This is a genomic window from Roseateles sp. P1_C6, from assembly GCF_056406315.1.
Map to the genome: position 1 here is coordinate 1 of NZ_JBFUAK010000001.1, position 115,343 is coordinate 115,343.

At 68.9% G+C, this 115,343-nt stretch carries 76 protein-coding genes and 1 tRNA gene (1 of these 77 running past the window's edge); 29 read left to right on the top strand and 48 right to left on the bottom strand.

Features of this window, described 5'->3' with window-relative positions:
- The 4 genes from AC1D29_RS00005 to AC1D29_RS00020 all read right to left on the bottom strand — a co-directional run.
- On the bottom strand, window positions 1-1,948 hold a 1,948-nt coding region (locus AC1D29_RS00005; protein WP_477893486.1), incomplete at its 3' end, for a hypothetical protein.
- 145 nt (window positions 1,949-2,093) lie between these two features.
- On the bottom strand, window positions 2,094-2,375 hold the full coding sequence (locus AC1D29_RS00010; protein WP_477893488.1) for a hypothetical protein: 282 nt from the start codon (window positions 2,373-2,375) through the stop codon (window positions 2,094-2,096).
- A 42-nt stretch (window positions 2,376-2,417) separates the two neighbouring features.
- Window positions 2,418-2,780, bottom strand: coding sequence for a hypothetical protein (locus AC1D29_RS00015; protein WP_477893490.1), 363 nt, complete (start codon window positions 2,778-2,780; stop codon window positions 2,418-2,420).
- Window positions 2,781-2,806: 26 nt separating this feature from the next.
- Window positions 2,807-3,073 (bottom strand): DUF1883 domain-containing protein, encoded by a 267-nt coding sequence (locus tag AC1D29_RS00020; RefSeq protein WP_477893492.1) that lies wholly within the window; start codon window positions 3,071-3,073, stop codon window positions 2,807-2,809.
- Window positions 3,074-3,204: 131 nt separating this feature from the next.
- Here AC1D29_RS00020 and AC1D29_RS00025 point away from each other — a divergent pair, with 131 nt between their 5' ends.
- On the top strand, window positions 3,205-4,128 hold the full coding sequence (locus tag AC1D29_RS00025; protein ID WP_477893494.1) for a WYL domain-containing protein: 924 nt from the start codon (window positions 3,205-3,207) through the stop codon (window positions 4,126-4,128).
- A 116-nt stretch (window positions 4,129-4,244) separates the two neighbouring features.
- On the opposite strand, the gene AC1D29_RS00030 is transcribed toward AC1D29_RS00025, so the two are convergent.
- Window positions 4,245-4,997 carry a ComEC/Rec2 family competence protein gene (locus tag AC1D29_RS00030; protein WP_477893496.1) on the bottom strand — a complete coding sequence of 251 codons (753 nt, stop codon included), beginning with the start codon at window positions 4,995-4,997 and terminating at the stop codon, window positions 4,245-4,247.
- An 81-nt stretch (window positions 4,998-5,078) separates the two neighbouring features.
- On the opposite strand from AC1D29_RS00030, the gene AC1D29_RS00035 reads away from it, so the two are divergent.
- Together AC1D29_RS00035 and AC1D29_RS00040 are read left to right on the top strand one after the other, a co-directional pair.
- The gene (locus tag AC1D29_RS00035; protein WP_477893498.1) at window positions 5,079-5,549 is read left to right on the top strand and encodes a RidA family protein; all 471 of its coding nucleotides are present in this window, start codon (window positions 5,079-5,081) and stop codon (window positions 5,547-5,549) included.
- Window positions 5,549-6,043: a disulfide bond formation protein B gene (locus AC1D29_RS00040; protein ID WP_477893500.1), complete on the top strand. Its 495-nt coding sequence runs from the start codon at window positions 5,549-5,551 to the stop codon at window positions 6,041-6,043. The genes AC1D29_RS00035 and AC1D29_RS00040 overlap by 1 nt, the downstream gene beginning before the upstream one ends.
- Here the strand turns inward: AC1D29_RS00040 and paoC are convergent.
- From paoC to AC1D29_RS00095, 11 genes are all read right to left on the bottom strand, one after another.
- Window positions 6,026-8,230, bottom strand: a complete 2,205-nt coding sequence (gene paoC, locus AC1D29_RS00045; protein WP_477893502.1) for an aldehyde oxidoreductase molybdenum-binding subunit PaoC — start codon at window positions 8,228-8,230, stop codon at window positions 6,026-6,028. The genes AC1D29_RS00040 and paoC overlap by 18 nt on opposite strands.
- 2 nt (window positions 8,231-8,232) lie before the next feature.
- Complete coding sequence (locus AC1D29_RS00050) at window positions 8,233-9,183, bottom strand: FAD binding domain-containing protein (protein WP_477893504.1); 951 nt, start codon at window positions 9,181-9,183, stop codon at window positions 8,233-8,235.
- Window positions 9,180-9,818 (bottom strand): aldehyde dehydrogenase iron-sulfur subunit PaoA, encoded by a 639-nt coding sequence (paoA, locus tag AC1D29_RS00055; RefSeq protein WP_477893506.1) that lies wholly within the window; start codon window positions 9,816-9,818, stop codon window positions 9,180-9,182. The genes AC1D29_RS00050 and paoA overlap by 4 nt, the downstream gene beginning before the upstream one ends.
- Window positions 9,819-9,916: 98 nt before the next feature.
- Complete coding sequence (locus AC1D29_RS00060) at window positions 9,917-11,680, bottom strand: gamma-glutamyltransferase family protein (RefSeq protein ID WP_477893508.1); 1,764 nt, start codon at window positions 11,678-11,680, stop codon at window positions 9,917-9,919.
- A gap of 56 nt (window positions 11,681-11,736) precedes the next feature.
- Window positions 11,737-12,114, bottom strand: coding sequence for a hypothetical protein (locus tag AC1D29_RS00065; RefSeq protein WP_477893510.1), 378 nt, complete (start codon window positions 12,112-12,114; stop codon window positions 11,737-11,739).
- 63 nt (window positions 12,115-12,177) lie between these two features.
- The gene (locus AC1D29_RS00070; RefSeq protein WP_477893512.1) at window positions 12,178-14,058 is read right to left on the bottom strand and encodes a hybrid sensor histidine kinase/response regulator; all 1,881 of its coding nucleotides are present in this window, start codon (window positions 14,056-14,058) and stop codon (window positions 12,178-12,180) included.
- A complete protein-coding gene (locus tag AC1D29_RS00075) occupies window positions 14,055-14,699 on the bottom strand; it encodes a LuxR C-terminal-related transcriptional regulator (protein ID WP_477893514.1) in 645 nt (214 codons plus the stop codon). The genes AC1D29_RS00070 and AC1D29_RS00075 overlap by 4 nt, the downstream gene beginning before the upstream one ends.
- Window positions 14,700-14,795: 96 nt before the next feature.
- Window positions 14,796-16,172, bottom strand: coding sequence for a DUF1501 domain-containing protein (locus AC1D29_RS00080; RefSeq protein ID WP_477893516.1), 1,377 nt, complete (start codon window positions 16,170-16,172; stop codon window positions 14,796-14,798).
- A 10-nt stretch (window positions 16,173-16,182) separates the two neighbouring features.
- Window positions 16,183-17,883, bottom strand: coding sequence for a DUF1800 domain-containing protein (locus AC1D29_RS00085; protein ID WP_477893518.1), 1,701 nt, complete (start codon window positions 17,881-17,883; stop codon window positions 16,183-16,185).
- Window positions 17,884-17,988: 105 nt separating this feature from the next.
- Window positions 17,989-18,627, bottom strand: a complete 639-nt coding sequence (locus AC1D29_RS00090; protein WP_477893520.1) for a 3-oxoacid CoA-transferase subunit B — start codon at window positions 18,625-18,627, stop codon at window positions 17,989-17,991.
- Between the two features lies 1 nt (window position 18,628).
- Entirely contained in the window at window positions 18,629-19,336 is a 708-nt protein-coding gene (locus AC1D29_RS00095) for a CoA transferase subunit A (RefSeq protein WP_477893522.1), read from the bottom strand.
- A 166-nt stretch (window positions 19,337-19,502) separates the two neighbouring features.
- Here AC1D29_RS00095 and AC1D29_RS00100 point away from each other — a divergent pair, with 166 nt between their 5' ends.
- On the top strand, window positions 19,503-20,057 hold the full coding sequence (locus AC1D29_RS00100) for a helix-turn-helix transcriptional regulator (RefSeq protein ID WP_477893524.1): 555 nt from the start codon (window positions 19,503-19,505) through the stop codon (window positions 20,055-20,057).
- Window positions 20,054-21,046: a DUF3667 domain-containing protein gene (locus AC1D29_RS00105; RefSeq protein WP_477893526.1), complete on the top strand. Its 993-nt coding sequence runs from the start codon at window positions 20,054-20,056 to the stop codon at window positions 21,044-21,046. The genes AC1D29_RS00100 and AC1D29_RS00105 overlap by 4 nt, the downstream gene beginning before the upstream one ends.
- Here AC1D29_RS00105 and AC1D29_RS00110 read toward each other — a convergent pair.
- Both AC1D29_RS00110 and yaaA read right to left on the bottom strand, forming a co-directional pair.
- Entirely contained in the window at window positions 21,028-21,870 is an 843-nt protein-coding gene (locus AC1D29_RS00110) for a 2OG-Fe(II) oxygenase (RefSeq protein ID WP_477893528.1), read from the bottom strand. The genes AC1D29_RS00105 and AC1D29_RS00110 overlap by 19 nt on opposite strands.
- On the bottom strand, window positions 21,867-22,646 hold the full coding sequence (yaaA, locus tag AC1D29_RS00115; protein ID WP_477893530.1) for a peroxide stress protein YaaA: 780 nt from the start codon (window positions 22,644-22,646) through the stop codon (window positions 21,867-21,869). Before yaaA ends, AC1D29_RS00110 begins: the two co-directional genes overlap by 4 nt.
- Window positions 22,647-22,689: 43 nt before the next feature.
- Here yaaA and AC1D29_RS00120 point away from each other — a divergent pair, with 43 nt between their 5' ends.
- A complete protein-coding gene (locus AC1D29_RS00120) occupies window positions 22,690-23,535 on the top strand; it encodes an MBL fold metallo-hydrolase (RefSeq protein ID WP_477893532.1) in 846 nt (281 codons plus the stop codon).
- On the opposite strand, the gene yedA is transcribed toward AC1D29_RS00120, so the two are convergent.
- The gene (yedA, locus tag AC1D29_RS00125; protein ID WP_477893534.1) at window positions 23,522-24,424 is read right to left on the bottom strand and encodes a drug/metabolite exporter YedA; all 903 of its coding nucleotides are present in this window, start codon (window positions 24,422-24,424) and stop codon (window positions 23,522-23,524) included. The genes AC1D29_RS00120 and yedA overlap by 14 nt on opposite strands.
- Before the next feature lie 108 nt (window positions 24,425-24,532).
- Here yedA and AC1D29_RS00130 point away from each other — a divergent pair, with 108 nt between their 5' ends.
- Window positions 24,533-25,042, top strand: coding sequence for an Lrp/AsnC family transcriptional regulator (locus AC1D29_RS00130; RefSeq protein WP_477893536.1), 510 nt, complete (start codon window positions 24,533-24,535; stop codon window positions 25,040-25,042).
- Window positions 25,043-25,058: 16 nt separating this feature from the next.
- On the opposite strand, the gene AC1D29_RS00135 is transcribed toward AC1D29_RS00130, so the two are convergent.
- The 3 genes from AC1D29_RS00135 to AC1D29_RS00145 form a co-directional block, all read right to left on the bottom strand.
- Window positions 25,059-26,405 (bottom strand): TolC family outer membrane protein, encoded by a 1,347-nt coding sequence (locus AC1D29_RS00135; protein ID WP_477893538.1) that lies wholly within the window; start codon window positions 26,403-26,405, stop codon window positions 25,059-25,061.
- Window positions 26,406-26,543: 138 nt separating this feature from the next.
- Window positions 26,544-27,197 carry a protein-L-isoaspartate O-methyltransferase family protein gene (locus tag AC1D29_RS00140; RefSeq protein ID WP_477893540.1) on the bottom strand — a complete coding sequence of 218 codons (654 nt, stop codon included), beginning with the start codon at window positions 27,195-27,197 and terminating at the stop codon, window positions 26,544-26,546.
- Between the two features lie 63 nt (window positions 27,198-27,260).
- On the bottom strand, window positions 27,261-27,887 hold the full coding sequence (locus AC1D29_RS00145; RefSeq protein WP_477893542.1) for a TetR/AcrR family transcriptional regulator: 627 nt from the start codon (window positions 27,885-27,887) through the stop codon (window positions 27,261-27,263).
- 127 nt (window positions 27,888-28,014) lie between these two features.
- Between AC1D29_RS00145 and AC1D29_RS00150 the strand changes: the two genes are divergently transcribed.
- The 4 genes from AC1D29_RS00150 to mnmH all read left to right on the top strand — a co-directional run bounded on the left by AC1D29_RS00150 (window position 28,015) and on the right by mnmH (window position 33,453).
- The gene (locus AC1D29_RS00150; protein WP_477893544.1) at window positions 28,015-28,839 is read left to right on the top strand and encodes an undecaprenyl-diphosphate phosphatase; all 825 of its coding nucleotides are present in this window, start codon (window positions 28,015-28,017) and stop codon (window positions 28,837-28,839) included.
- 135 nt (window positions 28,840-28,974) lie between these two features.
- Window positions 28,975-29,796, top strand: a complete 822-nt coding sequence (gene map / locus AC1D29_RS00155; protein ID WP_477893546.1) for a type I methionyl aminopeptidase — start codon at window positions 28,975-28,977, stop codon at window positions 29,794-29,796.
- Window positions 29,797-29,800: 4 nt separating this feature from the next.
- Entirely contained in the window at window positions 29,801-32,398 is a 2,598-nt protein-coding gene (locus AC1D29_RS00160; protein ID WP_477893548.1) for a [protein-PII] uridylyltransferase, read from the top strand.
- Entirely contained in the window at window positions 32,395-33,453 is a 1,059-nt protein-coding gene (gene mnmH, locus AC1D29_RS00165; RefSeq protein ID WP_477893550.1) for a tRNA 2-selenouridine(34) synthase MnmH, read from the top strand. The genes AC1D29_RS00160 and mnmH overlap by 4 nt, the downstream gene beginning before the upstream one ends.
- On the opposite strand, the gene AC1D29_RS00170 is transcribed toward mnmH, so the two are convergent.
- Window positions 33,448-33,813 (bottom strand): hypothetical protein, encoded by a 366-nt coding sequence (locus tag AC1D29_RS00170; RefSeq protein ID WP_477893552.1) that lies wholly within the window; start codon window positions 33,811-33,813, stop codon window positions 33,448-33,450. The two genes, mnmH and AC1D29_RS00170, sit on opposite strands and share 6 nt — an antisense overlap.
- Before the next feature lie 49 nt (window positions 33,814-33,862).
- On the opposite strand from AC1D29_RS00170, the gene AC1D29_RS00175 reads away from it, so the two are divergent.
- The 3 genes from AC1D29_RS00175 (at window position 33,863) to AC1D29_RS00185 (ending at window position 34,792) form a co-directional block, all read left to right on the top strand.
- Window positions 33,863-33,938, top strand: a tRNA-Ala gene (locus AC1D29_RS00175).
- Window positions 33,939-34,060: 122 nt separating this feature from the next.
- Complete coding sequence (locus AC1D29_RS00180) at window positions 34,061-34,219, top strand: DUF6538 domain-containing protein (RefSeq protein WP_477893554.1); 159 nt, start codon at window positions 34,061-34,063, stop codon at window positions 34,217-34,219.
- A 57-nt stretch (window positions 34,220-34,276) separates the two neighbouring features.
- On the top strand, window positions 34,277-34,792 hold the full coding sequence (locus tag AC1D29_RS00185) for a hypothetical protein (RefSeq protein WP_477893556.1): 516 nt from the start codon (window positions 34,277-34,279) through the stop codon (window positions 34,790-34,792).
- On the opposite strand, the gene AC1D29_RS00190 is transcribed toward AC1D29_RS00185, so the two are convergent.
- From AC1D29_RS00190 to AC1D29_RS00255, 14 genes are all read right to left on the bottom strand, one after another.
- The gene (locus tag AC1D29_RS00190; RefSeq protein ID WP_477893558.1) at window positions 34,758-35,741 is read right to left on the bottom strand and encodes an ABC transporter permease; all 984 of its coding nucleotides are present in this window, start codon (window positions 35,739-35,741) and stop codon (window positions 34,758-34,760) included. The two genes, AC1D29_RS00185 and AC1D29_RS00190, sit on opposite strands and share 35 nt — an antisense overlap.
- Window positions 35,738-36,718, bottom strand: coding sequence for an ABC transporter permease (locus tag AC1D29_RS00195; protein ID WP_477894400.1), 981 nt, complete (start codon window positions 36,716-36,718; stop codon window positions 35,738-35,740). The genes AC1D29_RS00190 and AC1D29_RS00195 overlap by 4 nt, the downstream gene beginning before the upstream one ends.
- Complete coding sequence (locus tag AC1D29_RS00200) at window positions 36,718-38,193, bottom strand: sugar ABC transporter ATP-binding protein (RefSeq protein ID WP_477893560.1); 1,476 nt, start codon at window positions 38,191-38,193, stop codon at window positions 36,718-36,720. Before AC1D29_RS00200 ends, AC1D29_RS00195 begins: the two co-directional genes overlap by 1 nt.
- Before the next feature lie 67 nt (window positions 38,194-38,260).
- Entirely contained in the window at window positions 38,261-39,259 is a 999-nt protein-coding gene (gene rhaS / locus AC1D29_RS00205) for a rhamnose ABC transporter substrate-binding protein (RefSeq protein ID WP_477893562.1), read from the bottom strand.
- A gap of 121 nt (window positions 39,260-39,380) precedes the next feature.
- The gene (locus AC1D29_RS00210; RefSeq protein WP_477893564.1) at window positions 39,381-42,614 is read right to left on the bottom strand and encodes a glycoside hydrolase family 2 TIM barrel-domain containing protein; all 3,234 of its coding nucleotides are present in this window, start codon (window positions 42,612-42,614) and stop codon (window positions 39,381-39,383) included.
- Window positions 42,615-42,625: 11 nt separating this feature from the next.
- Complete coding sequence (locus tag AC1D29_RS00215; protein ID WP_477893566.1) at window positions 42,626-43,969, bottom strand: MFS transporter; 1,344 nt, start codon at window positions 43,967-43,969, stop codon at window positions 42,626-42,628.
- 15 nt (window positions 43,970-43,984) lie between these two features.
- Window positions 43,985-46,339: a beta-galactosidase gene (locus tag AC1D29_RS00220; RefSeq protein ID WP_477893568.1), complete on the bottom strand. Its 2,355-nt coding sequence runs from the start codon at window positions 46,337-46,339 to the stop codon at window positions 43,985-43,987.
- 107 nt (window positions 46,340-46,446) lie between these two features.
- The gene (locus tag AC1D29_RS00225; protein ID WP_477893570.1) at window positions 46,447-49,185 is read right to left on the bottom strand and encodes a TonB-dependent receptor; all 2,739 of its coding nucleotides are present in this window, start codon (window positions 49,183-49,185) and stop codon (window positions 46,447-46,449) included.
- 264 nt (window positions 49,186-49,449) lie between these two features.
- Complete coding sequence (locus AC1D29_RS00230) at window positions 49,450-50,769, bottom strand: BNR repeat-containing protein (protein ID WP_477893572.1); 1,320 nt, start codon at window positions 50,767-50,769, stop codon at window positions 49,450-49,452.
- A 59-nt stretch (window positions 50,770-50,828) separates the two neighbouring features.
- Window positions 50,829-53,705, bottom strand: coding sequence for a TonB-dependent receptor (locus AC1D29_RS00235; protein ID WP_477893574.1), 2,877 nt, complete (start codon window positions 53,703-53,705; stop codon window positions 50,829-50,831).
- Between the two features lie 460 nt (window positions 53,706-54,165).
- Complete coding sequence (locus tag AC1D29_RS00240; RefSeq protein ID WP_477893576.1) at window positions 54,166-54,975, bottom strand: NAD-dependent epimerase/dehydratase family protein; 810 nt, start codon at window positions 54,973-54,975, stop codon at window positions 54,166-54,168.
- A gap of 18 nt (window positions 54,976-54,993) precedes the next feature.
- Window positions 54,994-56,196 (bottom strand): DUF4861 family protein, encoded by a 1,203-nt coding sequence (locus AC1D29_RS00245; RefSeq protein WP_477893578.1) that lies wholly within the window; start codon window positions 56,194-56,196, stop codon window positions 54,994-54,996.
- Window positions 56,196-57,491, bottom strand: a complete 1,296-nt coding sequence (locus AC1D29_RS00250) for a DUF2264 domain-containing protein (protein ID WP_477893580.1) — start codon at window positions 57,489-57,491, stop codon at window positions 56,196-56,198. The genes AC1D29_RS00245 and AC1D29_RS00250 overlap by 1 nt, the downstream gene beginning before the upstream one ends.
- A complete protein-coding gene (locus AC1D29_RS00255; protein WP_477893582.1) occupies window positions 57,488-58,633 on the bottom strand; it encodes a glycoside hydrolase family 88/105 protein in 1,146 nt (381 codons plus the stop codon). The genes AC1D29_RS00250 and AC1D29_RS00255 overlap by 4 nt, the downstream gene beginning before the upstream one ends.
- A gap of 315 nt (window positions 58,634-58,948) precedes the next feature.
- Here AC1D29_RS00255 and AC1D29_RS00260 point away from each other — a divergent pair, with 315 nt between their 5' ends.
- Window positions 58,949-59,968 carry a LacI family DNA-binding transcriptional regulator gene (locus AC1D29_RS00260; protein WP_477893584.1) on the top strand — a complete coding sequence of 340 codons (1,020 nt, stop codon included), beginning with the start codon at window positions 58,949-58,951 and terminating at the stop codon, window positions 59,966-59,968.
- Between the two features lie 2 nt (window positions 59,969-59,970).
- Window positions 59,971-61,344: an MFS transporter gene (locus tag AC1D29_RS00265; protein WP_477893586.1), complete on the top strand. Its 1,374-nt coding sequence runs from the start codon at window positions 59,971-59,973 to the stop codon at window positions 61,342-61,344.
- A gap of 172 nt (window positions 61,345-61,516) precedes the next feature.
- Here AC1D29_RS00265 and AC1D29_RS00270 read toward each other — a convergent pair whose 3' ends face one another.
- From AC1D29_RS00270 to AC1D29_RS00320, 11 genes are all read right to left on the bottom strand, one after another.
- Window positions 61,517-63,328 carry a response regulator gene (locus AC1D29_RS00270; RefSeq protein ID WP_477893588.1) on the bottom strand — a complete coding sequence of 604 codons (1,812 nt, stop codon included), beginning with the start codon at window positions 63,326-63,328 and terminating at the stop codon, window positions 61,517-61,519.
- Window positions 63,325-66,420, bottom strand: coding sequence for a ligand-binding sensor domain-containing protein (locus AC1D29_RS00275; protein ID WP_477893590.1), 3,096 nt, complete (start codon window positions 66,418-66,420; stop codon window positions 63,325-63,327). Before AC1D29_RS00275 ends, AC1D29_RS00270 begins: the two co-directional genes overlap by 4 nt.
- Window positions 66,421-66,580: 160 nt before the next feature.
- Complete coding sequence (locus tag AC1D29_RS00280) at window positions 66,581-66,709, bottom strand: hypothetical protein (RefSeq protein ID WP_477893592.1); 129 nt, start codon at window positions 66,707-66,709, stop codon at window positions 66,581-66,583.
- A 105-nt stretch (window positions 66,710-66,814) separates the two neighbouring features.
- On the bottom strand, window positions 66,815-67,231 hold the full coding sequence (locus AC1D29_RS00285; RefSeq protein WP_477893594.1) for a DUF3597 domain-containing protein: 417 nt from the start codon (window positions 67,229-67,231) through the stop codon (window positions 66,815-66,817).
- A gap of 119 nt (window positions 67,232-67,350) precedes the next feature.
- Window positions 67,351-68,193 (bottom strand): efflux RND transporter periplasmic adaptor subunit, encoded by an 843-nt coding sequence (locus tag AC1D29_RS00290; protein WP_477893596.1) that lies wholly within the window; start codon window positions 68,191-68,193, stop codon window positions 67,351-67,353.
- Complete coding sequence (locus tag AC1D29_RS00295; RefSeq protein WP_477893598.1) at window positions 68,190-70,217, bottom strand: preprotein translocase subunit SecA; 2,028 nt, start codon at window positions 70,215-70,217, stop codon at window positions 68,190-68,192. The genes AC1D29_RS00290 and AC1D29_RS00295 overlap by 4 nt, the downstream gene beginning before the upstream one ends.
- The gene (locus AC1D29_RS00300; RefSeq protein WP_477893600.1) at window positions 70,210-72,369 is read right to left on the bottom strand and encodes an HlyD family secretion protein; all 2,160 of its coding nucleotides are present in this window, start codon (window positions 72,367-72,369) and stop codon (window positions 70,210-70,212) included. Before AC1D29_RS00300 ends, AC1D29_RS00295 begins: the two co-directional genes overlap by 8 nt.
- Before the next feature lie 4 nt (window positions 72,370-72,373).
- On the bottom strand, window positions 72,374-74,248 hold the full coding sequence (locus AC1D29_RS00305) for a GAF domain-containing protein (RefSeq protein WP_477893602.1): 1,875 nt from the start codon (window positions 74,246-74,248) through the stop codon (window positions 72,374-72,376).
- A complete protein-coding gene (locus tag AC1D29_RS00310; protein ID WP_477893604.1) occupies window positions 74,245-75,027 on the bottom strand; it encodes a SapC family protein in 783 nt (260 codons plus the stop codon). The genes AC1D29_RS00305 and AC1D29_RS00310 overlap by 4 nt, the downstream gene beginning before the upstream one ends.
- Before the next feature lie 43 nt (window positions 75,028-75,070).
- Entirely contained in the window at window positions 75,071-100,921 is a 25,851-nt protein-coding gene (locus tag AC1D29_RS00315) for an LEPR-XLL domain-containing protein (protein ID WP_477893606.1), read from the bottom strand.
- A gap of 415 nt (window positions 100,922-101,336) precedes the next feature.
- Window positions 101,337-103,277: a S8 family serine peptidase gene (locus AC1D29_RS00320; RefSeq protein ID WP_477893608.1), complete on the bottom strand. Its 1,941-nt coding sequence runs from the start codon at window positions 103,275-103,277 to the stop codon at window positions 101,337-101,339.
- Window positions 103,278-103,413: 136 nt separating this feature from the next.
- Here AC1D29_RS00320 and gspG point away from each other — a divergent pair, with 136 nt between their 5' ends.
- From gspG to AC1D29_RS00385, 13 genes are all read left to right on the top strand, one after another.
- Entirely contained in the window at window positions 103,414-103,842 is a 429-nt protein-coding gene (gene gspG / locus AC1D29_RS00325) for a type II secretion system major pseudopilin GspG (RefSeq protein ID WP_477893610.1), read from the top strand.
- Between the two features lie 77 nt (window positions 103,843-103,919).
- Complete coding sequence (locus tag AC1D29_RS00330; RefSeq protein WP_477893612.1) at window positions 103,920-105,104, top strand: type II secretion system F family protein; 1,185 nt, start codon at window positions 103,920-103,922, stop codon at window positions 105,102-105,104.
- A complete protein-coding gene (locus AC1D29_RS00335; RefSeq protein WP_477893614.1) occupies window positions 105,101-106,639 on the top strand; it encodes a GspE/PulE family protein in 1,539 nt (512 codons plus the stop codon). Before AC1D29_RS00330 ends, AC1D29_RS00335 begins: the two co-directional genes overlap by 4 nt.
- On the top strand, window positions 106,620-107,681 hold the full coding sequence (locus AC1D29_RS00340; protein ID WP_477893616.1) for a PilN domain-containing protein: 1,062 nt from the start codon (window positions 106,620-106,622) through the stop codon (window positions 107,679-107,681). The genes AC1D29_RS00335 and AC1D29_RS00340 overlap by 20 nt, the downstream gene beginning before the upstream one ends.
- Window positions 107,678-108,193 (top strand): hypothetical protein, encoded by a 516-nt coding sequence (locus AC1D29_RS00345; protein ID WP_477893618.1) that lies wholly within the window; start codon window positions 107,678-107,680, stop codon window positions 108,191-108,193. The genes AC1D29_RS00340 and AC1D29_RS00345 overlap by 4 nt, the downstream gene beginning before the upstream one ends.
- Window positions 108,190-108,705 carry a hypothetical protein gene (locus tag AC1D29_RS00350; protein WP_477893620.1) on the top strand — a complete coding sequence of 172 codons (516 nt, stop codon included), beginning with the start codon at window positions 108,190-108,192 and terminating at the stop codon, window positions 108,703-108,705. The genes AC1D29_RS00345 and AC1D29_RS00350 overlap by 4 nt, the downstream gene beginning before the upstream one ends.
- A complete protein-coding gene (locus AC1D29_RS00355) occupies window positions 108,702-110,861 on the top strand; it encodes a secretin N-terminal domain-containing protein (RefSeq protein ID WP_477893622.1) in 2,160 nt (719 codons plus the stop codon). The genes AC1D29_RS00350 and AC1D29_RS00355 overlap by 4 nt, the downstream gene beginning before the upstream one ends.
- Window positions 110,839-111,327 carry a type II secretion system protein gene (locus AC1D29_RS00360; RefSeq protein WP_477893624.1) on the top strand — a complete coding sequence of 163 codons (489 nt, stop codon included), beginning with the start codon at window positions 110,839-110,841 and terminating at the stop codon, window positions 111,325-111,327. Before AC1D29_RS00355 ends, AC1D29_RS00360 begins: the two co-directional genes overlap by 23 nt.
- On the top strand, window positions 111,327-111,707 hold the full coding sequence (locus AC1D29_RS00365; RefSeq protein WP_477893626.1) for a type II secretion system protein: 381 nt from the start codon (window positions 111,327-111,329) through the stop codon (window positions 111,705-111,707). The genes AC1D29_RS00360 and AC1D29_RS00365 overlap by 1 nt, the downstream gene beginning before the upstream one ends.
- On the top strand, window positions 111,694-112,197 hold the full coding sequence (locus AC1D29_RS00370; protein WP_477893628.1) for a type II secretion system protein: 504 nt from the start codon (window positions 111,694-111,696) through the stop codon (window positions 112,195-112,197). Before AC1D29_RS00365 ends, AC1D29_RS00370 begins: the two co-directional genes overlap by 14 nt.
- Window positions 112,198-112,331: 134 nt before the next feature.
- Window positions 112,332-113,177, top strand: a complete 846-nt coding sequence (locus tag AC1D29_RS00375; protein WP_477893630.1) for a helix-turn-helix transcriptional regulator — start codon at window positions 112,332-112,334, stop codon at window positions 113,175-113,177.
- A gap of 256 nt (window positions 113,178-113,433) precedes the next feature.
- Window positions 113,434-114,171, top strand: a complete 738-nt coding sequence (locus AC1D29_RS00380; protein WP_477893632.1) for a PEP-CTERM sorting domain-containing protein — start codon at window positions 113,434-113,436, stop codon at window positions 114,169-114,171.
- A gap of 113 nt (window positions 114,172-114,284) precedes the next feature.
- Window positions 114,285-115,343, top strand: the 5' portion of a protein-coding gene (locus AC1D29_RS00385) for a hypothetical protein (protein ID WP_477893634.1). It continues 381 nt past the right edge of the window; the window shows 1,059 of its 1,440 coding nt (coding positions 1-1,059); its start codon is at window positions 114,285-114,287; the stop codon falls past the right edge of the window.

Below are 115,343 nucleotides of genomic sequence, written 5' to 3' on the forward strand. Positions count from 1 at the left end.
GTTTCAACTCAAGCTTCTGCCCGCGTTCCTGTAGAGCCACTACAGCTTGGAACCGGTCAAGGTGATTGCGAGCCTCTTCCATCCCGCCTCCGTCTGTGATGAGAACGCAGCCAGCAGGCAACTCAATCGCCGCTGCTCCTAGGTTCAATTGCACCGACCTGGCTCTGGATCGAAGCGCCGACAAGAGGTCCTCCCCTGCCCTCAGCGGCATGAGCGAGCCATCCTGAACCAGGACCACTGGGCCAGGCCATCGGAGCAGCACCGGCCACACTCCAACCGCTTCACGGTCTTCCGGAAGGGTCTGAAGCATCGAATGCGTCGCGTCTACAACCAAGTTCGGCGGAGGCAATTGGGCGGGCGGCAGGATGAGCGCGATGTGCTCGCGAAGTCTCTGAAGGCCGTCTTCAGCCGGGCGGACATCGCCAATCGCCTCACAGCGGTCGACGACGGCTGTCTTCAGATCGGTCTCTGCCTTGCGCGCCAACTCTTGGACTGCCTCGCGCATATCCGGCGGCATCGGGCCATAGTTGGCGACGACCACCAGCGCTTCCTGATGTGTGGCCGCATAGTCGTGAAGCGCCTTCGAGAAATTGCTCTTGTCGCCATCCCTGTACTGCTTCGCTTCTAGAACGTACAGCACCTTCTTTGAGTCGCGCTCTCTGATCAGGTAGTCCGGTTGAACCGACGAAACCCGACTCTTGCCCAGTAGCTTGATTCCCTCAGGAGCCGGTGTCTTCACTTCCGCGACCAGCTCAAACTCCTCGGGCTCCACGGAGATGGCAGCGATGGGGGTCGCGCTGAAGGAGAACCGCAGTTGTCCCTGCACCGGTTTGAGACGGAAGACCGCATGAGACGGCATGGCGCCTTCGACGGCAGTGACAAGCCAAACCGAATACAGCTGATGCCTGAACTGCCAAAGAGGCAGCGCCAAGAGCTCCTCAAGCACTTGGCCTGGCGGCTGTCGCGGGACGATCGAGGTTCGCTCAGACACCAATCGCGAGACCTCAGCTGCAAGCGCCGCGCGCGCACCAGCTTCGCGAGGCGCGAGATCGTGCAATAGCCAGAGTCTTTGGAGCAGGGACCGCGACATGCGGTCGTACTGCGAAGCGAGAACCCTGTTTAGGGACCAACTCTCAATCGGAGCTCGCTGAGTAGTGCAGACCGCAGGGTCGCTTTTCTCGTCCCGACGAGCGTCCTGCAGGCCATCCCAGCTCGTGTATGGCGACACGCGCCTTGAGAGCTCGACGATGACAGAAACCACTGGACGGAGGGCCTTTGCCAGCGGGTCGCTGGGCCGCCAGGTCGGAAACGGTAGCGCATCGTCGAAGGGCCAGAAGCGGTAGTCCGGATCCGTCGCGCCGGGCCGATACCCGAACCACCGGCGAGCAGCCGCTGACGAGGGGGGCCCTTTCGTCTTGTAGCTAATGCCGTCGAGCGTCACCGCGCTCCCTGCCCGCCCCCAATCCTCTTGCCGGATGCCGTGCGACGCTGCGAGCGCGTTCTCCAATGCTGGGCTCAGCCCAAACAACTCGTTGTCGCTCGTCGATATGGTCTCAAGCGATGCAAGCAATCGCTGGAAAGCCTCGATCGCCTTCTTGAAGTGGTTCGCGTCGAATCGCAGCTTTCCCAGGTCGCCTGCTTGGAAGTCGAACTCGACGAGCACTTCACCATTGCTCGTATAGACCCCGTGGCGCTCGAACATCTGAAGCACATCCGACACCATGCTGCTCCAGGGCTGCAAGGCCGACAGCAACGCCACCAAGAACCGTGTCGGCGACACTGTGTCAAGCTGCCTCTCCAGTTGGAGATCCCCGTCTAGTTCGAGCTCCGCCACTAGCGCTTGAAGGAGCTCGGCGTCATAGGTCTCAGGTAGCAGCCCGCCCTGCCGCTGAAACATGTTCCATAGGTCCACTGAGGTACGCACAGGCGAGCTAGCCGGCTTCTTCATCGCTTCCTCCTAGCATGCAGAGCACGTAACGCCGAGTCTCCATCCAACGCCGACTTCCAACCAGCTGTTGCATCGAGCTCTATCAGCACGATTGATGGTGTGCCGAAACGCAGCGCGAGGGACCCGGCTGCCTAACCCTGCCGCGCTAGACCTTTGTCAAGCCCGACCAGGTACGGCCAGCGGACTCTGTTACCAGCACGGAATACGTCTTCCCCGTACGTGCCGCTGCAGCTTTGGCCTTCTCGATGACCTGCGCCCTCGTCAGCTGCCCCGAGTAGTCGTATTCCGCGTCGGGCAGGTGGTAGGTGGTGCCGTCGTCCGACGTGATGGTCCGCTTGAAACCCTCGAGCTGCATGAAGCCGTGCAGAGCCTCATAGTTCTTCCAGTCCGCGTTGTGCAGGACTACGCGCGTAGTGAATTGAGCCATGGTGCTGTACTCCTAAGAAGTGAGTTGGTTGTGAGTGCCGCTTCAGATGAGCGGCAACGACTTGGCGGTGAATGCGTCTCGGGCAAGGTGAGCCAGGTACGCGGCCCCGAGGGCAAGGCCCGCGACCCGAGCAAATCGGTCCCACCCGTCATCGGGTTGCCAGTCATAGAGTCCATACATCCCCCACCCCAGCAAGCCAACCACGGCCCAGCTATGGAAGAACTTGCGATGGTTGGGGTGCAACGCCGGCTCAAGAAGGTCGGGCAGTGATGGAAAGCAGGCCGCGGTGATGCCCATCGCCACTGGCGCTGCCGTTAGCGGGCGACCGTCGCGACCTTCGACGAGCGCAGCGGCCACCGAAACCGCTACGAGGTTGAACGCCCTGTGCTCATTCGCGCATGCCATGCTTTTTCTCCTCTTTGTTCAGCGTCTTAGCCAATCACACGAGCGGAGGACCGCACGGAGCCGCCCAAACCCTGCATGTCCACGGCCACATGCCAGTTCCCGGAGTGCGGCACCTGGAGACGCACGAGAGACTGCTTGGCCAACCCACCGTAGAAGCGGTGCTGCCCGCCGTTGCGATAGCTGGAGAAGTTCGTGCTGTCCATCAGGCGGACATTGGCAGCGTTGCCGGCCAGCGAGACCTCAACGACGGCCCCTTGCGCTCGGAAGCCGAGATCGTGGTGAACAAACTGCATTTCCTTGCCCTTTCAGCGTTCTGGTCAGCTCCGCTGAGGCCGACCTGCGTTACACATGCGGTCATAGTACATAATCATTTTGATTATCACAACGCTGTTTTTTTATCCAGCACACTGATAACATCCCATGCATGACGACATCGACGGTGAACCGTGACCGCTTGGTGAGCCTTCCGCGGACGCAGCTGGAACGCTTGGCCTACATTGACTTCCGGCTGTACTTCCTCGGTGAACTGCGCAGGGCTGACTTGATAGAACGGTTTGGCACTGGTCCGGCAGGGGCCACGCGAGACATAGCCACCTATCGTGAGGTTGCCCCGGAGAACCTCGCACTCGACCTGGCAGCCAAGCACTACATACCCAACGAGGGCTTCGAGCCGGTGTTCAAACACGCGCCGCTGCGCGTGCTGACCGCCCTCTCCCAAGGGTTTGGGCAGGGTCTGGACAGTGACTCGCTCCCTCTCATTCGTTGCGAATTCCCGGCCGCGCTCAGCCTGCCGAAGGCTGAAGTGCTGGCGCCCATCACCAGGGCAATCCATGGGCAGAAGGCGGTACGCCTGACCTATCACTCCACGACGAGCGGCGAGTCACAGAAGGAACTCGTGCCCCTGAGCTTGGTTGATAGCGGAGTCCGATGGCACGTTCGAGCCTATGACCGAGACAAATCGAAGTTCCACGACTTCGTCCTTACCAGAATGAAGAACGTGACCGTCCTCGACGGCCAGATTCCTCCTGAGCAAAGGCCGGAGAACGACCTTCAATGGAACCGCGTCATCGAGTTGGAGCTGGTCCCGCATCCAAGCTTCGAAAGGCCGGAAGTCGCGCTCATGGACTACGACATGCCCGATGGTGTACTGCGAGTCCGAGCGCGCGCTGCGAACGTTGGATACATGCTTCGCCGCTGGAGCGTCGACTGCTCACCGGACCACAGCCTGAAGGGCAAAGAGTACGCCTTGTGGCTGCGCGACCCCCTGGTGCTATACGGAGCTTCGAACGCAGTCGTTGCGCCAGGCTACAAGCCACCGACCCCAGACAACACGCGCCGGAACGACTGAGGCTGGTCAAGGGCTAGAGCGAAAAAGCTCAAGACACCTTTCTGACAGCCCTACGAACGCGTCCCCTCGCCAGCTCAATAGGTTTTGTGAGTTTTGCCGCGGCCGGCGGCGCTTCCCTAGGCAGCCAGCACAAGAGTCTTTTCTTCAAAACCATGAGCAATCGCGTTCTGGTCGCCCAGGCTCAACGCGGCCAGCACGCCGGCCATGCCGGGGTCGGCCACGCGCTCACGGATGGCCGTGCGCAGACGCTGGCGCGCCGCGTCGATCTCCCACCACGGCGCGGCCTGCAGCCGCTGCGATGCGCGCACGACGCCGCTGGCGCGCAGGCCCTGCTCGAACAGCCACAGCTCCACGTCGAAGCCGCCCGGGTTGGCCAGGCCATGCGCCCGCTTGAGCCGGGCGGTGAAGCGCCAGCGCTCACCGGCCGTGATCGGCGGCGCGTCGTAGGCGAGCAGCATCAGCCGCCTGGGCACTTCGGGTGGCAACGCCGTGCCGGTCGACCCGACCGACTCGACGGCGAACTCGAAGCGCCAGCCCGGCGCGCCGCCCTGGCCGGTGACGGCGATGGGCAGCGAGTCGACCCGGCCGGTCAAGCTCAGGTCGCGCCCTTCCCAGGCCGGGTGCAGCTCGGGCGTCATGCGCCACTGGGCACGCAGCGCCCCCTGCGTGAAGGCCAGCACCGCCACACAGGCGGCGAGCAACACCCAATGCCGGCGCCGCAGCAGGAGCAGCAACCCGAAGGCCAGGGCCAGCGCGGCGTACTCAAGCCCACCGGGCAGTCGCTCGCAACGATGCAGCAGCGCCAGGCCCGCCAGCCAGGCCAGGCCCATCGCCACCAGCTCGCGCACGCCCCATGGCCGCAGTGCCAATGCCCCTCCCTTGTCCCAGGTTGGCGGGACGCGAGGTGTAGCATGCCGCCGTTTTTCTCACGCGCCACCGCGCTTCCCCGAATGAGCTCCTCTGCCATCCAAGCCAAGCTCGCCGAACTCGGCATCACCTTGCCGCCTCTGGCCATCCCGGCCGCCGCCTACCTGCCCTTCACCCGCACGGGCAACCTGCTGTTCCTGTCCGGTCACATCGCCAAGAAGGACGGCAAACCCTGGGTCGGCCAGCTCGGCAAGAACGTCGACACGGCCACCGGCCAGCAGGCGGCGCGCGCCGTGGCCATCGACCTGCTGGGCACGCTGAGTGCCGCGCTCAACGGCGACCTCGGCAAGATCGTCCGCATCGTCAAGGTCATGAGCCTGGTCAACAGCACGCCCGACTACACCGAGCAGCACCTCGTCACCAACGGCTGCTCCGAGCTGCTGGCGGCCGTTCTGGGTGACGCCGGCAAGCATGCCCGCAGCGCGTTCGGCGTGGCGCAGATCCCGCTCGGCGCCTGCGTCGAGATCGAGCTGATCGCGGAAGTCCAGGACTGATGTTCATCCAGCCTTCGAAGCTGCCGGCCCGCGCGCTGGCAGGCATGGCCGTGGCGAGTTTTGCCGCCGTCGGCATCGCGCTGGTCGCGCAGCACCAATTCGGCGTCAAGCCCTGCCCCTGGTGCGTGCTGCAGCGCGGCCTGTTCCTGTTGATCGGCGCGTTCTCGCTGTTGGGCTGGCTGGTGCAGGCCCAGCGCACGCTGCGCCAGGCCGCCCTCGTCGCCGTGCTGCTGCTGTGCGCGGCGGGGCTGACGGCGGCCGTGTTCCAGCACGAGGTGGCGTCGCAGAGCGCCACCTGCGCGATGGGCCTGGCCGACAAGATCGTCACCGCGTTGAACCTGGAGGAGCTGTGGCCCTCGGTGTTCATGATCACGGCCAACTGCGCCGAGGCAGCAGCCTACCGCCTCGTCGGCCTGCCCTACGAGGTGTGGAGCGGCCTGCTGTTCGTGGGCCTGGGCGCGCTCGGGTTGGTCGTCCTAAACCAGCGCCGGTAAGCCCGGCAGCAGCTTGTCCAGCGTGATCGGGTAGTCGCGCACGCGCACCCCGGTCGCGTTGTAGACCGCATTCGCCACCGCGGCGCCCACGCCGCAGATGCCCAGCTCGCCCACACCCTTGGCCTTCATCGGCGACGAGAGCGGGTCGGTCTCGTCCAGGAAGATCACGTCCTGGTGCGGGATGTCGGCATGCACCGGCACCTCGTAGCCGGCCAGGTCGTGGTTGACGAAGAAACCGCGGCGATGGTCCACCTGCAGCTCTTCCATCAGCGCCGCGCCCACGCCCATGGTCATCGCGCCGATGACCTGGCTGCGCGCTGAAGTCGGGTTGATGATGCGGCCCGCCGCGCAGACGGCCAGCATGCGCCGCACGCGGATCTCGCCGGTGAAGGCGTCCACGCCCACCTCGACGAAATGCGCGCCGAAGGTGGATTGCTGGTAGCGCTTGTCGAGGTCGCCGTATTCGATGCCGTCCTCGGCCACCAGGCCTTGCGGCCCGGCCAGTGATGCCAGCGTCACCGCCTTGCCACCGCTGCGCACCTCACCGCCGCTGAACTCGGCGGCCGTGAAGCCGGCCTGCCTTTCCAGCATCTCGCGCAGCTTCATGCAGGCGGCGTAGACGCCCGAGCAGGCATTGTTGGCGCCCCATTGGCCGCCGGAGCCGCAGGACGCCGGGAAGGCCGAGTCACCCAGGCGTACGACGATCTTGTCCAGCGGCAGGCCCATGGTCTCGGCCGCGGTCTGCGCGAGGATGGTGTAGGTGCCGGTGCCGATGTCGGTCATGTCGGTCTCCACCGTCACGCGGCCGTCACCGTCCAGCCGCACGCGGGCCTTGGATTTCATCAAGAGGTTGTTGCGGAAAGCCGCCGCCACGCCCAGACCCACCAGCCACTGGCCCTCGCGCCTTTGCGCCGGCTTGGCCGCGCGCTTGCTCCAGCCGAAGCGCTCGGCGCCGAGCTTCAGGCACTCGGCCAGGCGGCGCTGCGAGAACGGCCGCTGCGGCTTCTCGGGGTCGACCTGCGTGTCGTTGCGCAGCCGGAACTCGATCGGGTCCAGGCCCAGCTTCTCGGCGATCTCGTCGACCGCGATCTCCAGCGCCATCAGCCCCGGCGCTTCACCCGGCGCACGCATCGCGTTGCCTTCGGGCAGGTCCAGCACGGCCAGGCGCATGGCGGTCATGCGGTGCTCGCCAGCGTACAGCAGCCGCGTCTGCGCCACGGCCGTCTCGGGCCCGCCGCCGGGCAGGTCGCCCGACCAGCTCTCGTGCGCGATGGCAGAGATGCGGCCGTCGTGGCCCGCGCCGATGCGGACGCGCTGGATGGTGGCCGGCCGGTGCGTCGTGTTGTTGAACATGAAGGGTCGCGGCAGCGCGATCTTGACGGGCCGGCCCGCGGCCTTGGCGCCCAGCGCCGCGAGCAGCACGTCGGCGCGCAGGAACAGCTTGCCGCCGAAGCCGCCGCCGATGAAGGGGGACTTCACATGCACGTTCTGCTTGGGAATGCCCAGCGTCTTGGCCAGTTCCCCCACGGCCCACTCGATCATCTGGTTGGCCGTCCAGACGGTCAGCTTCTGCCCTTCCCACCAGGCGATGGTGGCGTGCGGCTCCATCATCGCGTGGCCCTGGTCGGGCGTCGTGTAGGTCGCGTCCAGCTGCACCGGTGCCCTGGCGAACGCGGGCTCGAAGTCGCCATGGCGCGTCTGCGCCTTGCCGCCCATGCCGTCGCCCTTTGCCATGGGCGCCTGCGGTTTCTGCTCGGCCAGGTCGAAACGCCCGGGCGCGGATTCGTAGCGGATGCTGACCAGCGCCGCGGCGGCGCGTGCCTGTTCGAAGGTCTCGGCCACGACGACGGCCAGCGCCTGGTGGTAATGCTCGATCTCCGGGCCGCCTAGCAGCTTGGCCGTGTTCATGCGGCCCTTGCCCAGCTTGCCGGCGTTCTTGGCCGTGACGATGGCCAGCACGCCGGGCGCCGCGCGGGCCGCCGTCAGGTCCATGGCCGCGACGCGGCCCTTGGCAATGCCGGCGCCGACGATGAACCCCACCGCCGGCCGGGGGCTGACGTCGTGGTGCTCGTAGGCGTAAGGCGCGGTGCCGGTCGTCTTCAGCGGCCCGTCGATGCGCGGCGTGGCGCGGCCGACGATGCGGCCCTGGTCGATGGGGTTGGTCGTGGCGGGCTTGTCGAATCTCATGCTCAGCCCCTGGCGGATTGAAGGATGCCGGCCAGCGTGCGCTCGGCCAGTGGCAGCTTGAAGGCGTTGTCCGGTGCGGGCGTCGCGCCGGCGAAGGCCTGGCCCATGAAGGCTGCCGCGCCCTTGGCGAGACCGGCCTCGGCCGCCTCCACGCGCCATGGCTTGGCCGCGACGCCGCCAAAGGCCACGCGACCACCGCCGTCAGGCTGCACGATGGCCGCGACCGACACGAGGGCGAAGGCATAGGACGCGCGGTCGCGCACCTTGCGGTAGACATGCACGCCCGCCACCGGCGCCGGCAGCAGCACCGCGGTGATCAGTTCGCCATGCGCCAGCGCATGCTCGACCTGCGGCGTGTTGCCGGGCAGCTTGTGGAAGTCGGCGATGGGGATGCGGCGTTGCTCGCCCGTGGGCGTCACGGTCTCGACCTGCGCGTCCAACACGCGCATCGCGACGGCCATGTCGCTGGGGTGGGTGGCGATGCACGCCGAGCTCGCGCCGATGACGGCCAGCGAACGCGACACGCCGCCGATCGCGCTGCAGCCGCTGCCGGGCTGGCGCTTGTTGCAGGGCTGGGCGGTGTCGTAGAAGTAGGGGCAGCGGGTGCGCTGCAGCAGGTTGCCGGCCGTCGTTGCGCGGTTGCGCAGCTGGCCCGACGCACCGGCCAGCAGCGCGCGCGACAGCACCGGGTAGTCGCGCCGCACGCGGGCGTCGCTGGCGAGGTCACTGTTGCGCACCAGCGCGCCGACACGCAGGCCGCCGTCCTTGCTCTCCTCGATGCGGTCCAGCCCCAGTGGGTTCACGTCGACGAGGTGGGCCGGCGCCTCGATCTGCAGCTTCATCAGGTCCAGCAGGTTGGTGCCGCCGGCGATGAACCTGGCGTCGGGCCGGCGCGCCACGGCGGCGGCGGCTTCGGCCGGCGTGCGGGCGCGTTCGAAGCTGAAGGCTTTCATGCCGCACCTCCCACCTGGGTGATCGCCTCGGCGATGTTGGAGTAGGCGCCGCAGCGGCACAGGTTGCCGCTCATGCGTTCGCGCAACTCCTCGGCGGACAGCAGCGGCTTGGCCGCCAGGTCGGGCGTCACGTGGCTGGGCATGCCGCGCTTGAGCTCGTCCAGCATGCCCACGGCCGAACAGATCTGCCCCGGCGTGCAGTAGCCGCACTGGTAGCCGTCATGCGCGACGAAGGCGGCCTGCAGCGGGTGCATGTGCTGCGGCGTGCCCAGGCCTTCGATGGTGGTCACCTTGGCTCCGGGCGCCATGACGGCCAGCATCAGGCAGCTGTTGATGCGCCGGCCGTCCAGCAGCACCGTGCAGGCGCCGCACTGGCCGTGGTCGCAGCCTTTCTTGGTGCCTGTGAGCTGCAGCCGCTCGCGCAGCAGGTCCAGCAGCGTCGTGCGCGTGTCCACGTCCACCGTGTGCGAGCTGCCGTTGACCTCCAGCGTCACGCGGCTCATCGTGGCGGGCAAGTTGTCTGCGGCCGGCATGGCGGGCTCCCGGTCAGCCGCGTCGGCGGCCGTGATGGTGGCCGTGGCCGCGCTGGCAATCAGCACGTCCCGGCGTGAAAGGCATGCTCGCGAATCGTCCATCGCTGACCCCTGGCTGCGTCCAAGGGGGCAGACTAGGCGGCCGCAAGGCCTCGCGTTTGTCGGACAAGGCGCCGTCAGCGCGACGGACAGCCATCGGCTTACTCACCGAGCACCACGCCCTCGCGGCGCGGGTCGGCGCCACCGACCCAGCCCGCCTTGGTGCGCAGCAGCACCTGCAGGCCGCTGGTCAGGTCGGTCTCGATGATGGCGTGGCCGCGCCCGCGCAGCTCGGCCAGCTGCTCGGCCGTCAGCGCGCCGCGTTCTACGATCAGCGAGCCGCTGTTGAAGTGGCCGAAGTTGGGCAGGTCCACGGCCTGCTGCACCGGCAGGCCCCAGGCCAGCGCACCGGTGATGACCTTGGCGACGTAGTGAATGATGACCGGCCCGCCCGGCGAGCCGGCCACCATGGCAAGCGCCCCTGCCCGGTCGAACACCAGCGTGGGCGCCATGCTGGAGCGCGGCCTTTTCCCCGCCTCCACGCGGTTGGCCACCGGCCGGCCGTCGGCGCCCACCGGGTTCAGCGCGAAGTCGGTCAGCTGGTTGTTCAGCATGAAGCCGCCGGCCAGGCCGGTGCCGCCGTCACTCATGACGCGGTTGCCGAAGGCCGACTCGACGCTGGTGGTCATGGACACCGCATGGCCCTTGGCGTCGACGACGCTGACCTGGCTGGTGCCGGCCTCCAACTGCTCGGCCTGGGGTGCCAAGGCCTGCCTGAGCCTGCCGGGGTCGCCGGCCGTGGCGGGCGCCATCGCCCGCTCGCCGATCAGCGCGCCGCGCTCCTTCAGATAGACGGTGCTGAGCAGGTTCTGCCAGTCGCCGCCCGGCGCGGTGACGAAGCCCGGGTCGCCAATGAACTGCGCGCGGTCGGCAAAGGCCAGCTTGGCGGACTCGGCATAGGCGTGCATCCAGTCGACCGTGATGCCCCGGGCCGCGACGGCGGCGGGCTGGGTGTCGAGCAGGCCGAGGATCTGCATCAGCGTCAGGTGCCCGGACGTGGGCGGGCCGAAGCCGCAGACGCGATAACTGCGCCAGTCATTGCACAGCGGCGCGCGCTGGACGGGCTTGTAGCCGGCCAGGTCGGCGGCCGTCAGCAGCCCCGGCCGCGCATGGCCCTTCACGCGGCGCACGATGTCCTCGGCCACCGGGCCTTCGTAGAAGCCCTGGCGGCCCAGCTTGGCAATGCCGCGCAGCACGGCGGCGTAGGCCGGGTTCTTCAGCACGGTGCCGACGGCCTTGGGGTTGCCGGCCGCGTCGAAGAAGTAAGGCCCGGCCTGCGGGTCATTGCGCAGCGCCGGTTCGGCGGAGACCAGCTCGAACAGCCGCGGGCTGACCGCGAAGCCCTGCTCGGCGAGGCGGATGGCCGGCTCGAACAACCGCGCCCATGGCAGCCTGCCCTGCGCCTGCTGGGCCTCGGCCAGCATGGCCAGCACGCCGGGCGCGCCGGTGGACAGGCCGCTCAGGATGGCGTCGCGCATCGCCAGCGGCCTGCCGTCGGGCTTGAGGAACATGGCCGGCGTGGCCGCGGCGGGGGCCGTCTCGCGGCCGTCCCAGGCTTGCACCTGGCGGCCATCCCAGTGCAGCAGGAAGGCGCCGCCGGCAATGCCGCTGGACTGCGGTTCAATGAGCCCCAGCACAGCCTGCACGGCCACGGCGGCGTCCATGGCCGAGCCACCGGCGCGCAGGATCTCCACGCCGGCCTGCGCGGCCAGCGGGTTGGCCGCCGTCACCGCGAAGCGCTGGGCCGGCGCCGTGAGGCCGGTCGCCTTGGCGGTGCGGGTGGCGGCCTCGGGCTGGTCGAGGGCTTGGGCTGCAGCCAGGCCCAGAGGGCCGGCAAGCACGAGGGCGATGAGGAGGCGGCGCATGGCCGCCATCTTAGGCAGGCGACAGCGGCACCGCGCCACGGCCGCGGCTCAAGGGGTCAGCACTTGCCGGCGGCCTTCAGCAGCGCGTTGCAGGCGGCCGGTGGAGCGGCGGCGGGTGTGCCGCCCTTGGTCATCTGCGTGCACAACGCGCTGGAGTTCGGCGTCTGGCCGAAGGACATGGCCTTCTGGAAGCCGGTGGCCGAGTACATCAGGCAGCTGTATTCCACGCCGTCCCGCGTCCTGACCTTGTAGTCGATGCGCCCGCCGGTGCCCTCGGTCTTGTCGCTGATCGTGAAGTCGCCCACCTGCCGGCCGATGGCCTGCGACGTGGTCTGCGCCAGCCCGTCCTGCGTGATGGTGGCGGCGCAGCCGGCCAGGCTCAGGGCGGCCACGGCGATCAGGCCGGCGGTGGCGAAGTGGTTCGGGAGCGTCATGCGATGGCACCAGGGCTGTTGAGGGTGCGGCCAGTGTGCGGACCTCCGCGTGGCCCGGGAACCCTACTGCGGTAGGGTCGCCGCGGGGTCGAGCCACTGCGCCAGCAGCGCATGCAGCTGTTCGACTTCCAACGGCTTGCGCAGCACCAGGTAGCCGTCGCGCTCGGCCTGCTGCAGCTCCTCGGACGCGAACTCGCCGCTGACCATGGCGCCGCCCGCCTCGGGACAGCGCAGGAACAGCGCCTTCAGCACCTCCACGCCGCTTTCGCCCGAGCGCAGCCGCTGGTCGCAGAGGATGGCCTGCGGCGCGAAGCCTGCGTCCAGCACCGCCAGCGCCTGCGCCGCCGACGTGGCGCTGCGCACCGCGATGCCCCAGGCCTGCATCAGGCTGGTCCAGGCACCGACGACGTCCGGGTCGTCGTCGACCACCAAGCAGCGGCCGGACAAGGGCCGCAGCGGCGCGCGCGGGTCGGCCACGACGGGCTCGCGGCGGGAAGTGGCCGGCAGCAGCAGCCAGAAGCGCGATCCGCGCCCCTCGATGGACTGCAGCCCATAGGTCGCTCCCATCAGGTCGGCGCAGCGCGCCACGACGGCCAGGCCCAGCCCATGGCCGGCGCTGTCGACCTGGGCGGCGCTCGGGTGCCGGTAGAACGGCGAGTAGACCTGCCCCAGGTCCTCGCGAGCGATGCCCATGCCGGTGTCGCAGACCTCCAGCCGCCAATGCCCGCCGCGCCGCCGTGCCGCCAGCAGCACGCCGCCTTGCGAGGTGTAGCGCAGCGCGTTGTGCGTCAGGTTCACCAGCGACTGGCGCAGCAGCACAGGGTCCGCCAGTACCGTGGCGCCCCCGCCGCCGGTGCGGACCTTCAGACGCAGGCCGCGGCTGCGCGCTTCGCTGCTGAAGGTGGTGGCCACGTCCTGCAGCAGCGCGTCCAGGGCGACCGGCACGCGGCGCGCGTCCACGCCGTCGCCTTCGATGCGGGACAGGTCCAGCAGTGCGTTGAACATCAGGTTCAGCGAACGCACGCTGCGGCGCAGGTCGTCCAGCGCCGGCACCAGCGCGGCGTCGCGGTTGCGGTGCGCGATCGATTCGACGAGAAAGCCCATCGCGTGCGTCGGCTGGCGCAGGTCATGGCTGGCGGTGCTGAGGAACTGGTTCTTGGCGCGCAGTGCCTGCTCGGCACGCTCGGTGGCGCGCTGGTAGTCGTGGGCAAGGCTCAGGCTGTGCTCCTCCAGCTGAACCTGCTGGACGAAGAAGTTGTGGGCGATCACCGCGCGCCGGTACAGCGCAACCAGCAACAGCAGCGACAGCGGCACGATGGCGGGCCATGGGCGCGGCACACCGGGCGCCGTCGGCCCTTCCGGCCCCGCCGGCATCAGCGCGGGCCAGTACGTCGCCACCAGCGCCAGCAAGGCCGTGGCCACGCCCCAACCAAACGCATACAAGCGAAGAAAGACGCCCACGGCGGGCAGCTCGAACGCGGCATTGCCGACGATCACCACCGCCAGACTGATGTGCAGCAGCAGCACGAAGTCGAAAGCATGGTGGCCGGGCGTCAGCAGCACGATGAGGCCCAGCGACGCCAGGCCCAGGCCATGCGCGAGGCTCATGCCCCGCACGACGGGCCGCCAGCGCGCCAGCCATTGCGGCTCGGCGTGCTGCAGCGAGGCATCACGCCGAAAGCGGCGCCCATGCAGCAGCAGCGCTGCGGCGGCGAACGCATACCCCAGCGTCCACGCCAGCATGCCGCGCGGGTCGCGCCCCAGGCCGTTGAACCAGATCGTCAGCGGCAGGCCGATCAGCGGCATCGCGCAGACGCTGAGCACCAGCCGGTGGTGGATCAACGCCAGCATGCGCACCCCGCCGCGGGTGCCCAGGTCGTCGCCGCTGAGCGGCTTGGGAAACCAGCGCCGCAGCGCAGCCAGTGCGACCCGGGCCTGCTTCATGGCTCGATGCGCCGCCCCTGCAGCCGCTGGATCGCCTCCATGCGATTGGCCACGCCCAGCCGCGACAGGATGCCAGTCACGTGCTCCTTCACCGTCTGCTCGGACAGGTCCAGCGAGCGCGCGATGCGCTTGTTGGGCAGGCCGCGCAACATCATGCTCAGGACCTGGCCCTGGCGCTCCGTCAGACCCAGTTCGTGTGCCTGCACGGGCAGCTCGCGGCGCGGCGCGGCGGGCAGGCCCTGCTGGCGCGCGGCGGCAAACCAGTCACCGCCGGCCAGCACCGCCGCCACCGCCCGGGCAAAGACCTCGGGCGGCTCGTGCTTGCAAAGGAAGCCGTGCGCGCCCGCCTCGCGCACCTTGATCTGCACGCCCAGGTCCTCGTCACCGCTGAGCACCAGCACCCGGATGGCCGGGCAGCGTTGCCGCAACTGCTGCAGCAGCGGCAGCGCGGAGCCGCCCGGCAGCCAGAAGTCGACGATGGCCAGTGCCGGCTCGCCGTCGGAGTCGATCACGCGCAGCGCGGCGGCGGCATCGGCGGCCAGCCCGACGCGGCGGATGCCGCAATGCGTCGCCAGGTACTCGGCAATGCCGCGGGCCACCAACGGGTGGTCGTCAACGACCAGCGCGTCGCGCTCCGTCATGCCTGTCCCTCCGTCCGCTGCGTGCTGTCGATGACTCCGATTGGCGCCCATTCCACGCAGCGCCAACACCCCACCACGGTAGGGTAGCCGCAGCGCTCAGAAGTAGCCCATGTCGCGCTGCGCGAAGTTGCCGATGCGCGGCAGCACGGTGGCCAGATCGCTGCCGGCGACGCCCATCCAGGTCGCCAGCGTGGCACCCAGCTGGTCCACCGACGTGGTCGGCAGCAGCCGGCCCTGGCCCACGTCATCGGGCCCGTTGACGCTGACCGACGGCAGCGTGCCCCAGTAGCGGCCGCCCTGCACCGCCCCGCCCAGCACGACGTGGTGGCTGCCCCAGCCATGGTCGGAGCCATCGCCGTTGCTGGTCAGCGAGCGGCCGAAGTCGCTGGCCGTGAAGCTGGTGACCTGGCCGGCGACGCCCAGCTCCACCGTGGCCGCGTAGAAGCTGGCCAGCGCGTTGTCCACGGCGGTCAGCAGGCCGGGATGCTCCTCGGCCAACGCGTCGTGGGTGTCGAAACCGCCCAGCGACACGAAGAAGACCTGGCGCGTCGCCCCCAGCGCCTGGCGCGCGGCGATGAGCTTGGCGACGATGAGCAGCTGGCTGGACAGGCTGCTGGCCGTGTCGAAGGGGGTCTGCAGCGCGGGCACGCCGGCCAGCGCGGCGCTGACGACGCCCTGGGCGCTGACCGAGCGCGTCACGACGCGGGTCAGCTCCGACTCCATCCAGTGCGTGCGGTCGGCCGTGATAAGGCCGCGCAGCGCGTCGGCACAGGCCTGCGAGCCGTACAGCGGCTTCAGGATGCCGTTGATGGGCACCGCGCCGCTGGTCGACACCTGGTATTGCACGGCCTGCTTGCCGGCCATGTAGACGGCGTTGCCGGACGCGTTGATGCAGGTGAAGGTGGCCGTGCCGTTGCCGGCCAGGAACAGGTCGCCCATGCGGCCGCCCCAGCCGGACGTGGCGCCCTCGGGCGAGCTGCTCTGCCAGACGGATTGCTGGTCGTTGTGCGAGAACAGCTTGGGCGGCAACGGCACGCTCTGCGCATTGTACTGGGCCAGCGTGGTGGGCTGGATCAGCGTGCCGACATTGAGCTGCAGGCCCATGCGCCCGGCGTCCCACAGCGCCTTGAGCTTGGGCAACTGGGGCGCGAGCGCCATCTGCCGGCCGCCGACGTTCAGGCCCAGCGCGGTGGCGGCCAGTTGGTCGCGCGGCGTGGCCAGCGTCTGGCGGATCTGGGCATAGGCGTCGTAGCTGGCAGTGTCATAGGGCACCAGCGTGTTGCCGTGGTCGTTGCCGCCGTACAGGAACACGCAGACCAGCGCCTTGTAGTCGCCCGGGGCCGTGGCCGCGGCGGCTTCGCCGATGCCAGCCAGGTTCAACGCCAGCGGCGCGGCCGTGCCGGCCAGCCCCAGCGCCGAGGCGCGGCGCAGGAACTCGCGGCGCTGCAGTTCGGGGAGTCGGTTGAGCTTCATGGTCGTCCCCTCACTTCTGGATCAGGTATTCGGGGCAGGCCATCAGCATCAGGATGGCGGCCTGCACGCGGTTGAGCTTGCCGGTGTCGGTGGCCGCGCCGATCGTCGCGACGGCGGTGGCGACGGTGGCCTGCGTGGTCGCCGAGATGCCGCCGCCGCCCAGGCGCAGCGCCAGGTCGGCGACCAGGCCAGGGGCGTCGCCCGCCAGCGCCAGTTCCGCCGTGTAGCTGGGCTTCACGTCACCGATACCGTTGGCGATGGCGGTCTGCAGGTAGTTCAGGTAGCCGGCGACCGTGCTCTCGTTGCAGAGCTGGAACTCGGGCGCCGTGACCGCGTTGCTGCCCAGCGTGGAGTTGGGCGGCACATAGCCGGGGCGGAAGAAGTTGAAGACCGACGGGCTGCGCAGCGGGCTCTGGCCCAGCCGCGTGCCGGGGTTGCTCGTGTCGCCGATGTTCCACAGCCCGTTGGGCGATGCGACATTGAACGTGCGGCCCCACTGGATGAAGCGCTGCAGCGGCTCGCGCAGCTTGCCGGCGCCGGGCGCGGTGGGCACCGTGCGGGCCTCCGCGTCGAGCAGGATGGCGCGGATGACGGCCTTCAGGTCGCCGCGCTGGCCGGCACCGTTGTCGGCCCAGACGGCGGCGATGCGGCCCACGTAGGCGGGGCTGGGGTTGCTGGCGACCAGGCGCTGGATCAGCTGGCGGCCGATGAAGGGCCCGACGTTGGGGTGCGCCGCCAGCGTGTCCAGCGCCGTCTTCAACGCGGCCGCGCCATCGGCGGTCGCGGGGATGTCCACGTCCAGCACCTTCTTCGCGCCGGTCGAGAAGCGCGCCGGGTTGTTGACCATGGGCTTCTTCATGAAGCCGGGGTCGGTGCTGCTTGCGCCGTCGAAGTCCCAGCCGGTGAAGACGCGGGCCAGGTCGGTGATGTTGACCTGGTTGTAGGTCTCGATGGGGTTGCCGCTGCCGTCGCGCTTGGGGCTGCCATCGGTGTTGAGCTGGACGAGGCCGATGCTGAACAGCTGCATGACCTCGCGCGCATAGTTCTCGTCGGGCACGCGGCCGGTCCTGGTGTCTTCCTTGCGGTTGCCGCGCATCGCCAGGTAGACGCCCATGCCGTTGGACAGCGTCACCGCGTCCAGCAGTTCGCGGTAACTGCCAAAGCAGCGCTGCTCCAGCATGTCCACATAGGCTGCCACCGCAAAGCCGCGCCAGGACACCGGCAGCCCGCTCATCGAGATGACGAAGATCTCGCTGAGCGCCAGCACGACGCGCTGGCGCAGCGAGTCGGGCGCGGACATCAGCTTGCGCCACAGCGTGTTGTCGACGCCGGCAAAGCTGTTGCGGTAGTCGACGACCGCGTAGCCGTTGGCCGACATCCAGTCGAAATGACCCGCGCTGACAGGCAGCGCGAACTGCGCGTCCAGCCAGGCGGCATAGCCGTTGGCCTTGACGGTGGCGATGTCGGCACTGCTGGCCGAGAAGCCGGCCTGGGTCAGGAAGCGGGCAGCCTCCGCGTCGCTGATGCCGGGCGGCGGCGGGGGTGGTGGAGGCGGTGGTGGGGGCGAAGGCGCGGGCGCGCTGCCGCCCCCGCCGCAGGCGGCCAGCAACGCGGCGGCTGCGGCTGCGGCCGCGATGCCGGGGTCCGGTGTGGCACGGGTCTCGGGTGCCGGGGCGATGGTCTCGACTTCAGGCGTCGGCGGTGCGCGCATGGGGTCCTCGCTCGTTGTTGTGCTGGATCGTCACCCAACGAAAACGGGCCGGCTTGCGCCGACCCGTCGAGGCCCTTGAACTGGGGACAAGCCCCGGTCTTTACGTCAGAGCAACGGAACCCCGGTCTTGCTTTGCGCTTGTTCGCGCGTGACGCCTTCGGCAAGCTCGACGAGCTTGATGCCGCCGGGCACCACATCGAACACGCCCAGGTCCGTGATGATGCGGTCCACCACGCCCACGCCCGTCAGCGGCAGCGTGCAGGCCGGGATGATCTTCAGGTCCTCGGTGCCGTCCTTCTTCTTGGCCACGTGCTCCATCAGCACGATGACGCGCTTGACGCCGGCCACCAGGTCCATCGCGCCGCCCATGCCCTTGACCATCTTGCCCGGGATCATCCAGTTGGCCAGGTCGCCATTGGCGCTGACCTGCATCGCGCCCAGGATGCTGAGGTTGATCTTGCCGGCGCGGATCATCGCGAAGCTGTCGTGGCTGCCGAAGATGCTGCTGCCGGGCAGCGTCGTCACCGTCTGCTTGCCGGCGTTGATGAGGTCGGCGTCGACCTCGTCCTCGGTCGGGAAGGGGCCGATGCCGAGCATGCCGTTCTCGCTCTGCAGCCAGACTTCCTTGCTGGCGGGCACATGGTTGGCCACCAGCGTCGGAATGCCGATGCCGAGGTTCACGTAGAAGCCGTCTTCCAGCTCCTGGGCCGCGCGGGCGGCCATCTGATCTTGGGTCCAGGGCATGTCAGGCCTCCTTCTTCGGCGAGAGGGTCATCTTTTCAATCCGCTTCTCCGGATTGGCGTTGACGACGATGCGGTGCACGTAGATGCCCGGCAGGTGGACGTCGTCCGGGTCGATCTCGCCGGTCTCGACGAGGTGTTCCACCTCGACCACCGTCAACTGGCCGGCCATCGCCGCGGCCGGGTTGAAGTTGCGCGCCGTGCGGCGGAACACCAGGTTGCCGCTCTTGTCGGCCTTGTAGGCCTTGACCAGCGACACGTCGGGCACGAGCGCCTTTTCCAGGATGTAGGTCTCGCCGTTGAACTCGCGCGATTCCTTGCCCTCGGCGATCAGCGTGCCCACGCCGGTGCGCACGAAGAAGGCCGGGATGCCGGCGCCGCCGGCGCGCATCTTCTCGGCCAGCGTGCCCTGCGGCGTGAACTCCAGCTCCAACTCACCGGCCAGGTACTGGCGCTCGAACTCCTTGTTCTCGCCCACGTAGCTGGAGATCATCTTCTTGATCTGCCGGGTGACCAGCAGCGCACCCAGGCCGAAACCGTCCACGCCAGCGTTGTTGGAGATGACCGTCAAGTCCTTGACGCCGCTGTCGCGCAGCGCCGTGATCAGCGCCTCGGGGATGCCGCACAGGCCGAAGCCGCCGACCGCGAGCATCTGCCCGTCCTTCACAACGCCGCGCAGCGCTGCTTCAGCGCTCGGGTACACCTTGTTCATGCCGTCTCCTGCTTGGATGAGGGGCGAAGCGTAGCGCCCTGCCTTCGCGGCGTCGATTACGCAAGATTGCCTAAGGACTTACCGCGCTGGCCGCCCGACCGTTGCCGGCGGTGGCAACCGCTGCCCGGGTAGGATCGCGGCCGCCCGCCCCAGCCTGACCTTCCGCTTGAGCCCTGACGCCATCGACTACCGCAGCGCCTTCCAGCTCGCCCCCATCGGCCTGGTGCTGTCCGCCCAGCGCCAGATCGTCGACTGCAACGAGCGCGTGCTGCGCATGTTCGGCGCGACGCGCGAGCAGCTGGTGGGCCAGAGCTTTGCGGTGATGTACCCGAGCGCCGTCGAGTTCCAGCGCACCGGCGAGCGCATCGTCGCCAGCCTGGACGCGCAAGGCCACTACGCGGACGACCGCGTCATGCGGCGCCTCGGCAGCGGCGAGCTGTTCTGGTGCCATGTCACCGGCCGCGCGCTGGACCCGGCCGACCCGCATGCCCGCGGCATCTGGAGCTTCGAGGACTTGTCGGCGCGCCGCCAGATCACGGCCGACCTGACGCCACGCGAGCGCGAGATCGCGGCGCTGCTGGTGGAGGGGCAGACCAGCAAGCTGATCGGCCGCCGGCTGGGCGTGAGCCCGCGCACGGTGGACATCTACCGCGGCCGGCTGATGAAGAAATACCAGGCGGCCAGCACGCCCGAGCTGATCAACAAACTGCTGTCCGCATGAGCCGCCACCACGCGCCTGAGCTGCCCTACTGCCGCAACTGCCATTTCACGCTGGCCACGCCGCGCCCGGTCTACTGCGGCCATTGTGGCCAGGAGACCGACCTGCACCCGCCGTCGGTGCGCGAGATGTTCACGGAGTACCTGGGCCACTACGTCGCCTTCGACGGCCCGCTGTGGCGCACGCTGTGGGCCCTGATCGCGCTGCCGGGTCATCTGACGAACGCCTACTTCCATGGCCAGCGGCGCCGCTACGTGCTGCCGCTGCGGGTCTACCTCACCGCAAGCTTCCTGTTCTTCGTCGGCACGCACCTGCTGCCGCAGAGTGCCGCCGTTGACACCGGCAACGAGGCGGCGGACGCAGCGCGCGTCGTGGAGCCGGGCAAGCCCGTGAAGCTGCGCGTGAAGCCGGGCGCGACGCCCAACGAGACGGCCGCCGAAGCGCAAGCCCTGGCCAAGGCGCAGGCCGCCTCCAGCGCCGGCAGCGCCCCACCCCGTGGCCGGACGACCTTCATCACCGAGTTCAGCGATTGCGAAACCGCAAAACCGGTGGCCTGCACGCCGTTCGAGCGCTGGGCCAACCGCCTCGTCAAGAACGCCGGCTCCATGACCAACGAGCAGTGGACCGCGCGGCTCGTCGCCCTGGCTCCCTACGGCATGCTGGCCATGCAGCCCGTGTTCGCGGCACTGCTGCTGGCGATGTTTGCTGGCACCGGGCGGCGCTATGCCGAGCACTTCGTGTTCTCGCTGCACAGCCACAGCCTGTGGTTCCTGGCGCTGTTGACGGGCGTGGCAGCCGGGTTCCAGGCGCTGCTGATCTTTGCGGTCTTCGGCCATGGCGTGGCCGCGCTGCGGCGGGTCTACGGTGTGAACCGGTTCGGGGCTCTCTGGCGCGGCGTGCTGCTCAGCATCGGCTATTTCCTCTTGCTGATCCTGGGCCTGGGCCTGCTGGTGGCCGGCATTGCCGCAACGGTTCAGGTGAAGACGGCCTGACGCAGCCACTTGGTGGCGACCCACTTCTCACCCTCGAGCACCGGCGCGCCGCCATGCAGCGTCTGCGTGCCCGGGTGCGGCCGGTCGTAGCTGAAGAAGACGGCATTGCCCTTGACGGGCGCGACGTCCAGGCCGATGTCCGGGAAGATGGTCGCGCCGCCAGCCGCCGGCGTGTTCAGGTACATGACCAGCGTGCCGACGCGCTGGCCACCGCGCTTGAGGATGTTGGGCGTGCTGACGTGGCCGGGGTCGAAGTAGTCGTAGTGCGGCTGGTACTCCGCGCCCGGGCGATAGCGCAGCACCTGCAGGCCCTCGCCATGGTCCAGCGGCCAGCGCAGCAGCGTGGCGATGCGCGCTTCTAGCGTGCGGATCAGTTCGGTCTCGCAGCGCTCGAAGAACATGCCGTCGCTGGTGCGCGCGGCGTTCACCTCGCTGCCGTCGGCGGCGGTGGCCACCGTCTCGGAGCGCGCCAGGCGCTTGGTCGCCAGGGCCATGATGCCGTCGCATTCCTCGTCGCTCAGCAGGTCACCGAAGACCACCACGCGCGGCTGGCGCAGCGCCATCAACACCTTCACCGCGCGGTCGCCAGCATTCATGACGGGGGCGAAGCGGCTCATGTCGGGCTCGGGCAGGCCCGGCGTCGCGCCCGGCGGCGCCGTCAGCGTGGCTGACTGACCCAGCGTGCGCGCCAGCGCCTGGCGGGCAATGCCCTCGTCCCAGCCGCTGCCCAGCATCGCGGCGAGGATGCTCTCTGATGCATGGCCGGCGCGGGACTGTTCGGAAATCCACTCACACAGCTCGGGGGTGATGACTTGTTGGCTCATGACTTGCGGCGGAAGACGAGTCGTTCAGGGGAGGACACCTCGGGCGCGAGGCGGTAGCCGTCGAGATCGAAGTCCTTCAGGGCTTCGGGTGTCTCGACGCGATTCTGGATCGCGAAGCGCGCCATCAGCCCGCGGGCGCGCTTCGCGAAGAAGCTGATGATCTTGTACTCGCCGTTCTTCCAGTCCTCGAACTGGCAGTCGACGACCCTGGGCTTCAACGCCTTGCGGTCGGCCGCGCGGAAGTATTCCTGCGACGCGAGGTTGACGACGACGGGCACCTTCTCCGCGCGGGCGAGCTTGTTCAGGTGCAGCGCCAGGCGGTCGCCCCAGTAGTCGTACAGGCTGGCGCCGGCCGGCGTGGCCAGCCGCGTGCCCATCTCCAGCCGGTACGGCTGCATGCGGTCCAGCGGACGCAGGATGCCGTACAGGCCCGACAGCATGCGCACATGCGTCTGCGCCCAGGCGATGTCGTCGGCCGACAGCGTCTTCGCGTCCAGCCCGTCGTAGACGTCGCCGTTGAAGGCCAGCACGGCCGGCTTGCTGTTGTGCTCGGTGAAGCGCGGGCGCCAGGCGGCGTAGCGGTCGACGTTGAGCTGGGCCAGCGGCTCGGACAAATCCATCAGCCCGCGCACGTCGGCGACGGTCTTGCTGCGCAGCACGTCGATCAGCGCGGCGGTGTCGGCGAGGAATTGCGGGCGGGTCAGCGCCGGCGCCAGTTCGGGTGGCGTGGGCGTGTCGTAGTCGAGCGACTTGGCGGGAGAAAGCAGAAACAGCATGGGCGCGGATTTTGGCCCAGGCCCGGCCCGCGAGAATCCACGCATGCCCATCGCCATCCAAGGCTTCCACGACCCTGCAACCGGCACGGTCAGCTATGTCGTGCACGACCCCATGACGCGCCAGGCCGCCGCCATCGACCCGGTGCTGGACTACGACGCCGCGGCGGGCCGCACGGCGACGCGCTCGGCCGACGCGCTGCTGGCGCATCTGCGCGAACAGGCCTTGACGCTGCAGTGGATCCTGGAGACGCACGCCCATGCCGACCACCTGTCCGCAGCGCCGTATCTGAAGCGGCAGGCCGGTGGGCTGATCGCCATCGGCGAACACATCCGCGACGTGCAGGCGGGCTTCGGCCGGCTCTACAACCTGCCGGTCGTCGACGACGGCTTCGACCGCCTGCTGCGCGACGGCGAGACGCTGCACCTGGGCGGCATCGAGGTCACCGCGCTGCTGGTGCCCGGCCACACGCCGGCCGACCTGGCCTACGCCATCGAGGACGCCGTCTTCGTCGGCGACACCCTGTTCATGCCCGACCTGGGCAGCGCCCGCGCCGATTTCCCCGGCGGCGACGCGACGCAGCTCTACCGCTCCATGCGGCGCCTGCTGGCGCTGCCGCCCGCGACGCGGCTGTTCGTCTGCCACGACTACCCCGCAGGCCGTGAGGCGCGCTGGCAGACGACGGTGGCCGAGCAGCGCGCGGCCAACATCCACGTGCGCGATGGCGTCGGCGAGGCCGAATACGTCGCGATGCGCCGCGCCCGCGACGCGACGCTGGGCGTGCCGGCACTGATGCTGCCGGCGCTGCAGGTCAACATCCGCGCCGGCCAGCTGCCGCCGGCCGAAGACAACGGCGTGGCCTACCTGCGCATCCCCATCAACGCGCTTTAGCCCGTCCGACCAGCAGCAGCACGACGCCCACCAGCACGATGCCCGCGGCCAGCCACTCGTGGCCGCTGATGTGCTCGCCGGCCAGCGTCACGCCCAGCAGCATCGCGATGACGGGGTTGACGAAGGAGTAGCTGGACGCCAGCCCGGCCGACGCCTCCGCCAGCAACACCATGTAGGCGTTGAAGGCCACCAGCGAACCGAACACGACGAGGTAGACCCAGGCCCACAGCGCCTGCGGCTCGATGTGCGTGGGCAGCGCCTCGCCGCTGACCAGGCTCAGGCCCATCAGCAGCGCACCGCCGGCCAGCATCTCGCTGGCAAACCCCATGGGCCCCGGCGCCAGCGGCAGGCTGCGCTGCGACAGCACGCTGCCCACGGCCCAGCTCGCGCAGGCCACGCTGATGGCGACCAGGCCAGTGGGCGACGCGCCAAAGCCCTGGCCCTGCGTCAACAGCAGCACGCCGACCAGGCCGAAGGCGATGCCCAGGCTCTCCAGCCGCGTCGGCTTCTCGCCCCACAGCAGGTTCAGCCCGGCAATCATCAGCGGCATCACGGCGATGAAGGCGACGACGAGGCCCGACCCCACCGTCTGCTCGGCCGTGGCCGTGCCGCCCATGCCACCGCCCAGCATCAGGCCGCCGATGACCAGCGCATGCAGCCACTGCCGCCGGCTGGGCCAGGGTGCGCCGCGCCAGCGCATCCAGCCCGCCAGCAGCGCCCCCGCGACGAGGAAGCGGCTGCCCATCTGGAAGAACGGCGGCAGGCTGACCAGCGCGACCTTGATGGCGAGGTAGGTGGAACCCCAGACCAGCCAGGTGGCGGCCAGGCAGAGCATCAGTTTCGCGCTCAGGCCCGGCGCGGTCTTGAGGGGCAAGGTGGTCGTGTTCATGGCCGGCATCGTAGGAATTCCGGCTCACAGACAACATGGGTCTTTGAAGGTGGAAACATGACTCCGCCTTAATATTCAAGAACGTTTCAACGCTTTGACAAGACTTTCATGGCCATAGAACTCAACCAGCACGACCATCGCATCCTGGCCGAATTGCAGGCCGACGCGCGCCTGACGATGGCCGAGCTGGGCCGCCGCGTGCACTTGAGCCAGCCGGCCGTGACGGAACGCGTGCGCAAGCTGGAGGAAGCCGGCGTCATCTGCGGCTACCGCGCCATCGTCGATGCCGGCAAGCTGGGCTACGCCATCCGCGCCATCATCCGCATCACCAGCCTGGATGACGCAGCGATGGCGCGAGCGCTGGAGTCCAGCCCCGAGGTGTTGACGGCCTACGGCGTGACCGGCGAGGACAGCTGGATCCTGGAACTCGCCGTGCGTGACGTGGCGCATCTGCGCGCGGCGCTGTCGCGCTTCTGCCAGCAGGCGCCCACGTCCACCGCCATCATCCTGCACGCGCTGCGTGAGCACGCGCCGCTGAAGCCGCTGCCGACGACCGACTCCGAGCCCGCGCCGCAACCGGCCGCGGCCAAGAAAAAGCCCCGCCGCGGCGGGGCTTGAAAGCAGGCTCGCAGGCTTACTTGGCGAGCAGCGTGTTGACCGAGTTGACGTCCTCGGCGCGCAGCTGGCCCGAGGCCTGGCGCAGCTTGAGGCTGTTGACGACCACGTCGTAGCGCGCCTTGGCCAGGTCGCGCTGCGTCGTGTAGAGCTGAGTCTGCGCGTTCAGCACGTCCAGGTTGACGCGCACGCCGACCTTGTAGCCCAGCTGCGTGGCTTCCAGCGCCAGCTTGGTGGAGGCCTCGGCGGCCTCGTAGGCGCTGACCTGGGCCTTCAGCGACTGCACGCCGAAGAAGGCACGGCGTGTGGCCTCGGAGACGCTGCGGCGGGCGAAGTCGAGGTCGTTGCGGGCCTTCTCCTCCAACACCAGCGTTTCCTTGATGCGGTTCTGCGTCAGGCCGCCGGTGTACAGCGGGTAGCTCAGCGTCAGGCCGACGCTGGCCGTCTTGGCCGTGCCGACGCCCGAGGCCGTCGCGGCCGCGCCGTTCAGGCTGTTGTGCAGGTTCTGCGCACCGACGTTGCCGTTCAGGTCCAGCGTGGGCTTCTCGCCGGCACGGGCGATCTGCGTGTCCAGCTGCGCCACTTCCAGGCCCAGGCGGGCCTTGCGGATGGCGGGGTGCTGGTCGTCGCCGGTGGCAACCCAGGTGTCGACATTGGTGCTGGGCAGCRCCGGCAGCGCCACCGGCTGGGCCAGGCCCTTGGGCTCGACGCCGACGCGGCCGACGAACTGATCCAGCGTCACGCGCTTGACGCGCAGGTCGTTGTCCGCCGCCAATTCCTGCGCGACGGCCAGGTCGTAGCGGGCCTGGGCTTCGCGCGTGTCGGTGATGGTGGCCGTGCCGACCTCGAAATTGCGCTTGGCCGACGCCAGCTGCTCGGCAATGCCGGTCTTGTTGGCCTGCGACGTGGTCAGCGCGTCCTTGGCCGCCAGCACATCGAAATAAGCCGTGGTCAGGCGCACGATCAGGTCCTGCTCGGCGCTCTCCAGGTCGGCCTGGGCCACCGCGTAGCCGCGGCGGGCCTTGTCGATGGTGGGCATGTTGGCTGCGTTGTAGACCGAGTACTTGCCCTGCAGCCCGGCCGTCAGCGTCGTGCTGTTGATGGCCGTGGTGCCGGGCGGGTCGGTGCGCGCCTGGGTGCCGGAGGCCGACAGACCGAAGGACGGGCGGGTCAGTGCCTCGGCCTGGGCCGCACGGGCGGCGGCGGCGTCGGCGCTGGCCTTGGTCGCCAGATAAGTCGCGTCATAGCCCCGCGCGGCGTCGTAGAGCTCTTGCAGGCTCTGGGCCTGGGCCGCACCGGCGAGCAGAAGGCCGGCGGCGAGTGCCAGCGGTTGCAGGATCAGGCGTCGGGCTGGGACGAAGGGCATGGGATTCCTTGGCTGGAGCAGTGAATTAAGCAGCGGCCGGGGTTATAGACGCAAAGCCCGCCGATGACTGAAGCCATGCGACGACCTGCGCCCTCAGGGGGTGCAATCGGCGTTTGGCGGCGACGGGCTGCATGCGGCTCAGAAACTGAAGGCGGGTGCTTCGGTGAAGCCGGGCAGGCGGCCGGCGACGGTGTCGAAGAGTTCGACGCTGCGGAAATCTGCCGCGCCGGTGCGCGTGAACAGCGTGGCACGCATGACCGGCTCGCCACCGACGATGGCAATCAGGCGGCCACCGACCTTGAGCTGGTTCAGCAGCGCCTGCGGCACCGAGGCGACGGAGCCCGACAGCAGGATCACGTCGAAGGGCTCCTCGGCCGGCAGGCCGGCCGCGCCGTCCTGGTTCAGCACGCTGACGTTGAGCACGCCGGCGCGCTTGAGGTTGGCGGCGGCCTGGGCGGCGAGGCCGGCATCGGCCTCCACGGCGATGACGCGCTGGGCCTTGTGACCCAGCAGCGCGGCCAGGTGACCCGTGGCGGCGCCGATCTCCAGCACCTTCTCGTGGCGCTGCACCTTCAGCTCCTGCAGCAGCCGGGCCTCGACCTTGGGCGCCAGCATCTTGCGCGTGGCGGTCAGCGGCAGCTCGACGTCGACGAAGGCCTGCACCTTGTGGGCCTCGGGCACGAAATCCTCGCGGTGCACAACGTGCAGCAGCTCCAGCACGCTGGGGTCGAGCACGTCCCACGGGCGGATCTGCTGCTCGATCATGTTGAAGCGGGCTTGTTCGAGGTTCATCTTGTTCTCCGGGAGGCGCGCGGTACGGCGGACTGAAAGGCAAAATTCTAGAGGTCAGACCGGCTAAGCCAACAGGCCGTGCAGCAGCAGCGACATTTGCGCGTCCAGAAGCTCCATCGGGCTCATGGTGTGGTGGCAGACGTCCTGGTCGCCAAAGGAGTGCTCGTGCAGCATCATGTGCAGCATGGGCGCGATCAGCATGTGCACCGTGGCCTCGACAGGCACGGCGCGGAACTCGCCCGCCTGGATGCCCCGCTCGATGAGCCCGCCCAGCAGGTTCTGCGACGGCGTGATGACCTCGTCCACGTAGAACCGCGCCAGCTCCGGGAAGTTGCGCGCCTCGATCATCAGCAGCGTGCAGACCACGCCCGCGTTGCCCTGCCCGACCTTGGCCCACCAGGTGCGCATCATCTCCACCAGCAGCTCGGCGATGGAGCCTTCGTACTGCGCCGCCTGCGCGGCCGACTCGGCGATGTGCACGGACAGGTTCTCGCGCACCATGGCCTTGAACAACTCGTCCTTGCTGGGGTAGTAGCGGTACAGCGTGCCCTTGGCGACACCGGCACGCGCCGCCACCTCCTCGCTGCGCGTGGCTGCGAAGCCTTTTTCGACGAACAGCTCCAGGGCCGCCTCCAGCAGCTCCTGCGGGCGGGCGTCCTTGCGTCGTTGACGGGGCGTGGCGGTGGCCAAGGCGAAGAGTTAATGACCGAAGGGTCACTAATGTAGCCGTCAGGGCCAGCCAGCCGCAAGCCGTCGGCATGCCCTCTCGCTACACTGCGCCGCCTTTTTGCATTCGTTTGCCTTCCGGAGCTGTTACGTGGATGTCATCCTGCTGATCAAAGCCGCCATCATGGGCATCGTCGAGGGGCTGACCGAGTTCCTGCCCGTCTCGTCGACAGGCCACCTGATCCTGACCGGCAGCCTGCTCGGCATGACGGACGCCAAGTCCAAGGTCTTCGACATCGCCATCCAGAGCGGCGCCATCCTGGCCGTGTTCATCGTCTACTGGGCTCGCATCCGCGAGGCGCTGGGTGGCTTGGCCAGCAGCGCCAAGCAGCAACGCTTCGTGCTGAATATCGCGATCGGCTTCCTGCCGGCCGGCCTGGTCGGCTTGACGGTCTACAAGGCCATCAAGGCCCACCTCTTCAACGCCCCGGTCGTCGCCGCGGCCTTCATCGTCGGCGGTCTGATCATCCTGTGGGTGGAAAAGCGCGCCCAGCCGCAGGCCCGCGTGCAGAGCGTGGACGACATGACGGCGCTGGACGCGCTGAAGGTGGGCCTCGTGCAATGCCTGGGCATGATCCCGGGCACCAGCCGCTCGGGCGCCACCATCATCGGTGGCATGCTGCTGGGCCTGTCGCGCAAGGCGGCGACGGACTTCTCCTTCTTCCTCGCCATTCCGACCCTGATCTCGGCCGGTGGCTACAGCCTGTGGAAGGAGCGCCACGCGCTGTCCATCGCCGATGCGCCGATGTTCGCGGTCGGCTTCATCGTCAGCTTCCTGGCCGCCTGGGCTTGCGTGCGCTGGCTGCTGCGCTACGTGGCCACCCACAATTTCGTACCGTTCGCCTGGTATCGCATCGCCTTCGGCATCCTGGTGCTGGCCACCTGGGTCACCGGTACGGTCATCTGGGCCGACTGACGGACGGCCCCCCTACCGGCTGCGCCGCCCCCCCGAGGGGGCACTGCCAGCGGCCCGGCAAAGCCGGTTCCGCGGCAGTCACGCGGCTGAAAACCGTGCCGAACTTGCGCCGCTTCTGGCTGGGATAATCAACACATGGCCATCACGATCAAGACCGCAGCCGACGTCGAAGGCATGCGCATCGCCGGGCGCCTGGCGTCCGAAGTTCTGGACATGCTCACGCCGCACGTCAAGCCCGGCATCACGACCAACGAGCTGGACAAGCTGGCGCACGACTTCATCGTCCACGTGCAGCAGGGCATCCCCGCGCCGCTGAACTACTGCCCGCCCGGCTACATCCCCTACCCCAAGTCGATCTGCACATCGGTGAACCAGCAGGTCTGCCACGGCATCCCCAACGACAAGGCGCTGAAGAACGGCGACATCGTCAACATCGACGTCACCGTCATCAAGGACGGCTGGCATGGCGACACCAGCCGCATGTTCGTCGTCGGCGAGGGCAGCATCGCGGCCAAGCGTCTGTGCGCGTTCACGTACGAAGCCATGTGGAAGGGCATCGCCAAGGTCAAGCCCGGCGCGCGCCTGGGCGACATCGGCCATGCCATCCAGACCTTTGCCGAGAACGCCGGGTTTTCCATCGTGCGCGAGTTCTGCGGCCACGGCATCGGCCAGGTCTTCCACGAGGAACCGCAGGTGCTGCACTACGGCCGCCCGGGCACGCTGGACGAGTTGGTGCCCGGCATGATGTTCACCATCGAGCCCATGATCAACGCCGGCCGCCGCGAGATCCGCGAGATGGGCGATGGCTGGACCATCGTCACCAAGGACCGTTCCCTGTCGGCGCAGTGGGAACACACCATCCTCGTCACCGACACCGGCTACGAGGTCATGACCGTCTCCGCCGGCAGCCCGCCGCCGCCGGCCTTCATCACGCAGGCCGCTGCGGCCACGGCGTAAAGCCGTGGCGACACTTGCCGATCTCCGCCAGCAGTTCAAGGCTGGCAAGCAGGCGCTGATCGACGGCTTCCTGGCCGAACGGCCGACGCAGGCCGGTGCACAGGCACTGCTGCGCCGCCTGGCTCGCCATGTCGACGACACGTTGCGAAGCCTGTGGGCGCAGGCGGCCCAGGCCGGCATGCCGGCCGGCGCCTGCCTGGCGGCCGTCGGCGGCTATGGCCGTGGCGAGCTGTTCCCGCATTCCGACGTCGACGTGCTGGTGCTGCTGCCCGACGGCGTCGAGGCCCATGTGCCCGGCCCGGTCAAGGCGGCCATCGAGAGCTTCATCACGTCCTGCTGGGATGTCGGCCTGGAGATCGGCTCCTCGGTGCGCACGCTGGGCGAATGCCTGTCCGAGTCACAGGCCGACGTGACCATCCAGACCGCGCTGCTGGAAGCCCGCGCGCTGGCCGGCGATGCCAAGCTGTTCAAGCTGCTGTCCAAGCGCTTCATCCAGGCGATGGACCCCAAGGCTTTCTTCCGCGCCAAGACGCTGGAGAGCCTGCAGCGCCACACCAAGTTCGACGACACGCCCTACGCTCTGGAGCCCAACTGCAAGGAAAGCCCCGGCGGCCTGCGCGACCTGCAGATGCTGATGTGGGTCGCCCGGGCGGCGGGCCTGGGCAAGACCTGGAAGGCTCTTGCGCAGCGCGGCCTCATCACGCCATTCGAGAGCCGTCAGCTGCAGCGCAACGAGGGCCAGCTGCGCCTGATCCGCGCCCGCCTGCACGCCGTGGCCGGCCGGCGCGAGGACCGTCTCGTGTTCGACCTGCAGACGGCCGTCGCGCAGAGCTTCGGCTTCGTGTCGACGGACTCGGTGCGCGCGTCCGAGCTGCTGATGCGGCGCTACTACTGGGCCGCCAAGGCGGTCACGCAGCTGCACCAGATCCTGCTGCTGAACCTGGAAGAGCAGATCAACGGCTCGCAGCAGGACATGCTGCGCCCGCTCGAAGGCCAGCCGGACTATCTGGATCGCGGCCGCATGCTGGAGGTCGCCAGCGACGACCTCTACCAGCGCGACCCACACGCCATCCTGCGCACCTTCCTCGTCTACCAGCAGACGCCGGGCATCAAGGGCTTGTCGGCGCGCACGCTGCGGGCGCTGTACAACGCCCGCGGCCTGATGGACGCGGCCTGGCGGCGCGACCCGGTCAACCGCGCGACCTTCATGACCATGCTGCGTGCGCCCGAGGGCCAGACACATGCGTTCCGGCTCATGAACCAGACCTCGGTGCTGGGCCGCTACCTGTGGGTGTTCCGCGCCATCGTCGGGCAGATGCAGCACGACCTGTTCCACGTCTACACCGTGGACCAGCACATCCTGATGGTGCTGCGCAACGTGCGGCGCTTCTTCGTGCCCGAGCATGCGCACGAGTACCCGTTCTGCTCGCAGCTGGCCGCGCAGTTCGACCAGCCCGAGCTGCTCTACATCGCCGCCCTCTTCCACGACGTCGCCAAGGGCCGCGGCGGCGACCACTCCGAGCTGGGCGCCACCGAGGTCAAGCGCTTCTGCCGCCAGCACGGCTTGAACGCGGAAGACACCGCCATGTGCGTCTTCCTCGTCGAGCACCACCTGACGATGTCGCGCGTCGCGCAGAAGGAAGACCTGTCCGACCCCGAGGTCATCGCCGCCTTCACGGCCAAGGTCGGCAACGCCCGTCGGCTCACGGCGCTGTACCTGCTGACCGTCGCCGACATCCGCGGCACCAGCCCCAAAGTCTGGAATGCCTGGAAGGGCAAGCTGCTGGAGGATCTCTACCGCATCACGCTGCGCGCGGTGGGCGGTGCACCCATCAACCTCGACGCCGAGATCGAGGCCCGCAAGGCGGAGGCGCGGCAGGACCTGGCCCTGCACTCGCAGCTGCCCGGCACCGAGGAACCGCTGTGGAAGCGCCTGGCCATCAGCTATTTCGCCCGCCATGACGGCGCCGAGCTGGCCTGGCATGCACGCTCGCTGTGGCGCCACGTGGACACGCTGGTGCCGGTCGTGCGCGCCCGCCCCTCGCCCATCGGCGAAGGCCTGCAGGTGCTGGTCTACGCGCCCGACCAGCAGGACTTGTTCGCCCGCATCTGCGGCTACTTCGACACCGCCGGCTTCAGCATCCTGGACGCCAAGGTGCACACGACGCGCAACGGCTATGCGCTGGACACCTTCCAGGTCATCCGCCCCGAGGCCGACGTGCACCACCGTGACCTCGTGCCGCTGGTCGAGCAGAAGCTCGGCGCCGCGCTGCAGGCCGAGGGGCCGCTGCCCGAACCCCGGCGCGGCCGGCTGTCGCGCCGCGTCAAGAGCTTCCCCTATTCGCCGCGCATCTCGCTGCGCCCGGACGAGCGCGCCACCGCCTGGCTGCTGACCATCTCCACCAGCGACCGCGCCGGCCTGCTCTACGCCATCGCCCGCGTGCTGGCCCGCCACGGCATCAACCTGCAGCTGGCCAAGATCTCGACGCTGGGCGAGCGCGTCGAAGACACCTTCCTCGTCGACGGCCCGGCGCTGCAGCAGAACAAGGCGCAATTGCAGATCGAGAGCGAACTGCTGGACGCGGTCTCGCTGCCCGCATGAGCTACACGACCACCATCGTCGAAGCGGTCGCCGAACTGGATCGTTTCGACGCCTTCGTCGACGTGCGCTCGCCGGCAGAGTTCGCCGAGGACCACATGCCCGGCGCGATCAACTGGCCGGTGCTGGACGACCAGGAGCGCCACGACGTGGGCCTGCTCTACGCGACCTCGCCCTTCGAGGCGCGCAAGCTGGGCGCGTCCCTGGTCGCGCGCAACATCGCCCGGCACCTGGAGACCACCGCCGTCGGCTTCCCCAAGACCTGGCGCCCGCTGGTCTATTGCTGGCGCGGCGGCCAGCGTTCGGGCGCCATGCACTGGTTCTTGGGGCAGATCGGCTTTCGCTCGCGCCAACTGATGGGCGGCTACAAGGCCTACCGCGCCCAGGTGCGTGACGACCTCGATGCCCTGCCCGGCCGCTTCGACTGGCAGGTGCTGTGCGGCCGCACCGGCAGCGGCAAGACGCGGCTGCTGCAGGCGCTGGCCACCGAGAGCGCCCAGGTGCTGGACCTCGAAGCGCTGGCCGCCCACCGCGGCTCCGTGCTCGGCGCCCTGCCCGATGAAGCCCAACCCAGCCAGAAAGCGTTCGACAGCGCGCTGTGGGCGGCGCTGCGCGCACTGGACGCCACCCGGCCCGTCTTCGTCGAAAGCGAGAGCCGCAAGATCGGCCGCATCACCGTGCCCGAAGCGCTGTTGGCGGCGATGCGCAACCGCAGCGAATGCATCTGGATCGCGATGCCCGAGGCCGCCCGCGTCGAGCTGCTGCTGCAGGAATACGGCCATTTCGGCGCCGACCCGGACAGTTTCTGCCGCGCGCTGGACGGCCTCATCGAACTGCGCGGCCGCGCCCGCGTGGAAGACTGGCAGGCGCGCGCCCGCAAGGGCGAATGGGCCGGCGTCTTCGCCGAGCTGATGCGCGAGCACTACGACCCCGGCTACGAGCGCTCGCTGCGCGGCCATTTCCCGGCGCTGGCGCGAGCCCGCCACATCGAGCTGGCAGACGGCGCCCAGGCCTGCATGACCGAGGCCGCGCGGGCGCTGATCAACGCCGGCTCATAACAGGCCGCTGTACCAGCGCAGGCCCAGCAGTCGGCGCGCCAGTTGGTGGGCACGGCCTTGCGGGTCGGCCAGATCGTGCAAGACCGTGAAGTGGTTGCAGCCGGGCAGCTCCTCGCAGACCGGCACCGCGCGGGCGCCCCAGGCCTCACGGATCAAGCGGTTCTGGCGACGGAACTCCTCGCTCTCCTGCGCCCCGACGACGGCAAACAAGGTCTGCGGCGCGGCCGGCCGCGGGAAGTGGATGGGGCTGAGCCGGCGCACGCTGGCGGCGTCCAGCCGCAGATCGGCCTGCAGGAAGGGCGTGCGGCGCAGCGGCGCGAGGTCGTGCAGGCCGGAGGCCGTGGGCTTGCGGGGCACCATGGCCGCGCACGATAGCAGCGCCGTCGCGGGCTATACTTTTGACGCGTGTGGGGGGGTAGCTCAGCTGGGAGAGCGCCGCGTTCGCAATGCGGAGGTCGGGAGTTCGATCCTCCTCCTCTCCACCACAGGCATCTAAGCCCTTGATTCTTAGGAAGTTCCTTTAGAAACAAGGGCTTATTTCTTTGTTTTCTACACAAAGGTGCCATACCACAGCTCAAAGCGAGGTTCGGTCGACAACGAGACCGACATGCCCGTCAGACCAAGAGGCTTAGTCAGCCACCCAAACGGCACCTACTACCTGCGCGTCCGAATACCTGCCGATCTTCTCGCGTGGGCGAAGGGGAAAGGCTTAGACAAAGAAATCTGGAAGTCGCTTCACACTTCCAATTTGCGGGAAGCGGTCTAGCGGTTCTACGTGGAGCACGGCAAGCTCCAAGCCGACTGGCGAGCACGACGCCCAAGGGTGCTCGAGCACACGGCAGAGCGTTACGTCCGCGCCACGACCATCATTTCGGAGCTAACGCCGGAACTGCTTGAGTTGCTCGCCACCCATGTAGAAGCTGCGGCGCTGGCGAGTGATGAAGCCCGCCGCATGCTTGGATACACGGATAGCGACAAAGACACGGAAGGCCGTCCGCCCGCATACACCGATGAGGAAATTGAGGCCTATCAACGGGACTACGCCGAGGTGCTGCCCCGTCTTCGGAAGGACGTGGCCAGGGGTGAAATCAGAGAGCTGCAGCCCCTGTGCGACGAGTTCTTGAGGCTGTACGGATACGAAAGCAGGCTCGGCGAGCTGGACTCCAAGCGGCTCGCTATTGCCTATGGCAGGGCTGCCATTAAGGCGAACGAAAACCTCTTGCGCCGCTACAACGGCGAGGACGTTGCGACACCGTCAAATGCGCACAAAACTGTCTGCCCTGCAAGCCGGCACCGGCCGCTTCCTAGGCCCCGTCACACCGCTGAGCAGCTCCTTTAGCCCCTTTTCGCCTCAGACGCGGCAGCACCATGACGCCGATGAGCAATCCGCCAGCGACTGTGGTCATCACCATGCCGGCGACGTTCAGCATGCCGAGTGCGAAGGTGAAGCCGCCCAGCAGCGCCGTCGCGAGCAACACGCCCAGCACGCTGCCGCGGCCGCCTTCGATGGCCACGCCGCCGAGGATGGCGATGGTGACGGCGTCCAGTTCCCAGCCGAACGCGAGGTTGGGCCGCGTGCTGCCGATGCGGCCGGTCAACTGCACGGCCGCCAGCGCCGCCATCAGGCCCGCCAGGGTGAATAGCAGCAGCCGATAGCGCTGCACGGCGATGCCCGAGAAGCGCGCCGCCAGGGGGTTGGCGCCAATCGCATAGATGCGGCGGCCATGGACGGTGCGGTGCTGCAGCAGCATGAACGCAACCCCCACGGCCAGCATGACGCCGAACTCGATCGGAACGATCAGCCACGGCCAGCCCAACAGGTCACCCAGCGTGCCGTTGCCCCACTGGCTCAGCCACTCCGGGTAGCCAGTGATGGCCTGGTCGCCCAGCAGCACCAGGGCCAGGCCGCGATACAGCGACAAGGTGCCAATGGTGACGACGATGGAGGGTAGCTGCCAACGCGTGACCAGCCAGCCGTTGAAGGCGCCACAGGTGATGCCGCATCCCACGGCGGCGGCGAGCATGCCAGCGGCTCCCGCCCCGGCCTGCATCGCATAGCCCAGGGCCAGCGAGCACAGTGCCATGGTCGCGGCGATGGACAAGTCGATCTCGCCAGCGATGATCAGCAGCGCTATCGCCATGGCGATCAGGGCTTTCTCCGACATGTTGGTCGTGCTGTCAGCAAGGGCGTACGGAGAGGCAAAGCCGTCGATGCCGAGCCCGAATCCGACGTAGACGGCGACGATCAGTGCCGCCAGGATGCACTCCCAGGAACCCCAGACTTTCACGCGGCTCGCCTTTCCAGGATCTGCTGCCCCGACTGTCGCTGCGCTCGGGCGTTCAGCATCACCGAGACCAGGATGACGGCGCCGGCAATCGCCTGCTGCCAGAACGGCGAGACGTGAATCACCGGCAAGGCTGCATTGATGACGCCGATGAACAGCACGCCCAGCACCGCACCCCCGACCGTGCCGACACCACCCCCGACACTGATGCCGCCGATGACGCAGGCCGCGATCACCGTGAGCTCAAAGCCGGCCGCCAGCTCGGTGAAAGCGATGGCGTAGCGGCCGACCCAGAGCAGGCCAGCCAGCCCCGCCAGGGCGCCAGACAGCGTGTAGGCCATGCGGATGCGTCGCGAGACCGGAATGCCCACGACCCGCGCCGCCGCCGGGTTGCCGCCGCAGGCGTAGAGATCACGGCCTTCACGGCGCCAGCGCAGCAGCCACCACCCCAGCGCGGCGACCACCGCCGCAAACCAGACCAGCAGCGGCAAACCCAGCAGCGTCGAGCGAGGCAGGGCCTTGATGGCCGTGTGGATGTCCTGGTCGTTGACCCAGGCGCCGCCGCTGACCAGGAAAATGGCGCCGCGGTAGACGGACATGGTGCCCAGCGTGACGACGATGGGCGGCAACTCGAAGCGCGTGATCAGCCAGCCGTTGAGGGCGCCTTGCGCCGCACCCAGGGCCAGCGCCAGCACGATCAACACCGGCGCGCCGGCGCCCGGAAAGAGCTTGCCGAACAGCGCCACCAGCATGCCCGTCAAGGCCAGGTTGGACGCCACGGACAGATCGATGCCGCGCGTCAGCAGCACTGGCATCTGACCGATCACGAGGATGGCGAGCAGCGCGGAGTCGTTGGCGATGTCCAGCGCGTTGCGCGGCGTGAGGAAGACAGGGGATCGCCAGCCCACGGCCAAGCTGATGGCCACGATGACTGCGGCCAACGCCCACTCGCGGCGAAAGGTCGGGTTGGCAGCAAGCATCACGCAACGCTCCTGCTCGGCAGCGCCAGGCCTGAAGCCGCGGCCACGAGGGTCTCCGCATCGGCCTCGCCGCGCCTGAACGCCGCCACCTGTCTGCCACGCTTCATGACCACCACGCGATGCGCGAGGTTCATCACCTCGGGCAGTTCGGAGGACACCAGGATCACCGCCAGCCCCTGCGCCACCATCTCCGCGACGAGTTGATAGACCGCCTGCTTGGCGCCCACGTCGATGCCCTTGGTGGGCTCGTCCAGGATCACCACGCGCGGATTCAGCCCCAACCACTTGCCGATGACGACCTTCTGCTGGTTGCCGCCCGACAGACCCGACAGCGGCGTGTCCTGGCTGGCGGTCTTGATCTGCAGCCGTTCAATCAGGCGCTGCGCCAACGCGCTCTCGCGAAGGGCAGACAACCAGGGCCCGCGCGAGAACTGACCCTTGACGGCATGCCTCGGTCCGGCCAGCGCGGCCAGGCTGAGGTTGTGCCGCACCGAGAAATCGAGAATGCCGCCCTGGCGCTGGCGCTCCTCGGGCACGTAGGCCAGCCCCAGCGAGATCGCGTCGGCCGGATCGCGGATGCACCGCTCCTGGCCGTCCATCAAGATGCGGCCGCGAGCCAGCGGTTTCAGCCCCATCAGCGCCATCATGACCTCGCTGCGCCCTGCGCCGACCAGGCCGTAAAAGCCCAGGATCTCGCCACGCCTGAGCTCAAAGCTGATGCCGTCGAACTCCGTCGCGTGGCTGAGGTCACGCGCCTCCAGGACGACCGCGCCGGGCTGCGTGTCCACACTCGGGTACACCTGCTCGATGCTGCGACCGGCCATCAGGCGCAACAGCTCCGGCTCGCTGGCCTCCTTCATGCGCCCGGCGCCCACCGAGGCGCCATCCCGCAGTACCAAGTACTGGTCGCAGACCGCGAACAGCTCGTCGAACTTGTGCGAGATGAACAGCACCGCCACGCCGCGATCCAGCAGCCCGCGCACGAGGCCGTAGAAGTCACGGATCTCCGACTGCGACAGCGCGGCGGTGGGTTCGTCCAGGATGACGACGCGGGCCTGGTGCGACAGGGCCCGCGCGATCTCGATGAGATGCCGCTGAGCCAGGCTGAGCTGCCGGACTGGCGTCGTGGCGTCAAAGCCCGCCCCCACCTGATCCAGCACCTCCTGCGCCAGGCGGTTCATCGTCGCCCAGTCCACCACCCGCAAGGCCGCAGGCCCGCGCATGGGCTGCCGGCCGATGAATATGTTCTCGGCCGCAGTCAGCTCCTCAAACATCACCGTTTCCTGGTGCACGGCGGCGATGCCAGACGCCTGGGCCGCGTGCGTGCCGTGCAGGCGCACCGGCTGGCCGTCCAGCCACAGTTCGCCCTCGTCGGGCTGATGGACGCCGGTGAGGATCTTGACCAGCGTCGACTTGCCCGCGCCGTTCTCGCCGATCACGGCCAGCGCGTGGCCAGGCCGGAGTTCGAGGTCCACGCCGCGCAGCGCATGCGTCGGCCCGAAGCGCTTGTGAACGCCCCGCAGGCACAGCACCCCTGCCCGATCAGAAGAACTTGGCGAACTTGTCGACATTGCCGGCGTCGTAGGTGAACGGCTCGGCCATGACGCCTTCCAAGTTCTCGTCGAGCGTGACCGTGCCGACACGGCCGACGCCGATCCTGGCGCCCGCGCTTGCCGTCTTGCCAGTGACCAGGCCATGGGCGATGTACACGGCGCAGTAGCCGAGGTCGATGGGGTTCCAGATGGCGAAGCTCTTCACCGCACCGCTGCGAACGTGGCCAGCCATCTCCGACGGCAGGCCGAGGCCGGTGACGAAGACCTGGCCCACCCTCTTCTCGTCCTGCACCGCCTTGGCGGCCGCCGCGACGCCCACCGTCGTCGGCGCGACGATGGCCTTCAGGTTGGGGTAGCTCTTGAGCAGCCCCTGCGCTTCGCGATAGCTCTTGTCGGTCTGGTCGTCGCCATAGACCACGCTGACCAGTTTCAGACCCTTGGACGCCGGCTGGGCCAGCGCCTTCTTCATCTCCGCGATCCAGAGGTTCTGGTTGGTGGCCTGCGCGGTGGCCGACAGTACGGCGATCTCGCCGGTGCTGCCGATGGCGTCGACCGTCAAGGCCACGAGCTTCTGGCCGATCAATGCATTGGACGATGGCGCGAGATGGACAAGACGCCCGTCCTTGCGCACCGCCGAATCGAAGGACACCACCTTGATGCCACGCGCCATGGCCTTCTTGAGCACCGGCACCAATGCGTCGGGATCGTTCGCGGAAACGATGATGGCCTTGACGTTCTGCGCGATCAGCGCATTGATCACCTCGATCTGCCCCTCTGCCGTGGCTTTGGCGGGGCTGGTGAGCACGATGTCCACGCCGCCCAGCGTCTTGGCCGCCTCAAGCGCGCCCTGGTGCGCTGCAATGAAGAAGCCGTTGCCCGAGCTTTTGGCGACGATGGCGATCTTGCCGGCGGCCAGGGCGCCTTGGGCTGCGAGGCAAAAGGCGGCTGCGAAAGCGGCGAGCGCCAGCGTGCGGCGGCAAAGGGTCATGGTGCGTTCCTGGATTTGGGGCTCGAAGACCTCCGCAGGCTATCTGTTCTCGCGCAGAGGATGTCGACCTTGGTGCACAACGAGCAAGCGGTTGAGCGAAGTCAGCTGCGCCAGAGCCTTCCTATTGCGGCATCGTCGCCCGGGCGGGCATGGCCTTCTCCGGCGTGCTGCCCTCGCCCTCGAACGGGCGCAGCCGGAAAGTCACGCGAACGGGCTCCAGCTTTGTCCGGTACTGCATGTGGGGCTGGCCCACATGGTTCCAGGTGGTGTCGCCGCCGACGCCCCACTGCGCACCGTCGATCAGCAGCGTTCCGTGATCGTGGGGGACGATATCGCTGCTCTTCCATGTCCCGGGCGGGCGGCGGTAGAGGTCGGTGTAGGGGAAGGCCAGTGCATTGGCCATCAGCAGCGCCCTGCCCTCCACCCGCAGGCCGCGGCCGCCCCCGGAGACTTCGATCCAGCGGACATCGACCTTGTTGCCGGTGTCCTGCGGGCGCATGTAGTCGTGGTTCTGCTCGGCGATGGCACCGCGCCACAACCCGATGGCGGCGCCGGTCTTGCGGTCGACATAGCTCTCGTGCGGGCCGCGCCCGTACCAGCCTACCGTGGTGAGGCTTTGTGGAATGTCGAACCACAGGCCCACGCGGACGGGCGGCGGCAGATCGCTTTTCAGCGGGGTCAACAGACCGACCACGTCGACGGTGCCGTCGCCGCCCATGGTGTAGGTGGTGACGAAACGCGCCGCGCCGGCGCCCAGCTCGTGGTCGACAACCACTTCGGCGCCGCCACCGGCCWGGCGGCGACCGACGATGGAGCGGACCTGGCGCTCGCGGGTCATCACCTTCCAGGGCGTCTGCTGGCCGACCGTGCCCGTCGCCGTGTCGTTGTCGGTCTCGGCACGGAAGAAGTTGGGCTGGCCGCGCGTCAGCAGCACCGTGCCCGCCTTGGCGTAGGCGGTCAGCAGGCCGGTCCTGCGGTCCAGCGCCAGGCTGGCACCGCCGGCCGCCAGCACCAGGGCATCGGGCGTCTGCGTCAGCTCGACGGCCCCGCCAGCCAGCGCGGCGGCGACTGCAGGCGGCGGCGCCAGTGCGAACTGCTCCCAGCCAACGATCCAGTCTGCCGGCACCAGCGGCACGGCACCCGCCTTGGCCCTGGCGCGCAGGGTGACGAAGTACTCCGCGCCCGGCTTGCGCTGCACACCGGCCAGCGGAAGCGTCAACTGCTGGGTCTGCCGCGCCGGCGTCGACACCCCCGGCAGCGACCCCGAGGCGATGCTCACGCCGTTCTCCAGCAACGCCCATTCGAAGGCGAAGCCGGACAGGTCGCGGAAGTCGTGGCGGTTACGCACGGTCACGGTCGCGGTGGCGGGGTCGAAGGCCTCGAACTGGATCGGTGAGAGCACCTTCTGCACTTCGTAGAGATGGGGATTGGGCGTGCGGTCGGGCTGGATCAGGCCGTCACCGAACTCGATGTCGCCGCCCGGATTGGGCCCGTACTCGCCGCCATCGCCCCAGTAGCGCCTGCCGTCCTTGGTATAGCGATACATGGACTGGTCGACCCAGTCCCAGATGAAGGCGCCCTGCAGCTTCTCGTACTTGTAGATGGTGTCCCAGTAGTCCTTGAAGTTGCCGCCGGAGTTGCCCTGCATGTGGGCGTACTCGCACTGGATCATGGGCTGGGTGCGGGTCGGGTCGGTCGCCCAGTCCACCATCTTCTCGATGTCGTCATACATCGGCGCGTAGATGTCGACGTAGGCGTTGGGCGCATGCTCCCAGTCGAGCGTGCCCCAGCCGAGATACGAGATCAGGCGCGACGGATCACGTTGGCGCGCCTGCGCGGCCGCCTTCTCGAAGGTGGGGCCGATGCCGGCCTCGTTGCCGAGCGACCAGAAGATCACCGAAGGGTGGTTCTTGTCGCGCTCGACCATGTTGAGCACGCGGCTGACATGGGCGCCTTCCCAGGCCGGGTCGAAGCCGATCTGCAGGGTCGACCGCAGCACCGGATGCTTGTTGCCGTAGTCCATGTAGGCGTGGCTCTCGATGTTGGCCTCGTCCATGACGTACAGGCCGTACTCGTCGGCCAGCGCGTACCAGCGCTCGGCGTTGGGGTAGTGCGAGGTCCGGACCGCGTTGATGTTGTTGCGCTTCATCAGCTCGATGTCGCGGCGCATCGAGGCCTCCGACATCACGTGGAAGGTCTCGGGATCATGCTCGTGGCGGTTGACGCCGCGGATGATGATCGGGCGGCCATTGACGGCCACTCGGCCATCCTTGATCTCGACGGTACGGAAGCCGATGCGCTGTGGTGTCGCCTGGATCAGCTTGCCGTCGACGTCGAGCACCTCGATCAGCAACGTGTAGAGCTTGGGCGTCTCGGCGGTCCAGGGGTCCACGCCGGGCACGGCCGCCGAGAGCGTCTCGGTGCTGGCCGCGCCCGCGGCGACGCGGGCCTCCCTGGCCAGCACGGGCTTCTCGCCGTCCAGCAGCGTCATGCGCAGCCTGAGCGGCTGGCTGCGCGCTGTCAGCGCCACGTCGGTTGACAGCACGCCGTCGCGATAGGCCTTGTCCAGACCCGCGTGGACAAAGAGGTCTGTCAGCCGGGTCCTGGGCACTGCCTTCAGATAGACCGAGCGCTCGATGCCCGAGACGCGCCAGAAGTCTTGATCCTCCAGATACGACCCGTCGGACCAGCGGTGGATCTGGATGGCGACGACGTTGCTGCGCCCCGGCTTCAACAGCCCGGTGATGTCGAACTCGCTGGGCAGCTTGGAGTCCTCGGAGTAGCCGGCCTCCACGCCGTTCACCCAAACCTGGTAGGCCGACCCGGCCGCGCCGATGTGCAGGATGACGTCCTGCGCAGACCAGTTCGCCGGCACCTCGAAGGTCCGCCGGTAGGACCCGACCGGGTTGGTGGCGTGCGGGATCAGCGGCCGGTTGGCCGGGTGCGGATAGGTGATGTTGTTGTAGCGGGCCTGGTCGTAGCCCTCGGCCTGCCACATGGCTGGCACCTTGATGGTCTTCCAGCCGGAAACGTCGTAGCCGGGCTTCTCGAAGCCCTTGGGCACGTCATCGGACGAGGGTGAGAAGCTGAACGACCAGAGGCCATCCAGCGTCTGGTAGCGGGCCGAGCGGGTCGGGTCGCCGGCCAGCGCGGCCGCGCGGCTCTCGAATGGGAAGTGCGTCGCCGCGGCCGGCAGCTTGCCGCGCGCAAAGACGGCCGGGTTCTCCCAGTCGGGCCGGGAGGTGTCCACCTGGACGGATTGCACCTGCGGCGCTTGCGCCTGCACCAGCGCAGCGGCGGCGCCCAGAAAAAGCGCCACGCTCAGGCGGGCCATCAGTCTTGCATGCACAGGCATCTCCTGGGTTCTCAAAGCACGGTGATGTCTTTGTGCTGCGGCACCAGCGCCTTCATGGCCGCCCACGCAACGAGGTAGGCGAGCGCGCAGATGGAAAACATGATCATGTAGCCCGTCGCCAGTTCACCGCGGGCGCCATAGGCGTCGAAGATCCAGCCGCCGAGCTTGGACACGGCCACGCCGCCCAGGCCGCCGGCCATGCCGCCGATGCCCACGACCGAGCCGATGGCCCGCTTGGGGAACATGTCCGACACGGTGGTGAAGAGGTTGGCCGACCAGGCCTGGTGCGCCGACGCGCCGATGCCGATCAAGAGCACAGGCAGCCAGTAGCTGGTGCCGCCCAGCGGCTGGGCCAGCAGCACGACCAGCGGGAAGAAGGCGATGACGAGCATGGCGCGCATGCGGCCGTCGTAGGGCTTGTAGCCGCGCTGCATGAAGTAGGTCGGGAACCAGCCGCCACCGATGCTGCCGATCATGGTCATGCTGTACAGCACGGTCAGCGGCAGCGCGATGTCCGTCGTGCTCATGCCGTATTGGCCGGTCAGGTACTTGGGCAGCCAGAACAGGTAGAACCACCAGACGCCGTCGGTCAGGAACTTGCCGACGACGAAGGCCCAGGTCTGGCGATGCGCGAGCAGGCGAAACCATGGCACCTTGGCGCCATCAACGGCTGGCGCGGTCTCGTCGCGGTCGCTGTTGATGTAGGCCAGCTCGGCGGCGCCCAGGCGGCGCTGCCGGGACGGCGCGTCGTAGGAGGTGAGCCACAGCGCGACCCACAGGAAGCCGATGGCGCCGACGGCGATGAAGGCCATCTGCCAGCCCCAGGTGACGGCGATCCACGGCACGGTCAGCGGCGCCAGGATCGCACCGACGTTGGCACCGGAGTTGAAGATGCCGGTCGCGAAGGAGCGCTCCTTCTTGGGAAAGTACTCGGCCGTCGCCTTGATGGCGGCCGGGAAGTTCCCGGCCTCGCCGAGTGCCAGCACGGCGCGCGACACCATGAAGCCTGCCACGGACACGGGCAGGCCGATGCCGACGGCCGCCATCAAGCCGCCGATGGGGACCGAGAAGGCATGCATCATGGCGCCCACCGACCAGACGCCCACAGCAATGGTGAAGGCGCGCTTGGTGCCGATCGCGTCGATGAACCGCCCCGCGAACAGCATGGAGATCGCGTAGCCGAACTGGAAGACGGCCGTGATGTTGGCGTAGTCCGTGTTGGACCAGCTGAACTCCTTGGAGAGTGCTGGCGCCAGCAGACTCAGGACCTGGCGGTCCAGGTAGTTGACGGTGGTGGCGAAGAACAGCAGCGCACAGATGGTCCATCTGTACTTGCCGATGACTTGCTGGTTCATGGTTCAGCCCTTCGCTCAGTCGCTCGCAACCAACTTGTCACCGACGAATACGCGGTAGCGCCGGATCCGGCCCGTGACGCCGTCCGACCCCTGGCGCGGCGTGTAGCGCAAGCCGGCGATGTCCACCGGCGCGCCGAGGTCGATGATCAGGCGGGGCGGACCCGCGGGCCGAGTGGCCCCGCTGTAGGCCGTATGCCAGTAGTCAGTGGCCTGGCCGTTGATCGCGTTCAGCGCACCGCCGTCCTCCTTGCGCGCTTCCTCGCTGCTGGCGTAGGCGATGGTCCACGCGGTCTGGTTCAGCGGCTTGCCTTGCGCATCGAGCAGCGCCAGTTCGGCGATGGCGGCATGGGGCTTGCCGTCGAAGCTGTCGAGCACCTCGATGCAGACCTGGCGGCCGCGCGCAGGCCCATCGAAGCGCACGTCCTGCGTCGCCGAGCCGCTGGCGAACTGTCCCTCGTGCACGGGCTTGAGCCCGGCCAGGCGCGGGCGCGCGGTGCTGGGCGGGCGCTTCAGATCGCGGTCGGGTTGCAATTGGTCGAGGATGGGTGTCGTGAGCCCCTCGATGCGGTTGGCGCGTGGCCCGGTCAGGTCCAGCACCACGATTTCGTTGCGGCCGGCCTGGATCCACGGTCCGGGCAGGTACATCGTCTGCGTCGGGCCGATGCTCCAGTAGCGTCCGAGGCAGCGGCCATTGATCCAGACGATGCCCTGGCCCCAGCTGGACATGTCCAGGAACGTGTCGGCCTGCTGCGGCGCCTCGAAGCTGCCGCGCCAGAACGCGGGGCCCGTCTGGCGTTTGGTTTGCCAGCGCAGCGGCGGCAGTTCACCGTCGGCACTGAAGTCGATGGCACGGATCTCCCAGCCGGTCAGTTCCTGCGCCTTGCCCCTGGCCGTGCGCAGCATCACCGGGCCTTGCAGCCCCTTGCGGTCATGCACCTCCATGCCGAAGTTCACGCGGGCAATCGTGTACAGCAGGATCTCGACCGTGGTGTCGCGGCTGCGCGCCGGCACATCGACGCTGAAGCGGCGGTAGCGCGTGTCCATCGTGCCGACGAGGCTGCCATCGACAAAGACCCAGGCCAGGTCGCGCACATTCGCGGCCTGCAACTTCCCGGCGGGGCCTGCAGGCAGCGTGACGCGATAGGCTATCAAGCCGCGACTGATGTCGTACTGCTCGATGTTCTTGGGCGACTCGGCCCGGATGGCCTGGGCCGGCAGGTTGGCGAGCACCGGCGCCGTCTCGCCGAGCGAGAACGAGGGAATCGCCGTCACCGGCAACCTCGCGGGTGGGTCGGGAAGAACCTCGCCAGTCTTCAGGTGCTTCGCGAGGCACTCGCGGTAGGTGCGGAACTTTTCGCCGACCCAACCGGCCTCGCCGATGGGCGCGTCGTAGTCGTAGCTGGTCGTGTCCGGCCGGAACGGGCGATCACAGCCGCCCCACAGGCCGAAGGTCGTGCCGCCGTGGGCCATGTAGAGGCTGAACGAGCCGTTGGCCTTCAGCATCGCGTCGATGTCCTGGACGGCACGCGCGTTGTCGCCGCGGCGGTGCGGCGCGCCCCAGGTGTCGAACCAGCCGGAGTAGTACTCGCCGCACATCCGCGGCCCCTTTTGCAGCTCGGCCAACGCCTTGAACCCGCCGGCCGGATCGCTGCCGAAGTTGGCCACCGTGAACAGCTCCGGAATATGCGTCTTGCCGACCGCATTGGTCGGATTGCACTGGAACAGCGGCACGCCGAAGCCCCCGTCGAGCACGGCCTGGCGCATCACGCGCATGTACTCGCGGTCGTCGCTGAGGAAACCGTACTCGTTCTCCACCTGCACCATCAGGATGGGCCCGCCATCCGTGACCTGCATCGGTGCCAGCACGCGCCCGACCTCCTTCAGCCAGCGCCGTGCCGGCTGCACGAAAGCGTCATCGCGGCTGCGCAGGAAAGCGTCGCCTGGGTGCTTCAGCAGCCACCAGGGCAGGCCGCCCATCTCCCATTCGGCGCAGGCATAGGGGCCCGGCCGCAGGATGACCCACAGGCCTTCAGCCTGGGCCTGCCGGCAGAACTCGACGGCATCGCGCTGGCCTTCCCACTGATAGCGGCCTTCGCGCCATTCGTGGTAGTTCCAGAACAGATAGGCGCAGACCGTGTTCATGCCCATGGCCTTGATGGCCTGCAGCCGGTGCCGCCAGTACTCGCGCGGCACGCGGGCGAAGTGCATTTCGCCGCAGCGGATCTGCAGGGGCTTGCCATCGAGCAGGAAGTCGGCCTCGCCGATCGTGAAGCGTGGTGCTGCCGCGCCGGCGGACGCTGGGTTCAGCAACAGCGTGGCACTCGATGCGGCCGCCCCGAGCAGTCGGCGACGAGGGAGGAGAACGGTCATGGTGGGTTCCGGATTCAACAGGCTTGATCAAAAAACACCCCGCCTCGCGGTGCGAGACAGGGTGAACTGCGCGAGCCTAAGCGCCGCACGGAGAAACAGCGTGAGCCTCAGAACGCCACCCGCACGCCCACGTTGAAGCGGCGGCCGACGTCCTCAAGCGTCAGGAACTGGGACTCGTTGTTCGCGTACTCGTGCATGCGTTCGTTGTTCAGGTTGATCGCGTCCGCATACAGCGAGACCAGCGGCGTCACGTTGTAGCGAACGCTGGCATCGGCCTGGCCATAGGCCGCCCGGGTGCGTGGCAAGGTGCTGCCACCGCCACAGTCGACGGAGAAGTGGTTGCGCCAGTTGTAGCTCAGGCGCGCCTGGAAGCGGCTGTTCTCGTAGAACACGGAGCCGTTGTAGGACTGCTTGGACAGGCCCGGGTAGCCGCAGGTGGCCACACCGCCTTCTCGCTCGGCGTTGGCATCCACATAGGTGAAGTTGGCCGCCACGCCGAAGCCCTGCAGCAAGCTGCTGTTCGCGTCGAAGGCGTATTGCCCAGCCAGTTCCAACCCTTTGATCTTGCCGTGCTGGCCGTTGCGGATGCGGGTGTCGTGCGCAATCTCGGTGTACTGCGGCAGCTGGACGTCGACCAGCTGGGTTTCCAGGAAGTCGGTGACCTTCTTGTGGAAGACGGCGGCGCTGAGGTAGTTGGTCTTGGACAGGTACCACTCCAGCGACGCGTCCAGATTGGTCGAGCGCATCGGCCGGAGGTAGGGGTTGCCGCCGCCGGTCTGCACGTCGCCATAGCGGCCGCCATACCAGTTGTCCACGCCCATCTGGTTCAGCGTGGGGCGCGTCAAGGTCTTGGAGGCCGCCAGGCGCAGCACCAGGTCCCGGGTCAGGTCCAGCTTGAGGTTGGCCGACGGCAGCAGGTTGTTGTAGCTGTTGTCGACCGAGTTCACGGTGCTCGGGCCGTAGTTCAGGATGTAGGTCGTGTCGTTGGGGCTCTTGACGGCCGACAGCAGCACCCGGCTGATGCCCATCGACGTGGAGTTCACGTGCACATAGCGCACGCCGGCACTGCCGGACCAGCCGTCGCCCTCCCACTTGCTGTCCACGAACAGACTGGCCACCTTCTCCTTGACGGCCCACATCGACGGCCTGGTGTAGTCGATGGCCATCGGACCGTTCGGGTACTTGGTCTTGTCGCCGTACAGGGCCGGGTCGTTCGACTGCGCGATCAGCGACGGCTGGTTCAGGTAAGCCATGTAGGCGTAGGGGTCGAACCTCAGGAAGGTCGACGGCATGGCGCCTTCGGTGCCCAGGATGTTGTTGAGACTGCTCACCGTGAACAGCGAGGCCGGCAGCGACACGTGATAGCCGCTGAAGGCGTTCCACGAATCGCTGTTCCACTGGGTGCGGTCGACCTTGCGGCGCGAGGCCGACAGGCCGAACTGCAGGCCCTTGAAAGCACCGATCTCGTGCTCCCACCCCAGGTTGACGCGGCCTTCCTTCAGGTCGTCGCCGTTGCGGATCTGCCCGTAGGCGACCGCATGGGCGCGTACGGCGGCGGGATCGGAGAGGCTGTCGCCGAAGTGGATGGTGGGTGTGCCGTCGAAGGTCAGCAGGTCGCCGTTCTGCGGCACCATGCCGGCGACGATCCACATGTCGGGCGAAGCCGATGTCGTGCGCGACGTGGACAGGTCGGCTTCGAGGCTCCACTCCGGGGCCAGCACCCACTTGGCGTTGCCGCCGAAGGCCTTGGTCGTCGACAGCCGGTCGCCGGCCTTGACGATCATGTCGTTGGAGTTCGCCTCGCCGAGCAGCTTGCCCGGGCCGGCGATCTCGGGGTTGTTGGCGAAGAAGGTCGAGCCCGGCCGCAGGAAGCTGGTGATCTGGTTGTCCGCGTTGTACTTGACGCCGAGCTGGGTGGGATTGTTCCAGTCACTGACCGCGATGACGTCGTTCTTCTGGTCCAGGCGCGAGTACAGCGCGTCGGCCGAGAGCTTGAGCGCCGAGGTCGGATTGAACTGGACCGTGCCCGCGGCCACCAGGCGCTTGCGGCGTTCGTTCTCTTCCTGGAATCCGAAGCTTTGCGGGATGTACAGCTTCTTCACCGTGACGTCGGCCATCGTCAGGTTCTTGGAATTGAGATCGCCGTTGATCAGGGTCACGTCCTTGTAGTTCCAGGCGTCGTTGACCGCCTTGGTCTGCTTCGAGGCGCGGTCGGTGTACGACAGGGAGCCACTGACACCGAAGCTGCGGTCGTCATTCGCGAACGAGTACATCGCGCTCGCATTGGGCGTCTTTTTCTTGGAGTTCGAATCGTAGGAACCGGACAGGTTCAGCACTGCGCTGTGACCTTTTCGGCCCGACAGCGGGCGCGCCGTCTGAATATCGACCGTCGAGCCAATACCTCCTTCCGGAAGGAAGGCCTGGGCCGTCTTGTAAACCAGCGCCTTCGAAATTAGGTCGGGCGACAACAGGTCAAACGAAAACTCGCGGCCGCCGGTATCGCTGGTCATGGTGCGCCCGTTGACGAGCACGTTGTTGAACTCCGGCCCCAAGCCCCGGACGGAAATATACCGGCCTTCGCCGTTATTGCGCTGGATCTGCACGCCGGTGACGCGCTGCAGTGACTCGGCGATATTGGTGTCAGGGAATTTTCCGGCGTCTTCCGCGGACACCGCGTCCACGACGCCCTCCTGCATGCGCTTCGTCGCAACGGACGACTCCAGCGAGGCGCGGATGCCGGTGACGACGACCCGTTCCATGTCCTTTTTTGCATTTGCCGCCTCCTGCGCATGCGCAGGCAACGCCAGCCACATTTGACCGATCAAACCGGCGATGACGGTTTTCATGAAATACTCTGACCGCATGGTTGTCTCCGTGAGGGTGAATATGCATGTCAGGCGACGTCAATGCCTCGCCCTATTGACAGCAAGCATTACGCTGTCCGGCGCGCAATACACCTGATCAGGTAATTCAGAAAGGCTAGCATTGTCGAATTTCTTATTCGTATACTGTTTTGCGCCGACCGCATCAAAAGTTCATATAGCTGTCGCGGCACATATAGTTACACAGTAATGCGTCCTAATTTCTCAGGGTGACTGCATTCCCACCGCTCAGATTTGCGGGCGCCACTGCAACACGCGCACCTTGCTGGGCTGGACCTTGGCGGCACCCTCGCCATCCACCTGCTGCACGGCCTGCAGGAACAGGTTCAATTCCCCCTGTCGGCGCCACAACTCCGTGTCGAAGCTGGGCTCCCAGGCGCCGGCGGGATCCGTCGTCAGGTCGTGCACGGTCCAACGCCCGGAGCTGAAGTCGGCAATGTGCGCGACCGACACCTTGCTGCCCCGCTCCTCGTCGCGGAACACGAGCAGCGCCGCCGGCTCACCAGCCCTCAGGCCCACCATGATTTGCGGGCGCGACATCGGGATCGCCTTGGTCCCCACGCCGCTGAGCGAAAACGGCGTGCGGCGGAAGTCCAGCCCCAGCTCCCGCCAGGCGCCGCCGCGGCGGTAGACCACCTGGTATTGCGGCACGGTGCTGCCCGCTCGCCGCCAGTAGCTGGCGATGTAGGGGTTGCCATCCCGGTCGGCCGACATCGAGGTCTGGTTGATCAGTTCGCTACCCTGCGGGATGCGCGCGGCGTACTCGGCGTTGGCCGCCGTGATGGGCAGCGCACAGGGCCGTCCGTCCGAGGTCTCCCAGCTGACGCCGCCGTCGCGCGAGCGGGCATAGGCCAGGTCATGGTTGCTGGCGACGTCCGGCGATTCGCGCCAGACCCAGGACAGATGCAGGGTGCCGCGGTGGTCGAGAAAGGCCTGCCAGTAGGCGTTGCGCTGGCCTTCCCCGTTGATCAGGTTGCCGTGCAGCCTTGTCCACGCCTGCGTGGCGACGTCATAGCGGTTGATGACCAGGTTGCCCCGGCCCGAACCACCGTCCCGGTAGAAGAACAGCAGATTGCCATCGGGCTGGCGGTGGAACTCGGGATAGGACACCGAGCCCTCGCTCTGCCCCGTCATCGGCATCTCGCCGGTCATCTCCAGCGCGCCGGGCCGCAGGCTGCGCGCGTAGCGCAGCGCGCTGTTGTGGTGGTCCCAGGCGAGATGCAGATAGTTCGCACCGTCGACCATGATGCTGATGCTGTTGTGGGCATCCAGCGCGTTGCCCTTGTAAGGCGTGGTCTTCAGCGTCCAGTCCTCGCTGCCCAGCTTTCGCTTGCCCAGCACGACGTTCGCGTCCTGGTCGTAGAAGGCGATGTACTGCACGTCGCCCTGCGTGACGAGGGAGTTCTTGCGGAACACCACGGCGTTGACGGAGTTCCTGGCCCAGCCGTCGGCCACGTCCACCAGGCGCACGCCCTCACCTTCACGCGTGACCGCACAACCGGCGACCAACGCCGCGACGACCAGGGCAAACGCTGTTGCTTTCATCATGGGAGGGCAAAGGGGCGAGCCTCGCATGAAGCCCGCCCTGCATTCACTCAACACCGTGCTCAGAACTTGCCGCGCAGGCCGATCTTGAAGGTGCGGCCGTCGTACTTCGCATAGTCCATGCGCGTCTTGCTGCCCAGGCCGTACTGGCCGGTGGCGTCTTCGAAGTAGTCGTAGGCCAGCGTGTTCGACAGGTTCAGCGCGTCGAGGCGGATCTCCAGCGAATCGCTGATCTTGTAGCTGACGTTGGCGTCCAGATAGCCGCGGCCCGCGCGCCAGCGGATCAGATCGTCACCGTTGTTCTTCGGGTTGTCGCCGTGCAGGGAGCGGCCCTTGTAGTTGTAGGACGTGCGGAATGCAAACGGCCCTTTCTCGTAGTAGAGCGTGGTGCTGTACGCGTACTTGGGCACCGAATTCACTTCGATGGTGTTGCCCGCGTTGGTGATCCACGCGGCGCTGTTGAACGGGTTGATGTGCGTGTAGCTGGCGAGCGCACCAAAGCCCTTGAAGGGATCGGGCAGGAAATTGAAGTCCTGCTGGTAGGCCAGCTCGAAACCCTTGAGCGTCTGCTTGCCGGCGTTGCTGTAGGTGCGCAGCGTCATGGGCAACGCGGGGTCGACCTTGCCCTGCGCGTTCTGGAAGATGGCACCCAACGCGGTATCGGGCAGGCCCAGCGCACCGAACGTGGTCTGGGTGGTGCTGGCCACGGTGGCGTCGGTCAGGTCCTTCTTGAAGATGGCGGCCGACAGCATGCTGCCTTTCTGGAAGTACCACTCCAGGCTGGTGTCCAGGTTCTTGGACTGCTGCGGGCGCAGGCTCGGGTTGCCAGCCGTCGCCGTGTTGTCGAACGGGTTGGGAATCACGGTCTGCGCGGCAATGATGGACAGCGACGCGCGACTGAGGGTCTTGCCCCAGGAGGCACGCCAGGTCAGCGTGTCCGTCAGGTCCAGCGCCGCGCTCATGGCGGGCAGCACGTTGCTGTACGAGCCCTTCTCCTGGTTGGGCAGGTAGGTCAGGCTGGTGCCTTGCTGCTTGAAGTTGTCGATCAGCGTCTTGGTGCGCGAGTAGCGCACGCCGGCGTTCAGGCGTAGCTCCCTGCCAAACACGTCGCCTTTGAAGTCGGACTGGATGAAGCCGGTAGACACGTTCTCCTGCGCCTTGAAGCTTTGCGCCGGCGTGAAGGTGGCCTCCGAGTTGAAGGCCAGCGGATCGAAGGTGGTGTAGGTGTAGTCGCGCGTGAAAGTGCCCCAGGCGTGCGGCCAGCCGGCGCCCATGTCGAGGTTCCCGATCGGCAGCGTGGAGGTCATGCCCGACCGCAGGCCCGCTGTGCCCAGCGTGTTGAGCTTGGTGGTGGCCGCGGAGGTGCCATTGCGCTTGTTGATGTCCTTGGAGGTCTCGGCGTACACCAAGCCGGCCTTCAGGTGGCCGGTCCAGTCGCCGGCCAGCGCGTAGTCCCAGTCGGCCACGAGGCGGCCCTGCTTGCCCTTGTCCGTCTCGCGCGTCCAGCCGGTGCCGATACCGAAGCCCTGGAAGTTGGCCGGGTCGGTGTAGCTGACCGGCGAGGACATGGACGGGTAGACGTGGTCGCTGCCGTAGTCGATGGTGGAGTCGACGCCGAAGATCTGGCCGGACAAGGTGTCCTGGTAGCTCAGTGCCTTGCTGCTGTTGGTACTCAACTGACCGCTCAGCACCAGCTTGTCGCTCACGGTCCAGCGGGCGTTGGCGGCCACATAGCCGAACTTGGTTTCGTCCTCGCTGTAGGTCACGCCGCTGCTGTAGGACGTGTTGCCGAAGGTGCCCGTCAGCAGGTTCGATCCCGGATCGATCTTCACATCGAGCGGAATGAAGCCGTTGTTGCCGGCCTGGCCTGCGGGCTTGGTGCGGTCGGTCGTGCGGCTGTTGCGGACGAGGATGCCGAAGTACATCTCGTCTCGCGTGTTGCGCAGCTTGGAGTAGAGGGTGTCCAGGCTGACATCCAGCGTCGGCGTCTTGTATTGCAGGGACGACACCAGGCCATCACGGCTGCGATCGTTGGACGAGCCGTAGAAGCGGTAGATGCGCGGCAGCAATGCGTTGTCGACCTGGGCGCGGGTGTAGGCGCCGAGGTTGGCGCGCGGGCTGTCGAAGTCCAGCGCGACAGCGAAGTTGCCCTTCACGGGACTCTGGCTGCCGCGCGCGGAGCTGTTGTAGCCGCCGGTCGCTTCGAAGCCGGAGCGGTTGTTCACGCTCGAAGCATGCGACACGCCGGCCAGGAAGCCCAACGGCCCCCAGGTGTTCGAATACAGCGCGAAGCCCATCGGGTCCGTCTTGCCGGACGTGGTGTTGTACGACGCGGTGACGCCGTAGCGGATGGTGCGCTTGGGGTTGTCGAAGGGGCGCGGGGTTTGCAGGTCCACCACGCCACCCATGCCCCCTTCGCTCAGTTCCGCCAGCGGGGTCTTGTAGAAGTCCACGCGCCCAAACAGTTCGGACGCGAACACGTCGTAGTTGAAGCCGCGCGCCGCGCTGCCGATGGTGGCGGTGGACGTGGCGTTGACCAGCGCGCCGTTCAGCGTCGTGACGGAGTACTCGGTCGGCAAACCGCGGATGGAAATGCGCTGGCCTTCGCCCGAGCTCTCGTCGCGGTTCAGGATCACGCCGGGCACGCGCTGCAACGATTCCGCCACGTTCGCCTCGGGGAACTTGCCGATGTCCTCGGCCACGATGGAATCGCGCACGCCGATGGCCTGCTGCTTGAGCACCATCGATTTCTCGAGGCTGGAACGGAAGCCGGTCACCACCACGGCTTCGAGCTGGCTTTTTTCTGCCTTGGCCGCGCTGTCCGGCGCGTCCGGCGCCTTCTCGGCCACCGGGGCTGCAGCAGCTGCCTGGGCACCTGCCTGCCCGTAGGCAGCGGCGAGCGCCATCGATATTGCCGAATAGATCAGTCGTTGTTTCATTGTCTCTGCTCCATGTGCCACTGCGGGCTTATTTAGATTCCTGGTCTTATTAAAATCGCCAGAGATTTTCAGTTTAATTTACATGTCAGATTGGGCCATTAATTTTATTATGTCAACGTTACCATGCTAAATTAAAAAAATGGGCGCCGCGCACATCACTGCCAAGCAGGCGATCTGAGCGGCTAACAGCTTGGGAGTCGCAGGAGTTCATCACCGTGCCCGGGATGCTCAAGATCGAGCCGCTTCGCAGATATGGTAACGTTGTCTCATTTGCTTGAAAGTTGCTTTGTCGCGACATCCGCAAGCGGCCCCCGACGCAGCGGACATCGGTCTCGATGGCCATGCATTTGAACCAGCTTACTGCCACGGATCGTCGAGAAGCTATCAATAAATGGTGCTGAGATATACAAAATCACGTGGGACGCGGCCTGCGTATCAGCCAAACTCGACTGCAGCACATTCAGTCCTTGTATTTGAGCGGGCTATCGAGGAACACCCCGCCCTGATACACAAGCGCCGGGTCGTCGGGGTCCGACCAGTCCACCGCATCGGCGACTCGATCCGCAAACTGGCGCGAGCTCTGGGTCGGTTGGTAGCGCAGAAAGCGCGAGTGCCGGTCATCCCACCATCGGCCCGGGTTGTCCGAGATGCCGAAGGTGATGGTGTGGCCCACCCGGGGCGTCAGCAGCGAACGACGCAACAGCTGGACAAGGTCGTCCAGTCCCAGCCAGGTTGCCAGTTGCCGGTGCGTCGTGGCCTCGGGGAAGCAATAGCCGATGCGGATGCACACCGTCTCGATGCCAAAGCGGTCCCAATAAAGCCGCGACAGTGATTCTCCGAACACCTTGGAGACGCCGTAGTAGCCATCGGACCTCGTGGGCATCGAGGCGTCGACCGTCTCCGTCGTTCGGTACATGCCCATCGTGTGGTTGGAGCTCGCAAACACCACGCGTCGGATGCCCAGCTTGTGGACAGCCTCGTACAGATTGACCACGCCGACGATGTTTGCAGCCATGATCGGCTCGAACTCGGTCTCGGTGGACACCCCGCCGAAGTGCAGCACGGCGTCGACGCCCTGGCACATCTGCAGCACCCGATCCCGATCGGCGAGATCGCAGCGCACCACCTCCTCGCCCGGTCGCGCCGGCCCCAGATCGGCGACGTCGCTCAGGCGCACGATCTCGGCGAACTCTTGCAGGCGGTCACGCAGGCGGCCACCGAGGCCGCCGGCAGCGCCAGTCATCAGGATGCGCTTGAAAGGCTTGGACATGGTGAGGGTTGGTTGTCGTTACTCCACGCCGACTTCAACGCGGATGGGCGAGGTCATGCGCTTGCGATAGGCCTCCACATAGGCCTGCCATGCTGGCGCCGCGGGGAATTCGCCAGACCAGCTGGCCGCGGCGCCAAGGTAGTAGCGCAGCGACTGCCCGGTCCTGGCCTTGACGAGGATCAGCTCGTTGTCGGCATCTGCCGCATACCCCTGCGCACCCGGCAGCACGATGGCGGTGCCAAAGTCCCCCGCGCTGCGCTGGCGTACCCACTGCATCAGCGTGTCCGGCGCGCGGTAGGCGGCGACCTCGGGCATCTGCTCGGCGTACGCCGGCTTCTTGTTCAAGCCCAGCGCGACGGTCAGCTCTTGCTGGCTGGGGGTGCTGAAGGTGCTTTCGACCGTGTCGAAATAGTGGCCCGCGTCGACCGTGAAGCGCTTGGTTTCCGTGACCGGCACGCCCTGCACATCCCACGCCGCGTAATCCAACTCGAAGACAGCCCGGACAGGGCCGTTCGCCAGCACGCGCCAGGTCGAGTAGTTGCGGCTGGTGAAGAGGCGGCCGTCATGCCAGATGCCGGCGCCGCCCGCGCCACGCGTGCGGCCGACGGCGTACATGTCCAGGCCTTCACCCTCTTCCCGGTGATAGTGGTCGTGCCCCTTGTTGTACCAACGGTCGACGATGAGATAGGACGGGCGCTTGAACCAGATGTCCAAACCGCTCGTCACCAGCACTTCCTTGTCGCTTCCCGGCGGCGCCGGTTCGGCCAGCGCCGGCCCATAGGTGCGGTGCCCGATCTTGTCGTTTTCCCATGCGAAGTCATCCAGGCGCTCGGGAACATAACGGGCAAATGCCTTGACCGGGAACGGCGGCGCCACCGTGGCGCTCCTCTCGACGGTGAATCGGGCGTTCTGCTCATCCGCCGCGAAGTCGTGCTGGAAGATCAGCTCGCCATAGGCAATGCCTGCGCCCTTGGGATCCCGCGCCAGCGGCGCCACGTTGGTGACCTGGTAGGGCAACAGGCGGCCGCTGGCATCACGCACGGCCAGCTGCAGCATCAGCGCCCCGGGCAGGCGCCGGGCGACCTCCGCCCACGGGATGGTGATCGTCTCGGCCGGGCGCGGCGCTTTCAGCTCATGCCGGACGGTGATGACCATGCGCTCGGCTGCCTCGGCACCGAACGCCGCCAAGGCCAGCCCTGCGGCGAAGATTGCATGCCACATCAGTAGTTCACTGCGTAGTCTTTGGGAAACCTGCTGCCACCGAACGCCTTCTTTTGCGTCCAGTCCTGCGCCGGCGCGGTCCAGTACGAGTCAGTGGCCGGCAGGCCCAAGGCCAGCAAACCGGCGGCAGCGATGTACATGCTGCCGTTGTTGGAGTACCAGTCCCCCAGCTCGGGCTGGTGACCACGAAAGCCGATGGTGAGGAAACCCTCCCGGCTGAAGTTGCCGGGGCCGCCCCAGATGGCAACGTGGGCCGCATGCAGGGCCGATCGAACCTGCCCCTCGGGCAGCGAGGCCGGAAGCTGTTTGCGCCAGGCCAGCAAGGCCAGCGGCTGGAATACCGCGGTGCGGTAGGTCAGCGAGCGCCCGATGGGCGGATAGCTGCCTTCCGGCCCCACGAAACGCTCCAGGTGTTCGCAGTAGCGCTGCGCGCGCTTGGTGGCTTGCGCCAGCAGGTCTTCCGGCTTGGCGTTCCAGAACGGCGCCTTCCTGGCCGCCAGCACCTCGAGGATCTCGAGGAGCATGGGGTACATGACGTAGGAGCAGTAGTAGTCGAAGTGAAAGTCCTGCCCGTCCTTGATCCACCCGTCGCCGACATACCACTCGTTGATCTTGCGGATCGCGCCATTCATGCGCATCGGGTCGGACTCTTCGCCGATGGACAGCAGCCAGGCCTCGTTCATCGCCGCGAACAGCAGCCAGTTGATGTAGGGCACCTCGATGCGGCGCAGGGCCTTGATCTCGGCAACGATGCGGCCCTTGGTGGTGGCGTCGAGCGGCTCCCACAGCACCTTGGGGGCTCGCATCAACGCATTGGTGAAGTAGGCCGAATCGACCAGCGCCTGACCGTGGCCTTTCCAGGCCAGATAGTCGGGGCTCTTTGGGTCGACCGCGTTGGCATAGCTTTGCAGTGCCTGCTGCTGCAGGCGCTGGCGCAGCCGGCCTTCGGGCGCGGCATCGGCCGGCAGCGCGAGCCAGGGCGCGATGCCCGACATCAGGCGACCAAAACATTCGAGGTAAGCGACGGACGGGTCTCGGCCATCCCAGGTGGGGCTGAGTTCCAGCACGAACTTCTTCTTCAGCTCGCCCTTGGACATGGGATCCAGCACCGGCTCGGCCATTTGCCGGAGCAGATCCAGCATGTAGGCACGCTCCTGACCGGGCACCCCGGCGGACACCGCGGCACCCGCAGGGCTCGCGCCCAGCAGCGCTGGCAGGACCGGAAGCGCTGACCCAAAGGCCGCTGTGCGCATGAAATTGCGACGTTCCATAGCGTCTCCTGGCGGCAGCGTCATTTGTCGAGCAGGCGGGCCATTTCCGCCCCGGCGAGGAGGAAAGCGCCGACGCCAAAGTGCGACGTCGAATTCTGGTCAACCACCTGGCCCGGAATGGCGCGGTCACCGATGGGTTGCACATAGCCCAGCTTGCCGTCAGGCTGCATGGCAAACGCGGTCAGGTAATGCCAGCCGCGCTGCGCGGCCGGCAGGTATCGATCGCGCGGCAGCAATCCGTTGTTGATACCCCAGAGCAGGCCATAGGTAAAAAACGCGGTGCCACTGGTCTCGGGCCCAGGTGCGTGGGCCGGGTCCATGAGGCTGCGCGTCCAGTAGCCCTCGGGCTGCTGCAGCGGCACAAGCGCCGCAGCCATGGCCTGAAATCGTTCGACGTACTCATGGCGATGAGGGTCGTCCTGAGGCAACTCCGACAGCACCCTCGCGAGCGCGGCGAACACCCAGCCGTCACCGCGCGCCCAGAAGTCCTTCTTGCCGTTGACGCTCTTGTGCTTCGGATACACGTATTTGGCATCGCGGTAGTAGAGGCGCTCTGCCGGGTCATACATGATGCTGCCAGCGTGGCTGTAATACTCGTACAGCTTGTCGAGATATTGCCGATTGCCGGTGATCTTGTGGAGTTTTGTCATGACGGGCATCACCATATAAAGCCCATCCACCCACCACCAATAATCAATATTGGCGGTACTCATCTGATATTCCATCACCTCACGGGCCCGGGCGATCTTGCGCGGGTCCTTGTCGAGCTGGTAGAGATCGGCATAGACCTGAAAGCAGATCTGCCAGTCACCGAACAGCACATGGTCGTCAGTTTCGCCGTAGCTGTATTTCCAGTTGGCCTTGTCCTGCGACTTCGCGCCCGCCCATTGGTTGTGCTCCGCCCAGGCCTCCGAGTAGCGCCGATAGCTCTCCTTGCCCGTCACCCGGTAAGCCTCGATGTTGCCGGTGTGATAGGCCGCGACGTTCCAGAACGGAGTCTCCTGTGCCGGCGTGCGGGCTTGCCAATAGGCGTTGACCTTGTCGATCGCGGCAATCACGTCGCTGCGGCTGCCGGCCCCACTTTTTGCAGGCGCATTCGCGCATCCGCCGAGCACCAGGCTCAGCGCGAACAACAGGCCAGTCACGTGATTCTTCAGTCTGATCATTGCGGAGTTCTGAGCGAGGCGGATTTCATGCTGGCAGGGGCGCGTCGGTCGCCTTGCGTGCCTGGGATGCCCAGCGAAGGTCGAATCACCCTCCGCGTTGTCCCATCGCGCCGGCACACACCTGATGATGCGGTATGCCTCAACATTAAAAGCGAATATGGTCACGTTAGCATACTGAAGCGAGCGAGCAAAGATGTTTCTTCTTTCATCCCGCCAGACTGGAATGGATGCGGGTTTATACGGGGCGGCCAGTCTTTGCCACCACAGAATGTGGTATCGTGACCACATTCAGGTATTCAATTTCCACGGCGATCTATGCGCAAACCGAGCAGGCTCAGCGAAGTAGCGAAACTGGCAGGCGTCGCCCCTATCACGGCATCGCGCGCGATTCGCGGCAAGGGCTACGTTTCCGAAGACGCGCGGGCACGGATCATGGAGGCCGCCGCACAGCTGAACTACGCGCCTGACATGGTGGCGAGACACATGCGCGGTGCAAAGAGCAGGCTGATCGGCATCTTCGTCAACAACTTCGGCTCACTCGCGCTTCACGAGATCACCAAAGAAATCAGCAACGAAGCCCGCGCCTGTGGCTACGACATCGTGCTGTTCAATGCCGAGCGCTTCGACGTCCCGGATCGCGCCGGCACGCGCGACATGCTGGCCAACCTCTGCGCGGGCCTGATATTGCCCATGCCGAACGTCGAGGACGGCTATCTTGGCGAGTTGGAGCAGCGCCAACTGCCCTGCGTTTTCGTCAATTTCGAGGCGCGCAGCACGAAGCTGCCGGTCGTCGTTGTCGAAAACCGCCAGGGCGCCTGCACGGCCGTCGAGCATCTGCTTTCACTGGGCCATCGGCGCATCGCCTTCATCGCCGGCTCCCATCACACCGGCCAAAGCGCCGAGCGCCAGGCCGCCTATGTCGAAGCGCTGAACGCCGCGGGGATCGCCGCCGATCCGGCATTGATCGTCAGCGGTCGCTTCGTGCAAACCGGCGGCCACTCGGCCACCCTGCAACTGCTGTCCCTGCCCGATCCGCCGACGGCCATCTTTGCCGCGAACGATGAGATGGCATTCGGCGCCATCGATGCCATCCACAGCAAGGGCTTGCGTGTACCGGGCGACATCTCGGTCGTCGGCTTCGACGACATCGCCATCTCCAGCCATATCCATCCCCCGCTGACCACCATGCGCCAGCCGCTGGCGGAGCTCAGTGCGTGCGCCGTGCGGGAACTGCTGGCGCTCATCGAGGGTCAAAGCCAGGAGGCGAAGAAGATCGCCCTGCCCCTCGAACTCATCGTTCGCAAATCGACCGGTCCCGTCACGCAGCGCGACTGACGATGAACCACGCGCGCATTGCGGGTGCCCGGGGCGTTGTGTCGGCTGGCCTCGCAGGGCTGGCCGTCTTGCTGCTCTGGTTGCTGTGCGGTGATGTCGGCGTCTCGATGCGCGAGCGCGCGGCAGTGCCGAGCGCGCTTGAGCTGCTGCGCCGGCATGCGGCGTCCGACACGACGATCTCGCTGCTGCTGTCCACCGTGCCTGCCGCATTGAGCTTGCTGTTGGTGCCTCTGGCCGGCTATCACTCGGACCGTTGTCGCAGCCGCCTGGGCAGGCGCAAGCCCTTCCTGATGATTGCGGCGCCGACAGGTCTTCTGGCCATGGTGGGCCTGGCAGCGTCACCCGCGCTGGCGGGCTCGCTCGATGCCGCACTGGGTGATTGGTCGCCCGGCTTGCACAATTGTCGGCTCGCGCTCTTCAGCCTGTTCTGGGCCGCATTCGACTGCGCCGCCATCAGCGCGTTCTCGCTGTTCAACGGCCTCGTCAATGACCTTGTGCCCGCGGGCCTGCTCGGCCGCTTCTTTGCGGTGTTCCGAATCGCCAGCCTGACGATCGGCATCGCGTATCACAACTGGATCTTCGCACTCACGGACCACTATCTGCGCGAGGTGCTGATCGGCGTCGGCCTCTTGTTCTGCCTGCCCATCCTCGCGATGGCGTTGATGCTGAAGGAGACGCCGTTGCCGCCAGACACCGCCCCCGCGGACAGCACCGGCAGCCGGCTGAGATTTCCCCTCGATCACGTGCTGGCCTGCTTCCGCCATCGCCGCTATGGGTGGGCTGTCGCCGCCTTCGTGCTGGCCAGCGTCACCTTCAGCCCCTTCAACACCTTCTATCTGCACTATGCGCACGCGGCCGGCATCCAGAAGGCCACGCTCGGCGCGCTGACGGCGGCAGGCTACGCGGTGTCCATCGTGTCGGCTTTTGCCATCGGGTCCATGGCTGATCGCTTCGGTGCGCTGCGGGTCTCGGCGGTCATCATGACGGTGTACTGCGCCGTCTCTGCGGCCGGCTTCGCGGCGGTGTCGGACGCCGCCAGCTTCCGTGCTTTCTATTTCGCCCACGTGGTGATCTCCGGCGCCTGGTTCACGGCCGCCGCGTCAATGCCAATGGCGCTGTTTCCTCGCTCCAGCTTCGTGCAGTTCAACTCGACCAAGGACCTGATGGTCATCTTCGGCACCATTCTCGTCAGCAGCATCCAAGGGCCGATGCTCGACCTCTCCGAGCACGACTATCGGTACACCTTGCTCGCAGGAGCGGTGTTCTCTCTGCTGTGCGTGCTGTGCCTCTTGCGCCTGCAATCCAGGCGTCTTGCCATGCATGTCGCCCCACTCTCGAGTACCGGGCCGAGACCGGCACGCCGCAAAACCGGATGAAGGCCAAGCTCGACCTGCTGATGCAACAGGCGAAGGCCAGCGAGCGCTGATCTCGCGGCCGCATCTGGCCAACGGCAGTGGGCGAACGGCTTGGTTGCCGCCATCTCTGGCCTACCTGGTTGGTTGTCGAGCACAGCGCTCGCCCGCAAGCTCAGCGCTACTCAAGCCTGGTTCACTCGGCGCCTGCAGCCGGCTCGATCCACTGCAAGCCGAGCTGCTCGCCGATATGCGTCTGCAGCGCCTGCAAAGACACCGGCTTGGTCAGGAACACGTTGACGCCAGCTCGCATGCAGGCGGCACGGTGCTCCGCAGTGACCGAAGCCGAAACCGCAATCACGGGCACCGCGGCCAGGTCTGCATCCCGCCGCAGCCGCAGCGTCGCCTCCACGCCGCCCACCGACGGCATCACGCTGTCCATCAGGATCAGGTCAGGCTGAAAACTTTTCGCGGCCGCCAGCAGTTCGCTGCCATCGCTGGCCAGCGCCACATCGAAGCCCGCATTGGTGAGGAAGTCGCACATCAGCGTGCGGTTCGCCGCCACATCGTCGACGACAAGCACCCGCCGCCTCGGCCCCTGGTATCGCACGGTGCCGGGCGCCCGTTGAGGAGCGGCCTGCGCCGCCTGCACCACCGGCAACGGCAGCTCCACGCGGAACCGGGTACCAGTGCCGAACTCGCTGCTCACCTGCACCTGGCCGTCCATGTCGTTCACCAGCGCACGGGTGATCGCGAGGCCCAGCCCGGTGCCGCCGCTGCGGCGTTGCACGTCACCCACCTGCTCGAACGGCTTGAAGATACGTTCCATGTCGTCGGGACGCATGCCGACGCCGGTGTCCTCCACATCCAGCCGCAGCAGCACCTGCGCCGCGTCCCGCGGCTCGGCAGTGGCGCGCAAGGTGACAGTACCGCGGTCGGTGAACTTGATCGCATTGCCCAGCAGGTTCAGCAGCACCTGGCGCAGCCGGCGCTCGTCGGTGAACACGGCCTCGGGCAAGTCCGTCCCGGCGTCGAACACGAAGCTCAGTCGCTTCTCGTCGGCCTTCACCCGCATGAGGTTCACCACCGCTTGCAGAAGACCGACCGGATTCACCGGCGCGGGGTTCAGCTCAGCGCGACCGGCCTCGATGCGCGCGAGGTCGAGGATGTCGTTGATCAAGGCCAGCAGGTGCTGGCCACTCTGATGAATCGTGTCCAGGCCACGTGCCTGTCGCGCACTCAAGCCCCCCTCCATGGTCAGCAGTTGCGCGTAGCCGAGGACGGCATTGAGTGGCGTGCGCAGTTCGTGGCTCATGCCGGCGAGGAACTCGCTTTTCGCGCGGTTGGCCGCCTCCGCCGCGTGCCGGGCGGCGCGCTCGGTCTGGACCATGCCACGCTCGAGTTCGCTCGTCGCCGCGAGCGTGCGATCCTGGGTGTCCAGCTTCGCCAGGATGTTTCTCACCTGCTCTTCGACGGTCTCTTCGCTGAGGCCGAGGGCCCTGGCGATCTCGGGATAGGCGTTGCCCTGTGCAATGAATCTCAAGACGCCGACCTCCGCGGGTGTGAGGGCCTCGTCGGCCACCTGCCCGGCCAGCTCAAATGACCCTTGCGAAGGAAGCGCATGGCGGCCGGCGTGAACCGCACGGATGGCGTCCAGCAGTTCCTTGTGCAGCGCGTTCTTCAGGAGGTAGCCGCAGGCGCCCGCCTGCAACGCGCGCTGTGCCTGGGTGTCACCGGCATAGGTGGTCAGAACAATGATCCGCGCTTCTGGAAACTCCGCCCGGATGGCGCCAATCACGTCGAACCCGCTCATCCCGGGCATCTGCAGGTCCATCAACGTGACGTCGGGTCTGTGCACGCGGAACTGCTGGATCGCTTCGAGCCCGTTCGATGCCTGCGCGACGAGGGCCATGTCCGGCTCGACGGACAACAGCGTCTCAATGCCCTGCCGCACGATCGGGTGATCGTCAACGCAGAGCACCTTGATGCGAGTCAGATCTTCGGTCATTCGCCGACCTCGCTGGGCACGGACTTCTTGTGGAAAAGCCACGATCGGGCCAGTACCGGCCTACTGTACGCCCGCGCCCGGGGGACACGGACTTCCACTTCCGTTCCCTTGTCGGGGACGCTTCGGACGATGAGCTCGCCTCCGACAAGCTCGGCGCGCTCCCGCATGCCGCTCAAGCCGAAGTGCCCCTCCTTCCCGCCCTGGCGCAGCACCTCCGGATCAATCCCCCGGCCGTCGTCGCGCACGCACACGCGCAGATGTCGGGCGTCATAGCCGATCTCGACCTGCACCTGTGTGGCATTGGCGTGGTGGACCGCGTTGCGCAGCGCCTCGCCAGCGATGCGGAAGGTCTCGTCGCGCACGAGGGGAAGCAAGGCCCGCGGCGCGCCCTGCACTTCGACACGGGCCGGCACCGCATGGCCGTCCTCGTTCCTGAGGTCCTCGGCGAGCGCCCGCAAGGCGTCGGCGAGGTTGTTCGACTCCACGGCCGAGGCCCGCAGACCCTGCACGGTGTCGCGCCCCTCGGTGATCGCCTCGGCCGCCCGGTCGATGGCACTCGAGAGAACCCGCTTCGATTCGACCGGGCGATCGGGCAGGAGGTTGAACGCGGCCTGGAACTGCAGCAGCAACCCGTGGAAATGCTGCAGCAGCGTGTCGTGCAGCTCACGCGCGATGCGTGTTCGTTCGGCCACGCGAGCCTCCAGCGTCGCATCGAACTGGCGATGCAAACGCCGGATGCGCATGTGCAGCCAAAGCTGGAAGCTGCTCCAGGCCAGGCCGAGCAGCAGGATCGCGACGGCCAGACGAAACCAGGTCGTCTGATGGAAGGCGGGCGGGATCGAGAACTGGAGCTGTGCGCCCTCCTCATTCCACACACCGCTGTTGTTGGCCGCCTTCACGTGAAAGCGGTAGTTTCCTGGCGGCAGATTCGTATAGCTGGCCTGGCGCCTGTCGACGGCATCCTGCCAGCCGTTGTCGTGCCCCTCGAGCCGGTACCGGAAGCGCGTGCTCTTCGGATCGACCAGACTCAGCGCGGTGAACGCGATCGTCATGTCGCGGACCAGCGGCGGCAGGCGAAGTCCATTCGCGACGGCATAGGGTTGCTGGTCGGCGATCAGCGTCTCGATGTGGACCGGCGGCGGCAGCGGATTGAACGGCATGTGATCCGGATCGATGACATGCACGTCGGCGCCCGACACGAACCAGAGCTTGCCATCCGGGCCTTTTGCCGCAGGCGGGTTGAAGTAGGCGGGCGATATGGCCAGCAGCGGGACGCCGTCCGACGCGCCCCAGAGCTTCGGCACGATCTTGTGGCTGGGATCGGCGATCCAGGCGGCGAGATCATCCCGCAAGACCCGCACGAGTCCGCATGACGTGTACAGCCATACCGACCCGCCGTCGTCCACCATCGACCAGTGGACCGTGTTGCAGGGCAGCCCGTTGCTGACGGTCAGCGTGGTCACGCGGCCCTCGTGGATCCGGCTGAGGCCGCCGTCTTCCGTGGCCGCCCACACAGCACCATCGGCATCGAGCCGAAGGCCGCCGACGTGTCCGGCACCGAGCCCTTGCGCGGAGGTATAGGTGGCCTGCACCTTGCCGTCCTTGAGATAAAGCACGCCGCCGTCCTGCCAGAAGGACAGCCACAAGCCGCCGCGGTCCGCAACGATGACCTTGGCCTGCTGCCAGCGGCCCAGCGCCGACCACGGGATGGTCTCGGCGAACTGGCCCTTGTGCAGCCGTGCAAGGCCGTCATTGCCAGACAGCCAGAGGTCCCCCGCCACGTCACCCGTGATGGAGTAGATCTCCTTGCTGGTCACGCCGCCAACAGCGACAAATCGATCGGCCGCCAGGTAGGCGAGGCCGCGAGCCGTGCTCACCCAGAGTCGCCCGCCGGCGTCCTCGTACAGCGACTGCACGCTCGCATCCGGCAACCCGTCGCGCTCGCGATAGACGGTCGGCGTCGCACCCTTCCAACGGGCCAGTCCATCGCTCGTTGCCACCCAGACGCTGCCGTCCGTGGTGGCCAGCACGGACTTCGTTCCGACATTGGGCAGCCCTTGCTGCGTCGAGATGGTGGTGACCGGCAGCTTTCGGAAGCGGTCCACGCCCTTTTCGCTACCGAACCAGAGGTTGCCTTCGCGATCCTCGAAAAGGCTGCAGGCGATATTGCCCGAGAGGCCATCTGCCCGGGAGAAACCGTCCACCTTGCCGTCTTGCCAATGGAGGATGCCGAGGCCTTCGCTGCCGATCCAGACGGCGCCGACGCGATCCCGCAGCAGCTTGTTGGCCTTGATCTCGCGGTCAGAGAGCACGGCATCGGGCCTGGCAGCGCTGCGCATCGGATAAGGCACCAGCTTGTCGCCGTCAACCCGCCGGACGCCCGCGCCACGGATGCCGACCAACAGCTGTCCGTCGGCAGTCGTGCTCAGGTCGCCCACACGCATGCCGGGCGCCTCGAATCGCTGCGGCGCGCCCGGCTTCCATCGCCAGAGGCCCGAATCCGCCCCCACCCACAGCACCCCCGCTCCGTCCTCGGCCAGGCTCCAGACGAACTGGCCGAAGCCGCCTTCCGGCGTGGAACACTGGGCCCCGCCCGCCCGAATGGCGCACAGCCGCCCCTGTTCACCCAGCAGCCCGGCCCAGATCGTTCCATCCCGGTCCTCGAGCAACGAGGTCACGAAGCCGCTGGCGATCTGCGGATAGCGCGTCAGCTCGACGCCATTCCAGCTGGCCAGGCCATTGAAGGTTCCGATCCAGAGCGTGCCGTCACGCGACACCAGCAACGCATAGGGATTGCTGGGCAGCGATTGGCCCTTGGGCGGTTGCCAGGGCACGAACCGAAGGCCATCGAAGCGAAACAGGCCAAATGACCCGGCAACCCAGAGATAGCCGTCCGGCGTTTGTGCCATCGCGAAGACGAGGCCCAGCAACGCGCCGTCCCGGGCCGTCCACGAGGTGTGCGCATACTGGGAAATGTGCAGGGGAGGATCGAGCGCGACGGCAAGGGGTGGCGACGCGAACAGTGCCGAAGCAAGGAGCAGCCCCCGCGCGCCCGCGAGGCGTCCTTGACGCTGGCCTTCCCGTTGACTCACGCGAATTCCTTTGCCGTTTGAACGGCGGTGCCGGCGTGTGCTGCCTTGTCAGGTACGCCGTCTGCGATCAGCTCAGCTTCAGCACTTTCACCGCGGTCACCCTGGCCCCAGACTACACCTTAAGGCTCGCGGGCCTGGCTGCTGCCCGCGCTCGCCTTCTCTACGCTTTCCGTGATGAGCTGCCGTCGCCGAATGCTGCGCCGATGTGCAGACTCAAGGCTGCCAGGTACTTGGCGTCGAAACCGACGTTCAGGTGCAGAACATCGAGCAGGGTTTCGGGGCCTGCCATTCAGGACGGTCATCCCGGACTTTCGGTTCATGGACCGCAATGCGCGCAGCATCCGCCAACTGGCGCGTCGCGGCCGGGAACCAGAGATTCACGGCCGCGTTGACTTCAATCAAGCAGCGACTTGGGTAGCGTGCCACCGTTGACGGCGATCTTCGCGAGCACCATCTTGTGCAGCCAGACATTCATTTTTGCCGAGTCCTGCATCAGTTCAGGAGGGCAATGCAATTCGACAGCCAGTTCCTTGCGCGACTCCAGGCTGGAATCGAGCTCCAGCAGCTTCAACAGGTCCACGATGGACGTGCGCCAGTTGAGCTTCTGGCTGTTGCTCGCGGCTCGTTTTTCCAGTTGYGCCTCGACGTCGACGATCGCGATAGGTGCCGCGCCGCTGTCGACCGGTTGCGGCGCTGCCGCAGCAGCCGCGGSCGGCGCCGGCGCRCCTGCGGGGGCTGGCACCGCGGATGGCGCACCGTCCGGGTGATTTCCGATCCCGAGTTTTTCGAGGATCTTGGAGAAGAAGCTCATGTCGTTTCCTTGCAGTGGGTRGAAGCGAGACCATAGAAGAGAGACACGATCCAACGTGTAGGCAAACGACTGAATCGTGCGCGAGCGTGGCGAAGGCAACCAGCGCTTCTCGACAAGATCTAGAGGCGAGGCGGTCTGGCGGTTGCAGCCAGCCCATCGATACTGGCCGCGCAGCGTGAGCCGCCGGGCACCTTGTCGCCCGGGTTGGGCACCTCCAGCCGCACGACGAAGGTGCTGCTCGCGGCGTCGATCACGCGGTCGACGCTGCGCACCACGGCATTGAAACGGGCGCCCCCCACCTGGGCACGCACGCTCGCCTTGGTGCCGACGCGGACCTGGCCGAACAGTGCGGCGGGCAAGGCCACGTCGGCGCGAATCGGGTCGATCTGGGCCACCTTCAGCACCGGCTTGCGGCCGCTGCCGGCCTCGGCCAGCTCGCCCACGTTGAGCATGCGGTCCACCACCACGCCCGTGAACGGCGCGCTGACTGTGCGCAGCGCCAGCTGCTCCTGCGCGCGCTGCAGCTCCACCTTGGCCAGCTCGCGGCTCTCCAGCGCAGTCTGCAGCTCGGCCTCGGCCAGGCGCTTCTCGGCGTCGGCCTCGTCGCGGGCCTGCACGGAGATGAACTTCTCTTTCTCCAGGTCGGCCTGGCGCGCCTGGCGCTTGGTGGCGTAGTCGATGCGGTTGCGGGCGGTGGCCAGAGGCCCCTCCAGCTTGCTGCGCAAACGGGCCAGCTCGACGGCGGCCTTCTCGCTTTGCGACTGCAGTTCCACCAGCGGCTGCCCGCGGCGGATGATGTCGCCGCGGTTGACATGAATGGCGCCGATGATGCCGTCCACCGGCGTGCGGATCTCGATGACCTGCCAGGGCTCCAGCAGGCATTCGAAGCCGGCCTCCTCGCCGGCTCCGGCCGCTTGCGCCGCCACCACCAGCAAAACCGCCAACACTGGGCGCACGCTCATTCGCCTCTCCCTGAAAACGACAGCATCGCCGCCAGACGGCGGTCTTGTTTGAGACTGGCCGCGCGCGCTGCCCGGTGGCGCGCCTCGGCCGACGACTGCGCCACCCGGCGCAGCAGCCACAGCAGTGTGGCATGCGGTGCCACGCCCGCGCCGTGCACGCGCCGAACCAGCGCGCTGAGCAGCGGCGCGTGCACGCGGAACAGCTCATCGTCCAGCGCCACGATGGCCTCGCCGCTGCCCGGGTCGCCCTGGCGGGCGGCGCGGCCGAACAGCTGCCGGTCGATGCGCGCCGAGTCGTGGAACTCGGTCAGGATCACGTGCAGCCCGCCGCGCGCACTGACGCCCTCGCCCAGCATGATGTCGGTGCCGCGTCCCGCCATGTTGGTGGCCACCGTGACGACGCCGGCGCCGCCGGCGCGGGCGATGACCTCGGCCTCTGCGCGGTCGTGCTTGGCGTTGAGCACCACGTGGGCAATGCCGGCGGCTTCGAGCAAGGCAGACAAGTGCTCCGACGCCTGCACCGTGCGCGTGCCCACCAGCACCGGCCGGCCCTGCTGCTGCGCGTGCGCCTGCACGCTGGCCAGGACCGCCGCCCAGCGTGCGTCGGCATCGGGCAGGCAGCGCGGCCGCGCGCGCTGCGCCAGCGACGGCCGGTGCAGCGGCACGCGCGCCACCGGCAGGCCGTACACGCGGCCGATCTCGGCCGCCACCTCCGTGGCCGTGCCGGTCATGCCGGCCAGGCGCAAGTAGCGGCGGAAGAAGCGCTGGTAGGTGATGCGCGCCAGCGTCACACGCTCACCGCTGAGGTCCAGCCCTTCCTTGGCCTCGATCATCTGGTGCAGGCCGCGCTCCCAGGCGCGGTCGGCCATCACGCGGCCGGTGGACTCGTCGACGATCTGCACCTTGCCGTCGACCACGACGTACTGCTGGTCACGGCGGTAGAGCCACAGCGCGGCCAGTGCCTGCGTGACCGCTTCGGTGCTGGCGCGCAGGCCGGTGTCGGGCGGCGCTTGTGCGTCGTCCATCGCGGCCTCGAGGGCGGCGCGGCCCGTGTCGTTCAGGCGCACGCGCGGCTGGGCGGGCTCCAGATCGAAGTCGCGGACCGGCTGCAGCCCGCGGGCGAAGTCCAGCGCCCAGTCGACCAGCGCGCCGCGCGCGCCCGGCGGCAGCGAGGCCGACAGGATCAGCGGGGTGCGGGCCTCGTCGATGAACACGCTGTCGGCCTCGTCCACCAGCGCGAAGGTCAGCCCGCGCAGCACCGTGGCCGGGTTGGCGGCAGGGTCGCCCATGCCCGCGCCCTCGGCCAGCGCACGGTGCAGCGGGCTGGCGCGGTCGCCCAAAGCCGTGCGGTCGCGCAGGTAGTCGAAGGTCAGCTCCTTGTTGCTGCAGTAGGCGATGTCGCCGGCGTAGACCTCGCGCCGCTGCGCGCGCGTCAGTTCGTGCACGATGGCGCCGCAGCGCAGGCCGAAGAAGGCGTACAGCGGCGCCATGGCTTCAGCATCGCGAGCGGCCAAGTAGTCGTTGACGGTCACGACATGCACCGGCAGGCCCACCAGCGCGGCGGCGCACACCGGCAGCGTGGCGGCAAAGGTCTTGCCCTCGCCGGTGGCCATCTCGGCCAGGCTGCCGTGCAGCAGCAGCCAGCCGGCGTGCAACTGGCTGTCGTAGTGGCGCTTGCCCAGCACGCGGCCGGCGACCTCGCGCACCAGCGCGAAGAAGGCGGCCACCGCGTCGACGCCGAAACGGCTGCGCCGCAGGGCGTGGCGCAGCAGCGCGGCGCGCTGGCGCAGCTGCGGCTCGTCCAGCGCGGCCATCTCGGCCTCCAGGCCGCGCGCCAGCCGCACGACGCGGCGCGCGCCGGCCGCAGCGCCGCCAAAGGGCTGCAGCGCCGGGCGCACCCAGCCATGCCACAAGCCCAACGCCAGTTCGTCGTGCCAGGCGGGTGTGCGCTCGTCGCGTTCGGCGTAGGGCCGCCCGCTGGCGAGGTCGCGCGGACGCAGCCGCAGCAGCAGCGCTTCAGACATCGAAATGCCGCAGGAACAGCCGCCGCAGCACGGGCCAGAGCTGGGCGGCCAGCGGCGCCGGCTCGTGCGTGAAGCGCACCTGCACGCGTTCGCCATAGCGCAGCACCTGGCCGGTGAGTGCGTCGACGCCAACGTCGAGCTGGAACACCCGGTCCAGCGTGCGCAAGCCCTTGGGGTCGCGCGGGTCGACCGCGATGCTGCCGCCACCCGAGGGCGTCAGCGCCTGGCTGGGCACCTCGTCGCGCCCGGCGGGCACCTGGCGCAGCACGCGACCCGGCAGCACGTGAGCGGTCTCGCTGGCCCGGCGCACCTGGACGGTCAGCGTGGACGAGGCCACCGCATCCACGGCGCTCTGGTCCAGCACCACGCGCACCACCGGCGGCGCGTCGCCCAGCACATAGCCCAGCACCTCGCCCTGGCGCAGGTGACGGCCCGGCATGTCGCTGGCGCGCGGCACGGTGAAGCGCCCCGGCGCCGCCGCCAGCATCAGCAGGCCTTGCGCCCGCTGCTGGGCGCGCTGCCAAGTGGCCTGGGCCAGCAGCAGCTGCTCGCGCACAATCTCGGCGCGCGCGCGGTCCACGACGAACTCGGCCGCGTAGCTGGCCTCCAGCTCATTGACGCGCGCCCGCAGCAGGCGCAGTTCGGCGTCCAGCGCCGGGTCGATGCAGCGCGCCAGCACGCGGCCCGGCTCGACCAGGCTGCCCGGCTCCGCTTCGAAGCTGCGGAAGAACCCCGGCGCGGCGGCGCGCACCAGGCTTTGCTCGGGCAGCCACACCACGCCCTGCGCGACCGTTCGGTTGGGCAGCGGTAGCACGCCCACCGCCAGCAGCAGCAGCGCCACGCTGCCGGCCACGGCGGCCAGCACGCGGCCGCGGCGCTCACGCACCTCGGGCTGGGCCTGCAGCGCCTTGGCAGCCTTGAACAGAGGCACCACGGTCATCATGGCCACCGCCCACAGCGCCAGCAGCACGCCGACGAAGAAGAAGCGCGAGCCGATGAACAGCGCGATCGCCAGTGACACGAACAGCCGGTACACCGCCGAGGCCAGGCCGTAGAGGCCGAACCACAGCCGCTCGGCGCGCGTGTGCGCGGGCGACTCCACGTCGCGCAGCCGCAGCAGGTGGCGCTGCAGCAGGTAGCCCCAGTAGCGCGCCGACTGTGAGGCCAGGTTGGGCAGCTCGGCCAGGTCAGCCAGGATGTAGTAAGCGTCGTAGCGCAGCAGCGGGTTGCCGTTGAAGACCAGCGTGGACAGGCCGGCCACGAACACCACGTTGAAGCAGACGGCGCGCGCCAGCCCGGGCTCCAGCAGCAGCCAGGCGTAGAAGGCCAGCGCGGCGATGAACAGCTCCACCACCATGCCCGCCGCGCCGATCAGCGCGCGCTGCCAGCGCGAGCGCAGCACGTTGGCTGCCGACGCATCAACGTAGGGCACCGGCATCAGCACCAGCAACATCACACCCATGTCGTGCACCTCGCCGCCCGCGGCGCGCGTCGCCGTGGCGTGGCCCAGCTCGTGCAGCAGCTTGATCAGCGGGAACACCAGCGCCATCAGCAGCAGGTTGTCGGCCTGCAGCACGCGGTCGGACAGGTTGCCGCTCAGCTCGCCCCATTGCGACGGCAGCAGCAGCAGGGCCGGCAGCACCACCGCCAGCCACAGCAGGCCGGCGCCACGGCTCCACAACCGGCGCCAGACTCCGGCATGGCGGTCCAGCCAGCGGCCCGGGTCCCACAGCGGGATGCGGATGGCCATGGGGTTGACCCACGAGCGGCGGCGCCGCGCGCTGGCCTCGCGCTGGCTGCGGTCGAACAGCTCCAGCGCATCGGGCGGCACGTCCGTGGCCAACAGGTCGGCGCCATGCAGCTGGCCCAGCAGCTGGATGAGTTCGTCCTGCGTGGGCGCGTCGTCGCCGAGCCGGGAGCTGGTGATCTCCCACAGCTCGCGCACGCTGCGCTGGCCGTCCATCGCCGCGATGACCAGGCGCGCGGCCGGCGTGAAGCGGTGCACGCGGCCGGATGCCGGGTCTTGCAGCAGGTACCAGACGCCGCCGCGATAGCGGTGGCGGTGCAGCCGGGCCCGCGCCACCAGCCGCGGCCGCAGGTCGGCCACGCGGTACCAGAGGCCGCTTTCGAGCGGGGCGTCGGGGCTGGCCATGCCGTCAGGGCGCCCAGGCCCAGAACGTCAGCCGGACCCAGTCCAGCAGCCCGTGCGTCCAGATCCACAGCAGGCTGCGCTCGCCCACCACCACCTTGCCGATGCCCTGCATCCCGGGGCGCAGGCTGACCTGGGGTGCGCCATCGATGCTGGCCTCCACGGCGAACACGTTGCGACCGTCCTGCTGCGTGGACACCGGCGTGATGCGCTGCACGCGGATGGCCAGCGGCTTGTCGGGCAGGCCCGACAACAGCAGCTCACCACGCTGGCCCAGCGCGAGCGCAGCAATGTCGCGGTCGTCCACCTGCAGCATCACGCGAAAGCCCTGCAACGGCGCGACCTCGAACAAGGTCTGCCCGGTCTGCAGCGGCGCGCCGATCTGCTGACTCAGGTCGCCCGCGACGACCAGGCCGTCAAAGGGCGCGACCAGCGTCGTGCGCGCCAGGCGCTCCTCGGCCAGCGCGAGCTGGGCGTCGGCCTGGTTGACCTGCGCGGCCAGCACGCCCATGGCCGCGCGGTCGGCCTGCGACTGCGCGACCTGGTAGCGGCGCTGCAGCTGTTCGCGCTCGGCCGACCAGCGGCTGCGCTCCAGGCGCAGGTCGCGGTCGTCGAGGCGCGCCAGCGGCTGGCCCTTGCGCACGGTGTCACCGGCGCGCACCAGGCCTTCGGCCACAAAGCCGTCGAAGGGCGCGACGGCGGCGATCTGCGTGGCGCCTTCCACCACCGTGCGTGCGGCGATGCGGTAGTCGGTCTGCCACAGCGCCAGCGCGGCCAGCGCGACCGCACCCACCAGCCCGACCAGCTTCAGCCCGGGCCGCTGCGGGCCGCTGAGCTCGCGCGTGGCGTTGCGCGCCGCGTCGCGCCAGTGCGCCAGCATGCCGCGCTCGCGCCAGCGCTGCTGGCCCCAGTAAGGGCCCAGCAGCACACCCAGCGCCGCGGCCTGCCGGGCCTCGGCCTCGCTGAACGCCGGGCCGGCGATGCGCTCGAAGCTCAGCACGCCGATGGTCTGGCCCTGGTCGCGCACCGGCACCGACAGCATGGCCTGCACAGCCAGTTGCCGGGCGGTTTCGCGGTGCGCCAGCGCGCCCAGCGGTTCGTCGGCTGGCACCGGCAGCTGCACCGGCACGCCCAGGTCCAGCACCTCGTCCATGGCCTCGCCCAGCCAGCGCACCAGGTCGGAGCGCGCATCGAAGCTGGCCGTGTTGGACATCACCAGCGGCGTCACCTGCCCCGCTTGCTCGAAACCCACCGAGACGCGGTCGCAGCGCAGCCGCTGTGCCAGCTCGTTGACCACCGACAGCGCCGACGGCTGCAGCTGCGCATGCTGCATGGCCGTGGCCATCGCGTCGTTGAGCAGCGACACGCGCGCCAGCTCCACCTGCCTTGCGGCCAGCGCCTGCAGGCCGAAATGCTGCATGGGCCAGGCGACGCCCCAGTGGATGTCGCGCAGCGCCGTCTGCAGATCGGCCAGCGGCCCCGGGCCGAGGTCGAAGACCACGGCGCCGCACAGCTCGCCGGCCACCTCGATCGGGTAGCCCACGTGGGCCACGCCGTCGGCGCCCGGGGGTTGCCCGCCGCCGGGTGCGCTGACGACGCCCTCCCGGGCTTGCAACACCTGCTGCGCCACCGGCGACAGGTATTGCAGGTCGCGGCGCGGGTCGGGCCAGACGGCGGCCACGGCGAAGGCGCCGACGGCACTCTCGCGCGTCAGCAACAGCGCCGCGCGCGAGCGCGGGATGCGCGCGGCCAGCAGCACCAGCCAGGCGGCGTACAGCTCGGCGGTGTCGCCGGTGGTGGTGAAGCTGGACCAGGCCGCGGACTCGCTGCGCGTGCGCTGCTCGTCCGCCAGGGAATAGACGGGTGCGCTGTTCTGGGTCATGCAGGCAGCGGATCAGGCTGCGGCGCGTTGACGGCCGGTGGCGTCTCTTCGTCGGTGAGGCTGCTGATGAAGCGGTCCTTCACATCGGCGAAGTTGCGCATCGACAGCATCTGCAGGTAGAGCAGTTCCAGTTCGTCGTTGCGCGCCAGGCCCGCCAGCGCCTGCGCGTCCAATGCGCGCAGCTTGGCGCGGTTGACGGCGTAGAAGCCGTTCAAGGACCGCTTTTCGCCGCCGGGCGTGGTCACCTGCGCCTGCATGGCCTCCAGCAGACCCAGCTCGTGCACACGGCGGCCGAACTGGCGCGTGCGCTCGAACTGGCTCTGGTACTCCTGCAGGAACTGCAGCACCCGCTCGACGAACGCGGTGGGCTTGCCGGCTTCACTGAACAGGCGCTCGCCGCGGCCCTCGCGGTTGACGCCCGGGTGGGTCTCGTCAATGCACAGCGTGTGCGTCTTGCCATCGGCGCTGCGCGAGAACACGAATGGGTAGCGGCGGATGAAGGCCGGCACGTAGGTGGCCTTCCACTGGGCGTCGGGCGACAGGAAGAGGTTCTGGTCGCCGCGCACGCCGAGCACCACCACCGGCACAACCTCGTCCGCGTTGACAGTGAAGACGATGGCGTACTCGACCGCCGCGCGCGGGAACTCCACCGCCATCAGCGGCACCGCATTGATGCCGGCCGAGAAGCCATAGCCCGGGCTGGGCTCCAGCGACACGCTGCCGTGGCGGGACGCCGACACGGGCACGGCGGACTCATAGATCAGCAATTGCTTGGGCATGCATGCTTTCCGTTCGAGGAGGGATGGGTGGCGGGCGGAGTGGTCACGTGGCGGTTTCCTCCAGCACGCGCAGCTTGTGGGTCACCGAGGGCGCCACGTCCAGGTGCAGGCGCAGCGCGGCGTTCGGGTCCAGCCGCTGCGATGTCGCGCCCAGGTGGCTGACGAAGCGGTCCTGCCAGCTCAGCGGCTTGCCGCGCGCGGCCACGGCAGCCAGCACCGGCTCGCGCACGGGTGACGCGGTCCAGTCGATGCTGAAGGCCGAGGCCGGGCCGGCCGACGTGGCAGCAGCCTGCCCATCGATGGCCGGCAGGCCCGCAGCAGCCGGCGTCGCGGTGCCCGCTGCCGCGGCGCGCTCGCCCGCGCCCAGGTGGTCGTGCATGACGCCGTCTTCCGCATGGGCCTGGCCCAGCACATGGCCCATCTCGTGGGTCAGCACGCTGAGCAGGTCCATGCGGCCGGCTGCAGGCCCGGACACGGCCGCCAGTCCCGTGGCGGTCTGCTGGAACTCACGGCTGTCCTGCGGCGTGGCGTCGACGAACCAGCCCCAGCCGGCAGCGTCGCTGTCGATGCTGATGCGGCCCGCGTCGGCCTGGCCCAGGGTCAGCCCCGGCAAGTCGGCCACCTTCACCTGCACCGCGTCCAGCTGGGCCCGCTGCGCGGCCGTGATGCCGGCGTCCACCCAGGCCTGCTTGGCCTGAGCCACCAGGTTGGCCAGTTGCGGTTCGCCCAGCGTGCGGGCGGAGGCCGCCGCGGCAGCCACCGGCGCCGCATCGGCCAGCAGCAGCGCCGGGCCGTTGTCAGGGTGCGCCTGCTGGTTGCCGTTGTGCAGGTTGCCGGCCACGAACAGCACCAGCCGGCCTTGCGGGTCGCGGATCTCCAGGCTGGCGAAATCGGTGCGGCCGGGCTCGCCGTTGTCGGTCAGCGTGAACCAGATCTTGTAGCCCGCCACGCCGTTGAAGCGCCCGGTGCCCGAGCCCACCAGCGTGTCGAAGGGCGCCGGACGCGGCAGCGGATCGAGCAGTGGGTCGTCGTAGCAGCGCACGCTGGTGAGCTGCTCCAGGTGGAAGCGGTTGCCCTCGAAATTGACCTCCAGATTGTTGGACCCCGTGTCGATGTCGCAATGCAGCTCGAAGCCATGCGTGACGCGCATGCCGTCTGCGGTGTAGATGCTGCCGCCGCCGGTCATGCGCCCCATGCTGTGCACCGCCGAGGTGACGGCGTAGTAGGCCGGGTCGTCGTCGCGCACCACCGCACCGCTGACCGCGTCGATGCCGCTGACCTGGGCCACGTTGACGTAGGCGCCCTCCACCATGGCGCGGTTGTTGACGCCCTTGGACGTGTAGAGCCAGCTCTCGCCCGGGTCCAGCAGGCCGTCGCCATCGGTGTCGCCGACGTTCTTCTGGCCGCGCAGCACCTGCGCGGGTGCGAAGTCGTCGCTGGGGTTGTCGGTGGCGGCGTCGTCGACCAGCGTGATGCCCGACAGCGTGCGGGTGCCGGTGTTCTGCACCTGGAAGGTCCAAACCGGCAGCGCGCCGGCCTGCAGCAGCACCGGGCGGTCGGGGTCGTTGGCGTCCTCCAGCGCGGTGGGCCGCGTCGGGTCGACGGCGTTGATGGCCTTGACGACGCGGATGCCCGCCTGGCCGCTGACCGCGGTGCCGAGGTAGTAGGCCAGGTCGGTGTCGGTGTAGCGCACATCGCTGCCGTCCAGCGGAGCGGCCACCACCGTGGCGGTGTTGACGTGCTGGCCCAGCGTGGCCAGCGTCGGCGCGTTGATGACGCCGGCCGAGCTGAACAGCCACACTTCCTCGATGCCCAGGCGGCCGTCGGGGTCGGTGTCGCCACCGATCAGCACCGGCGTGAAGCCATCGGAGTCGGTCAGGTCGACGATGTCCAGCACCACGCCCGACTGGTTGAAGACCTGGTAGGTCCAGACCACCGGCGTACCCACCTGCAGCACGGGACCGGTGGCGCCGTTGGCGTCTTCGTAGCGGGTCGGCGCGGTCGGGTGCAGCGCGTTGACGGACTTGACGATGCGCACGCCGCCGGCCTGGCCCAGGTAGCTGGCGCTGTCGCTGTCGGTCGCCGTAGCGCCGGTGCGGCCATCGGTGCCCGTGGCCTTGACGACGTTGGTGTGCAGGCCGCTCTGCGCCACCGTGTAGCCGGCGGTGGTGCCGGCCGAGGTGTAGCGCCAGGTCTCGCCCACATCCAGCAGGTTGTCGCGGTCCGCGTCGCCGATGTTGAAGCCACCGCTGAGCAGCGCGGCCGGCGTGAAGTCGTCCGTCGTCACGCCAGGCGTGCCGGCATCGTCGCGCACCGAAGTCACCGTCAGCGGCCCGTTGCCGGTGTTGCGCAGCAGGTAGGTGAAGGTGATGGGCGTGCCGAGGTTCAGCGGCAGCGGGTTGGCCGCGTCGTCGGCGTCCTCCGCTGCGGTCGGCAACAGCGGGTTGGCCGCGTTGATGGCCTTCTCGATGTCCAGCGTGGCGACGGCGCCAAACAGGTTGGCCGGGTCGTCGTCGCGCACCAGCGTCTGCGTGCGGGTGTTGGTGCCCGTGACCGTGGCGTAGTTGGTGTACGCCCCCGGCGCGGCCGTGCGGCTGGCGCTGTACAGCCAGGTTTCGCTGCGGTCCAGCAGGCCGTTGCGGTTGGCGTCGCCGACGTTGTAGGCCACGCCGCCGGACAGCGAGGTCACCGGCGCGGGCATGAAGTCGTCGCCAGGCACGCCGACCGTGCCGGCGTCATCCACCAGCACGATGTCACGCAGCGGATCGCTGCCGGTGTTGCGCACCACGTAGCTGAAGACCACCGTGGAGCCCGCCTGCACGACGACCGGCGTGGCCGGGTTGTTGGCGTCCTCGGTGGGGCTGGGGCCGAAGGGCTTGGCCGCATTGACCGACTTGACCAGGCCGATGCCTGCGGCACTGCCGTAGTGGTAGGCCATGTCGCTGCTGCTGGCCACGGTGGTGCTGGTCGGGTCCTTGACCGTGGCCAGCGCGGTATTGGCGTACTGGCCGCTGCCCACCATGCCGGTGGCGCGGTACAGCCAGACCTCGCTGAGGTCCAGCAGGTTGTCGCGGTCGAGGTCGCCGACGTTGAAGCTGGTGCCCGTGGCCAGCACGGCCGCGGGCGTGAAGTCGTCGCCCGTGGCGGCCGCCGTGCCGGCGTCGTCGCGCAGCGATGTCACCGAGACGGCGCGCTCGCCGGTGTTGAACAGCTGGTAGGTCCAGACCACCGCGCTGCCCGTGGTCAGGATCGGGCCCGTCGCGGTATCGGCCTGCTCGTAGGTCGTGGGTGCGTTCGGATCGACCGCATTCACCGACTTCTCCAGCCGCACGCCCACCACGGGGGTGGCAAGCGCGCCGGTGTAATACGCCGGGTCGTTGTCCTGCACGGCGGTGCCGCTGACGACGCCCGTGCCTCGCACCGTGGCCAGGTTGACGTAGGTGCCGCTCACGGCGCGATAGCCGCCCGCCGGCGTGCCGGCCGACGTGAAGCGCCAGACCTCGCCGCTGTCGATGCGGTTGTCGTGGTCGGCGTCGCCAATGTTGAACAGCACGCCGCCAACATTGACGGTGACCGCCGCGGGCGTGAAGTCGTCGCCGGCCAGCGCCGGCGTGCCGGCATCGTCGACGATGGACGTCAGCATCAAGGCCTCGGCGCCGTCGTTGAACACCAGGTAGGTCCAGGTGATGGGCGTGCCGATCAGCAACGTCGGGCCGGGGCCGGCGTCGGCGTCTTCGGCGGCCGTGGGGTTGGACGGGTCCACGGCGTTCAGCGCCTTCTCGATGCGGATGACCGGCTGCGGCGTGCCGTTGACGTTGTAGTGCACCAGGTCGCTGTCCTGCAGCGGATTGCCCGCGGCCGACGTGCCCAGCACCGTGGCCACGTGGCGTTGCAGGCCGGCCTTGGCCACGCTGCCCGCCGGGGCGGCAAACAGCCACGTCTCGCCGACCTCCAGCAGGCGGTCGCCATCGTCGCCGCTGACGTACAGCGGCACGATGTCGTCGCCCGACACGCCGGGCGTGCCGGCATCGTCGAGCAGCGTGACGTCGCCGATGGGCGCGCCGTCGGGGCTGAGGTTGCGCACCAGGTAGGTCAGCACCAGCGATGTGCCGGCGACCAGCGACGGACCGGTGGGCTCGTCGGCGTCCTCTGCCACCGTCGGTGCAAGGCGCACCAGGGCATTGATCGCGCTCTCGACCTGGATGACCGCCGTGTCCGGCGCTGCTGGCACGCCACCACTGGGCGTGCTGCCATGGGCCGTCTGCAGCGGCGCCAGCGTGCGGTCGTCTTCCTTGCCGCCGGAGTCGTCATAGCGCGCATGGCCGTTGCCGGGCTGCGGGTCGCGCGGGGCGCCGTGCTGCTCATTCCACTCGGGGTCGTCCTGGTTCACCAGGCCGATCTCGCCGTGCGGTTCGGCCAGCGAACGGTCAGCACCGCCGGCATAGGCCAGCTCGGTGATGAACGCCTGCGCGTGCGGCGCCAGCAGGCGGTTGACCGTCGGCGCGCCGAAGCGGGCGAAGGGCACGATGAAACTGTTGAACTCGCCGGTCCAGTCGAACATGCGGTCGTGGCCGGTGTTGGCGATCAACACGTCCAGGCCGCCGCCGCCGTAGGCGAAGTCGCCGGTGCCGCCGGTGTTCTGCACGTCGGTGGCGTCGTCGGTCTCGTCGTTCGCGCCGCCGTTGGTGTCGAGGTTGTCGTCGAGCTGGTGGTAGTCGTCGCCCAGGCCGCCGAACAGCCGGTCGTGGCCGGTGCCGCCGAACAGCGCGTCATGGCCGCCGTCACCGAAGATCCAGTCCTTGCCGTCCTCGATCAACACGCCGCGGTCAAAGGCGTCGAAGTTCAGCAGGAAGCCGTCCACCTTCAGCAGCGGATGTTCGGCGTCGTAGAAGTCGAGCTTGCGCGTGACGGTGTCGTACTGCAACGGTGCCGCGGTGGCCGCACGCACATCGTCGTAGAACGGCGCCAGCGCCTCGGCGCCGGACAGCGCGTCGTTGCCATCGCCGCCGTGGATGAAGTCGTCGCCCAGGCCGCCGTAGACGACGTCGTCACCGCCCTGCCCTTCCCAGGCCAGCAGGTTGACGGTCTTCTTGATGTAGCCGCTGAGGTCGACCACCGCGCCGGTGAACGGCCCGGGCAACTCGATCATGCGCTCGGTGCTGGCGGCAATGCCGTACAGCGGCTCGGCCACGCCGTTGCGGCTGGTGGAGATGCGGCCGTCGTCGCCGACCAGGCCGTCCTCGCCGCTGCCGCCGAACAGCCGGTCGCTGCCGGTGCCGCCGTAGAGGTCGTCGTCCCAGCCGTCGCCGTAGAGCACGTCGTTGCCGCGCCCGCCGTGCACGATGTCGTCGCCGTCCTCGGCCTTGACGAGGTCGTTGCCGCCGATGGCCGCCGCGTCGTTGCCCGGCGTGTAATCCAGCAGGTCGAAGGTGCGCACGACGATGCGTTCGCTGCCGCGCTGCTCGGTGGCCTGCGGGTTGGCCGGGTTGGAGCCGATGTCCACCGTGGCGTCGTAGGCGAATTGCAGTGGCTGGCCGTTGGCGCCCAGCACGCGCAGGATGACCGCGTTGTCGCCGGTGATGACGTCGGCGTCGAAGGCGTGCTCGGCGATCAGGCTGGTGCGCGACTCGCCGCCGGTGCCCAGCGTGTTGCGGTCGAGGCGCCGGCCGGCGCCGCCGAACAGGATGTCGGCGCCGTCGGGGCGCAGCGTCGGCGTGGCCAGGCCGAACAGGCTGGAGCTGCCGCCGATGATGTCATCCTGGCCCAGGTTGCCGAAGACCACGTCGTTGCCGCCGCCGCCTTCGATGTAGTCGTCGCCGTCGCTGGTCAGGTTCTCGACCGACGCCTGCACGATCAGCGCGCCGCCGGCCGTGATGCTCGCGCCGACCGGCGCGCCGAGGATGGAGGCGTCGCCCTCGATGACGTCGTCGCCCAGCTGGCCGAAGATCTCGTCGTCCTGCGCGCCGCCGGCGATGCGGTCGTCACCCCAGACGCGGATGGCCGGGTTGTCGGCCTGCTGCTCCAGCGCGGCGCTGTGGTCCAGCAGGCGGATGCGGTATTCGCGGTGCGTGGGCCGCTGCGCCGTGGCGGCTGCGGGCAGCACGCCGTCCGGGTCGGCATTCAGCGGCCGGCCAAGCGCGTCGACCGAGACCGTCTGCGAGCGGCCTTCGCTGGCGCCGGCCACCTCGCTGTACAGCGTGGCGCCGGTCAGCGTGGCGAAGCGCACGTCCAGGTTGTCGGGGCGGAAGTAGATGTCGGCGTTGTCGCCGGCGATCACATCGTGGCCGGCGCCGCCGTCCAGGCGATCGTCGCCGTCCAGCGCGCCCACCACGTTGCTGCCGCCGATGACGATGTCGTCGCCGTTGCCGGCGAACACGACGTCCTGCCCTTGTTGGCCCAGGATGATGTCGCTGCCATCCTCGCCGTAAACCAGGTCGTCGCCGCTGCCGATGTTGGTGGTCGTATTGATGGCCGTGAAGGCCAGCGTGCGCTGGCCGGCCAGCAGCAGTTCCGGCGCCAGCGCCGGCAGACTCTGCTCGGGCAGGTAGGCCCCGGCCACACCTTCGGCCAAGCCCTGGTCGCCGAAGACCAGATCGGCGCCCGCGCCAGCACGGATCTCGTCGCCCGCGCCGCCGCCCAGCAGCACGTCGTTGCCGCTGCCGGCCGTGAGGGTGTCGGCACCGTTGTCGGCGTCCACGAAGGCGATGGACGCGATGGTCTGCACCGTGAACAGGTGCACCGAGAACGGCGTGGCTGCGTCGTCCACGGTGCCGGTGCTGATCTGGCCGTTGTCGCCGAAGACGATGTTGTGGCCGTCGCCGGCCTGGACCACGTCGGCGCCGGTGCCGCCGATGACGAGATCGTGGCGGTTGCCGGTCGTGATGCGGTCGGCGCCGCCGATGCGGCTGGCCGCGGCAATGGACCAGACACGGTCGATGTCGTCGGTGCGCTGCGGGTTCAGCGCGCTGCCCTGCAGGATCTCGGAGGCCAGGTAGTCCACCAGGCCGTGGTCGCCGAAGACGATGTTGCTGCCGTCCAGCGCGGCCGTGCCGCCCTGGCTGGCGGAGGCCTCGATGAGGTCGTCGCCGCCGCCGCCGATGAGGATGTCGCGGCCGACGCCGCTGCGGATGCTGTCATTGCCGTTGCCGAACTCGTTGGCCGCGCCGTTGACGGCGCCCCAGTCGATGGACGTGACCAGGCCCAGCACCTGCACCTGGTAGTCGTCGTCCGTGCCGGCGGGCGTGCCCACCGGGCGGTTGGCGCCGCTGTCCACGCCCAGGATGCGGCCGTGGTCGCCGAAGACGATGTTCTGGCCGGCGCCGGCATCGATGCTGTCGCCGCCCTGGCCGCCGACGATGATGTCGTTGCCGGCGTCGTCGGTGATGGTGTCGGCCGCGCCGAAGGCGGCCGCGGTGTCCACGCTTTCCAGCAGGTCCAGCGTGCCCAGACCGGCCAAGCCGGTCTCGACGTTGCCGAAGTAGTCGGCACCCAGGTAGCTGAGGTGGCCCTGGTCGCCGAAGATGACGTCGGACTCGGCGCCGCCGTCGATGACGTCGCCGCCGTTGCCGCCGAAGATGCGGTCGCGACCGGCGCCGCCCAGGATGTCGTCAGCCGCGCCGTTGCCAGGCTGCGCGGTGCGCAGATCCTGGATGAAGCCGGTGGTCAGCAGCTTGTCGCTGGCCGCCAGGCTGAACTGGCTGATGCTGGCATTGCCGGTGGCATAGCCGAACACCGCCGCCCGGCCGCTGGCCGCGGCCCAGTCGGCGTAGACCCGGCCGCGCGGCACGTCCTGCTGCGCCACGCCGTGGTCGCCAAAGAGGATGTCGTCGCCGGTGCCGCCTTCGATGCTGTCCGCGCCGGCCACCAGGCCATCGCGCACCGGGCCGAAGGGCAGCGTGCCGACGCCGGCATCGGCCGTCACCACCACCAGCGTGCGGGTGATGGGGTCGACGTTGAAGCCGGAGTCGCCGTAGACGATGTCCTGGCCGCCGTTGGCGAGGATGCGGTCGTTGCCCGAGCCGCCGGCCAGGTGGTCGCCCGCGCCCGTGCCGAGAATGGTGTCGTTGCCGGCGCCACCGTAGACGACGATGCCCAGCGTGGTGCTGTTGGCATCGGCACCGGTGAACAGCGCGCTGGCGTCGATGACGTCATTGCCGGCCTGGTGGAAGGGGTTGGCGCGAGGGAAGCGGAACAGGTCGTCCGCCGTGCCGACCTGGTCGAACAGCTTGGGGCCCAGCACGAGGTTGTCGCCGCGGCTGGTCTGGCTGGCGATGCCGCTGTACCAGGTGCCGTCCTGCGACGTGTCGCCGTAGACCACCAGCGGTGAGCTGGCGCCGGCACCACCGGTGACGGTGATGGTGTCGCCGCTGATGGCGCTGCCGCCCGGCGTCAGGGCCAGGTTACCGCCGCCATGCACGGTGGTCAGCGTGCCGTGGCGGGCCGGGCCGCGGTTGGCGTCGCGGCCCTCGTCGGCCGGCACCAGCGTGCCGGTGATGGTGAGGCGGTCGTTGCCCTCGCCCATCAGCAGGTTCAGCACCTCGATGCCGGACTTGCCGGTGGCGGCGTCGCCCCAGGTGATGCCGCCGGGGAAGACACCGGGTTCGCCGAAGCTGTTGGCGCCCACCACCAGGTCTGGCGCCAGGCCGAAGCCCGTCAGGCCGGTGGCGCTGAGCACGCCCACCTTGTCCTCGCGGCTGGCGTCGTCAAAGATGTTCAGCGTGTCGATCTGGTCGCGCTCGTCGGGCTGCGTGCCGATCTGCAGCAGCGGCGCGTTCAGCTCGGCCGGCAGCAGCACAGCGGGCATCAGCGCCCGCTCGCCCAGCGTGCCGCCCACGACGGACAGCGGGCCGCCCAGCTTGGTCAGCAGATGCTGCTGCGGCGCCCAGACCTTCTGCGTGGTCGGGTCGATGGGCAGGCTGGCCGGGTCGAAGGCGGCATTGGCCGTCACGTTGACGGTCTGCGGCAGGTACCAGTTGCTGGCGTTGAAGGTCAGCGACGCAGGCGCCGTCAGCACCTGGCCATCGGTGTTGATGGCCACGACGACATCGCCCACCGGCGCCTGGGTCAGGCGCACGGTGTAGCTGTCGCCCACCGATTGGTCGCCCGGCGTGGCGGCATCGTCCTTGACGACCTGGGTGCTGCCGCCGCTTTGCAGCACCAGCACGCCCGGGGCGTCGTCGTCATGCACGCTGATGGCCAGTTGCGCGAGCTGGCCGGCATAGGCCGGCGCGCCATTGGTGGCGCTGACGGCGGCGTTGACGAAGCTGCGCTTGAAGTCCTCGCGGGTGGCGTCGTCCACCGCCGTGACGGCGATGCTGATGCCGCTGGCAGCGTTGCCTGAGTCAAAAGTAACGCGCGCCTGCCCGCCGCCCAGCAGCGTGACACCGGCGCCGCCCAGCGTGACCTGCTGCGCGTCGTACGTCAGCGTGACGGTGACGGTCTGGCTGCCGGTCAGCGCCTGGCCCAGGCGCAGGTTGACGCTGTCGGCGATGCCGGGCGTGAAGCCGCCGGCGTCGGGCACGAGGCTGCCTTCCAGCACCAGCGTGCCACCGTCGCTCTGCGTGAAGATCAGCTCGGGCGCGTCGTCGTCGACGATCTTCACCTCGACATTGCGCACCTTGGCGAAGTCGAAGGTGGCGATGGACGCTGCCTGGTCGTTGGCGGCGCTGTTCAGCGACGGGTCTTCGGCAATCGCCCGCACGCAGTGGTTGACGGTGACGGTGCGCTCGCCTTCGGCCAGCGCGTCGCCGACGCCGTAGACCTGCACCGCCTGTTCCTGGTGCCAGTTGGCGGACGTGAACTTCAGCACCAGCGCGCGGTCGGGCGTGACCACGGTATGGCCGTCGATGGCCACGTCACGCGTGAAGCCCGAGGGCAGCGTGCGCGCCAGCCACAGGCCGTCGCCGCCGGCCAACAGCTCCTCGCGGTTGGAACGGGCCGCGGAGACGGTGACGTACACCGCCACGCCCTCCGCCGGCCGGGAGGCCAGGCGCACCTGGTAGCTGTCCACGCTGGCGGCATTGCCGGTCAGGCCTTCGCGCACCTCGGTGCTGCCGCCGCTCTCGCGGATGACGACGGCGCCGGTGCTGGCCTGGGCCACGGTCGGGTCGATGCCGTCGACCGCGATGCCGTCGTACAGCGAGCCGGGCGCCGAGACGCTGTGGCCGATGCTGCTGGAGCTGCCCTCCAGCTGCTGCATGACGATGGGTTCGGCCACGTCGCCGCCCACGTTGACGCTGTCGCTGCCCAGGCCGCCGATGACGCGGGTGATGACGCCCACCGGCGTGCCGAGCACGTAGAAGTCGTCGTCGGACTCCAGGCCGTCGACCTCCAGCACCTCGATGTTCTGGAAGCGCACGTTGACGCCGGCGCCGAACACCCCGTTCTCGGTGATGACGAAGTTGTCGGCGAACTCGGTGCCCAGCACGACGACCTTGTCGAAGCCGCTGCCACCATCCACCGACACCGGCGCGTTGATGTTGTATTGCACCGTGTCGTTGCCGTCGCCGGGGCGCACATTCATCTGCGCCGCAGTGGACACATCGCTGGTCAGCAGCGGCAGGGCCACGCCGTCGGCGCCCAGCTTGATGTTGCCGCTGGCGTCCGTCTGCGCCAGCGCGAGGGCGCGGACGATGAAGACGTCGTCGCCGGCATCGCCTTCCAGGCGCAGCTCGGCCTTGTTGGCGTAGACGTTGAAGCTGTCGTTGCCGCTGCCGCCCTGGGCCACCAGCGGCGCCGATGCGCCGCGGCTGACATAGCCGCGCGTGGTGGCGATGGTCTCGAAGGCATCGCTGGCCGGCAGGTTGGCCGGCTGGCGCTGGCTGCCGTAGAGCTGGCCGATCTGGAAGGCGTCGTCGCCGCTGCCGCCGTCCAGGCTGGTGATGGCGCTGTTGTCGTCGACGGCGAAGAAGTCGTTGCCGCCCAGGGCTAAGACTTGCAGGCGGCCGTTGAGGCTGGCGTCGTAGTTGATGCGCTGCACCGCCTGCGAGCGCACGCTGCCATCGGCGCTGGCCGTGCGGGCCTGGTCCAGCGTGCCGTGCAGCAGCGCGACGAAGGCCGGCGCCGTGGCCAGCTCGGACGGAATGCTGGTGCTACGGCGCAGCAGGAAGATGTCGTCGGTGGCGCCGGCGGCGGCGCTGCCGTCAATGCCGTAGATGGACAGCTCGTCCACGCCGTCGTCCGGCGCGCCGGTGTCCAGCACGTTGATGACGTGGTTGCGCTCGGCGCCCTGGCTGCCGGTCGTGTAGACCACCACGGTGTCGGTGTCGGCCTGGCCGTCCAGCGTCAGCGTGTCGCCGAGGCCAAAGCGGTCCACGTGCATGGAGCCCAGGCGCGTGACGGTGAAGCGGTCCTCGCCGTCGCTGTTGGCCGTGGGCAGGCTGGCGCCGGCGGTGACCGTGGCGCTGCCGTAGGCGCTGGTGTTGGCGTCGAGGTCGGTCTCGTAGAACAGGAAGCTGTCGCTGTCGTCGTTGCCGAAGATCTGCGTGAAGGTCTTGGCGTTGGCATTGGCCTGGGCCAGGTCGGCCGGGGCACCCGACTTGCCGATGGTGCCGCGCAGCAGCATGGTGCTGCCGAAGCCCACGTCGGGGTCGGTCGGATCGAGAGTGCCGTCGGCCTTGCGGCGCTCGTCACCGCGGATCTGGATGCCGGTGCCGGCCAGCACGCGGTTGACCGACTGGGTCACCACGTTGTCGCCCACCCACAGCACGACGCTCAGCGCGGCCACGGCCTCGCCGGTGCTGACGACCAGCGCATCGCCCTGGGCGATCTGCGCGCCCTCGCCGCCATCGCTGGCCAGCAGGTAGAGGTCTTCGGCGGTGGTGACGACCTGGGACGGGTCGCCGTTCAGGAACACCGGCGTCAGCGCGGTGTCGGGCACGGTCAGGCGGATGTCGCCGGCCAGCGAGCGGGCCGCCAGCAGGTTCAGCTCACGGTCGGTCTCGCTCAGGTAGACGCCAGCGTCGCCCTGCACGTAGACGCGGCCGTCGCGTACATAGGCGCCCGCGACCACGCCGCTGTTGACATCGAGGTCATTGCCGAACTGGCCGACGCTGCCGGCATGGGCCGCCAGGTCGACGCGGCGGGCGGTGATGTTGGGCAGGTCCTCGCCGTCGGCGGCGACATCGGCGCGCTGGTCGCGGATGTCACCGGCGCGGGCCGCCAGCGACACGTCGCCGCGGTTGGCCAGCACCGTGTGCACGCGCAGGTTGCCGGCGATCTCCTCGATGTAGACCGAGCGCTCGGCCGTCACCGTCAGCGCGCCGCTCTTGTCGCCGACGCGCAGGCCGCTGGCCACGCTGTCGACCAGGTCGGTCTCGATGAAGTTGGCCGTGCTGCCCACGCCACCGGTCAGCGCCGTCAGCGTGATGTGGATGCCACCGATGTCGGCCAGCGACGTCGTGTCGATGTCGGCCGCGTCGGCGTCGACGATGCCGCGCGGCGACAGCAGGAACACGCTGTCGGTGGTGGAGCGGATGCTGCCCACGCGCAAGTCGTCGCCGTCGGCGGCGTCCACCGCGACGATCTCGCGCCAGGGGTCGGCCGCGCTGCCGATGAACCCGTTGGTGAGGATGTCGACGAACTCGCCGCCCGCCTCGATGTTGCTGACGCCCAGGATGTTGACGACGCGGGTGTCGGCATCCGGGTCGCCGGCATCGACGGCGCGGATGCGCACATGCTCTCCGGCCTCGGCCAGCGCGAAGGTCCAGGTCGCGTCCACCGCGGTCGCGGTGCCGGTGGCCACCGCCGCTGCCGGGTACAGCGCACGCACCGGCTGCCCGCCCACCAGCGGCTCGGGGCGGTAGAAGCTGTAGTAGGTGCCGCTCTCCGGGTAGCTGGGGCGGTTCTGCACCGTGACCAGCACGCCGTTGGCCGCCGCACGGCCGCCTTCGATGACGCTCTGGCCCAGGCGCACGACGGTGTCGCCGCCGGCGGTCAGCGTGTCGAGGTGCGGCGTCACGCCGCCCGCCGGTTCGGCGAACACGTCGCGGAAGCGGGCCGACAGGTCCAGATACAGGTTGCCACCGGCCTCGCCCCAGGTCTGCGACACCTGCGTCGGCGCATTGATCAGCTCGACCCGCACCGGCGATGCCGCCGAGCCCACCGAGCCCTGGGCCTCGATGCCGTGGAAGCGGCTGACCAGCGCCTCGGCCGTGCCGGGAACCACCGCCTCCAACGTGTTCAGCACGGCGGTCTGCTGGTTGCCGCCTGTGAAGGCGGCGATCTGCACGACATAAGGCGTCTGGCCGGCCACCTCGATCTTGACCAGGTCGCCGACGACGAAGCCTTCGGCCAGCCAGCTGCCGCCATCGTTGCGCGTCAGGCTGTCGGGTGCCGCGCCGTTGGTGGCGAAGGCGATGACGCCTTCATAGCGCCGCTCGGTCTCGCCTTCGAAGTCGGCCGGCACGGTGGCGCTGTGCTCGTCACCCAGCTTGGCCGTCGTGATCAGGTAGGTGCCTGCCGGGTCGGCGCCGGCCTCGGCCAGGATGTTGCCGCCGGTGTTGAGGATGCGGGTCTCGCCGATGGGGTTGTTGATCTTCTTGCCATAGCGCAGCGTGATGTCGGCCGCGCCCAGGTTGCGGATGTCGATCAGCGCCGGCTCGTAGGTCTCGTTGAGGCGGAAGTTCAGCGTCACCGCCTCGCCGCCACGGTCCAGGTGCACGCGCGGCTGGCCGTCCGGATCGATCAGGTCGATGCCGTTGATCAGCAGCGGCTTGTCGGACGCGTTGGTGATGCGCACCGTGTCGAAGCCGTCGGCAAACGTGAAGGTGCCCCAGTAGTGGCCGCCAATCTGCTGGCCGCCGGAGATCTCGCTGAGCGCCTGGAAGACGATTTCGCCGAGCTGGTTGTTGGCGATGTCGCCGACCTCGATCTGCGCGCCCACCGGCGTGCCGGGCGCCGGGTGGGCCTGGCCGTTGACGGTGACGTTGATGGCGCGGTCGATGGTGCCGTCGGCACGCACGTACAGCTCGGGCGCGGGACCGGCACCGACGACGACGTCGGAATCCCAGGCGATGGCGCGGCGTTCCTGGTCAATGCCGTCGCTGACGAAGCCGTTGTTCGCCTGGCCCAGCAGGGCCAAGCTGTTGAAGCCGGCCACGTTGTTGAGCGGGCCGGCGGGCACGGCGCTGCTGGTGGCGCTGCCGGGGCGCGGGGCCACGGTGACGACCACGCCGGCATCACCGTCGATGAGGTTGCGCACGCTGCCGGAGTTGTCGCCCGGCTCGGACGAGCCGCCGAACAGGCCGTACCAGCGGCCATCGGGGTCGCGCACCGCGTTGACGTTGACGTGGCGGGCCTCCATGTCCATGCCCTGCCGGCCGGTGATGGCCGTCAGGCCGGCGGCCGTGCCTTCCAGCAGCACCAGCGTGCTGCTGGTCACGTCGTTGTCGGCCCGCGCCGTGGCGCCGCCGGCAAAGCCGCCGGCCGTGGCCTCGGAGCGGGCGATGGGCAGGATGTTGCGGGCCAGCGCGCTGGCATCCACCGTGCGCGCGTCCACCGTGGCGCCGCTGCCGAACACGGCGTTGGTGCGTGCGATGACGTCGTTGGTGGCCGTGGCCTCGGACACGGAGATGAAGCCGCCGCCCTTGCCCGAAGCGGTGGCGCTGCTGGCGATGTCGGTGATGGCGCTGAGCTTGAAGTCGCCCGCCGCCTCGATGGTCACACCGCTGGCGTTGATCTGCGGCGAGGCACCCTCGTCGCTGAGGCCGCGCACGACGCCCGGGGCCGCATGGCCCACGAAGGCATTGCTGCGGCTGTCGTAGTCGACGTTGGCGTTGGTCACGCCCACCTGCACGAAGCCGCCGGAGCGGCTGTTGCCGAAGGCCGAGACCGAGCCGGCCGACAGCGTCGTGATGCTGACGTCGCCGCCGCTGCGCACGCGGTCGGCGTCGATGGAGGCCTGCACGTCGGCGAAGAAGTCGGCCGTGGCCTCGGGCACCTGCACGTCGGCAAAGGCGCCGCCCGAGCCGCGCGCGGAGGCCGACGACTGGCCGTCGCCGATGGGCGGGCTGACCTGGCGCAGCGACACGCCGCCCGGGCCCAGCAGCAGGTTGACGGCACCGGGCGTGGTGCTGGTCAGGTCCAGCCGCAACTGGTGGTTGGCCTGGGTGCCGCCGCTGGCGGCCAGGGCCACGCCTTCCTTGCCGAGCTGATGCAGGCCCTGCGCATTGCCCACGCTGATGCTGGGCACGATGACGCCGTCCGGCCCGCGCAGCTGGAAGCTGCCGCCAGAGCTGTTGACCACCGTGTAGTTCAGGCCGCTTTGCAGCCCGCCCAGCGTGACCGGCACCAGCAGGTGGCGCACGCCGCTGGTCGAGGTGCTGGGGTCCAGCAGGATGTCGGCGCTGCGCAGCGTGGCGCCGCTGGTCTCGTCGGTCAGCACGTCGCCAGCAAAGGTCAGCACGGTGGCGCTGACGCTGGCGATGGTGCGCTCGCCGTTGTTGTTGGCGGTGCCTGAGATGTTGATCTTCTGGCCGGCCACGAAGCCGTCGGCCACCCAGCTGCCGCCCGCGTCGTTGCGGGTGATGGTGTCGACGGCGCTGGCGACGCGGTCGAACACCAGGCCGGCCACGGTGGCCTGCGTGGTACCGCTGAGCTTGACGCGGAAGGCGTCGATGACCTGCACCTTGTAGGTCGCGCCGTCGATCAGGCCGCCGATGTTGGCGCCGTTGGTGCGGTAGGTGACGACCTGGCCGTTCGCCAGGCCATGGCCCACGTCGGTGTCGGGCGCACCGTCACCGTTGGTGTCGATGCGGTTCTTGATGTAGATCTCGTTGTTGTCGCTGGCCGTGAACTCGCCCTGGCCGTTGGGGCCGGCCTTGTCGACCGCATCGCTGCTGAAGCCGGCGCTGCTTGGCGCGCGGTAGGTGACCAGGTCGCCGTCGGCGAAGCCGGCCAGGTTCAGGCGGTTGCCGCTGCTGACCAGGCCGCCCTGCGTGGCGTTGAACGTGACGGGCGCGGTCAGCGTACTCGCGAGCTTGATGCTGCGGTCGTCGATGACGCGCACGTAGTAGGAGCCCGGCGCGACGATGTTGCCAGCCGCACCGCCACCGCTGTAGACGATGCGGTCGCCCGTGTTGAAGTTGTGCGGGCCGCCGAAGACGATGAGGTCGCGGTCGGTGTCGACACCCGAGACGCCCGCGCCCAGCGGGAAGGGGCTGCTGGCGTTCAGCGCCGTGCCGTTGGTGGCGGCGCCCAGGGCCAGCGTGTTGGCGTCGAGGGCGATGACGCCGTAATCGCGGTCGGCCACCAGCGTGCCGGCGGCCGGGCTGACGGAGGTGGCGGTGCCGATGGCGGCGCCGCCGTTGGGGCTGTAGGTCACGACGTCGCCGGTGGCGAGGCCGTGGCTGTTGAAGACGAAGCTGTCGGTGCCGGTGTTGACGCTGTTGTGCGCCAGGTTGTCGTTGAGCTGCACGCCGCTCTGCTGCTGGCGCAGTTCGGCATTCACCGAGACATCGCCGCCGGCATCCACGCGCGTGCTGCCGCCGCCGATCCAGGCCTGCACCGTGGGCTTGATGTCGATGTGCGACACCGCCGCGCCGACCGAGATCAGCCCGCCACCCACCGCGGTGGCACTGGCATCACCCTCGGCCGTCTGGGCGATCGCGTCCAGCTTGAGCGCGCCGCGCGTGCCGACGCGCACGTCACGGCCAATCCAGGCCTGGGTGCTGGGTGTGACCGTCGTGTCCGCCCGCGTGCCACGCCCGCTGATGGCACCGCCGCTGGCGACATTGGACGTGGCGTAGCCGGTGTCCTTGGAATCGGCCTTCACCGACACGCTGCCGGCGTCGGTGATCTGCGTGCCGTCGGCCACCCAGGCCTGCGTGGCTGCGGTGTTGGACGCGCTGGCCAGCGCGACCTGCACGCTGACGGCGCCGCCGCCGCCGAGCTTGGTGCGGGCCGTGGCATTGCCCACGGCGGTCTCGGCGGCGACGTCGAGCGCGCCCGACACGGCCAGCGTCGTCGCCGTGCCGCCGACGAAGGCCTGCACGGCGCCGGAGACCGTGGCTGTGGCCGAGGTACCCGCACCACCGGCCAGCAGGCTGACGGCGATCAGGTCGGTGCTGGCCGTGGCCTTGCGGCTGTCGACGGTGGCCTTGACGTCCAGCGACGCGGCGTCCAGTTGCACGCCGGACCCCACCCAGGCGGCCGTCTGCGTGGCCGCGGTGGCCTTGGGCAGCAGGGCCTGCACGCCGACCACGTCACCCGTGCCGCCCGACGCATCGGTCACCGCGGCGGCATCCGAGTCGGCATGCACGACCACGGCGCCGGCCACATCGACCACCGTGCCCACGGCAGCCAGCGACTGCCCGGCCGGCGCGCCGATCCAGGCTTCCACCACCGCGTTGATGCGCGAGTCGGTGCCCGCCCCGCTGCCGCCGATCGCGCCGACGCCCACCACGAAGGCGGTGGCATCGGTGTCGAACTTGCCGGTGCTGCCGACCGACAGCGTGCCCGCGGTCACATCGGCATTGCGACCGACCGAGGCGCGCACCTTGGCGCTGTCCGTCGCATTGGCCTGGTAGGCATTGGCCACGATCAGGCCGCCGCCGCCACCGCGCACGGTGGCCTTGGCGCTGGAGTCGTTGAACGCGTCGATGCTGAGCCCATGGTCCAGCACCAGCGTGGCCGCGCCGCCGGCCACCGGACCGTTGCGGGCCGCGCCGACGAAGGCCTCGGTCACGCTGTTGACCAGCACCTCGGACTTGGCGACGTTGAGCGCGAAACCGCCCACGCCGACGATGACGGCGTCGCCGACGGCGTCTTCCGTCGCGTTGGCGTCGATGTCGAGCGAGTTGGCCTGCAGCGTCGTGCCCTGGCCCACATAGGCGCGGGTGCTGCCATCGATGGTGGCCGACGGCGCGTAGACCGCCACGACGCCGATGCCGCCGGCGCCGCCGTAGGCATCGGTGGTGGCTGTGGACACGGAGGTGGCGCTCACGACCACGTCGCCCGCGGTGATGCTGCTGCCGGCAGGCGCAGCGTCGTCGAAGGCCGCACCCAGGTGGGCGTCGGTGGTGCGATGCACATGCGTGACCGCGCCGGCGCCGGCGCCGCCGATGGCACCCACCACGACCGTCAAGGCCGTGGCGTGGGCATCGGCCTGCGAATCCGCAGTGACCGAGAGCCCGTCGCCGGCAGTGACGTGGCTGCTGCCGGACACCGAGGCCAGCGTGCTGCCGCCGATGTCGACCGTGGGCAGCGCCACGGACAACGCAATGCCGCCGGCGCCCGCGCCATCGGTCTCGGCGCTGGCCGTATGGTTGGAACTCGCAGCGACCTTGACCTCGCCGCTCGCCGACAAGCTGGCGGACCGCGCATAGGCCGATACCGTGTTGTTGATGGTGGCGCTGGCCTGCGCACCGGCGCCAGCGGCGCTGGTGGCGGCGGCGACGGCCACCGACTGCACATCGACCGTCTGCGTGGCATCGGCCGCGATCTCGACATCGCCGGCTGCAGCGCTGGCCGAGGAGTCGGCGACGAAGGCCGTCACCAGCCCGCCGATCTGGTTGTCGGTCAGCGAGACGCCCACACCCACGCCACCCGCGCCACCAGCGATGGCCACGCCGACGACGATGGCCGTGATCTCGGAGTCGTCGCTGGCGCCGACTGCCAGCGCGGCGCCCGCAGAAACGGTCGATCCGCCGCTGATGGACGCCTCGGTCAACTGCGGTGTGACGGCCTGGTCGCCGCCGCCGATGAAGTTCTCGGCGCTGGCGCCTGCGCCTGCCGCAGCACCGGTGTAGGCCCCAGCCGAGATGGCCAGCGCCGCGGCCACCGACAAGGCCTCGATGTCGTTGTCCGAACTGGCCGTGAGGTCCACGCGCCCGCCGGTCGAGGCCACATGCGAAGCGTCCACGTTGGCGCGCACGCGGTTGTCGATGTGGTTGGTGGCCGGTGACGCGGCGATGGCGATGGAGCCGCCGCCGATGGCGACCGAGATCGCCAGCGCTGCCGCGACGTTCTCGGCCTTGATGGCGGTGACGTCGCCGGCGTTGACGAGGATGTCGCCCGCGCCCTGCAGGTCAGAGCCGCTGGTGACCCGCGCCTGCGTGTCGTTGCTGATGGAATTGTTGGTGACGCTGGCCGCGCCGGCGATGGAGATGGCCCCGGCGCCGCCCGAGATCGACAGTGACGCGCCCACCGACAAGGCGTCCACGCGCCCGGTGGAGTCGGCCCGCACGGTGATGTTGCCGCTGCTGGCGAGGCTGGCGTCGTCGACTTCGGCGAGCGTCAGGTTGTCAATGTGGTTGTCCGACAGCGAGAGGCCAAAGCTGATGGACGCCGAACCGAGCGCAACCGCGATGGACACGGCGGCGCCGACCGAGTTCGACATGATCTCGGCGTCATTGGTGGCGCGCACCAGCACGCTGCCGCCGCGGGCGATCTGGCTGCCGCCGCGCACGCGCGCCTCGGTGGTGTTGCTGATCGCGTTCTGCGTCACGGCGCCGGCGCCCGACACAGCGACGGCGGCATACAGCGCCACCGAGGCGGCGCCCGCCGCGCTGACGGCCAGCGCATCGATCTTGGCGTCCGAGTCGGCCGTGACCTGCACGACACCCAGGCTGCCGCCCGTCGGTGCGTCCACGGTCGCGCCGTCGACCAGCGCGCGCGTCGTGTTGCCCACCTCGTTGATGGCCACCGACGCGCCGATGGCGGCGCCGACGGCGGCGTTGATGCCCGCGGCAATCGCAAGCGAGATCGCGGCGGCGTCGGCCTTGATGGCGGCATCGTCCAGCGCCGTGACGGCGAAGCCGGCACCCTGGCGCAGCGCGAAGGTCGAATCGGCCGCGCGCGCCTCAATGGTGTTGTGGATGTTGTTCAGCGACACCGAGCCGGCGCCCGACACGGCGATGCCCGCGCTCAGGCCCACGCCGGCGCTGGCCGCACCGGCCACGGCGACGGTGGTGATGCCCGAGGTCGATTCGGCGGCGATCTGCACGTCGCCGACGTCGCTCAGCGTGCTGCCGTCGACGCTGGCCGTGGTGCTGTTGTGGATGTCGTTCAGCGACACCGACACGCCCACTGCCACCGACACGCCCACCGTGCCACCCACGCCCACGGCCAGCGCCACGGCGCCGGCGATGGTGTCGATCTGGGCGTCGTCGGTGGCCTTCACCGTCAGCGCGCCGCCGGCGGTGATCGTCGAATCGGCGATGCGCGCCGCGGTCGTGTTGGTGATGGTCGCCACCGACGCCGAGCCCGCGCCCGACACGGCGATGCCCGCAGCGGTGCCGGCTGCCAGCGATCCGGCCACCCCCAGCGAGAAGGCGCGGATGTCGGCGTCCGACTGGGCCTCGACCTGGACGCCGCCGGTGGAGGTCAGCGTCGAGTCGTCCACCGCCGCCGTGATGCTGTCCGTGATGGTGTTGATGGACAGGCCGATGCCCAGGCCCACAGCCACGCCGGCGGAGCTGCTGCCCACGCCGATCGCCACCGCGGCGCCGCCGGAATCGGCGTTGATGCTGGAGCTGTCGCTGGCCAGCAGCGAGACCTTGCCGGCCTGCAGCGTGGCGTCGGACGCGTTGATGCGCGCCTCCACCGTGCTGGCGATGTCGTTCTTGGACACCGCGCCGGCCAGGGCCACGCCGATGCCGGCCGTGCCGACGCCCAGCGAGGCGCTGCCGACGATGCTCAGCGCGTCGATGCTGCCGCTGGACGTGGCCGCCAGGTCCAGCCCTGTGCCGCCGACCTGCGTGAGGCTGCTGGCGTCGATGTCGGCACGCACGGTGTTGCCGATGTCGTTGAACGACAACCCGGCGCCCACCGCCAGGCCCACGCCGGCACCGCCGCCGCTGGCGGCGATCGCCAGCGCAAAGCCGCCGGCATCGACGGTGATGCTGTTGGTGTCGCCGGCGGTGATGCTGACCGCATCCCCGGCACTGACCGTGCTGCCCCGGCGCACGCCGGCTTGCGTGCTGCCGCGGATCTTGTTGACCGCCACGCTGCCGGCCAGGCTGCCGCCGATGGCGGCCGAGCTGCTGGACGCGGCCACGCTGCCGGCTGCGCCGATGGCCAGCGCATAGATGCTGGAATCGGCCAGCGCGTCGACGGTCACGGCGCCACCGGCCTCGACATCGGAGTGGTCGATCAGCGCCAGCACGACATTGCCGCCGTTGCTGCCGATCTGGTTGACCGAGAAGGCCGCGCCAAAGGCCAGGCCGCCGGCCGCGCCGGACGTGCTGAGGCCCAGCGAGGCCGCGAGGCTGCCGGCGCCGGCCTGGATCACCGACGCATCCTTCGCGCTCAGCGACACCGCGCCCGTGCCGAGCTGCAGGCTGCTGTCGCGCACGACGGCCTGGGTCTGCAGGTCGATGAAGTTGACCGAGCCCGAACCGGCGCCCGAGGCCGCGACGCCGCTGCCCTGCGTGCCGCTGGCGGCGCTGACCGCGCCGGCCACCGTGTAGGCCTCGATGCGGGCCTCGGACAGTGCGGTGATGGTCAGGTCACCCTCGGCGCCGTCGTCCCAGCTCAGGCTGGCACCGTCGATGTTGGCATCGGCGCTGCCCGCCACGAAGTTGACGGCGATGGCCACGCCGGCCGACACCGCCGTGGCGCTGCCCTGGTCGCCGCTGGCCAGCGAGATCGACAGGCCGCCGGCGATGGCGAAGATGTCGGCGCTGTCGGAGGCCGACAGCAGCGCGTTGCCCGAGGCCAGACTGGCCGTGCCGCGGCGCAGGTGGGCGTCGGTCAGGCTGTCGATGCGGTTGACCGACACCGACCCAGCCACCGAGATGGCCGTGGAACCGCCGCCGCCACCACCGCCACCACCGCCACCACCGCCACCACCGCCCGTGTCGGTGCCCGAGGCCATGGCGCCCGCGCCGCCGGCCGCCGCCGAGATGATCTTGCCGCTGGTCAGCGCGCTGATGGTCAACGTCTCGTCGTCGGCCTCGTTGGCACTCAGCGCATAGCCGGTGCGGTTGGAGAAGGCCAGCGTGTCGGCCGTCATGCCGTTGTAGCTGAAGGCACCGGCCAGCGAGGCCGCGGTGCTGCCGCTGGACACCTTGGTCAGCGCCAGGCCGCCGCTGGCGGAGACGATGCCGCTGCGGTTCTCGGCAGTGATGGACAGCGAGCCGGCCTGCACATGGCCGGCGCCGACGACAGAGGCCTGCGTCAGCTCCTGCAGGATGTTGACGCCCGCCGCGGCGGCGATGCCGATGCCGGTCTGCGCCTTCTGGTCCTGCTGCGCCTGGTCGGGCTGGGTGGGCGTGCCGGACGGGTCGTCCATCACGCCGGGCAGCGGCAGGCCGGCCAGTGGGTCGGCGCCCGCGCCGCTGGTCTGCCCACCGGGGCCGCCACCAGCGGCCGGCTCTTCGTTGTCGGGGCTGACGACGGCACCGGCCACCGAGAAGCTCCAGATCTGGCCGCCCACCAGCGCGCGCACGTTGACGCCTTCGCTGACGTCGATGCGGGTGTCGTCCGCCGCTGCGGCATCCGGCGTCGCGTCGACCTCGTCGCCGATCAGCGCGCGGGTGCGGCGGTCGATGTTGTTCACCGCCACCGCGATGCCGGCGCCCACGGCCTCGCCCTTGCTGATGCCACCGGCCCACAGCACATTGGTCTGCAGGTTGGCCGCCAGCAGGCTGACATTGCGGCCGGTGACGATGGCCTCGGACGACAGCAGCGCGCGGGTGTCGCTGTGCTGCTCGTTGTACATGACGGTGCCGCCCACCGACACGGAGCCCGCGGCCGCGCCGGCCTGGCCCAGGTCGACGTTGAAGATGGCCTCGTCGGCCTTCATGTTGAAGCCGCCGTCCTCGCCGCTGAAGATCTGCACGTCGTCTTCGACCGTGGCATGCGTCTTGTTGTTGACCAGCATGACGAACAGCGCGCCGCCCACGCCGCCCTTTTCGCCTTCCGACGCCACCGGGTTGACGCCCAGCTTGGGGTCGAAGCTCGGGTTGGTGGGTGAGATGGACCCGGACAGCGGCAGGTCCAGGCTGAAGATGCCGCTCATGTTGATGAGCTCGGCGTAGTTGGAGGCCTCGATGGAGACCACCTGCTCATGCTCTGCACCGTCGGCGTCCTTGCCGGGGCCGTTGTCCTGGTTGGGGTGCGGGTTCAGGGCGTTGTCGCGCCAGTCGACGTCCTGGTTCAGCAGAGCGCCCGAACGCACGATGGAGTCGGCGTCGCTGCTGAAGCTGAGCACGTTCACCGAGCCGGCCACGGACACGTTGTCGGAGCCGGCGGTGCTGCGCGCCCAGCTGTTGAACAGGCCGGACTTCAGGCCCAGCGTGCCGTCCATGTACTTGTTCAGCGCGTCGTAGCCCTCGGTCTTCACCGTGTCGACGAATTCGGCCATCGTCGACGGGAAGAACTCGTCGGGCGACGTGATGTAGGGGTGCTCGATGATGGAGATCACCCGCAGCGAGCGCAGCGCATCCAGCTGCGCGCCGCTGTGCACCTCGGCCAGCGCATCGTTGTCGAACACGCCGATCGTGACCGCGGCGCTGACGGCGTTCTCGGGCGCGGGTGCGTCGGGGTTGGCCGGGTCGGGCTCGGGCGGCTCGATGCTGCTCTCGGCGCTGAGCTGCACTTCGTGGTCGATGGTGGCCTTGACCTGCAGGTCCTGGTTGGACTTCAGCACCGCGGTGGAACCGATGTCGGTCGTGGCGTTGTGGTCGGAGAACGCAAACGCGAGCGCACCGGCGATGGTCACGGGCACCACCTGCAAGCCCGCGGCAATCGCCTGGCCAGCGGGTGTGGCCAGCGTGCCGATGATGGTGTCGAAGATGGTGCCGTCCAGCACGTTGGCATCCAGCTCGAACAACGGGTCGGCCGGGTCTTCCACGCCGGCCTCGGCACTGGCCTTGTCTTCGGCGGCCAGCAGCGCCTGCACGCCCACGCCGTTGGCGAACTCGGAGTCGAACAGGTGCTTGGCCTCCAGCCGGTAGCCGGTGGCACCGAGCGGTGCGTCGCCGATGTCGATGGCGATGCCCGCACGGGCCTCGCCCTCGGTCTCGGCCAGCTGGATGACCTGGCGGCCGACGAAGCGGTTGTCGCCCTGCAGGTCGAACTCGTCGATGCCGGCGACGACGTAGTAGGTCTTGCCGTCGGTCAGGCCGGCGATGGGCGCCGTGCCCTGGTGGTAGACCACCGCCTGGCCCAGCTCGAAGGTCAGGCCCAGCAGCGAGAAGTCGACATCGTTGTTGGCCGACCAGGCCTTGTTGTCCAGCGTGATCGTGTCCTTGTCGCCATTCACGCGCGGCGAGCCGTCGGGCAGCAACTCGGCGTTGAAGTTCTTGGCGTTGTTGGACACCGCCGGCACCGTCACGGCCTTCAGGTCCACGGCGTTGCCGGCGATGGCGTCCTGCTCGGTGGCCGCCAGCTTGATGAACTGCGACTCGTCACGGTCCGGCGTGGCCGGGTCGTCCTCCATCGAAATGACCACATAGGACCAGTCGTCGACCAGCCCGCCGATGGGGCTGCCGCGGCGGGCGTCGTACTCGATGGTGTCTTCGGTCACCAGCGAGGTGCCGCCGACATTGATCATGTCCAGGTCGTAGTCGATGTAGCCGACCTTGTCGGGGTCGGTGACGGTCGGGTCGATGAAGAATTCGGCCAGCGACGGGCCGTCCATGTGCGCAATGACCGTGCCGTCGACTTGCGTGTGGATGTCCGACTTGGAGAACGAGATGCCGAAGGCCAGTCCGGCGGTGCCGTCGGCGAACGTGCCCGATTCGGCCTCGGTCTCCGTGCTGATCTCGCCACGCGACCGCACGTTGGCGGCCTTGCCGGCCTCGACCGTCGCGCCCTGGGCGATGGTGATGGTGGATTCGATCGTGGAATTGGCGATCGCCAGCGACACGGCCAGGCCGCTGTCGCCGAGGTCCTGGCTGGTCTCGGTGGCCATGTTGGCCGTGGCATTGGCGTCGCTGGTGATGACGGCCGCCGCGCCGGCGCTGATCAGCACGCCGCTGGCCACATCGACGCGGGCGGTGGCCGTGGCCTGCGCATAGCCGATGCTGAACAACGAACTCTGGGCCTTGCCCGAGGCATCCGACACGGCGGTGGCGTAAAGGCCCACCGTGCCGCTGCCGACGATCTGCGCACCCTCGCCGATGCTGATCGTGGCCTCGCTCTGCTTGAACAGCACCTTGACCGGCAGCGCGGTCAGGTCCGACACCAGGTCCTTCAGCGGTTCGACGATGAAGGTGTTGTCCAGCCGGTCGATGCCCAGCAGCGCAGTCAGCGGCCGGTCCTCGGCCTGGGCGATCAGGTAGATGCCGCCGCCGTGCAGCTCGGCACCGGCGCCGACGACGATCTCGACATCGCGCAGCGCCACGCCCAGCGGCGGGAAGTTGGTCAGGTCGGTGCTGTCGATGCTGCGGGCGCGGAAGACGATGTCGCTGTCGCCGCTGTCCAGCACCTGGCCGGCCGCGACGATGATGCTGTCGGCAAAGGCTTCGATGAGGCCGCCGTCGGTCGTCACGCCGGCTGCGAACAGCACGCTGTCATGCCCCAGGTCATCGACCAGGCCGGGCGCGCCCGACTGGTTGCCGTACAGGCGCAGCTCGCCGCCCTCGCCCAGCGTGATCTGCGAGGCCACGGTGATGGCGTCGGCGCCGAGCAGCGTCTGCACATCGATGCTGTGCACGTCCTGGAAGGTGTAGACGGTGCTGCCCAGGCTGTTGCTGAGGTTGACCGTGATGTCGGCGCCACCGGCGTCAAAGCCGGTCTGGGTGATCACGACGTTGTCGGCCAGCGCGGTGCCGGTGACGCTGACCAGCCCGGCGGCGTCCAGCGACGCGGACAGCAACATGCGGGGTTCCAGCGCTTCCAGCCGCAGCGACGGCCGTCGGGTCAGCGGCCTGATCGCCTTCTGTGCCATGGCCGAACGGGCCTGGCGGGACTGGGCAATACGGGACTTCAGCTGGCGCAGCCACTGCATGGCGGTCTCCCTCAGGACACCTGATTCAGGGGCTTGAGCCTCCTGTTTGCGCACCGTCGTAATCAGGTAGACCGGCGGTGGCTCGCCGCTTTGAACTGCAAAGAGCACGACTTCCGATGCGGCGTCGACCACATCGAAAAGCTCTTTTGTACGCAGGAATTCTGTCCTGTAAACGAATGTAGCAATGAGCCTTCGGTGGGCAACCCTGGCTCAAACGCGAGGCACCCCCCACGTTTGAAGTCGCCACAGCCCTTGGCAAACCCTAGGTATTCGAGTGCGGGGCAGCGGCAGTCCGCGGACCGCGGCGCTCACTGATCTTCGCTGCCCATGAATTGCTGGCCGCCATGCGACCACTCGGCAGGACAACCGGGTGACACCATTTCACCGAGCACCCGCTGGTGGCCTGCGATTCAGGTCATCGCCGGCCGTCATCCGACGCAGCGCAAGCGCCCTCGCGCCTGTCCCGCCGGGCAGGGCCGCGTCGCGGGCGCAGGTTCAATGCAGCGACTGCAAGCGCGGCCAGCCACCAGGGCGATGCGGCCCCACCGCCACCCGCCGCCGCCGGTGCGGGACTGGGCGCGGGACTGGGCGCTGGACTGGGCGCTGGACTGGGCGCGGGGGTTGGAGCCGGGGCGGGTGCGGGGGCCGGGCCGGGCGCTGGAGATGGCGCAGGCACCGGGATCGCCGTGCTGCCCTGGGCCACGCCGCAGCGGCTCAGGTTGGTGCTCTGCAGGCCCAGCGTGCTGCGCGTGGGGGCCGTGTAGCTGGTCGGCGTCAGCGCGTACTTCACGGCCTCGGCGGCGTCCAGCAGGCCGGCGCCGCCGGTCGTGCCGTTCAGCGTGCAGCGCTGCTTGTTGAGCGTGGTGCAGTAACCCAGCGCATAGGCCGTCACATGCGGCCGCGCGCTGGCCTTCAGGCCGGCCTCGACCTGCGCCAGCGTCAGCGCCGGGTTGGCCGACCACATCAACGCCGCCGTGCCCGCCACCTGCGGCGCCGCGAAGCTGGTGCCGCTGACGGCGCCGTAACCGGCCGCCGACGGCCCGGCCGTGCCGGTGTTGATCGTCGACACGATGCCGGGATCGGCCAGCTCGGTGTCGCAGGTCTTGCCATTGTTCGCATCACCGCCGGGCACCGCCAGCTGCACCTCGGGGCCGAAGTTGGCGTAGATGGCCTTGAAGCCCTGGCGGTTGGCCGCCGTGACGCCCAGGACGCCGGCACAGTTGGCTGGCCGGCCCACGGCGCCGCTCTGGTTGCCCGCAGCCGCCACGATCAGCACGCCCAGGTTGCGCAGCTCCGTGATCGCATCGCTGTAGAGCCGCCCGGCGGCCGCCACGTTGGCGTCTGCGTCGGCCACATTGCAGGACGCACCCGTGACGCCGGCGAAGCCGATGACGAGGATCCTGGCCGGATTGGCGTTGGCCGGCACGCCCGCCACGGTGAGGCCGGCAGCCCAGCGCATGCCGTCGACCATGTCGGCCACCGTCGCGCCGCCGCACTTGCCGGCCACGCGCACGGGCAGGATGCGCGCGTTCCAGTTGATGCCGGCCACGCCGCCGGCGTTGTTGGTGACGGCGCCAAGCTGGCCGGCCACCAGCGTGCCGTGCCAGCTGTTGGTCGGGTTGACGATGCAGCCGTCCCACAGCCCGGTGTTGCCGTTGAACTCGGCCTGGGTCAGCGCGTCGCCGGGGTCGTTGGCACCGGCGCTGCGGCCCGTGCCGCCATTGTTCGCGTACTCGGGCTTGCTGACGAAGTTGTAGCCGGGCAGCAGGTTGGGGTTCAGGTCGCCGTGCGAGGTGATGCCCGAGTCCAGTACCGCGATGACGGGCGAGGCCGAGCCCTTGGTCGTGTCCCAGGCCTTGGTGAAGCCGGCCACACCGGCGTTGCTCGTGTCGTTCTGGTCGTCCAGCCACCACTGCGCATTGGCGGGGTCGGTGGCGCGGAACAGCGTGTCGTTGGGCAGGGCCGCACGTTGCTCGCGCAGGTCGGGCATGGCATGCGACAGCCGCTTGTCGGCGCGCAGCGCAGCGAGCCAGGCCTGGCTGTCGCCGCTCAGGCCTTGCAGCCGCCACCAGCCGGAACCCAGCGGCCGGTCGGCCTTCAGCGGCAGGCCGGCGTCTGCCAGCACGCGGCGCAGCAAGGCCTGCTGCTGGGCGTCATCGCGGTGTTCGTCGGCCAGCTTGACGATCAGCGTCGTCGAACCCGACACCGCGGCGGCCACCGACTGCAGCTGCGCCGCCAGGCCGATGGCCGACACGGCGACGGTCGCCACCGTGGCAGCGGCCACGAACTGGTTGAAACGGAAACCGCGCGAGGCAGGCCGCGGCGCAGGAGAGAGGGGGGGCAGGTTCGTCTTCATCACGAGTCACGTTAGGTGGCTGCGGTGAAGAGGCCATGACATGACCCGAATGGCCTAAGGCAGCCGTCACTTGTCCGTCATTCACGGCCCGGTCACCGCGGCTTCCTAAGCTGCGCCGCCCTGACCCATTCGGACCATGACCCCCTCACCCCGCCTTCACCGTCGCCGCGGCTTCACGCTGCTGGAGCTGCTCGTCGTCATGGTCATCATCGGCCTGCTGGCCGGTTACGTCGGCCCGAAGTTCTTCGGCCAGATCGGCAAGAGCGAGGTCAAGGCAACCAAGGCACAGATCGACGCGCTGCAGAAGTCGCTGGACCAGTACCGGCTGGACGTGGGCCGCTACCCCAGCAGCGAGCAAGGCCTGGCCGTGCTGTTGACCCGGCCCACCGACGAGCCCAAGTGGGCCGGGCCCTACCTGGCCAAGGCGCTGCCGAAAGACCCCTGGGGCCAGGACTACCAGTACCGCTCGCCGGGGGAGCATGGCGAGTACGACTTGCTGTCGTTCGGCAAGGACGGCCGCCCGGGCGGCGAAGGCGAAGACGCCGACCTCACCAGTTGGCAATGAACATGCCCCCAAGCTCATTGCATTCGCTGCCCCCGAGGGGGCGCGTCAGCGCCTTCGGGCGGCCGGGCGGCGCTGACATGGCCGAGTTCGACGTCCGCTACCTCGACACCCGGCGCCAGCCGGCGCAGGCACGGGTGCAGGCGACGGACGCCAGCGGCGTGGCGGCGGTGCTGGGCTTGTCGCCGGCGGCGCTGCTGGCCGTCGAACCCGTCAGCGTTGCCGCGCTGAAGGCACGCAGCGGCCGTTTCCCGCGCCGGCAATTCGCGCAGCAACTGGCCGTGCTGCTGCGCGCCGGCATCCCGCTGCTGGAGGCGCTACAGACGCTGCAGTCGCAGGACAACCCGCCGGCGGTCAGCGCCGCGTTGGCGGGTGTCATCGCGCGCATCCAGCTCGGCGAGTCGTTCTCCACGGCGCTGGCCTCGCAGCCGCAGGCCTTCGACGCGCTGTTCGTCGCCGTCGTCGAGGCCAGCGAGCGCAGCGGCCAGGTCGAGCAGGCATTGTTCGAGCAAGCCAGCTACCTGGCCTGGGTCGAGCAACTGCGCGGCAAGCTCGTGGCCGCGGCCATCTACCCGGCCATGCTGATCGCGGCGGGCACGGCCGTCGTGCTGTTCCTGCTGATCTTCGTCGTGCCGCGTTTCGCCGGGCTGCTGGACGGCGTGGGCGGCGACCTGCCGTTCGCGTCGCGCGTGTTGATCGCGGTCGGTGCCTTCAGCGGCGCCCACCCGACCGCGCTGCTGCTGATCGCGGCGGCGCTGATCGCCGCCCCGGTGCTCGCCTGGCGGCGTGGCCTGCGCGAGGTCGTGCAGGCGCGGCTGTGGCAACTGCCGCTGGTCGGCCCCAAGTTGCATCTGCTGGCGCTGGCCCAGCTGTACCGCGTCCTCGCCATGCTGCAGTTGGCGGGCGTGCCCATCGTGCCCGCACTCGCCAACGCGCGCGGCGTCGCGGCAGCGCATCTGCGCGCGGCGCTGGACCGCGCAACCGAACACGTGCGGCTGGGCGAGCGGCTGTCGCTGTCTCTGCAGCGTGAAGGCCTGGTGACGCCGGTGTCGCTGCGCATGCTGCGTGTGGGCGAGAGCAGCGGCGAGCTGGGCGCGATGCTGGCGCAGGCCGCCGGCTTCTACGACGAGGAGTTGTCGCGGCTGTCCGACCTCGTGACACGCCTCGTCAACCCGGCGCTGATGCTGATCATGGGCCTGGTCATCGGCACCGTCGTCGTGCTGATGTACCTGCCGATCTTCCAGCTGGTGGACCAGGTGCAATGAACGCCCACGTCGATACCTCGCCCGACGTGCTGGATCGTCTGCCCGCGTCCGATGCGCCGTGGACCTTGACGTTCGAACCCTGGCCGCATGCCGACGCCCAGCGCTGGCGCGCCGTGATGGCCACGTCGGCGCGCGGACGGCTGGCGTTGCTGGCCGACCGGCCGCTGGAGCCGCTGCTGCGGCTGCGCATTGAGTCGCGGCTGAAGAAGCCGGTGCTGTGGTGGCCCTGCGAGGCGGCCGACATCGACGCGCTGCTGGAAGCCGGCGAGGCCGACTACCGCGCGCTGGGCGCCATGGCCGAGAGCTTTGGCGATGGCCAGCACGCCGAGGCCGCGCAGGAGCTGTCGGCGCTGAACCTGTCAGAGCAGGCCAGCCCCGTCGTGCGCCTGCTGGACGCGACGCTGTACGACGCGCTGCAGGACGGCGCCAGCGACATCCATTTCGAGTGCCAGCTGCGCGGCATGAAGATCCGCAGCCGCATCGACGGCGTCATGCTGGAAGTGAAGGCCATCGACGGCGTGCAGGCGGCCGAGCAGCTGGTGTCGCGGCTCAAGGTCATGGCCGAGTTGGACATCGGCGAGCGCCGGCTGCCGCAGGACGGCCGCTTCAAGCTGCGCGTGCAGGGCCGCGAGGTGGACTTCCGGCTGTCCATCATGCCCAGCGTGTTCGGCGAGGACGCCGTCGTGCGCGTGCTGGACCGCGCGCAGGTGGAGGCCCAAGGTGCATTGACGCTGGATTCGCTGGGCTTCGAGCCCGACGCGCGCGCGCAGATCCGAGCACTGGCGCGGCAGCCGCACGGCATGTTGCTCGTCACCGGCCCGACCGGCTCCGGCAAGACGACCACGCTGTACGCCGCGATCAGCGAGGTCAACACCGGCCGCGACAAGATCATCACCATCGAGGACCCGGTCGAGTACCAGCTGCCCGGCGTCGTGCAGATCCCCGTCAACGAGAAGAAGGGCCTGAGCTTTGCGCGCGGCCTGCGCTCGGTGCTGCGCCACGACCCCGACCGCGTCATGGTCGGCGAGATCCGCGACGCCGAGACGGCGCAGATCGCCGTACAGGCCGCGCTGACCGGTCACCTGGTCTTCAGCACCGTGCACGCCAACAACGCGTTCGACGTGGTGGGCCGCTTCATGCACATGGGACTGGATCTCTACAACGTCGTGTCGGCGCTGAACGGCGTGCTGGCGCAACGGCTGATGCGCATCAACTGCCGGCACTGCCTCAAGCCGCTGGCGACGACGCCCGCCCAGCTGCGCGACCACGGTCTGCCGGAAGACGCACAACTGCAGCACGGCCGCGGCTGCACGCAGTGCCGCGGCACCGGCTACAAGGGCCGCCGCGCGGTCAGCGAGCTGCTGTGGCTGGACGACGAACTGCGCGACCTGATCGCCAGCCGGGCACCGCTCTCCCGCATCAAGGAGATGGCGCGCGGGCGCGGCATGCGCTCGCTGCGCGATGCGGCAGTCGCCCTGGTCTTGCGTGGGGACTCGACACTCGAGGAGCTTGAACGTGTCACGCTCGCGGACTGAGCGGCTGCTGCTGACGGCCGACGGCGCCGTCGTCGATGGGCCAGGCCAGGCCTGGCCCGACTTCGCGGCCTGGTGCGTGGCGCATGCGGGTGCCCGCGTCGAACTGCTGGCCGGGCCGGAGCGCATGCACAGCCTGCTGGTGCCGCAGGACCTGCCTCTGGCGGACGAGGCCGCCTTGATCGGCTACGCGCGGCTGCAGTTCACGCATTACTTCGGCCCGACGGCGCAGCAGTGGCCACTGACGGCCTGGGAGCGCGTCGCCTGCACGCTGACTGACGATCTTGCTTCGCTGCAAACCACCGCGGCCGCACAGCGCGTGCGCATCACGTCGCTGCGGCCGAGCTGGACCTTGGCGGCAGCGACGGAGGGCGACACCGCCGTCGTCGATGGCGGCACGTTGACCTGGCTGCGCCGGTGTGACGGCCAGCTGGTCGAGCTGCAGCAGCGCCATGTCGACGACGAGCTGCTGGCGGAACTGAAGGACACCCATATCGTCCATGCGAAGGACTTGCTGGGTCAGGCGAGCGGCAGAACGGGCCCCGACTTCGTCGCCCAGCCCGCGCGCGCCCGGCCGCTGGTGTGGGCCTGGGCCGCCACGGCCGCCGCCGCCTGCGCGCTGGTCGCCGTGCAGGCCCAGGGTCAACACGAGGAAGCGCAGCGCCTGCAAGAGCAGGCGGCCGTGCTGGACCGCATCGCCCGCCCCGCCGTGGCCGCGAAAGCCAGACCGCCCAACGCCGCCGCGCGCAGCCGCGCCTGGGCCGTGTCTCGCCAGCTCGACACCGACTGGCTGGCGCTGTGGAGCGACGTCGAGCGCGCGCTGCCCACCGGCCTGCAGCTCGCCGCACTGGACCTGGACCGCCAGGCGCTGCGCCTGGAGGGCCAGGCCGGCGAGCCCGATGCGGTGACCCGCCTCGTCGACCGCCTGGCGATGCAGGCGCCGCCCGGCGACGAGGTCGTGCTGACCCGGTTGCAGCGCCCCGAAGGGAGCGGTGAGGCGGGCCTGCGCTTTGAGCTGGTGCGTCGCACCGGGGCCGCGCGGTGAAGCGCTGGCTGGACAGGGCGCGGCGCCTGGGCTGGCCGGCCGCGCTGGCCGCGGGGCTGACGCTGGCCGCCGTCATCGGCGCCGCGTGGCTGCCGCGCGAGCAGGCACGGCTGGACGCACAACGCCAGGCCATCAGCCACCAACGCGCCGCGCTGCAGCCGCGCAGCGCCGCCGCCCTCCCGGCCGACGACGGCACGGCGCTGGCCGCCAGCCTGCCGCCCGACAGCGAGCGCCAGGCCCGCACCGCGGCGCTGCTGGCGCTGACCACCGAGCTGGGCCTGCCCTGGCCGCGCAGCGAGTTCCGCTACCAGGCGGACCGCGAGCTGGGCCTGGCGCAGTACCGCGTGGCGATGCAGCTCAACGGCCGCTACGGCGCGCTGCGCGATTTCGTCGCCGAGGCCCTGCGGCGTGACCCCGCGCTGGCGCTGGACAGCCTGCGCCTGCGCCGCGAACCCAATGGCCAGTTGAAGGCCGAGCTGGCCTGGGTGCTGCACACGAGGGTGGCGCCATGAAGCGGCCGGCGCCGCGCCAGCTCGCGCTGTTCGGCGCGCTGGGCCTGAGCCTGGCCGCGACGGCCTGGGTGTCTCGCGAAGATGAGGCCGAGCCCATCACCACCGCGCCGCGCCGCGCGATGACAGCGGCGGCCACGGTCGCAGCCGACTGGCCCGGCCCCGCCGCGAGCGCGCGCGGCGAATGGCCGGCGCTGGACCCACAAGCCCAAAGCGCCTGGGGCGAAGCAGCACCCGTCGCGGCCGCTGCGCTCGCGCCACCGGCCGAGGCCGCCGCCGAAGAACCTCAGGCCCCCACCGCCCCGCCTTTTCCCTACCAGCTCGTCGGCCGCCTGACCGACAGCCGCCCGCGCGCCATCCTGAACAACCCACAACGCAGCGCCGTCGTCGGCGTGGGCGAGGTCGTGGACGGCCAGTGGCGCGTCGACGCCATCGAGCCCGGCGGCCTGCGCCTGACCTTCCTGCCCTTGGGCCTGTCCCAGTTCATTCCTTTTGCCGCTTCGGCTGCCGCATGACCCGACTCCTTGCCTTCTCTCTCGTCCTGCTGCTGGCGGCCTGCGCGACGAACCCCGCGCTGCGCGAGGCCGACGCACTGGCCCGCCGCGGCGAGCACGAAAGCGCCTGGCGGTTGCTGCGCGAGGCGGCTGCCAGCGCACCGCAGGACGCCGAGCTGCGCGTCGCGTTGCAACGCCAGCGCGAGCTGAGCCTGCTGGCGCTGGCGACGCAGGCCGAGAGCACCCGCGCGATAGGCCAGCTGGACGCGACGGCCGAGCTGCTGCAGCGCATGGAGGCCGTGGATGCCCAGGCCCCGCGAACCCGCGCGCTGCAGGCGGCCCTGCGCCGAGCCCGCACGCACGAGGCCAGGCTGGCCCAGGCCTCGCGCCAGCTGCAGGCCGGCCAGCTGGATGCGGCGCGCGACACCGTCACGCAGGTGCTGGCCGAAGACCCGGGGCAACCGCTGGCGCTGTCGTTGCAGCAGAAGCTGCGCCAGCGCTATGCGCCGCCGCCGGTGCCGTCGACGCTGGCCGCGGCCTACCAGAAGCCGGTCAGCCTGGAGTTCCGCGACGCGCCGCTGCGCACGGTCTTCGAGGCGCTTGGGCGCGGCGCGGGCGTCAACTTCGTGTTCGACAAGGACGTGAAGGCCGATGCGCGCGTGAGCCTGTACCTGAAGGACGTCAGCGTCGACGAGGCGATGCGCATCGTCCTCAGCACGCAGCAGCTGGAGCGCAAGCTGCTGAACGACAACTCGGTGCTGATCTACCCCAACACGCCGCAGAAGCAGCGCGAGCACCAGGAGCTGGTGACGCGCAGCTTCTACCTGAACAACGCCGATGTGAAGCAGGCCCAGGCGCTGGTGCGCATGATGGCCAAGACGCGCGACCTGTTCATCGACGAGCGGCTGAACCTGCTGGTGGCGCGCGACACCCCCGAGGTCATCGCGATGATCGAGCAGCTGGTGGCCGGCCTGGACCTGCCCGAGCCCGAGGTGATGCTGGACGTGGAGGTGCTGGAGCTGGGCACCGACCGCACCGCCGAGGCCGGCCTGAACTGGGCGACGGATGCGACCTATGGCAGCGCCGACGTCGCCGCGGCCCTGGTGCCGTGGAGTTCGCGCGGCAGCTTTCGCACGCTGGTGGCCAACCCGGTGGTCGCGGCGCGGCTGAAGGGCGCCACGGGCACGAGCAACCTGCTGGCCAACCCCAAGCTGCGCGCGCGCAACAAGGAGAAGGCCAAGATCCAGATCGGCGACCGCGTGCCGGTGTTCACCAGCACGTCCACGGCCAACGTGGGCGTGTCCACCGCCGTGACCTACATCGACGTGGGCCTGAAGCTGGAGGTGGAGCCCACCGTGCAGCTGGACAACGAGGTGGTCATGAAGGTCAACCTCGAGGTCAGCAGCCTGGGGCTGAAGGAAAGCTCGGGCGGCCCGCAACCCACCAGCGCCTACCGCATCGGCTCGCGCACGGCCAGCACCTCGCTGCGGCTGCGCGACGGCGAGACGCAGGTGCTGGCCGGCCTCATCAACGACGAGGACCGCAAGAACATCAGCGGCGTGCCCTATGCATCGGAAGCACCGCTGCTGGGCCGGCTCTTCGGCGTGCACACCGACAGCCGCAAGAAGACCGAGATCGTGCTGCTGATCACGCCGCATGTGCTGCGCAACCTCAGCCTGCCGGAGGCCAGCCAGAGCATCCTCGCGTCGGGCTTTGACGCCAACCCCGGCGCAGAGGGCGTGCGGCTGCGCTCGCGCGGCAGCGTGGCGGCGCCGCTGGCGGGGACGGAGCCGGCGGCCATCGCGCAGCCGGCAGCCGCCGTCGCACGGCCGGGCGAGGCGGTCGTGGAGATGCAGACCTCCGCCAACGCCGCCGTCGGCGAGACGCTGTCCGTCGGCCTGACCAACACCGCCACCGTGCCCGTGGCCGGCACGCTGACCTACGACGTGTCGCTGTTTTCGCGCGCCGACGTCAGCGGCGCCGACGCCAGCAGCGGCAGCGTCGAGGTCGCGCTGGCCCCGCAGGCGCAGAAGGTCATCGTGCTGCGCGCGCGGCCCGGCGCAGCGGGCCAGTCGGGCATCGTCGAGTTCGTCAACGCCAAGGCCACCGGCCCCAAGGGCGAAGCGCTCAACGTGCGCGTGGAAGGCGAAGGCCATGTCGAAGTGCGCACGCCTTGATCGGCGGGGTTTCACGCTGGTGGAGATGCTGGCGGTGGTCACCATCGTCGGCATCCTGGCGGCCGCCGCACAGCCGCTGGCCGTGTGGGTGCACAAGCGCCAGCGCGAGGCCGAGCTGCGCCAGGCGCTGCGCACGGTACGCAACGGGCTGGACGCCTACTGGCTGGCCGCGCGCGAAGGCCGCATCACGCTGAAGGTGGGCGACAGCGGCTACCCGCCCGACCTCGACAGCCTGGTGCAGGGCGTGCCCGACGCGAAGGACCCGTCGCGGCAGAAGCGGCTTTACTTCCTGCGCCGCCTGCCGCGCGACCCGCTGGCCGACGCCAGCCTGCCCGCCGCGCAGACCTGGGGCCTGCGCAGCTACGACAGCCCGCCCGAGTCACCGGCGCCGGGGCGCGACGTGTTCGACGTGTACTCGCGCACTGAAGGCACCGCCATCGATGGCTCGCGGTATCGGGATTGGTGATGAAGCGGTCCCGCGGGTTCACGCTCATCGAGCTGATCGTCGTCATGGCCATCGTGGCGCTGCTGGCCGGCATCACCGCGCCGCGCTATTTCCAGTCGGTGGACCGCGCCAAGCACAACGCGTTGCGCTCGTCGCTGGCCGTCATGCGCGACGCGCTGGACAAGTACGCCGCCGACAAGGGCCGCTACCCCGAATCGCTGGCGCAGCTGGTGCAGGACCGCTACCTGCGCCAGGTGCCCGAGGACCCGCTGACCGGCAACGCCACCAGCTGGGTCACGCTGCCGCCGCCGGCCAACGCCGATCTGGCCGGCCAGGTGGGTGATGTGCGCAGCGGCGCTGCCGGCCGCGCGCCCGACGGAAGCCTCTATGCGGACTGGTAGCCCCCAATGCGGCTTCACCTACCTCTGGCTGCTCTTCGTGCTGGCGCTGGGCGGCGTCGCGCTGGCGGCGCTGGGTGAGCGGGAGACCACGCGCCAGCAGCGCGAGCGCGAGGCCGAGTTGCGCTTTCGCGGCGAGGCCATCGCCGCCGCGCTGGGCCGCTATGCCGAGCGCACGCCCGCGGGCCACCTGCCGCTGCCGCAGCGGCTGGACGACCTGCTCGCCGACCGGCGCTTCCCCAAGGCTCAGCGGCATCTGCGCCAGCTCTATGCCGACCCCTTCACCGGCAAGCCCGACTGGGAGCTGGTACTCGGCCAGGCCGTGGTGGCCGCCGAAGGCGACGGGGCGGCAAGCGCGCCGACGGCCAGCGGCATCGTCGGCGTGCGCAGCGCGTCGCAGCGCCGCCTGTTGGCCAGCGCCGGCGGCCGCGCGACGGCGCATGACTGGGTCTTCATGACACCAACGACCGCCCCAGCCAGCCCGCCGGAATAGTCCGAACGGCCCATGACCTGCGCAAGTCTTCAACGCACGGTCACGGCTTGTTCCTAGAGTTTCCGGTCTGTAAGTTCGTTGCGAAGTTTTGTGACGCGCCATCCGCTGCTCCCGCGACACCCAACACGCTGCCCATGACCCCCAACGACCACCCGTCCGACACGAACCCCGCGAACGATCCCGTCGAGGCCATCGTTCGTGCGGCCGAGTCCGCGCTGACGGTGCGGCGCCGCTACCAGTTCTTCGTCTGGACGCAGAGTTACCTGAGCCGCCTGATCCCGCACCAGCTGGCCGTCTGCGGCAGCTACGACCGTGGCGCGCGCGAGCTGCTGTTCGACGTCTTCAACAGCGTCAGCCTGGAGCCGGCGCTGATGGATGCGCTGGGCGACGCGCGCAGCCTGCTGATGCAGCACTGGCAGGCCTGCTGGCTGGACGGACGCTGCAAACCCACCGTCATCTCGACCGCCGACCTGGCCTTCGCATCGCTGGGTGGCGTGCGCGACGCGCTGCTGGCCGCGCAGTTCCAGACCGTGCTGGTGCACGGCGTGTCGCGCCCGCAGCGGCCGCAGGAGATCGAGAGCTTCTTCGTCTTCGCCGCGCAGGACGGCGGCGCGCTGGCGGCAAACGCCAGCCGGCTGGAGCTGCTCACGCCTCACATCCACGGCGCCTGGCAACGCGTGCAGGCGGTGGAGCGCGACGTCGGCAGCGCCGGCGCATCGCTGCCGCCGACGATCAAGATCGGCGGCGTCACGCAGCGCGAGCGCGAGATCCTCGGCTGGCTGCGCGAGGGCAAGAGCAACCAGCAGATCGCCGAGGAGCTGGGCATCAGCGCGCTGACGGTGAAGAACCATGTGCAGAAGATCCTGCGCAAGCTCAATGCCGCCAACCGCGCGCAGGCCGTGGCGCAGGCCATGTCGCTGCAGTTGCTGGAGCGCGCGCCGGCGTCGACGCCCATCCCGCGGCCGCGTGTGATCACCTGACGCGCACGCCACACGGGTTTGCACGTAGTCCGTTCGGACTGCGAACGAAATCACGCGCTGGTGCGGGTGTCACCTGCGCCCACAAGAATGCCGGCAAACGATCTTGTCGATCACTGCTCTTTGAACGCGGGTCACCCGACCCAGGCGCCCAAGGCCACCGCCGATCGCAGCACGCGATCCAGGGGAGGCAGCCAGGCGTGACGGACGCGGCCATGTCGGCCGAGCGTCCCCTCACAACTGACAACGGAGTAACTCCATGAAGTTCAAGACCCTCGCCCTGGCCGCCCTCGTGGCCGTTGCCGCTCCTTCGTTCGCGGCCGTGCAGACCGCCGGCAACCTCGGCGAAGCCGAGTACGTGTTCATCGCCACCAATGCCGCCGGTTCCTACTTCCAGGACCTGGGCGTCTCTGCCGACGGCATCAAGGCGCTGCAAGGCGGCACCTCCTTCACCCAGTCCGTCGCCGGCGCCGAGTGGAACAAGTTTGTCGCCTTCGGTGGCGCCAACACGCAGTGGGCCATCATTGCCGTGCAGCCCCTGGCCGACGGCTTCTCGCCCGGTGAAATCAACGCCTGGACGACCGTCAACGCCAACCAGGCCCTGGGCACGATCCAGAACAGCCAGTCCAACGACGGCTCCAACAACCTGGCCATCCTGTTCTTCAACAACGACGCGCTGTCCAACCCCAAGGTTGCCAACAACCGCCTGGCCCAGGTGCTCGGCGCCCCCGGTTACCTCGACAACGGCGTGACGTCGTTCAACAGCTTCTTCAACGCCCGCAACGCCGTCGGCACCGAAGCCAAGATGGTCTACCTGACGCCGTCCAACGAAGTCAGCGATGCCCCGTCGCAGTTTGAAGTGCTGACCACCACCGCCAACTTCAACGGCAGCACCGTGACGATCACGGCCGCCGTGCCTGAACCCAGCACCTACGCGATGCTGTTTGCCGGCCTGGCCGCCGTCGGCTTCGTGGCCCGCCGCCGCAAGTCGGCCTGATTGACCTGCCGGGACTCGCGCCCGGCCCCCCATCCGCTCACCGCCAGCCGATCCCAGCAAGGGGTCGGGCTGGCGGAGCTCTGCCCGACAGCCTTTCTTCGAAAGCCATCCTCATGAAGCTCCGTTCCACCCTGATCGCCCTGGCCTGCCTCGCCTCCTTCGGCGCCGCTCACGCCCTGACCCCCGCCGAGATCGTCGCCGCCCGCGGCGACGGCTCGCTGAAGGAAGTCCGCCTGGCCGGCGCCTCGGCACTGCGCCTGCTGATCGGTGCGTACATCCAGGCCGACCTGGCCCAGCCGGCCACGTTCGACGTCTTCTTCGATTCGGCCACCGGTGCCAACCATCGCGCCTACTCGTTCAAGACCAAGGTCGCCATCGGCACCTGGCCTGTCGGCACGCCGGTCGTCGTCTACAAGCGTGATGCCGGCGGCTCTTCCCAGGGCGTGACGCCGCTGGTGACCGCTGACGCGACCCAGACCCACATGCTGCTGGACGGCAGCTGCACGGCCGCCGCCGGTGGCGTGTCGCCCGCGACCGACATCCAGAAGGCCGGCTTCATCTGCGCCGGCACGACCGCCGGCCTGGCCCACGCCGGTTTCTCCGACGTCGAGCCCGCCCTGCTGCAAGCCGCGATCAACGGCGGCAGCCTGCTCGACACCTCCGGCCTCGACGCCGCCGGCTTCGTGCAGAACATCTTCGGCGTGGCCGTCAACAAGAAGCTCTACCTGGCCCTGCAGAAGGCGCAAGGCCTGGTCGCCGCCAGCGCCACCGAGATCGACGAATCCGCCGCCGCCCAGCCCAGCGTCCCCAAGAGCTTCATCAGCGGCGCCCTGACCGGCCAGCTGCTGGGCAGCGCCGCCTCCAAGAAGGGCTGGAACCTGCTGATCCCCGCCTCGGTCGACAGCAACATCAACAACAAGCGCATCAACGTCTGCCGCCGCACGCCGGGCTCGGGCACGCAAGCCGCGTCCAACGTCTACTTCGCCAACAACCCCTGCGGTGGCGCCACGAACCAGTTCTCGCCCACCGCCGGCACGACCAGCGCCACGCTGGCCGTGACGGGTTCCATCACGACGCTGCAGAACAGCAGCACCGGCGCCGTTGAAACCTGCCTCGGCAACGTCGAAGCTCTGGCTGACGCCACCGGCGGCGGCTACGCCTTCGGCGTGCTG

Excerpts from the sequence above, each read along its gene's own strand:
- AC1D29_RS00010 (WP_477893488.1), bottom strand. The coding sequence starts at position 2,375 with ATGGCTCAATTCACTACGCGCGTAGTCCTGCACAACGCGGACTGGAAG.
- AC1D29_RS00015 (WP_477893490.1), bottom strand. The coding sequence starts at position 2,780 with ATGGCATGCGCGAATGAGCACAGGGCGTTCAACCTCGTAGCGGTTTCG.
- AC1D29_RS00020 (WP_477893492.1), bottom strand. The coding sequence starts at position 3,073 with ATGCAGTTTGTTCACCACGATCTCGGCTTCCGAGCGCAAGGGGCCGTC.
- AC1D29_RS00025 (WP_477893494.1), top strand. The coding sequence starts at position 3,205 with ATGACGACATCGACGGTGAACCGTGACCGCTTGGTGAGCCTTCCGCGG.
- AC1D29_RS00035 (WP_477893498.1), top strand. The coding sequence starts at position 5,079 with ATGAGCTCCTCTGCCATCCAAGCCAAGCTCGCCGAACTCGGCATCACC.
- AC1D29_RS00040 (WP_477893500.1), top strand. The coding sequence starts at position 5,549 with ATGTTCATCCAGCCTTCGAAGCTGCCGGCCCGCGCGCTGGCAGGCATG.
- paoC (WP_477893502.1), bottom strand. The coding sequence starts at position 8,230 with ATGAGATTCGACAAGCCCGCCACGACCAACCCCATCGACCAGGGCCGC.
- AC1D29_RS00050 (WP_477893504.1), bottom strand. The coding sequence starts at position 9,183 with ATGAAAGCCTTCAGCTTCGAACGCGCCCGCACGCCGGCCGAAGCCGCC.
- paoA (WP_477893506.1), bottom strand. The coding sequence starts at position 9,818 with ATGGACGATTCGCGAGCATGCCTTTCACGCCGGGACGTGCTGATTGCC.
- AC1D29_RS00060 (WP_477893508.1), bottom strand. The coding sequence starts at position 11,680 with ATGCGCCGCCTCCTCATCGCCCTCGTGCTTGCCGGCCCTCTGGGCCTG.
- AC1D29_RS00065 (WP_477893510.1), bottom strand. The coding sequence starts at position 12,114 with ATGACGCTCCCGAACCACTTCGCCACCGCCGGCCTGATCGCCGTGGCC.
- AC1D29_RS00070 (WP_477893512.1), bottom strand. The coding sequence starts at position 14,058 with ATGAAGCAGGCCCGGGTCGCACTGGCTGCGCTGCGGCGCTGGTTTCCC.
- AC1D29_RS00075 (WP_477893514.1), bottom strand. The coding sequence starts at position 14,699 with ATGACGGAGCGCGACGCGCTGGTCGTTGACGACCACCCGTTGGTGGCC.
- AC1D29_RS00080 (WP_477893516.1), bottom strand. The coding sequence starts at position 16,172 with ATGAAGCTCAACCGACTCCCCGAACTGCAGCGCCGCGAGTTCCTGCGC.
- AC1D29_RS00085 (WP_477893518.1), bottom strand. The coding sequence starts at position 17,883 with ATGCGCGCACCGCCGACGCCTGAAGTCGAGACCATCGCCCCGGCACCC.
- AC1D29_RS00090 (WP_477893520.1), bottom strand. The coding sequence starts at position 18,627 with ATGCCCTGGACCCAAGATCAGATGGCCGCCCGCGCGGCCCAGGAGCTG.
- AC1D29_RS00095 (WP_477893522.1), bottom strand. The coding sequence starts at position 19,336 with ATGAACAAGGTGTACCCGAGCGCTGAAGCAGCGCTGCGCGGCGTTGTG.
- AC1D29_RS00105 (WP_477893526.1), top strand. The coding sequence starts at position 20,054 with ATGAGCCGCCACCACGCGCCTGAGCTGCCCTACTGCCGCAACTGCCAT.
- AC1D29_RS00110 (WP_477893528.1), bottom strand. The coding sequence starts at position 21,870 with ATGAGCCAACAAGTCATCACCCCCGAGCTGTGTGAGTGGATTTCCGAA.
- yaaA (WP_477893530.1), bottom strand. The coding sequence starts at position 22,646 with ATGCTGTTTCTGCTTTCTCCCGCCAAGTCGCTCGACTACGACACGCCC.
- AC1D29_RS00120 (WP_477893532.1), top strand. The coding sequence starts at position 22,690 with ATGCCCATCGCCATCCAAGGCTTCCACGACCCTGCAACCGGCACGGTC.
- yedA (WP_477893534.1), bottom strand. The coding sequence starts at position 24,424 with ATGAACACGACCACCTTGCCCCTCAAGACCGCGCCGGGCCTGAGCGCG.
- AC1D29_RS00130 (WP_477893536.1), top strand. The coding sequence starts at position 24,533 with ATGGCCATAGAACTCAACCAGCACGACCATCGCATCCTGGCCGAATTG.
- AC1D29_RS00140 (WP_477893540.1), bottom strand. The coding sequence starts at position 27,197 with ATGAACCTCGAACAAGCCCGCTTCAACATGATCGAGCAGCAGATCCGC.
- map (WP_477893546.1), top strand. The coding sequence starts at position 28,975 with ATGGCCATCACGATCAAGACCGCAGCCGACGTCGAAGGCATGCGCATC.
- mnmH (WP_477893550.1), top strand. The coding sequence starts at position 32,395 with ATGAGCTACACGACCACCATCGTCGAAGCGGTCGCCGAACTGGATCGT.
- AC1D29_RS00170 (WP_477893552.1), bottom strand. The coding sequence starts at position 33,813 with ATGGTGCCCCGCAAGCCCACGGCCTCCGGCCTGCACGACCTCGCGCCG.
- AC1D29_RS00180 (WP_477893554.1), top strand. The coding sequence starts at position 34,061 with ATGCCCGTCAGACCAAGAGGCTTAGTCAGCCACCCAAACGGCACCTAC.
- AC1D29_RS00195 (WP_477894400.1), bottom strand. The coding sequence starts at position 36,718 with ATGCTTGCTGCCAACCCGACCTTTCGCCGCGAGTGGGCGTTGGCCGCA.
- rhaS (WP_477893562.1), bottom strand. The coding sequence starts at position 39,259 with ATGACCCTTTGCCGCCGCACGCTGGCGCTCGCCGCTTTCGCAGCCGCC.
- AC1D29_RS00215 (WP_477893566.1), bottom strand. The coding sequence starts at position 43,969 with ATGAACCAGCAAGTCATCGGCAAGTACAGATGGACCATCTGTGCGCTG.
- AC1D29_RS00220 (WP_477893568.1), bottom strand. The coding sequence starts at position 46,339 with ATGACCGTTCTCCTCCCTCGTCGCCGACTGCTCGGGGCGGCCGCATCG.
- AC1D29_RS00225 (WP_477893570.1), bottom strand. The coding sequence starts at position 49,185 with ATGAAAACCGTCATCGCCGGTTTGATCGGTCAAATGTGGCTGGCGTTG.
- AC1D29_RS00230 (WP_477893572.1), bottom strand. The coding sequence starts at position 50,769 with ATGATGAAAGCAACAGCGTTTGCCCTGGTCGTCGCGGCGTTGGTCGCC.
- AC1D29_RS00235 (WP_477893574.1), bottom strand. The coding sequence starts at position 53,705 with ATGAAACAACGACTGATCTATTCGGCAATATCGATGGCGCTCGCCGCT.
- AC1D29_RS00240 (WP_477893576.1), bottom strand. The coding sequence starts at position 54,975 with ATGTCCAAGCCTTTCAAGCGCATCCTGATGACTGGCGCTGCCGGCGGC.
- AC1D29_RS00245 (WP_477893578.1), bottom strand. The coding sequence starts at position 56,196 with ATGTGGCATGCAATCTTCGCCGCAGGGCTGGCCTTGGCGGCGTTCGGT.
- AC1D29_RS00250 (WP_477893580.1), bottom strand. The coding sequence starts at position 57,491 with ATGACGCTGCCGCCAGGAGACGCTATGGAACGTCGCAATTTCATGCGC.
- AC1D29_RS00255 (WP_477893582.1), bottom strand. The coding sequence starts at position 58,633 with ATGATCAGACTGAAGAATCACGTGACTGGCCTGTTGTTCGCGCTGAGC.
- AC1D29_RS00260 (WP_477893584.1), top strand. The coding sequence starts at position 58,949 with ATGCGCAAACCGAGCAGGCTCAGCGAAGTAGCGAAACTGGCAGGCGTC.
- AC1D29_RS00265 (WP_477893586.1), top strand. The coding sequence starts at position 59,971 with ATGAACCACGCGCGCATTGCGGGTGCCCGGGGCGTTGTGTCGGCTGGC.
- AC1D29_RS00270 (WP_477893588.1), bottom strand. The coding sequence starts at position 63,328 with ATGACCGAAGATCTGACTCGCATCAAGGTGCTCTGCGTTGACGATCAC.
- AC1D29_RS00280 (WP_477893592.1), bottom strand. The coding sequence starts at position 66,709 with ATGGCAGGCCCCGAAACCCTGCTCGATGTTCTGCACCTGAACGTCGGT.
- AC1D29_RS00290 (WP_477893596.1), bottom strand. The coding sequence starts at position 68,193 with ATGAGCGTGCGCCCAGTGTTGGCGGTTTTGCTGGTGGTGGCGGCGCAA.
- AC1D29_RS00295 (WP_477893598.1), bottom strand. The coding sequence starts at position 70,217 with ATGTCTGAAGCGCTGCTGCTGCGGCTGCGTCCGCGCGACCTCGCCAGC.
- AC1D29_RS00300 (WP_477893600.1), bottom strand. The coding sequence starts at position 72,369 with ATGGCCAGCCCCGACGCCCCGCTCGAAAGCGGCCTCTGGTACCGCGTG.
- AC1D29_RS00305 (WP_477893602.1), bottom strand. The coding sequence starts at position 74,248 with ATGACCCAGAACAGCGCACCCGTCTATTCCCTGGCGGACGAGCAGCGC.
- AC1D29_RS00310 (WP_477893604.1), bottom strand. The coding sequence starts at position 75,027 with ATGCCCAAGCAATTGCTGATCTATGAGTCCGCCGTGCCCGTGTCGGCG.
- AC1D29_RS00315 (WP_477893606.1), bottom strand. The coding sequence starts at position 100,921 with ATGCAGTGGCTGCGCCAGCTGAAGTCCCGTATTGCCCAGTCCCGCCAG.
- AC1D29_RS00320 (WP_477893608.1), bottom strand. The coding sequence starts at position 103,277 with ATGAAGACGAACCTGCCCCCCCTCTCTCCTGCGCCGCGGCCTGCCTCG.
- gspG (WP_477893610.1), top strand. The coding sequence starts at position 103,414 with ATGACCCCCTCACCCCGCCTTCACCGTCGCCGCGGCTTCACGCTGCTG.
- AC1D29_RS00330 (WP_477893612.1), top strand. The coding sequence starts at position 103,920 with ATGGCCGAGTTCGACGTCCGCTACCTCGACACCCGGCGCCAGCCGGCG.
- AC1D29_RS00335 (WP_477893614.1), top strand. The coding sequence starts at position 105,101 with ATGAACGCCCACGTCGATACCTCGCCCGACGTGCTGGATCGTCTGCCC.
- AC1D29_RS00350 (WP_477893620.1), top strand. The coding sequence starts at position 108,190 with ATGAAGCGGCCGGCGCCGCGCCAGCTCGCGCTGTTCGGCGCGCTGGGC.
- AC1D29_RS00355 (WP_477893622.1), top strand. The coding sequence starts at position 108,702 with ATGACCCGACTCCTTGCCTTCTCTCTCGTCCTGCTGCTGGCGGCCTGC.
- AC1D29_RS00360 (WP_477893624.1), top strand. The coding sequence starts at position 110,839 with ATGTCGAAGTGCGCACGCCTTGATCGGCGGGGTTTCACGCTGGTGGAG.
- AC1D29_RS00365 (WP_477893626.1), top strand. The coding sequence starts at position 111,327 with ATGAAGCGGTCCCGCGGGTTCACGCTCATCGAGCTGATCGTCGTCATG.
- AC1D29_RS00370 (WP_477893628.1), top strand. The coding sequence starts at position 111,694 with ATGCGGACTGGTAGCCCCCAATGCGGCTTCACCTACCTCTGGCTGCTC.
- AC1D29_RS00375 (WP_477893630.1), top strand. The coding sequence starts at position 112,332 with ATGACCCCCAACGACCACCCGTCCGACACGAACCCCGCGAACGATCCC.
- AC1D29_RS00380 (WP_477893632.1), top strand. The coding sequence starts at position 113,434 with ATGAAGTTCAAGACCCTCGCCCTGGCCGCCCTCGTGGCCGTTGCCGCT.